We start from the raw sequence: 115,343 nt of genomic DNA on the forward strand, positions 1-115,343 counted from the left end.
GGAAGCCGATGATGAACGGGTACTTGCCATGCCGCACGGCTCAGGCCACCTCCCTCGCGGCCGCCGACCGCCCGCGGGCCGCGACGCCCGGGCTCGCCACGATCACCTAGATGCTCCGCTGCTGCTTGACGATCGAGTCGTCGTTCTTGGTCTTGTCCGCCGCGGCCTGCATCTTCTCGCAGAACTCGTCCGCGCTGATGCGGCCGAACATCAGGGCGTTGGTCTGCTTGCGCAGCTCGGTCTCGAGCTCCTTGTACCAGGTCTCGAAGAGCGAGTGGGTCACGATGTTCTGCCCCGCGGCCTTCTGCGCCTCGGCGACGCTCTTGTTGCCGGGGGAGAGCTCCAGGCCGTCGGTCGCGCCCATCACCACGGTGAAGTTGCCGGACTTCTCGGTGAAGCCGCGCGCGCCCTCCTTGGAGAGCATGATCCGCAGGTACTCCAGGCCGCCCTGCGGGTTCTTCGCCTGCGCCGGCACGATGTAGTTCTCGCCCGGGGCCACGCGGATCGCCTCGTACGGCATCTTGTCGCTCGCGGTCACGCTCGGCGTGGGGGCGATCGCGTAGGCGAAGTTCGGCGGGGTGTTGCTCTTCTGCTCGTTCTCCAGCCAGGAGCCGGACGGGTAGAAGGCGATCTTCCCCTGGTTCTGCCGGGTCTGCACCTCGGTGTGGATGAGGCCCTCGAACGACTTGCCCATGTACGGGCCGATCTCCGCCCAGGCCGCGGCGGCCTGCCGTACCGGCTCGGCGGTCCACGCGCCGTCGGCGAGGTTGTCGATGTTGACGAGCACCTCGTTGCCGCCGATCTTCGCCGCCGAGATGAGGATCATCCAGTACTGGTAGTAGGCGGCGTTCTTGCCCGCGTACGCGTACGGCACGATGCCGGCGCTCTTGGCGGTCTCGCAGAAGGCCTTGAACTCGTCGAAGGTCTTCGGCGGGGTCCAGCCCTTCTCCTGGAACAGGTTGGCGTCGTACCACATGCCGTACGTCGAGGTGACGTACTTGAGCACGTACGGCTTGCCCTGGATCATGCCCGCCTCGACGGTGCCGGGCAGCAGGGTCTCGCGCACCTTCTTGCTCGGGTCGTCGAGCGAGGGGGCCTCGAACAGCGGGGTGAGGTCGAGCAGCTGGCCCTCGGCGACCAGCGCGCCCTCGTCCATGAGGTCGGCGCCCGCGTTGGAGATCATGTCCGGCACGTCGCCGCTGGCGAACCGGGGCTGCAGCGTCTGCGCGATCTGCTGCGTGGCGACGTGCTTGATCTCCGCCTGCGGATACATCTTCTTGTACATCGGCTGGTGGACCTGGGTGGCGTACTCGTCGCCGAGGCCGCCCTTGAAGATCACGACCTCCAGCGGCTTGGTCGGGTCCACGCCGAGGGGGTTCGCCGCGGAGGTCGCGGCGGCGCTGCCGGAGGCCGCGGGAGCCGCCCCGCCGCCACTGGTGGCGCACGCGTTGAGCAGTCCGGCGGCGGGACCGGCGACGAGCGCGGTGAGGCCGATGCGGCGGAAGAGCTGCCGCCGGGTGATGGCGCCCGGCGTGTCGGCGGTGTGGGACATGCCAACCCTCCCAGGGGGCGGATCAATTAGGAAACTTTCCTATTCGTTTTGCAGGAACGTACGTCCGCCCGCGCGGAGCGTCAAGAGGGGCCGCGCAACCCGTGATCGAGCTGTGGCCGACCCGCAGACGCGCCGCGACCTGCCTGCGGGAACGAGGGCACGGCGAAACGCGGGGCCGCCCGTCCGGCCGCCCCGCGATCTTCGTCCCGTGTCGCCGGGTGCTCCTCCCGGGCCGGCTCAGCCCGCGCCGAAGTGCGCGCGGGTCTCGGCGAAGGCCCGGTCGGTGCCCTCGAGCGCCTGCTTGATGTCCTTCTCGGTGTGGGCGGCCGACAGGAACCAGTTGTGCCACGGGTGCAGGTAGACCCCGTGCCGCAGGCACGCGGCGCTGAAGTACATGCCCTTCTCCAGGGTGGTGTCACCCTCGAAGCTCAGCCAGGGGATCTGCACCGGCCCGGTCTGCCGGACCGTGAACCCGTGGGCGCGCGCCTGCTCCTCAAGGCCGTCGCGGAGCAGCCGCCCGGCGTGCTCCATCGCCGCGATGCCGTCCTCGTCGCGCAGCGTCTCGATGGTGGCCTTCGCCGCGGCCATCGCCACCGCGGAGAACCAGAACGAGCCGGTCGAGTACAGCGTGGTGGCCGCGTCGCGCAGCGCGTCGGTGCCGGTCACCGCCGCGATCGCGTACCCGTTGCCCATCGCCTTGCTCCACGCGGTCAGGTCCGGCCGCACGCCGTACCGCTCCCAGGAGCCGCGCAGGTCGAGCCGGAAGCCCGCGCGCACGTCGTCGATGACGAGCGCGGCGCCGATCCGGTCGGCGAGCGCCCGGACGCCCCGCACGAACTCCGGGTCGGCGAGCTCCTGGTCCTCGAACGCGTCGTGCTTGAACGGCGTGACGATGATCGCCGCCACGTCGCCGTCGGCCCGCGCCGCGGCCTCCTCGGCGCTCGCCAGGTCGTTGTAGGTGAACTCGATCAGGTCGGCCCGCTCGTTCGGGGTGGTCCCGGCCGGGCTCGGCGTGCACCACGGGTCGGCGCCGTGGTACGCGCCGTGCGCCTTGAGCACCTTGGTGCGCCCGGTGGCGGCGCGGGCCACCATGAGCGCCTGGGTGGTGGCGTCGGTGCCGTTCTTGGAGAACATCGCCCAGTCCGCGCTCGGGACGAGGTCGACGAGCAGCTCGGCGAGCTCCACCATGACCGGGCCCGGCCCGTTGAGGCAGTCGCCCTGGGCGAGCTGGCGGGCCGCCGCCTCCTCCACCTTGGGGTGGCGGTGGCCGAGCACGATCGGCCCCCAGCTGCACATGAGGTCGATGTACTCGCGCCCGTCGGCGTCCCACTGCCGGCAGCCCTCGCCCCGGACGAAGAACTGGGGGTACGTCGGCCCGTGGAGCGCCGCGTTGAGGTGGCCGTACATGCCGCCGGGGATCACCCGGGCCGCGCGCTCGCGCAGCGCCGCGTCGGATGGCCCTGTGCCGGATGCCGTCATGCCTGCCGCTCCTTCCGTGTGCGGTCCTTGTCGGTGCGGTCTTCGGTGCTTCCGTGCGGTCCGCCTCAGGACGCCGCCGCTTCGCCGAGCAGCGCGAGGATGTCGTCGAGGCCGACGATCCCGGCGTCGGAGCCGAGACCGGTCGCGGTCTTCGCCGCGGCGGCGGTGCCCCACCGGGCGGCGGTGAGCACGTCGCGCCCGTGCAGCAGGCCGACGATGAACCCGGCGCAGTACGCGTCGCCGCAGCCGGTGGTGTCGCGCACCGGCACCTCCAGCGCCGGGACGCGCTCGCGCACGCCGTCGGCGGTGGCGACGAGGCTGCCGTCGCCGCCGAGCGTGATCAGGACGCCGCGCACCCCCTCGGCGAGCAGCGCCTCGGCCGCGCCCTCGGCGTCCGCCGCGCCGGTCATCGCGAGCGCCTGCTCCAGGTTCGGCAGCACGTAGTCGACGTGCGGCAGGAACGCCTTCGCCGCGGTGAGCAGGTCGGGCATGTTCGACAGCAGGTCCATCGTGACCACGGTGCCGCCCGCCCGGGCCCGGTCGAGCAGCGCGAGGAAGCCCGGGTCGTTGAGGCCGAACGTCACGTCCATGCCGCCCAGGTGCACGGCCTTGGCGCGCAGCACCGCCTCGGGCGCGACGTCGGCGGGGGAGACGGTGAGGTTCGCGCCCGGCACGTGGAAGCTCGGCCGCCCGCCGTCCGGCCGGATCGGCAGGATCGAGGCCGCGGTCTGCTCCCCGGTACGGCGGGCCAGCCCGGCGGTGTCCACACCGTGGCGGCCGAGCACGGCGAGCAGGAAGTCACCCAGCTCGTCGTCCCCGATCGCGCCGTGGCAGCTCACCTCGGCGCCGAGCTTGACGAGATCGACGGCGGTCCCGGCGGCGGATCCGGCGGCGGTGATCCGGATCTGCTCCACCAGCACGGTGTCCTGACCTTCGGGGATGTGTTCGACCGGCCGCGCCAGCACGTCGACGATGTGCACGCCGACCGCGGCGACCGGGCCTACGCGCGTGTGGGGCATGGGCGCCTCCGCGGGCACTAAATGCGAGCAGGGCTCATAACTTGTGCACGTAGTAGACAGAGACGCCGGGCAAAAGTCAAGAGAGAGTAAATAGACTGGCGGCCTGGGGGGATCCGATGGCCAGAAGCGTTGACCATCAGCGGCGGCGCATGGAGGTCCTCGCGGCCGCCCGCCGGGTGATCGTGCGCGACGGCATCGAGGCGGCGACCACCCGGAACATCGCCCGGGAGGCGGGCTGCTCCAGCGGGGCGCTCACCCACTACTTCGCCGGCAAGGACGACATCCTCTCCTCGCTGCTGCGCCACTCCCACGAGCACGTACGGCGCCGCCGCCGGGAACGGACCGCGGGTGTGCGCGGCCTCGCCGCGCTGCGCGAGCTGCTGCTCGACAGCCTCCCGCTCGACGCCGAGCGCACCCGCGAGACCCGCATGGAGATCGACTTCTGGAGCCGGGGCCTCACCGCCGAGCACCTCGCCGACGTGCAGCGGCGGGAGCACGCCAAGCTGCGCGCGGCGATCCGCCGCCGCCTCGCCGAGGCCCACGAGGCCGGGGAGATCACCCTGCCCCGCACCCCGCCGCCCGAGGTGCTCGCCGAGATCGCCGCCAAGGGCACGCCGCGGGCCGCGGACCGGCCGGCCGTACCGGAGGGGGAGGACCCGCCGGCGGAGGAGCCGGGGAAGGAGGACGGCCCGCCACGCCCGCAGGACCTCGACGCGGTCGCCGAGCGGCTGCTCGCCCTCGTCGACGGCCTCAGCGTGCACCTGCTGCTCTACCCGGACCGGCTGAGCCGGGCCGAGGCGGAGCGCCTGGTCCTCGCCGAGCTCGCCGCGCTCGCCCGCTGACCCGGCGCGCGGCGCGGGCGGTCAGGCGAAGATCGACGGCGGCGGCACCGGGACCACGACCGGGTCGCCGTCGTGCAGCGGCGCGGCCCCGGCGACGAAGTCGGTGAACGCCCGGCCGTGCAGGCACCGCGCCCGGGGCATGCCGGAGGCGGCCTTCCGGACCAGGCCGTCGGTGTCGAACGCCGCGTCGGAGGCGGCGAGGATGAGGTTGCCGAACCGGCGGCCGCGCATCACCCCGGGGTCGGCGAGCAGCACCGCGTGCCGGAACGGGCCGTGCACCGTGGCCGCGACCCGGCGGGCGAACGCCAGGCCCTTGCCGTCGGCGGTGTTGACCAGCAGCGTGCCGGTCGGCCGCAGCACCCGGGCGAGCTCGGCCATGTACTCGGCGGTGGCGAGGTCGAGCGGCATGGTCGCGCCGCTGAACGCGTCGAGCACGATCAGGTCGGCCGAGGCGTCGCGCAGGTCCGCCGCGCCGCTGCGCCCGTCGGTGACCCGCACCTTCAGCCCGGGCACCGAGCGCAGGCCGAGCCGTTCCCGGACCAGCTCCACCAGCCCGCCGTCGGGCTCGATCACGATCTGCCGGGAGCCGGGCCGGGTCGCGGCGACGTACCGGGGGAGCGTGCACGCGCCGCCGCCGACGTGCACCGCGTCGAGCGGCCCCGCGGCGAGCGTGTCGATCACCGCGGCCATCAGCCGCACGTACTCGAAGTCGAGGTAGGTGGGGTCGTCGAGGTCGACGTACGACTGCGGCACGCCGCTCATCATGAGCATCCAGCCGCCCGGCCGGTCGGCGTCGCGCAGCAGCTCCACCTCGCCGAAGGTCACCGGGTAGCGCCCGGGCTCGGGTGGCCGCTCCGTCCTGCGCCTGCGCCCCACGGTGCCCTCCTTCGCCGCCGATCGTCCGGATGCTTTCGACACCACCGTACGCGCCCGCGCGGGGTGATCATCCCGCGCGGCGGCCAGCCCGCCCCCGCGCCCGCCGCCGGTCCTGCCGCCTGTCCAGGAGATTCCAAAAGATCTTCTTGAATCTGGACTTTGAACCGAAGGTCTTCTTGTCGATAGCATGCAATCAGAGAGGAAATGTTGCAGGTCGGAGGAGGAGGGGGAATGGAACGGATCGCTCCCGGCGAGGTACACAAGGTGCTCGACCGGCACCTGCTCGTCGACGGTTTCGACTTCGTGCTCGATCTGGAGCGCAGCGCGGGGTCCTGGCTCGTCGACGCCCGGACCGGCCGCCGTTACCTGGACTTCTACACGTTCTTCGCGTCCGCCCCGCTGGGCGTCAACCCGTTCCGCGACGACCCGGAGTTCCTCGCCGAACTGGGCCGCGTCGCCGCGAACAAGCCGGCGAACTCCGACGTGTACACGACGTACTTCGCCGAGTTCGTGGCGACCTTCAGCCGGGTGCTCGGCGACCCCGAGCTGCCGCACCTGTTCTTCGTCGAGGGCGGCGCGCTCGCCGTGGAGAACGCGCTCAAGTGCGCGTTCGACTGGAAGAGCCGCCGCAACGAGGCGGCGGGCCGGTCACCGGAGCTCGGCACCAAGGTGCTCCACCTCACCCGCGCCTTCCACGGCCGCAGCGGCTACACGCTCTCGCTCACCAACACCGACCCGGTGAAGACCGAGCGGTTCCCCAAGTTCGACTGGCCGCGCATCGAGGTGCCCGCCACCCACCTGTTCGGCAGCCTCGCCGAGCTCGAGGCCGCCGAGGCCCGCGCGCTCGCCCAGGCCCGCGAGGCGTTCGAGCGGTACCCGCACGACATCGCCTGCTTCATCGCCGAGCCGATCCAGGGCGAGGGCGGCGACAACCACATGCGGCCGGAGTTCCTCCAGGCGATGCAGCGGCTGTGCCACGAGTACGACGCGCTGTTCATCGTCGACGAGGTGCAGACCGGCGTGGGCATCACCGGCACCCCGTGGGCCTACCAGCAGCTCGGCCTCGCCCCCGACATCGTCGCCTTCGCCAAGAAGGTGCAGGTCGGCGGCATCATGGCGGGCCGCCGCGTGGACCTCGTCCCGGACAACGTGTTCCGGGTGAGCGGGCGCATCAACTCCACCTGGGGCGGCGGGCTGGTGGACATGGTGCGCTCCCGGCGCATGCTGGAGATCATCGAGCGGGACGGCCTGATCCCGCGCGCCGACGTGCTCGGCGAGCGGCTGCTCACCGGCCTGCGCGCGCTGGAGGCCGAGTTCCCTGGCAGGATCCGCGCGGTGCGGGGCCGGGGTCTGATGTGCGCCTTCGACGTCGCCTCCGGCCGGCGGGCGGACCGGGACCGGCTGCTCGCCCGGCTGCGCGACGAGGAGGGCGTGCTCATGCTGCCGTGCGGCGAGACCTCGATCCGGGTGCGCCCGGCGCTGTCGGTGACCGAGCAGGAGCTCGAGTACGGCCTCGCCGCGCTGCGCCGCGTACTGCTCGCGGATCAGCCTCTGGAGGACGACGACGCGGACCGGCGCCACAGCCCGATCGCGGCCCTGCGGGAGTCGGCGCCGAGCTTGGCGTAGATCCGGTTGACGTGGTTCTTCACGGTCTTCTCGCTGAGGAAGAGCCGTTGCGCGATCTCACCGTTGGAACAGCCGGTGGCGATCAGCTCCATCACCTCGGCTTCGCGCTTGCTCAGGCCCAGTGCGGCGCGGTCGTCGACGCTCATCCGGCCTCCGTGGCTGGAACGCAAACAGAGATCGCCGAGCCCCCCGCGCTTGGCGGCGTTGCGGTTGACAGCGAGCATAACCCGCGACGCCCGTCTTTCGGGACCCTTCGCGGGTTGTTTCGGTGAACGGCCACGCCGAAACGACCGAAAGGGCCCGGTCAGAACTCTGACCGGGCCCTTTCCCGTTGGGGTGAGTGATGGGACTTGAACCCACGACATCCAGGACCACAACCTGGCGCTCTGCCAACTGAGCTACACCCACCATGTCCGCCGCGGCGGCACGTAGAAAGTGTACCGGTCTTTCGGAGTGCTTGCGCCACTGCCGGGGCCGTACCGGGAAAACGTCCGGGGAAAGACCGGGTATGCCCGAGGCTAGGAGGCGGCGGTCACGCTCTCGGCGACGTCGCGGGCGGTCGCGGAGTCCGGCCCCGGCTGGGGCACGAACACCGCGGCGCGGTAGTACCGCAGCTCGCGGATGCTCTCCACGATGTCGGCGAGGGCGCGGTGGCCGCCCTGCTTCTCGGGCGCGGCGAAGTACACCCGGGGGTACCAGCGGCGCACCAGCTCCTTGATCGACGACACGTCGATCATGCGGTAGTGGAGGTAGGCGTCGACGAGCGGCATGTCCCGGGCGAGGAACGACCGGTCGGTGGCGATCGAGTTGCCGCACAGCGGGGCGCGCTTGGGCTCGGGGATGTGCCCGCGGATGTACTCGAGCACCCGTGCCTCGGCCTCGGCGAGGGTGACGCCGCCGGGCAGCGCGTCGAGCAGGCCCGAGACGGTGTGCATCTGGCGCACCACGTCCGACATCTGCTCCAGCGCCTCCTGCGGAGGTTTGATGACGAGGTCGATGCCCCCGTCCAGCTGGTTCAGCTCGCTGTCGGTGACCACGCACGCCACCTCGACCAGCGCGTCACGGCCGAGGTCGAGGCCGGTCATCTCACAGTCGATCCAAACCAGCAGGTCGTTCATAGGAACAGGGTAGAGCACGCGAGCGCCAGGATGTGGTCGGCATATATCGGTACTTGGTCGCGATGCCCGCTACGACACCCGCAGCGATTCGACGACCTCGTCGACCACGCCCGTGTCGAGGTTGTCGGGCACGGTCGCGAACAGCAGCGCCGGCGGGTTCTCCTCGCCCCGGTCGACGAGCACGAGCGCGCCGACCTCCTTGCGCCACTGCCAGCCGTTCCGCTCGGCCTGCTCGGTAAAGTCCATCTCGAACTTGAGCAGCCGGGCCGGGCGGCCGCTCACCGTGATCGCCCTGTCCTCGAGGATGCGGCGCTCGTGCGGCACGCCGTACAGGGCGTCCTCGGCGTTGGTGAGGAAGGTGCCGAGAACGTCCTTCAGGCTGTCCGGCCCGCTGTACGGCGCGGCCGTCGACAGCGGCCCGGCGAGCACCGTGCCCACCCAGTCCTTGCCCGGCTCGTAGTTCCGCTGCGAGAGGGCCTGGTAGCCGCTGGTCCACAGCTGGCCGAACGGGATTCCTCCGTTCACCGCCCGCGGGTCGGCGATCTGCCACGGATCACCGGGGAAGTGGTAGGACAGCCCGCTGATCGGATCGTTGATCCGCCCGTCCACCGGCTGCGGGAACAGGCCCCCGCCCGGCGACGTGGGCTCCGCGCTCGGCACCGGCACCGGCTCGACGCTCGGATCCTCGCTCGGCTCCGCCTCGGCGCTCGCGGACGGCGGGGCCGCCACGGATCCGCCGTCGCCGGAGCCGCTCCGCCCGGTGAGCACGATCGTCCCGATGATCGCGAGCACCACGACGATCGCCACGGCGGCGCCGCCGAGCACCCACGGCATCATCCCGCCCGGGCGCCGCGGCTGCTCCGGCTGCTGCTGAGGCGGCGGCGGGAACTCCGGTACGGGGAGCCGCGCGGTGTCGCCCTGCCGTACCCCCTGGCCGGGGGCGTCCGGGCCGCCACCGGACGGGCTCACCACCACCGTGGGCGCCTGCGGGCCGGTCTCGGAACCCCCCTCGGCCGCGGTCCGCGCGCCCTGGGCCGCCGCAACGTCCTCCAGGCGATGGGTGGCGTCCGTCCACTGGGTGCCGTCCCACCAGCGGAGCAGGGGTTTTCCGTAAGGGTCGGGATACCAGCCTGCAGGGGATTGCGTCATGTTTGCCAGACTAATGAACTTGCCGCCGCGGGGGAGTCTCAAGCGGCGGCAGGTGACCATTGCCTTGCCCCGCGGTGGCACCGCGCCGAATCGCGCCGCCGCCCGAGCGGGGAGATCTGCCGGGTTCGCCGGGCTCCCGATCGGACACGCGTCGCGGCGCGCGGGGACCCGGTACGGCGGCGGACCGGACGCACCGAACCGGCGAGGGCCGACACCCGACGGCACGGTGGGACCGCCCTTGCCGATGGCGAACGCGGGCGGCCGAACGTGACTCGGGTTGCGGACGTGCGGAAAAGTATGGCCGTGCACGTTCCAATTGATGTAAACTCCGTACACGGGCGTGATGATCGCCACGACGCCGGTCAGCCGGGCCGGCGCGCGGGTCGTCGCGATGCTCGTCCCGGACGCCGGGCCCGGCCGGGCCCTGTCGTGGTCTAGGAGGCGAGAGATGTACGGAGCTTGCCGTACGTCTTCAGGGCGCGGTCCGCCGTTCGCGCGAGACGCGGGTTGGCGAGGACGGTCGCGCGCGCCTTACGCACGGGCACCCGGGACAGCCAGTGCAGCCCCGCCCCGAGGGACGGCAGGGCGATCCGCCCCTCACAGACGAGATACTCGCCGTTCTTGAGCTTCTCCTTGTATTCCTTCTGGCCCCGGCCCAGGTCGATCACCCGGATGCCGGACTGGGCGGCCTTCTCGGCCATCGCCAGGTGGTGGATGAGGCCGGGGGAGTACTTGGAGAACGCCGGATCGTAGGCGGGGAACCAGCCGGCGAGGGTCGTCTTGGTACGGATCCCGAAGTGTCCCGCCACCGGCCGGTCGTCGACATAGATCATGTCGAGCACGCCGCCGAAGTGCTCGCCGTCGAGCTGGGCGAGGTTCCGCACCAGTTGAACGATCCAAGGCCTGGCGAACCTGTCACTGCGGCCGGTCCGCCGGTACTGGTCGGTCTTCCAGCGCAGTAACGTGCGCAGCGGCTCCTCGTCACGCAGGCCGTACTCGTGCCGGAGCGTGCCGAAATCCCGCTGCAGCTTACGGCTCTTGTAGGCCGTGGATCGGTAGGTCTTGCCGGAGTTCTTCTTGACCGTCTCGATGTACGCGTCGAACCCCTCGCTCATGTCCATGATCGGCGAGGGATACCGGTCATAGCGCTCCGGCAGCAGCGGCTGGCCCGCGACCATGTGGTCGAACTCGAACACGGAAAGGCCGCAGGCCTTGATCAGCTGCCGTGGGTCGAGCTCGATGTCCTTGGCGTGAACCAGCCCCTGCGCGTCCGTCAGGCCGGCGGCGATGGGCATACCGATCCCGAACGGATGCCGTTCGAAGGGGAAGAACCCGACGATCGACGAGCCCTCGCTGAGTACCGCGACTCGGGCCTGTTCACGCAGACGCCCGACCTCGATGGTGAACTCCGGAGACAGGAACGGATTGTCGAGGGCGGGGTGTGAGGTCTGCAGCTCCCGCCACGCGGTGATCTCGGTGTCTCCCAGTTCGCGCGGATGTACGACTGAGATACGCATGAGCTCCCAATCAGGGGTGGATGGTGCGGCTCAGCGGGCCGGTGCACGCTACTCACCCAGCATGCTGGGCGTCGCGTAAGCGACAAGTAAAAGCTCACCGTAGCTCGAAGAGATCCTGGGAGATGCCCCGCAAATTACCGATTCACTCGGATGAGAGACGGGATCCCAGGCTCACCTCATGCCCGGCCAGATGGCCTAGGCCGGATTGTATCGCCTGGTTTGCGGCGTCATCCGCCAACGTGGCCGGGTCTTGCCCTCCCCGTACCCTGCGTGCACCGTTCAGTGCCACACGGGGCAGGGGGACCCGTACGGAGGACCCGTCGTCGCCGGTGATCCGCGTGATGTCGATGGCGCCGGGGTCGCCCTCGGTCGTCCCGGGGACCTGGGAGAGGCCGAAGTGGCCGCCGGTGGCCCAGGCGCGGCCGCTGCGCGGCGCCGCGACCGAGTGGGGGTACGGCAAGGGCGGGCCGGCAGGCCAGCTCCGCGGGATCTTCCAGGAGTCCAGCCAGGCGAGGATCTCATTGAGGCCGTCCATCTTCGAGTCGGTGAAGGGTTCGTGCACCGAACCGAGAACCCTGATCTGGACGCACACCCGGCCGTGCCGGTTGACATCACCGGGCAGGCCGCAGGCCGCCCGGGTCGCCGGGAGCGACTGGACGATCTCCCCGGTCACCGGATTCCAGACCAGGTGGGAGGGGCGGCCGATCTGGACCAAACGCTGTGCCACGGACTTCGCGCTGATCCCGTGGGGATCGGCCGGCCACAGGAGCCATACGGCTCGCGGGGCCCCTCCGTTCATGGACCCACCGTCGACGGAAGCGGGAACGACACCGGCGGAATGTAGCCATGCTTGGGCCACTGTGCCCCCTAAAATCCTCGGTTGGGCAGTTTTTTACCCATTCACAGCTACCCATACCCGTCAAGATTTGTAGGGCTTGAGATCCTTGTGCACCTGTATGCTGCGTCAAGCGTCCTAACTTCCGTTACCGCAGCATACGGGGGTTCAAGTGCTCTGTAGGTTCTCCTGGATACGGTGACGGAGTGTTAGTCAACGGAGGCCGGCACGCACGACGGCGCATCCTCGCCCGCGGCCCGCTGGCCGTGATCGCCGGAATCATCGCCTTCGCGCTCGTGGCCGTCATCCTGACGCTTGCCGCCAAGCGCGGCCGGTTGGACGGGGTCGAGGCGACCATCCCACCCACGCCGCAGCCCGCGCCCACGCTCGCCGCGCCGCCCACCCTGAGCGACTGGCCACGCTGGGGGGTCACCCACACCCAGTTCAGCGTGGACAACGAGGACGCCTCCGCCGCCGAGCCGGCGGGCCACCTGCTCGCCCGGCAACCCATGATCCAGAACCAGCACATCATGGGCTGGGGCGCGGGCAACCCCGAGCCCGCGCCGGGCCGGTACGACTTCCGGGACCTCGACCGGCGCGTCAAGCTGATGGCCGACACCCAGGCGCTACCGGTGCTCACGCTGTGCTGCGCGCCCGACTGGATGAAGGGCGGAGCCGAGGGCCGCACCAACTGGAACCGGATCGAGACCGCCCCGCTGCGCGAGCACTTCGACGACTTCGCGAACCTCGCCGCCACGATCGCGAAGCGCTACCCGCACGTGAAGCACTTCCTGGTCTGGAACGAGTTCAAGGGGTTCTGGAACAACAGCCGCAACGCGTGGGACGCCGAGGCCTACACCGACCTGTACAACCGGGTCTACGACGCGCTGAAGAAGGTGAACCCCGAGATCCAGGTGGGCGGGCCGTACGTGCCGATCGACAGCCACGCCGAGCCTCGCAACCCCTCCGAGCTCAAGGGGCCGTGGGGCGTGGTGGACCAGCGCTCGCTCGACGCGATCACGTACTGGCTCAGGCACAAGAAGGGCGCCGACTTCGTCGTCATCGACGGGTCCTCGGTGACGAACGACCGCGGGGTCGTGCCCGACGAGTTCACCGCGCTCGGCAAGTTCGGCGCGGTCACCCAGTGGCTGCGCCGGCAGGCCGGTGACCTGCCGGTGTGGTGGGCCGAGTGGTACGTCGCCCCCGACAACGCCGACTGGGACGAGCGGCGGCGCACCGCCGTACAGGCCGCCGCGATGATGGAGTTCGTCGGCAGCGGCGCGCAGACCCTCCTCTACTGGAACCCGCAGCGCCGGGCCGGCGACGACTGCCCCGGCTGCCTCTGGGAGCCCGGCACCGGCCAGGAGATGCCGATGGCGGGGCTGCTCAGCGGCTTCACCAGGTGGTTCCACGCCGGGGCGCCGATCCGGCAGGTCCCGGTGAGCGACCAGCGGGTCCGCGTGCTCGCCACCGACAACCAGATGGTCATGGTGAACACCACCGACGCCCCGCTCACCGTCAACGTGGACGGCCTCGAGTTCGACCTCGACGCCTACGAGGTCCGGTGGAGCAGGCGCGGCGCGGACCAGGACGGCGGCCGGACCGAGGCCGGCGCGCCGCCCGTCACTGCGCGAAGCCGAGGACGATGAACCGCTCGACCACCACCGCGACCGCGACGACCGCGGCGGGTATCGCCACGGCGAGGAACCGCCGGCGTGCCCGCCGCGTCCGCTCCAGGTCACCGAGGCGCAGCACCTCGTAGCCGAAGAACGCGATCCAGCCCACCACGAGCGCGCCGATGCCGTACGGGGTCAGCGGCGTGCCCCGGTCGCCCACCAGGTCCAGCGGCAGGGGCGGGGGCACCTCGGTACCCCGCGGATACGAGCGCAGCACGTAGACCGCGGCGTCCCGGCTCTCGAAGACCCGCTTGAGCTGCCGGGACCTGTCGAGCGCCTCGCGGAAGCGCTTACCCCAGTCCGCGGGGTAACCGTGGGCGAGCTCCAGGTAGCTCGCCTGGCCCCGGCTCGCGATCAGGTACGTCTGCGGACCCATCTCGCGCAGCTGCGCGATCAGGTGGTTGATCTGCGTGGGGTCGCGCGGCGCGAGCGCCTCGCGGTACTCGACCAGATGGATGTCCCGCTCCCGCCACGGGATCGTCGGCGTGACCTCCCGGTTGAGGAACGGCACCAGGTAGAGCACGCGGGCGCTCGGATCGTCGTGCTCGTACACGTAGTGCATCGCCGCCACCTCGTCGCTGGTGACGCGCTCGAACTTCTCGTTGCCGTACCGCGCGACGAGGAACGCCATCGCGAGCACCACCGAGGTGGCCGCGGCGATCACGGTGGCGATCCGCCGTACCAGCACCGGATCGAGCCGCGGCAGGAAGCTCAGCCGCCGCCCCCGCTTCGGCCACACCTCCGGCGCGTCCACGGTGAGCTGCGGGTTGGGGAAGAACGCGTACGAGGCGAGGATGCACGACCCCGGCAGGGCGAACAGGTAGACCCGCAGGCCGATCTCACCGCCGTAGCTCTGCATGGCGAGGGCGAGGACCGGGATGCACAGCAGCACCACCGCGACCCGGTCGAGCACGCCGCGGCGCAGCCGGCGCAGCAGCCCGATCCCGGCGAGCAGCAGGATCACGCCGAGGATGCCGAGCCGGGTCTGCAGCACGAGCACGTGCTCGGGGTCGGTGCCCTCGAGCCGGTCGCCGGTGTTCTCCTGCAGGTTGTCGAAGATCCGGCCGATGCCGCCGAAGAGCTGGTCGAAGTGCCCGCTCCAGTACGGCGTGGCCTGGTAGCTGAGCCAGGCGAGCACGATCGTGCCGAGCAGCACCGGCAGCGCCAGCGTGAGCGTGGTACGGCGCAGCAGGATGAACCCGGTCAGCGCGCCCAGCATCATGAACGGCGTCACCTGGTGGGTGGCGGTGGTCGCCGCGAACAGGCCGATGAGCAGCAGCAGCCCGAGCAGCCGGTCGCGCGGATCGCCCTGCGGCGGCAGCTCGCCCGGGGTGAGCGAGTCGAGCCGGGCGAGGGTGCGGCGGATGAAGCCCTTCTCCGGCAGCGGCCCGGTGTGCTGCTCCACCCGGCCGAACCAGCGCAGCACCACCGCGACGAAGCTCAGGTAGAGCAGGTAGGTGAAGCCCTGCGGGGAGAAGTAGTCCTGCCCGATCCACTGCACCAGCACGAACAGCAGCGCCGCGAACCACCGCGCCCGGGTCGTCGCCACGATCTGGCGGAGGATCAGCACGAACGGCACCAGGTACAGCAGGTTGGACACGAGCGGTGTCCATTTGAGGATCGGCGCGAAGTCCGCGATGTCGCCCGCCCGGGTCACGAACCCGGCCACCGAGAAGAAGCCCGGCCAGCTGAACCGGGCGTCGAGGCCGGGTAGCGCCTTTCCTTGCTCGCCGATGTAGTCGGCGAACCCGGCGTGCACCCACGCGGTGTGGAACCGCGGCTCGTCCTCGACCAGCGCGGCGGCCCCGTGCAGCGCGAACGTGATCGCGGCGAGCTGGAACAGCAGCACGCCCTTGCGGTCGACGTTCTGCACGAGCGTGATGAAGAACGCCGCGAGCAGCAGCACGATCGAGGCGAGCGCCGCGCCGGGCAGCACCGAGATCAGCCCGAGGCCGTTGATCTGGTCGAGGTCCACGCCGCGAAGGAATCCGGGGGAGACCTTCAGCGCGAGGACGTACATGATGAGCGCCTCGAGCGTGAGCAGCGGCGGCAGCCACCTCGCCAGCCGCCCCAGGTGCACGCTCTGCTGCGCGTCGCCGGACGTCCCCGGGGCTCCGGTCGGCGACACCGGGCGCATCTCGCCGGTGATCTTGTGCCACCAGGACGTGCCGGACGGCGGCGGTACGGACGGCGCCAGCGGCGTGGGCTGCACCGGCGCCGCGGCGGGCCGGGGCGGGCTCGCCACCGCGGCGGCGGCCTGGGCCTGCGCCGCGTGCCCGGCCGGGGGCCGGGTGGGCGGCTTCGCCGGCGGCTGCGTCGGACCCGCCGCCGGGGCGGTGGGCTGCGCGGGTCCCTGCGCCCGGCCCGGGGCCGGACGCTGGATCGGGCCCGGGCCCTGTGGCCGGGGCGGACGCGGCCGGGGAGTGCTCGGCGCGCGGCCCGCACCGCCGGGCGCCGGACCCTGCTGTACCGGAAAACTCTCCACGCGCGACGCCGTCCCTCCGGGCGCCGCGTCGCCGTGCTTCCTCGTCCTTTCTCGCTCGTCCCGTTCGGGCAGCATTTCGCTCGGTGCGACCGATGTGCTGTCCGTACCGGAGTCCTGCTTCTCTTCCGTCTTGTCGTCTTCCGCCGCGTCGGCGGCCGCGCCCGCACGCGCGCCGTCGGCCGCACGGGCCTTGCCGGCGTCGCCGCGCTTGCCGGTCGCGGCGTCGGCCTGCTCCTTGGCGCGGTCGGCGGCCTCGATGGCGGCCTTGATGTCGAGGGCCGAGATGACGGCCGTGCCGTCCTCGTCCTCGTCGGCCACGACCGTGGCGTCGTCGTCCTCGGCGTCCTTGGCGGCCTCGCCGCGCTTGCCGGACGTGGCGTCGGCCTGCTCCTTGGCGCGGTCGGCGGCCTCGATGGCGGCCTTGATGTCGTGGACCGAGATGACGGCCGTGCCGTCCTCGTCGTCATCGGCCACGACGGTGGCATCGTCGGCCTTGGCTTCGGCCGCGGGGGCCTTCTTGGCGTCGTCGCGCCTGCCGTACGCGGCCTCGCCGCGCTTGCCGGACGTGGCGTCGGCCTGCTCCTTGGCGCGGTCGGCGGCCTCGATGGCGGCCTTGATGTCGTGGACCGAGATGACGGCGGTGCCGTCCGCGTCCTCGTCGGCCACGACCGCGGCGTCGTCGGCCTTCGCGTCACCGGCCTCGCCCGCGGCGTCCGCGGTGCCGGTGCGGCCCTTGCCCGATGCGGTCCCAGCCTGCTTCTTGGCGTCTTCGGCGCGGTCGGCGGCCTCGATGGCGGCCTTGATGTCGTGGACCGAGATGACGGCGGTGCCGTCCTCGGCATCGTCGGCCACGACGGTGACATCGTCGTCCTTGGCCGCAGACGCCTTGTCGGCGTCGCCGGTGGGGCGCTTGCCGGAGGCGGTGCCGGTCGGCTTCTCTGCCGTCTTCCGGGCCTTCTCGGCGCGGTCGGCCGCCTCGATCGCGGCCTTGATGGCGTCGCGCGAGATCGTGTCCGTGCGGTCCCCGTCGGGGTCCGCGAGCACGACCGCGTCGCCGGCCTCGTCCTCGCCCGCTCTGGCCTCGGCGGCGGCGCGCTCCCGGCCGTAGGCGAGCACGGCGTCGAGGTCGATGGTGAGCGTCGTGGTGTCGCCGCCGGACTCGGCCTTGGACGCCGCGGTGCCGGAGTCGGGGTCGGCGCCGGACTCGTCGTCCGCCGTCGCCGTCCCCGCCCGCCTCGCCGGTGCCGCGGCACCGGTCTTCGCCGAGCTCTTCTCCGTGGCAGGGGCGGTGGGGGAAGACGTCCTCGCCTCGGTCACCTCGTCGGTCGCCTCGCCGCCCTCGGTGTCCGGCACGTTCCCCCCGGTAGTCACACCTTTGTCCGCCCGTCGACTCACATGAACCATCATGCGGTCTCAGCCGCCCGCCGCGAAATCGCCGCGTCCGGCGTGCCGCTGAGGATCGCGCGGAGCCGCTTGAAGATCAACGCCGCGACGAGCAGCTCGCTGAACAGCAGCGCGTAGCCCACCGCGGTGATCCCGGTCACCGGCAGCAGCGTGATCGAACCCGACAGCACCAGGACGGCGAGCCCCACCTGGATGACGGCGAGCCGCCGGGCCTCGCCCAGCGCCCGCAGCGCGCTCAGGTGGATCTCGATCAGCACCCGGGGCAGTACGGCGAGCGCCATCAGCCGGAGCAGCGGCGCGCCGTGCTCGCCGTACCCGGGGCCGAACACCGCCAGGATCAGCGGCGCCCCCACGAACGTGACGAGCGCGATCGGCCCGATGATGAGGAACGCCCGCCGCAGCGCGCGCCGGCAGTTCGCGGCGAGCTGCGAGCGGTCGAACGACCCCTCCACGGTGAGCGAGACGGCCATGTTCATCGCCAGCGTCTCGATCATGCACCCCAGCGTGTGCGCCATCGCGAAGTACCCGAGCGTCACGTCGTCGACCTGCGACGCGACGTACACCGGGACGAAGTAGACGATCGCCAGGATGGAGAACGACCCGGGGTAGTCGCCGGCGAGGAAGCGGCCGATCTCGCGCAGCCGGGGCGGCTTCGTCACGTCCTTGGTGCGCTTCACGTGCCGCGGGACGAGCACGCCGAAGATCAGGTAGTTGATCGGGATCAGCGCGATCGCGGTCGGCACCACCCAGGACACGAAGATGCCCTCGTGCGGCAGGCTCGACGCCAGCGCCACGAGCAGGGCCATCTTGACCAGCCCGAAGCACAGGCTGTTGATCGGCACCCAGGTGGCCTTGCGCAGCCCGGCCAGCGCCACGTCCTGCAGCGTGAACACCGCCCAGATCGCGACCGAGGCGAGGAAGAACAGCCCCGGCCCGAACCCGGCGAGCGAGGAGAAGTTCGGCCCCCAGATCGGCAGCGTGAGCAGGAAGCAGAACGCCGCGGTGACCGCCGTCAGGCTCGCGATCAGGTAGCTGCGGGCGATCAGCCCGCCGGTACGCCGCCCGGCCTGCGGGATGTAGCGGGCGAGCGCCCCGGTCAGCCCGAGCGCGGTGAGCGAGGCGAACAGCCGCATCGCCGTGATCACCGCCTGGTTCCGGCCGAAGTCCGCGGGCGAGTAGTACTGCGTGGCGAGCAGCCAGTAGCCCATGCCGAGCACCGCGGTGATCCCGGTGTTGACCATGAGCGCGTAGCCGTTGAGGAACAGCGGGTCGCGCAGGTCCCCGGGCAGGCGGTCGAGCAGGGCGGCCAGCCGGCCCCGCCGCCGCGCCGCCCGGCCCGGGTGGCGCGCGGGCGGCGCCGTGCCCGCCGGTGTGGCCGCGGCCGGGCCGTCCGGGCGGGAGCCGTTCGGTGGCCGTCCCTCGCCCGTCAGCGTCGTCATGCCGCGCTCACCCCCCGCTTCGTCATACGGCGGCGCGGGTGGGTGACCCGCGCCGCTCCCGTTCACGGCCCGTACGGCGTCCCGCCCGCACCGGCGGCGCCCGGGTGCGGCACGGGTGGCCGCGCCGTACCCGATCTCGCCGTGGCCGATCTCGCCATGCGGCCCCCGGTCGTGTGGGTCGCGCTCCGGGCTCATGCTCGCGCCCGTCACTTGCCGGTCACTTGCCGCACGGCGTACCTGGTCCTGCGCACGACCGCGTAGCCCTTGGTGAGCACGCGCTCCTTCAGGTAGATCAACGGCACTCCCCGGCCCTCGACCGCCTTCCGGAACCTGCCCATGGTCGTGCTGCGCCCCACCGTCAGCCGGGGCAGCGCCAGCATGTCGTGCCGGCCGGTGGTGAGGGCGTTGTTCACCGCGCACGCGGCCCGGTAGCCGGCCCGGTGCACCTCCCGGCGCACCCGGGCGCTGGAGTACCCGTAGGGGTAGGCCATCGTGGTGACCGGCCGGCCCACCTTGTCCTCCAGCAGTTCCTTGTTGCGCCGGAGCTCCTCGCGCAGCTCGTGGTCGCGGAGCTGGTCGAGCTGCGGGTGGCTGTGGCTGTGCCCGCCGATCTCCACGCCGGCCGAGGCCACTTCGCGCACCTGCGACCAGGAGAGCATGGTGTCGAGCGGCCGGCCCGCCGCGTCGGCTCCGGCGTCGCGCAGCCAGCCGCTCGTCACGAAGATCGTGGCGGGCACGCCGTACCGCTCCAGCAGCGGGAGCGCGGCGCTGTGGAAGTCCGCGTACCCGTCGTCGAAGGTGAGCACGACCGGGCGCTCGGGCAGGGCGGGGCCGGTGCCGTCGAGCGCCGCGGCGAGGTCGGCGAAGGTGATCGGCCGGAACCTGTGCTCGGTGAGGTAGGCGAGCTGCTCCTCGAAGTCGCCGGGCCGTACCGCGTGCGGCCGGGTGTCCGCGTTCGGGCGGTCGGTGATCGAGTGGTACATGAGGATGGGGACGCGCATGAAAGATCACCTCTTGGCGGAGCGCAGGCGGATGCGCGCGGTGCCCACGGCGTAACCCCAGGCCGTCCAGGCGAGCCCGATCACGATCGCGGCCGCCCGCGCCAGGCCGGCGACGTCGCCGCGCAGCGCCTGACCGATGTTGCGGAGCACCCCGAGCGGCAGCGTCCTGAACGCGTGCGCCCGCTCGCTGGACAGGCCGTCACCGGCGCCGACGCTGCTGGTGACGAGCGCCTTGGACAGGCCCTCGGCGTAGCACCGGGAGCGGAAGTACGCGAACCGCATGCGCGCCGCCGGAACCTTGTGGCCGATCCGGGCACGCGGCTCGAACAGCATCACCGAGCCGGGCCTGCGCTGGGCGAGGCGGATGCAGAACTCGGTCTCCTCGCAGCCGAGCGGGCGGCTCTTGCGGCCCTGCACGCTGCGCCCGATCCCGGTGTGGAAGCCGCCGACCTCCATGATGAGGTGCCGCCGGAAGGCCGCGTTCCCGCCCATGACGTTGCGGATGCGCGCCCGGGTGGTGGGCATGCCGCGGTAGCTGCAGCCCACCGTCCAGTCGAACTCCTCCGGAAACCAGCGGGGCCGCCGGCCGGTCGCCCACAGCGGGTCGGTACGTCCGCCGACCCCGACCACGGTGCCACCGGCGGCCTTGTCGTGCATGGCGTCCTCGAGCGCCTCGAGCCAGCCGGGATCGGCGACCGCGTCGTCGTCGAGGTACGCGACGATGTCGCCGGTGGCCACCTCGGCGCCGGTGTTCTTGCCGCCCGACAGGCCGCGCTCGTGGCGGTTCTCCACCACGAGCGCGTCCGGGTACTCCCGCTTGAGCCTCAGGTGGAGATCCGGGTTGTGATCCACCACGAGGATCAGCTCGTGCGGCTGCCGCCGCTGGTTACGCACGGATTCGACCGCGGCCCGGATGTCCTCCCATCGCTCCTCGGTGTAGACACAGATGACGACCGAAATGCTCATGCCGCGCCTTGGTCGGCGGTGGGGGTGGCCGTGGCCCGCTTCGGCCGCGGCGTCGGCACCGGACGCCGGTACTCCCGCAGGATCGTCTTGAGCACGCGCCAGCCGTCCCGGATCGCCCGCAGGTTGCTCTCGCCGTGGATCCGGGACCGTTCCCGGCTCGGCACCTCCTGGACCTTCAGCCCGGCCTTGGCGGCCCGGATGTTCATCACGGTCTCCACCTCGAAGCCGTCGCAGTCGATGTCGAGCACGTCGAGGTGGCGGGCCCAGAACGCGTTGTAGCCGTAGCACAGGTCGGTGTACTGCGTGCCGTACAGCCTGTTCACCAGGCCGCGCAGGATCGTGTTGCCGAGGCGGCGGGTGAAGGTGAGGTCGTCGCTGCCGCCGCCCGCGGCGTACCGCGAGCCCTTGACGAAGTCGGCGCCGGTGACCAGGGCGCCGACGAACTGGATGATCTCGCGGCCGTCGGTGGAGCCGTCGGCGTCGATCATCACGATGATGTCGCCGGTGCACGCCGCGAAGCCGGCGGCGAGGGCGTTCCCCTTCCCCTTGCCGGGTTGCTGCACGATCCGGATGCCCGGGCGCAGGCGGCGCGCCACGGCCACGGTGTCGTCCGTCGAGTGGCCGTCGACCAGGATGACCTCGTGGACCCAGTGCGGGATGGTCGCGAAGACGTGCGGCAGGTTCTCCGCCTCGTTCATCGCCGGAATGACGACACTCACCGTGGGTGAAATCGCCACTTCCGGGGTAAGAGGAGTGTAACGGTCAAGGCTCGGCATCTGCCTCAGATTGGTCACCTGAGGCTTAGCGGTGGTTTTTGTCATCTCGGGACTCATTAGGTGGGTCCTTCCGGGCGGTCGTCATCAGCGGGAGACTGCCAACGGACCGGCGCGACTGGACGGAGCGGGCTCCATCCCGGTCAGAGACAGCAAGGGTGCAGTGTGTGTGCAGTTATAGGTACGGGAACGACGACGATATCTATCGCGCTCCCGAGGGTTCCTCGTAGGGTGACTCCGAATGGAGCAGCGAGGTACGAACCCGGCCGAACCGTTTGAGTAGTCGGTCGGCCAGGCGGTAGAGCGACGGTCGCTCCACGACGATGTTGCGGGCCTTGTTGACCGGGGCCCGCCCCATCCAGTGCACTGCGGCCGCCGCCGACGGCCGGGACACCCGGCCCTCGGAGACGAGCACAGCGTTGTTCTTGAGCCAGCTCTTGTACTCCCGGCCCCCCTTGCCCATGTCCACGTGCAGCAGGCCGTTCGCGGCCGCGTGCTCGGCCATGTGCAGGTGGTGGGTGATGCCGGGCGAGTAGCGGGCGTACTCGACGTCGTAGGCGGGGAACCAGCCGACCATGGTGGTGGCGGTCCGCAGCCCGAAGTGTCCGGCGACGGGGGTGTCACCGGCGTAGAGCATGGTGAGCACGCCACCGAAGTCGGGGGTCTCGACGGCGTGCAGCTCGTCGATGAGCCGGACGATCCACGGCTGGGCGAACCGGTCCACCCGTCCGGTACGGCGGTACTGGTCCGACTTCCAGCCCATGAGGATCCGCATCGTCCGCGTGTCGCGGCTCGCCCACTCGAAGCGGAGCTCGCCCTGCTCCCGGCCGAGCTTCCGCTCCTTGTAGCGGATGGTCTTGTAGTTCTTCGGCGAGTTCGCCTTCACCTGGTCGAGGTAGGCCTGGAACCCCGCCGTGAAGTCCATGATCGGCGCCTCGCGGATGGCCGACTCGAACTCCTTCCACGTCGGCTGGCCGGCGACCATGTGGTCGAAGTCGAACACGGTCAGCCCGCAGGAGCGCAGCAGGGCGCGCGCGTCCAGCCGCAGGTCGGGCTCGGAGATCAGCCCGTGGCAGGTGGTCAGCCAGGTGCCGAGTGGCTTGCCGATGCCGAAGGCGTGCCGCTCGAACGGGAGGAAGCCCACGATCCGGTTGGCGTCCTCGATGACGGCGAGCCGTACGTAGTCGCGCAACCGGTCCATGGCGAGCGCGAACTCCACGGACAGGAACGGGTTGTCCAGTGCCGGCGACGCCTTCTGCAGCTCGCGCCATCGTGCGAGCTCCGGCTCCCCGAGCTCGCCCGGGCGTGTGATCGTGATCTTCACCTCGACCCGGCCCCCTGTTCGCTATGCACGCTGTCGCCGTTGCCTCGGTAGAGCGAGCGAAGTACGTACATGAATCCTGCCAACACCGCCACGGTCGCGACCCCGGCCCGGGGTGACCATGCGCCGAACGCGAGCATGGCCTGAGCAAGTAGGACGTTCACCCCCAGACTCGCCGCAACGCCCACGGTAAGTACGGCGAGCGGGTCACGATCACGCAACAGTCCGACGACAGAGGCGGCCGGAACCACCAAGAGGAACAACGTCGTCAAAACCGGGCGCAGGGGCGTGTCGATATCCGCGAGCGCGATCACCGCCCCCGAGACGCACGCCGCGGCGAGCGTCCACTTGATCACGTTACGGTACTTGATCATCTCTCCTGGCTCCGGCCGACAAAGCCCACTTTAGGCGGGGTTGATCGCTTCATTCATAGCACCAACCCTCTCAACTGCGCGTCAATGGCGACGCTTTGCGCCGCTCGTCGGTTTACCGGAGCGCCAAGAGAACGTCAGTGTGGTGTATCCCACTGTTGTCGCTGCGCCCCGTCCGCATCTCTCGAAACGGTCCGGTCGGCCCACTCGGAGATGTCCCGCATCCGCCTCGTCTGCGGGCAAGAGACTACGGCCTCGGTCGCGGACTGTCACGGAGCGTGTTACGACGTTGACCCACGCGTTATCAGATATTACCTACTGACGCACGATCTTGTGCGATTGCTGTCGAATTGTGCCTGTATGGGCCTTTTCGCTGATCGATGTGCTGTTGGCGCGCGCATTCCCGCAGGTCAAAGGCTGGTCAGTGGAGCGGCCGGTTGCGTCCGGCGCGCCCGGACCCGCGGTCCGGCGGGTGTGCGGGGTGCCCCTGGGGGACGGTGGCCGCGCGGTCCGGTGGCGCCGCCCCGGGACGCGGGCGCGCGTCGCGGCGTGATCAAGGTCTCGGTGTCTCCGTCGTGTGAATCCACTCGACGCGATTTGTGGCGATTACGGGATTTGAACCGGTACTAGCTAATTCGTCGCAATAAGGCATGGCCACTTCGTACTAGTACCTAAATTATCGTTACTAGTCATGAATTGTCGGACGAAACAGTTTCGCTCGCGGTGGCGTCGTCCGGATCGGCGGTCACCGGGTCGTCGCCGGACGACGGGCCGGGCGACGGAGGGGAATCCGGGGCCGGGCTCTCATCCTGCGTGGGGGAATCGGACGGCGACGGCGATTCGCCGTGCCACGAGATCGTGCAGGTACGCGCCCCGCGGCTCGACTCGAATCTGATCACGCCGCGCCCGGGATCGGGCCCCTCTGCGGTCACGGTGAGGAGCGCGCTCGCCCCGGCCTTGAGCCGCCCGCGCGCGGGGCTGAGCACGAGGTCGCCGGTTGTGGTGGCGCGCCAGGCGAGGGTGGCGCCGCGCGCCGCGATGCGGATCACCCCCGTGCGGTCGTCGCCGAGCGTCGCGGGGCAGCTCACCGCGAGCCCGGGCGTGACCGGGCGCGGCGGCGCCGGCCGGGAGGAGGCCCGGGGCCGGGGGCGGGGCGGCGGGGACGTGGCCGGACCGGACCGCGGGATGGCCGAGACGCGCACCAGCGGGGTGCGCGCCGGAACGTCGTCGCGGGGCTCGGCGGGTTCCTCCGGGGCGCGGCGGGTGGCCGCGTCCTCGGGGTCGGCCGTCTCCTCCGGGGCGCCACCGGTGCGCCCGCCGTCCGGGGCGAGGGTGCCGGTGTCGGTGCCCTGGGCGTCCGTGCCGCCCGCGTCCGGGGTCGGGGTGGGCAGCACCAAGGGCTGGGCGCCCCGGCCGGTGCGCGTGGCGTCGAGGTAGGTCGCCCCGAGCAGCGTGCCGATGCCGAGGCCGAGGCAGGCGAGCACGCTCACCAGGGTGAACGTACGGCGCGGCCGTGCCGGGGCCGCGCGCCGGCCCCGGCGTCCACCGCGGGACCGGCCGCCGCGCCGCCGGTCGGGCGGGGCCGGCAGGCCGTCCGGGCCGAAGTGCTCGTCGCCGAGGGCGGCCGCGGCCGCGCGGGCGGGGTCGGCACAGGTGTCGAGCACCCGGCGGCGCAGCGACAGCGGGGCGTACATGATCGGGATCAGGTCGAGCAGCCGGACCGCGGACACCCGCCTCCGGCGGGCCTCGGTGCACTCCGCGCAGGCGGACACGTGCCGGGCGACGCGCCGCCGGAGCGGCTCGGTGAGCGGCCCCTGCCGGCCGTCGAGCATCGCCGACAGGCCGGGGCAGTGGGCGCGCCCGGTACGGGCGAGCACGAGCACGGCGGCCGCGTTCTCCAGATGCTCGCGGGCGTGGGCGAGGCGCGCGCCGATCCGCCGGGGCGTGGCGCCGACCACGGCGGCGGTCTCGGCCTCGCCCAGACCGTGCCGGATCGCCAGGTCGAGCACCTCCCGGTCGGCCGGGTCGAGCTCGGCGAGCGCCCGGTGCACCAGCGTCGCCAGCTCGGGGTCGGCGTCGGAGACGCTCACCGGCTCCTGCGGCGCGCCCCCGCCGGCCGGGTACGCGGCCGTGCCGGCGCCGGCCGGCAGCGGGGCGGTCGGCGCGTCGGCCCGCGCGGCGGCGCGGCCGCGCGCCCGGCAGAGGCGGCGGACCACGGCGTACAGCCAGGTGCGCAGCCGGCCCGGCTCGGCGGGCCGGTCGGCGCGGACGAACGCGGTGACGATCGTGTCGTGCACCACCGCGGCCGCGGCGTCCTGGTCGTGCAGCAGCGAGACGGCGTAGTCGTTCAGCCGGTCGGCGTAGGCGTCGTAGAGCTGCGACGCCGCCCCCTCGGCGTCGCCGGGCCGTACCGGATCGGCCGGCCTGCGCGGCGTGGCGCGGCCGGTGTCGGGCCATGCGGGCAACTGGTCCTCCCCCGTGCGACGGGGCGTCGCGGCTCCACCCCCTTGCGGAGCCCGCCCCTCACGCGAGTTAGGACGCCGTGCCGCGTTTATCGGTTCACATTCCCGGGCATAACAACATCTTGTTGGCCTGCGAAAATGGTGAAATCTGCGGCCATTGCGACTGATGTGACAGTTGTGTTTACAGTGGCCTCACTGCGTGCCGCTGGTGCCCGCGCGGGATTCGCAGTCCGGCGCGCAGAGCCGGCGGGAGATTCCCTCGAGGAACACCTTGCGGATCTCCATGGGCGTGCGCGGGAAGTACGCCGCGCCTCCCGTGGCCGACGCGATCGCCCGCATCTGCCGCCGCCCGGCCGGGTCGTCGGCGCCCAGCGCCACGATGAGGATGCTCACCGGCTGCGAGCTGTCGAACTCCCGGCGCAGCAGGCGGAGGATCTCGGCGTTGGAGATGCCGCCATCCGGGTCGTCGTTGCCGATGCCGTCGGTGAAGATGAGGATCGTGTTGACCTTGTCGGGCTCGTACTCCGCCTTCATCTTGGCGTAGGCCGCGGCGAGGGTGTCGTTGAGCCCGGTGTCCCCCCTCGGCCACGCCTTGATCGTGCTCATCTGCCGGACGATCGCCTCGCGGCGGGTGACGTCCCCGAGCTTCGCGCCGAGCGGGCCGATGGGGATGACCTCCTTGTAGTCGACGCCCCGCCCGTTGAGGTGGGTGGAGAAGATCCAGGTGCCGATCTCGGCCTTGTCCGGGAAGAGCTTGAGCCCCTCGATGGAGGCCCGCGCGATCAGCTGCATCCGGGTGAGGTTCGTGCCCGGCGGGGTGAGCGCCATCGTGCCGGAGACGTCGATGAGCGACAGCATGCGGAAGCCGAGCTTCAGCCGCGACCAGGCCTGGGACACCTGGGTGACGTTGCCCGCGTCCGGCTCCTTCAGCGCGCGCACCGCCGCGGCCGAGACGCCGTGGGCCGCGGTGAGGGTGCGCGGGTCGCCCTGGCCCGCCGGGGTGCGGAAGCCGTGCCGCTGGAGCACCTTCGCCGACTCGGCCGAGGTGAGCTCCTGCTTGAACAGCTCCGCGGCCCGGCCGACCGCGATGTCCTTGGTGGCGACCACGATCGGGTAGTCGAGCGCGAGGGTGCCCTCCTTGGGATAGAGGGCGACCATCGGGTCCTTCGGACGCTTCTGCCGGTTGTAGGCCCAGATCGCCTGCTCGCTGGCGATGCCGATCGGGGTCCGGGAGGACCGCTTCGCCATGCTCGCGAACAGGCCCGCCGGGGTGCTCACCGTGGACTCCGACAGCCGCCGCAGCACGCCGGCGAACTGCGCGTTGTTCGCCCCGCCACGGCGCATCACGTCCGCGCCGGCGAGCAGGGCGGTCAGGCCGGCGGCGTTGCGCGTCGGGTCGAGCGCGAGCACCCGCACCTTGCTCGCGACGCCGTCCGGGTCGGCGGCGTTGGCCGCGGCCATGATCCCGTCCCAGCTCGCCTCGCCGAGCACCTCCTCCAGGTCGGCCACCGCCGACTTCGGGGCGGCGAGCACCACCGGCGAGCGCGCGATCGTGCCCACGATCGTGCCCGGGACCCGCGCGGTGGCGCTCGCCTTGAGCTTGGTCACCCACACGCTCGAGTCCGGGATCCAGATGTCGGCGTCGACGTTGCCGATGTCGGTGGGGCCGGTGCCCGCGAGCGCGTTCGCCACGCTCGCCGGGTCGGCGTCCTTGACGTTGACCGTGACGCACCGGTCGTCGACCTTGGTCTGCGAACGGCTGAACCGCTCGGCGGCCGCGGCCACGACCGGCCGGATGTCGGGTGAGGTCATGACCTGGAGCGCGATGCGCTGGTCGGAGCACTCCTCGCCCCGGTTGACGATCACATATGCGCCGACGGCGGCGAGCACGATGAGCGCGAGCGCGCCCGCGAGGGGCGCGAGGATGCGGCCCGTGCCCGTCCTCCGGCGTGGCTGCGGCGGCGCGGTGTAGGGGGTGTAGCCGCCATCCTGTTCATCCCAACGGTGGCGTCCGCCCACGATGACCTCTCGTGATGTCGTTGCCGTTCCCCCAGACGGTACGCGCCGTCGTTCCCCAGGATGGGGGGAACGTCGTAAATGCCTAAGGAACCATACTGGTCGGCTTTACGGAGCGAAAGGGCGGCTTTCCTGGAATGACCACGGAAGACGTCCGGACGTGTGCGGAAAGTAGTCAGAAAACACGATACATCGCGTAGAAGATGCGATGTATCGTGAGTTTCGAACGCGAGTCCTTCGCGATGCCCCGACGCATGCCGGCGGAAGGTGTCCGCTCATGTCCGTCATCGATGAACGCCCCGTGGCGATCCCGGCCCCGCGGCGCGCCGACGGTGCCCCCGCCCCCGCCGACCTGGTGGTCGTGTACGGCATCGCCCCGGCGGCGGCGCGGCGGGCGCTGCGCGACCTCGACTGCGTGCGCGCGGTCGTGCTGCGGGGCGGCGGATGCCGGGCCTGGGCCGACCCCGGGACCGCGCACCTGATCGTCGAGGCGCTGCGCGGCACCGGGATCGCGCCCGCCGTGGTGCGGGTTCAGTGGTGGCAGGACTCGCCGCGCCAGGCCCTGCGCCCCTCGTGCACCGCCGTACCGGCGAGGAGGAGCGCGGCGACCGCGTCCACCCACCACCAGCCGAGCGTGTTGAGCGCGAGCCCGAGCAGCACCACCCCGGCCATCCCCGCGCAGAGCAGGTTCTGCGTGCCCTCGCCCACGGTCGCGGGCGAGCCCAGCCGGGCGCCGAGGCGGCGCTTGGCCCGGCCGAGCAGGGGCATGCCGACCAGGCTGATCGTGGTGACCGCGATGCCGAGCGCGGTCGGCTCGGGCCGGTAGCCGAGGTGCAGGTCGTAGGCGACGTGGGCGACGAGGTACGGCGCGAGCACCCAGAAGCTCACCGCCACCAGGCGGCGCGCCACCCGCTCGGCGGACGGCGAGCGCAGCCGGGCCCCGGTGAACCGCCACACCACGATGAGGCCCGCCATGCCCTCCACCAGCGCGGTGGCGCCCCACCCGACCAGCGCGACCGAATGCGCGTCGAACCCCGCGAGCAGGCCGAGGGCGCTCTCCGCGGCGAGCCAGCCGAGGGTGAGCAGCGCGAGCCTGCGGGCCAGGCGCGCGTCGCGTAGCCACGTCTCGGCCGCCGCGGCCGGACGCGCCGCCGCACGCTGGTCAGGCACCGTGCCCCCCGTTCGTCACCCCACCGGCACCGACACGGACAGTGATCCGTCCACTGCACACAGTTTCACACGTCGTGCCGGAGCCGGGCGGCGGATCCGCGGAATCCGCGCCCCGGCGGGCGGGACACGGTCCGCCGGTGCCGCGCCGCGCGGTGCCGTAGGCTTGGGCGGGTGGCCGACATCGTCCCGGTGCACGACCCCGCCGACCCCCGCATCGCCGACTTCGTCCGGCTGCGCGACGTGGAGCTGCGCAAGAGCCTCGAGGCCGAGCACGGCCTGTTCATCGCCGAGGGGGAGAAGGTGATCCGGCGCGCGGTGGCCACCGGCTACCCCGTGCGAGCCCTGCTGCTGACCGCGAAGTGGCTCGAGCCGATGCGCGACCTGCTCGACGCGGTGACCGCCCCGGCGTACCTGGTCGCCGACGAGGTGATGGAGGGCATCACCGGCTTCACCGTGCACCGCGGGGCGCTCGCCTCGATGGCGCGCAAGCCCCTGCCGAGCGTGCCGGACCTGCTCGCCGGGCTCCGGCCCGCCGTACCCGGGGACCCCGCGCCGCCGCCCGGCGTGCCCGCCGGCCTCCGGCCCGGGCCGCCGCCCCGCCGCGTCGTGGTGCTCGAGGACCTCGTCGACCACGGCAACGTGGGCGCGATCTTCCGGTGCGCGGCCGCGCTCGGCGTGGACGCGATCGTGCTGTCGCCCCGCTGCGCCGACCCCCTCTACCGGCGCGCGATCAAGGTCTCCATGGGCGCGGTGTTCGCCATCCCGTACGCCCGGATGACCGACTGGTACCACGGCCTCGCCCTGCTGCGCGACGCCTGCTTCCGCACCCTCGCCCTCACCCCCGACCAGACCGTCACCCCGATCGACAAGGTCGCCCTCACCGACCGCGTCGCGTTGCTGCTCGGCTCGGAGGGCGACGGCCTGTCCTCCCGCTGGCTGAGCGAGGCGGACGAGCGGGTGTGCATCCCGATGAGCCGGGACGCGATGCGCATGGGCGTCGACTCGCTCAACGTCGTGGCCGCCGCCGCGATCGCCTGCCACGGCCTGGTGCGCTGAGCCGTACCGGCCCGGCGGGGGCGTGTTCGAGGGCATGCGGGTGCGCCACCTGCCGGAGGGCGTCCACCTCGAGGGCACCGGTCGCACCGTCGCCCCGTCGGGATCCTCGACGTACAAGCGGTGGACCGGAGCGAACGGGGCTGTCGTGTCGCTGACCGCGCTGCGCGGGACCGGCGCGCGCACGCTCGACGGGCTGGCCGCGTGGGCGCGGCTCGGGGAGGAACAGGTGCGGGCGATGCGCGAGGTCACCGTGCACGGCACGGCCGGGTACACCGGCGAGGTCCGGTACGAGGGCCGGCGGTGGCACGTCCACCTGTGGCGGGAGCGGCCGGGCCTCGGGTTCCTGCTCATGGTGAGCGCGCCCCTCGCCGGTGAGCCCGACCGCATCCGGGAGGGCATCGTGCCCGCCGAGACGCGGGTGACCGGCGAGCACGTGGACGGCGTCGCGGTGACGCGTCTCCCGGCGGGACTGACGCGCGATAAGTCGGACAGATATGACGAAGGGGATGGCTGGTCGTCGGTCGAGGGGCGCTGGCTCGACCGATCCGGCAAACCGGGCGTACGCGTCGAGATCGCCAGGGGCGGCGCGATCGCCGAGGCCGCCTGGACCGCGCGGACCCTCGGGCCCGAGGCCCGGGAGACGGAGGTCGGCGGGCGGCGGGGCCTGCTCGCCGCCACCGGCGAGGGCGCGCGCCGGTTCCTCGTCCTCTCCGGCGATGTGGCCGCCGTGGTCACGGTGGACGCGTCACTGGCCGGCGAACTCGACGCGATCGTGCGGGCGTGCGGCCTCCCGAATCCTGAAGCCCGCCCGGCCCCTTCGCCGGGCCGGGCGGGCGCGGGCCGGTACCCGTCGTGCGGGTCCGGGCCGCACCGCGCCCCGGCGGAGGCTCAGGTCTGCGCGAGGTCGAGCAGGCGGGTGGCGGAGCGGAGGCGGTTCGCCTCGGTGGCCTCGCCGAGGACGGTGCCGAAGAGGAAGCGGCCGTCGCGCACGGCGGCGAAGGAGAGGCAGAACCCGGCCGCGCGGGTGAAGCCGGTCTTCAGGCCGAAGACGCCCTCGGCGCGGGTGAGCAGCTTGTTCGAGTTGTGCCAGGTGTAGGCGCGGTGGTCGTCCGTCTTCGGCAGCGAGTGGCGGGCGGTCGACGCGATCTCGTTGAGCACCGGGTCGGAGAGCGCGATCATGGCGAGCCGGGTCTGCTCGCGGGCGGTGGAGCGGCCGCCGAGGTCCGGGCGGGGCAGCCCGTCCGGGTTGGTGTAGTAGGTCCGCTCCAGGCCGAGGTCCTCGGCGGCCCGGTTCATCTTCGCGACGAAGTTCGGCACGCCCGGGCCGTACCGGCGGGCGAGCGCGTGGGCGGCGTCGGCGGCCGACGGGAGCATCAGGGCGTAGAGCAGCTCGCGGGTGGTGAACCGCTCGCCCGCGCGCAGGCCCGCCCGGCTCGCGCCGTTGCGCGCCGCGTGCCGTACGTCCGCCTTGGTGATCCTGATCACGTCGTCGAGCGAGCCCTCCTCGCGCACCACGATCGCGGTCATCACCTTCGCCAGGCTCGCCACCGGCAGCGGGCGGTCGGCGTTCTTGGCGAACAGCTCGGTGCCGGTGGTCGCGTCCACCAGGTACGCGGCCTTGGCCGTGATCTTCGGGGCGGCCGGGAGGGCGCCCGCGGCCGTGGTGGACGCGGCCTCGGGCGAGGCGCCGGGCGGCGCCGCACCGGACGTCGTGGCCGGCGCGGGGTCCGGGGCCGTTTCGGCGGCCGCGGCCCGGACGGCGCCGGGCGGCAGCAGGAGCGCCGCGAGCAGCGCGCCCGCGAGAAGCGCGCGGAGCGTGCCGGGAAGGCGAACGATCGGTACCCGGATCGGTCCTGCAGTCGCGGATGACCTGATGCGCATTCGGCAATGATGGCACCGCAACCCTCGCCAGGAGGGGTGACCCGCCGAGGTCGGTCAGGATGCGACCGGCGCCTCGGCGCTCCGCCGCCGGCGGCGACGGCGCACGACGAGCAGCGCGGCCACGGCGGGCGCGGCCACGACGAGCACGAGTACGGCGAGCAGCGGCGACCGCGCGGCGAGCTGCAGCCAGGCCCAGATGACGGCGTACCCGCCCACCACCCACGGCGGCGTCCACAGCAGCGCGCCGAGCGCGCTCGCCACCACGAACCAGGGGTAGGAGATGCGGATCACCCCGGCGCAGGGCGGCAGCACGTGCCGCAGCACCGGCACCCAGAAGCAGCCGAACACCGCGACCGCGCCCCGCCGCCGGACCAGGGCCTCCACCTTGTCGATGCGGTGCCGTCCGATCCGGCGGCCCAGGCCGGACTCGTAGAGCCGCTCGCCGAGCCTGCGTCCCACCCAGTAGTAGAACTGGAACAGCACGAACATGATCAGGACGCAGACCAGGGCCCACAGCCACAGCGGCATGCCGAGCACCGAGGAGGCCGTGGGGTCGGGGATGGTGTTCACCTCGCCTCACCGCCTCGCGTCGCGCCACACCAGCCACTCTTAGGGCAGGCTTACCTAATTATGTAGGCCGGCCCGGCCCGCCCCGCGCCGGGGTGCGGGCAACGTCACGCCTTCGCGCCCTCCTCCGCCCGCGTCGGCCGTACCGACGGTCCCCGCCGGCGCGACGCCCCCGGCGGCGGGAGCGGAGGGTGCACTCCTGGCAGACCGCACTAATCAGCCATATATCGGGTATTTCGGCAGGTGAACGGCTTTCGGGGAGATGGCGAGCCCTACGGACACGCCGGTGAGCGTCCCCGAGGCTCACCGTCCCCGACGGGGCCGAGGGCCGGGCGGTCCGCCCGCCGCGACACCGGGCGCGGCGGCCGCCCGGTCCGCCATCGCCGCGAGCGGCCGGCGGGTCGGGCGCAACCCCCGCACGTCCGCCTTTGGGTGCACGAACCCGAGTGCACGAAAGGGGTGCGGGCCATGGGCAAGCACGAACGCCTGGTACCCGCGGCGGCGACCCGAGCCGCCATGTCCGCCGATCGGGCGTCGCGCCGGGCGGCCGGATCGGCGCTCGGACCGCTCGCCGCGGCATTCGCCCTCACCGCCGCCTACCTCGGGGCGGGCACCGCCCATCCCGCCGACCGGGCAGCCGTACCCTGGGGAGCCGCTCCCGGCCAGGCCGCCGCGGAGGCGGTCCCGGTCCCGGCACGCCCCAAGCCCGGCACGGTCGCGGTCACCGCGGTGCCGCGGTCCCGCGCCGCCGACTCGCTCTGCCGCCGCACCTACCACGCCCGCGGCCTGGTCACCGCCACCGGCGGCATCGCGGTCTACCACTGGCGGCTGCTCCGCTGGAGCCCGGCCGCCAAGCGCTGGCGCCCGTACCTCGCCGCCCCGCCCGCGTTCACCGTGGACACCCGCACCGTGCACTGGCGTCCGCAGATCGTGGCCAACCCCGGCTGGTACCGGGTCGAGCTGCGGGTACGGCCCGGCGGCACCGCCTACAGCAAGGGCTTCCGGGTGACCTGCTGACGCCGGGCGCGGCGGTCACAGTGCGTCGAGCGCCTGCCGCGCCGCGGTGACCCAGCGCGAGACGCCCACCCGCTCGGCGACCGCGAGCGCCTTCGCGTAGTGGCCGCGGGCCGCGTCCGGCCGCCCCAGGTGCCGGGCGAGGTCGCCGAGGGTCTGCGCGACCGGCCACAGCGCGACCACGCCGGTGCCCGCGCCCGCGATGCGGTCGGAGAACGGGCCGAGCGTGTCGTACGCCTCCTCCATGCGCCCGGCGTCGCCGAGCAGCATGCCGGCGTGCGCCCGCCAGGTCATCGCGAGCTCGTAGAGGAAGTCCGGCCGTACCGGTGGCCGCACCGCGGCGATCGCCCGGGCGTCCCGCTCGTGCCCGGCCGCGGCGAGCGCGAGCGCGTACGCGTCGAGCGTCCACTTCGCCCGGCGCTGGTGCGCCTCGGCGAGCGGCTCCACCATCTCGGCCACCCGGCCCTCCACCAGGGCGAGGCAGAACGAGGTGATCAGCGGCAGGTCCTGGCGGCCCTCGAGCATGCCGGCCCGCGCGGTGAGCCGGGCCGCGTTCCGGTACGCCGCCTCCGCGCCCCGGTAGTCGCCCGCGATCATCAGCCGCTGCCCGGCGTACCAGGCGGCGACCGCGGCCGGGGCGGGCAGGTCGTACTGCTTGGCGAGCCGCTCGGCGGCCTCGATGCGCCGGTCGGCCTCGGCGAAGTCGCCGCGCGCCGCCGCGCACTCCATCAGCACCAGGTGGGCGAGCGCCTGCACCGCGGGCTGGCCGCTCGCCTCGCCGACCTCGACGAGCTCGCGGCCGATCGCCTCCCGCTCGCCCACCGCCGGGATGCTGTACGACTGGCGCAGCCGCCCGCTCAGCGCGACCGCGAGCAGCGCCGGGTCGCCGCTGCGCCGGGCGAGCTCCTCGGCCTCGAGCGAGGCCTGCTGGCCGCGGCCGGTGTCGGAACCTTCCAATTCGAGCGCGAGCGTGGCGAGCAGGCTCGCCCGCAGCGACTGCTCGCCCGGCGGCAGCTCGACCAGCGCCTTCTCGGTGACGTCGACGATCTCCCAGGCGGTGCGGGTGAAGTCGCGCGCCATCCCCTTGTACGGCACGGCGAGCGAGGCGGCGATGCGCGCGGTGAGCTCGAGGTCCTGCAGCGGCAGCGCGGCCTCCATCGCCTTGCGGCGCAGCGCCCGGGCCGCGGCCATGTCGCCGCTGAGCGCGAGCGCCTTGATCTGCCGGAGCAGCAGCTGCAGCCGCCGCTTCGGCTCCGAGCCGTCCGGGTGGGCGCGGTCGAACGCGTCGATCGCCTGCTGCCACAGCCGGGCCGCCTCCCGGTGGGCGAACCGCCGCTCGGCCTGCTCGGCGGCGAGCCCGGCGTAGTTCACCGCCTTCGCCGCGGTCTCCGCGGTGCCCGCGGCGTGGTAGTGGTGGGCGAGCGCGGCCACGTCGGACGGGTTGCGCTGCTCGATCACCGAGGCGACCGCGGCGTGCAGCCGGGAACGGCGCAGCCGCGAGGCGTCCGAGTAGATCGTGTCACGTACCAAATCGTGGTCGAACCGCACGATGCCCGGCCCCGGCTCGGTGATCAGCCCGGCGAGCAGCCCGGCCTCCACCGCCTCCACGACCGCGTCCTCGTCGCCGCACACGTCGATGAGCACGTCCACGTCGACCTCGCGGCCGATCACCGCGGCCATGAGCAGGATCTGCTGCGCGGTGGCGGGCAGCCGGGTGATGCGGCGGCGCAGCACGTCGCGCACCCCGCTCGGCACCACCGACATCAGCTCGGCGGCGCTCGCCTGGCCGTCCGCGGACTCGGCGTCGAGCAGCCGGGCGGTCTCCCGGACGAAGAACGGGTTGCCGCCGGTGCGCTCGACGATCGTGTGCACCGCCTCCTCGTCCACCTCGTGCACGCAGGTGGCGCGGACCAGCTCGGCCACGGCCTCGCGGTCGAGGCCGCCGAGCTTCACCCGCACCGGGTCGAGCCGGGCGAGCGCGGCGAGCACCTCGGCCTGCTCGTCGTTGATCTCGTTGTCCCGGTAGGTCACCACGAGCAGCACCCGGCTCGCGGCGACGAGGCTCGGCAGCGCGCGCAGCAGGGCGAGCGTCTGGTCGTCGGCCCAGTGCAGGTCCTCGAGCACGAGCAGCAGCGGGGCCTCGCGGGCCGCGGCGGACAGGTAGCCGCCGACCGCGCGGTGCAGCCGGAAGCCGCCGCCCATCTCGTCCGGCTCGGGCGGGGGCGCGGTGTCGTCGAGCAGCGGCGCGAGCAGCGGGCCGTACTCGCCGGTGCCGATCCGGTCGGCGAGCGAGCGCAGCACCTCCACCCAGGCCCAGCCGGGCGGGGTGGCGGTGCTGTCCGGGCAGCCGCCGGAGGCGGCGAGCCAGCCGTCCGCGCCGAGCCGTACCGCGAGCTGCCGCACCAGCGTGCTCTTGCCCGCGCCCGCGTCGCCGGTGACCACGGCGAGGCTGAACCGCCCGGCCAGGGCCTTGGGCGCGGCGCCGAGCAGGGCGTTCAGCTCGGCGTCCCGGCCGACGAACGGCTCGGGCTCGAGCGGCGGAACGGCGACCGCGGGGCCGGGAACGGTCCGGGACGAGGCCGGCGCGGCCTCCGGGGCGCGGCGCGGCGGCGGCACCAGGTCGAGGCCGGGGTCCTGGTTGAGGATGTCGGTCTCCATCTTGCGGAGCGCGGGCCCCGGGTCGATGCCGAGCTCCTCGGCGAGGATGGCACGGGCCCGGCGCAGCGCGGCGAGCGCGTCGCCCTGCCGCCCGCACCGGTAGAGGGCGAGCGCGAGCAGCCGCCAGCCCTCCTCGCGCAGCGGGTGCTCGTTGGTGAGCGCCTCCAGGTCGGGCACGGTCTCCGCGTGCAGGCCGAGCCGCAGCCCGGCGTCGGCGTACCGTTCCCGGGCGACGAGATGCAGCTCCGACAGCCGGGTCACCTCGGCCTCCGCCCACGGCTGGTCGGCGAAGTCCGCGTACGGCGTGCCGCGCCACAGGCCGAGCGCGGTCTCCAGCCCGGCCCGGGCGGCCTGCGGGTCGCCGCCGTCGAGCCGCTCCCCGGCGGCGCGGATCAACGCCTCGAAGCGCAGCGCGTCCACCTGCTCGGGGGTGATGCGCAGCGCGTACCCGGAGGCGACGGTGACGAGCAGCCGGTTGGGGCCGCCGCGCGGGCGGCCGGGCTCGAGCACGCGGCGCAGCCGCGAGATGTACACCTGCAGGCCGGACTGCGCGCCCTTCACCGCGTCCTGCGCCCACAGGTCGTGGATGAGGGTGTCGACGGGCACGACCTGCCCGCGGGCGACGAGCAGACGGGCGAGCACGGAGCGTTGCCGTAGCCCGCCGAGATCGAGCTGAGTGTCTCCTTCGTAGGCCTCCACCGGCCCGAGGACCCGGAACGCCACCATGTCGACCGCCACGCTATGCACGGCCGGAAAGCACGCACAAGGAAACCGCCAAGGCCGACCTGCCCATCGTCGCTCGCCTGCCCGCAACCGTGCACGCCGGTACGGCCGTGCCGTACCGGCGAGAGTGATCTCAGGCTATCAAGAGCGGGATCTGCGCTCGCTTGGCGTTCGATCAACAGGCTGTTGCCGTGCGGGTCTGCGGCGCAGCAGGGACCACGCGCCGAGGGCGAGGCCGCCCACCGGGATCTCGATCGTGTAGGTCCAGAACCCGAACAGCAGCGCGGCGACCGCGGCCTCGGCCGCGGGCTCGCCGAACGCGACGAGCAGGGTGGCCACCCCGCCCTCCATGATCCCGGCGCCGCTCGGGGTGACCAGGGCGGTGGTGAGCACCCGGCTGAGCGCGAACACCGCCACGGTCTCCGCCGGGCCGGGGTAGGCGCCGGTGGCGACCAGGCAGGCCGCCATGATCAGGCACTGGAAGACGAGGAACGCGGTCATGCCGCCGGACAGGCCCGCCCAGCGGCGGTGCACGATGTCCGCGGTGTCGGCGCGCAGCCGGTGGATCGCCCCGGAGATCCGGCCCTCGGCGGGGCGGACGCGCCGCGGCGCGAGCCGTACCAGGGCGTCGAGCGCGCGGCCGAGCAGGCGGGCGGCGCGCTCCCAGTAGAGCGCGGCGGCGACCACGGCGACGAGGACGAGGATCGAGACGGCGCCCACCCAGGCGGCGTTCGCCACGGTCGGGTCCGGCACCTTGCCCGCCAGCAGCAGGGCGACGATGCCGACCGCGGGCAGGATGAACCGGAACAGCGTGTTCCAGATGCCCGACACCAGGGTGGAGACCACCACGGCCCGGGTGGGGAACCCCCAGCCCCTGGTCATCGCGAAGGTGAGCGCGACCCCGGCCGCGCCGCCGAACGGCAGCAGGTTGCTCACCGCGCTGCCCGCGGCGTTGAGGGTGAGCGCCTGCAGGTGGGACAGGCCGGGCAGCGAGTTGGTGAGCACGAACGTGTACGCCCACAGGCTCGCCGCCCACACCAGGGCCATCAGGCCGATCATCGCCGGGCTGAGCCGGGCGAAGCCGGAGCCGATCTGCGCCCAGCTCACCTCCGCGCCGGTGAGCGCCTGCAGGATCTGCGGCAGCAGCACCACGAGGAGCACGGCGAGGGCGAGCGAGGCCGCCGAGAGCAGGATCTGCAGCCAGGTGTTCCTCATCGCCGCCCGCCCATCGCCGGCCCCCCGTCGTGTCGATGTGCCGTCATGCCCCCGTGCCGGGGCCGAGGCCCGTCCGGTGCGGCCGGAGGGCCGGAGGCCCGGCACCGTCCAGTCTGCCGGGTTCGCGGGCCGCGTGGCTCACCCTTCGGTACGGCCGGCCGTCCTCCTCGTGGAGGAGGCGCCCCGGATCCGGGCGTCCGGGAGGTCCCGGAGCGGCCGGGGTCAGCCGGGGAAGGCGTCGAACGGGTGGCGCAGCCGGGTGCCCGGGGGCAGGTCGCGGCGCACGTACCACTCGGTGCCGAAGACCAGGCGGTAGAGCGGGCGGGGGAGGCGGAGCATGAGCGCGAGGGTGCGGTCGCCGTCGCCGCCGGTGGTCTGGGAGGCGTGCGCGGCCATGCTCGCCCGCTTCGCCTTGGCGTACCGGCGCACGTTCACCCGGTGGGTGATCGCGCTGCCCGGCGAGTACGCCTTCTCGAAGGCGCGCAGGTCGAAGTCCGGGGGGAAGCGGTAGAACCGCCCGGCGAGCCGCAGCGCCCGCAGCAGCGGGTCGCGGTTCACCGTGGCCTCGAGCACGATCGGGGTGCCCGCGAGCTCGGCGGCGCGCCTGCCCACCCGGTGCACCTGCACGTGGTCGGGGTGCCCGTAGCCGCCCGCCGGGTCGTAGATCGTCACCAGGTCGGCCCGCTCCTCGTCGAGGACGTCCGCGAGCCGCCGCGCGGCCTGCTCGACGTCGGCGTCGATGAACGCGTTCGGCGGGCGGTCGTCGGGGGCGGCGCCGCCCGCGGCGAGGCCCGAGTCGGCGTACCCGAGGTGGACCACGCGGGACGCGCCGAGCCCGGCCGCGGACCGGTACAGCTCGTTCATGCGGGTCTCGCCGAGCCGGTCGCCGTGCGGCAGGTCGGCGAGGCCGCGCTCCCCGGCCGTGGCCACCACGAGGACCACCCGGTGGCCCTCGGCCGCGAGCATCGCCATGGTCCCGGCCGTCAGCAGTGCTTCGTCGTCGGGATGCGCGTGGAAGAAGACCGCGGTGCGTGACACCTTGGCAATCATTCCACGGGCCGCCGCAATAGGGTGTGCCCGGTGAGGATCCTTCACGTCAGCGACTGTTATCTGCCGCGGCTCGGGGGCATCGAGGTCCAGGTCGCCGACCTGGTGCGGGCACAGCGGGCGGCCGGGCACGAGGTGCGGGTCGCCACGGCGACCGCGGGCGCGCCGATGGACGGGGTCGAGCGCATCGTCGCCCCGCTGCCGTACGAGCTGCCGGTGCACCCGCGCGGCACCGGGCGGCTGCTCGCGCTGATGCGCGGCTACGCGCCGGACGTGGTGCACGTGCACGCCGGGGCGGTGTCGCCGTTCGCCTGGATGGGCGTGCGGGCGGCGGTGCGGGCCGGGTTACCGGTCGTGGTCACCGTGCACAGCATGTGGGACGTGGTCACCCGGACCGTGTACCGGGCGCTCAACGCGGTCTACCGGTGGAACCGCTGGGGGCTGGTGGGCACCGCGGTGAGCGAGGCCGCGGCGCGGCCGATCCGGCGGGTCGCCGGGCCGCGGGTGCCGGTGCGGGTGGTGTCGAACGGCCTCGACGTGGCGGCCTGGCGGCCGGCCGGGCCGCGGAGCCGTACCGAGCCGGACGCGCCGGTGCACGTGGTGGCGGTGGGCCGGCTCGCCCCGCGCAAGCAGCCGCTGCGGCTGCTGAAGCTGCTGGAGGAGACGCGCCGGCGGGTCCCCGCGTCGGTGCGGCTGCGGGCGACGATCGTCGGCGACGGCCCGGCGCGCGCCTCGATGGAGCGCTACCTGCGGGCGCGGGGCATGGGCTGGGTGTCGATGCCCGGCCGCTACCCGCGCGAGCGCATCCGGGAGCTGCTGGAGTCGGCCGACGTGTTCGTGGCGCCCGCCCCCCGGGAGTCGTTCGGGCTCGCCGCGCTGGAGGCGCGCACCGCCGGGGTGCCGGTGGTGGCGCGCACGCAGAGCGGCGTCGCCGACTTCGTACGGCCCGGCAAGGAGGGCCTGCTCGGCCGCGACTTCACCGAGCTGGCGGCCTGCCTCGCCCGGCTCGCCGGGGACGCGGCGCTGCGCGAGTCGATCGCCGAGCACAACCGGGCGACCGAGCCGGTGCAGTGCTCCTGGCCGGCCGTGCTCGCGGGGTTCGACCGCTGCTACGCGCTGGCGGTGGAGCGCACCCGCCTGCGGCGTTCGGGCTGACGGCGTTCCCCTTCGGGACGTTCCGGGCCGGGCGTATCGGACGACGGCCCGCGGTACGGCGGGGCCGGCGGCCGCGCGGTGGATCGCGGGGCGCCGCGGACGCCGGGGGCGCGGCGGGGGCCGCGTGGCGGCGAGGGGCGCGGGGGAGCGAATCGGGGTCAGTGGTCAACGCGGGCGGCCGGGGTCAGAACGGGAGTCGACGACCGGAGGGGGTACGGAGGTCGAGAGGCGCCGGGCGCTTCGGCGGCCGGGGCCGGTGCACGATCCGGATCCTTTTCATCGCGATCTCCTCTCGTCGATCACAGACTTCCCGTGTTGGCGGTCGGCGAACACGCTCCATTGCGCACCTGTGGGAACGGACCGCTCGCGGCGGCCGAGGAAGCCTTCCATCACCTCCCGTGGCCGATCGGTTCCGGCCGGAATCGCCGGGCTCGTTCGGAGCGTACGATACCCATGTTTCGGACAAAAACCTCAAACGTTTCGTTTGTGCGTCACGCGGGGATGTTGTCCGGAATAGCCGGGGCGTGCTTGGCGGTTTCCGGTGGCATGGGGGCGACAACGGGGTACGGCCGTGCGCGAAATCACCCGGCGGGGTTACGGGTGGAGCCCACGGAGAAACGTATCCGCGCATCCGGCAGGACGGGCGGTGGCCGAACCGCACCCGGACGCCGATGGCGGGGTCGGTGCCGTACCACCCCACCTGGTGGAGGATGCCGGCCGCGGCCCGCACGCCGCCGCCGGTGCCACCCGCGCCGTTCCGGGCCCGGGGGAGGGCGCCTCGCGACCGGGCCGCCGCCGTGCCGCCACCTGCCGGGGACCGACGTCCGGCTCGGCCCGCTGCGGCCGGGCGACACGGTCACCCGCCGTCCGCGCCGGGGCCGGTCGGGCACCGGCCGGCGGTGCCGCCCGCGGCGGGCGCGGAGCGGGGCGGCCGGGGTGGGCGCCGCCCGGCGGACGGAGCCGCCTCCGGCCGCGTGTATAACGACCGTGTATAACGACAGGGTGTGGTCGTACCGGACGCCGTTGCCGGAGAGCCGGGAGATCGCCGGGCCGACGACGTCCTTCGGCGAGCGGGTGGACAGCCACCCCGACGGGGTGCTCCAGCGGCGCCCGAAGGCCGCATTCTAGAAATTTCGGGTACCTACCGATGCGGTTATCGGGGCGATTTCCCTCGCCCCTGTTTTGGCATGCCCTGCGGTATGCGATCCGATTTGTCGCCGTTATGGCGACGTGCGAGCGAATGTCTGATCTTGCGCTAGATTTAACACGCAATCGTATCGACAGACGAGCGCGCGGCCCCCTACGCTCGAAATCATGCCACTGCGACTCTACGACACGTACAGCCGTGCCGTTCGGAATTTCACGCCGCGTCGTGGCCGGGATGTTTCCATTTATATCTGCGGCCCGACCGTCGTGGCACCCCCGCACGTCGGTCAGCTTCGTTGCCAGGTGAGTTTCGATGTGCTCGCCCGGTGGCTGAAATACCGCGGCTGCACGGTCACCTTGTGCCGGAATGTCACGGACATGGAGGACATGATACTCCGGCGGGCGCTGATGGAAAACGTGCCGTGGTGGCTGATCGCGGAAACAAACTATCGTTCGTTTTTCGCCGCCTACGAACTTCTTGGTTGCCTGCCGCCGACCGTGGAGCCACGGGCCACCGGGCATATCACGGAAATGATCGAGCTGATCGAGGAGCTGTTGCGCCGGCGGCACGCCTACGTGGTGGACGGCGACGTGTATTTCTCGGTCGATTCGTTTCCGGAGTACGGCCGGCTGTCCCGGCGGCGCGCCGAGCACATGCGGGCGTCGGCCGAGCCGGGCCGGGGCAAGCGCCACCCGTCGGACTTCGCGCTGTGGAAGCGGGCCAAGCCCGGCGAGCCGTACTGGCGCACCCCGTGGGGTGACGGGCGGCCGGGCTGGCACGTGCAGTGCTCGGTGATGGCACGCAAGTACCTGGGCCGGGAGTTCGACATCCACGCGGGCGGCGCGCCGCTGATCTTCCCGCACCACGAGAACGAGATCGCCCAGTCGAAGGCGGCGGGCGACGGCTTCGCCCGCTACTGGCTGCACGGCGGCACGGTGACCCGGGGCGGCGAGAAGATCCACAAGTCCGTCGACAGCCCGTTCTCGCTGTCGCGCATCCTCACCGAGGTCCGGCCGATCGAGCTGCGCTACTACCTCGCCATGTCGCACTACCGGTCGGACCTGGAGTTCTCCTGGACGGCGCTGCGCGACGCGGCCGCGGCCTTCCGCCGCATCGAGGGCTTCGTGCTGCGCGCCTCCCGGCGGCTGCCGCACGCCGCTCCGGCCACCGTGGTGCCCGAGCCGTTCGCGGCGGCGATGAACAACGACCTCAACGTGCCCCGCGCGCTCACCGTGGTCTGGGCGGCGGTCAACGAGGGCAACCGGGCCCTCGCCGAGGGCGACGAGGCGGTGCTCGCGGACGCCTGCTCCCGGCTGCGCGCCATGCTCGGGGTGCTCGGGCTCGACCCGCTCGGCGAGCCGTGGGCCGCGCGCCGCGCCCGCGACTCACGGCTGGAGCAGACCGCCCTCGCCCTCGCCGACCTCGTTGTCAACCTCGCCGAGTCGGCGCGGGCCCGTGGCGACGACGCGCTCGCCGACCGGCTGCTCACCCAGGTGCGGGAGGCGATGGACGGCGTGCGCCCGGTCCGCGCCGAGGCGGAACGGCCCGTCTCGCTCCTCGCCGGCTGAGCCCCGCCACGGAACCGGTGCCGCGGTTCCGTGGCGGGCCTTGGGGTGGTGGGTGCGGTCCAGCCGTCCGGCTCAGCGCCGGATGACGTGCAGAACGCTCGCGATGCGCTCGGCCGCGGTCACCACGTCGGACGCGTGACCGATACGACCCGCCCAGGAGAGCCAGAAGTACCACTCGCCGTCGGAGGAGTCGGCGGCCAGCACGTCCTCGGTGACCGAGGGCGCGAGAGGATTGATCACGCGCAACCGGGGATACAGACCGGAGGGCGCGGACAGACGCACCTGGAAGGCGTGGGCCTCCAGCTGAGCGGCGAGCCGCTCCAGATGTTCGCGGGCCTCGCGCGCGGTGCCCTTGAGATCTGTTGTGGCCATTGTTGCTCTCCCGGTCGAGAAGGTGGGACGACGTCACGGGACGAACGTCAGTGACAGATTGGCCCGCGTGGTCTTCTCCAGACAATCGCCTGGGATTTCGTGATCAGTGGAATACACGCGGAATCCGCGTACATTGCGTGGATATGGCACGAACTCACGGGCTCGTTTGCATCACGGTCCGGGAGTTATGGTGGGTGCCGGTTAACTTCGGGGAAACATTCGAGCGACCTGAAGACACCGACGCGGAGGGTGCGGATGGCCCGTGGAGAGCATGCCCCGTCATGCGCCCGCGGCTGGCGGCAGCAGGCCGAGGCCCGGGGCTGGACCATGTGGCAGACCGTCCAGGCGATCCACGGCTGCTGCGGGGTGAGCCTGCTCAAGGCGCATCGGCTCGCCCGCGGGTGGTCGGCCCGCCAGGCGATCCAGGAGCTGGAGCGGCTCTGCGACGAGGAGGGCCTCGGCTCCCCGCGCGCGAGCATCGACCTGCTCAACGCCTGGGAGAACGGCCGCGCCCGGCCGCGTCCGCAGACCATCGACCTGCTCGCCCGGCTGTACAAGGCGAACGCGGTACGGCTCGGCCTCGCCGCCGACTACTGCGAGGACGGGGAGAACGCGCCCCGGGTCGTGGTGGTCGCCGCCGGCGGCCAGGACCATCCCGGCGGGCACACGTTCATCGAGGAGACCGACGACGACGCCGAGCGCCGCGCGCTCTTCCACGACATGCTGCTCAGCACCGCCCTGCCCGACGGCCGGTTCTTCGCCGAGGTGGAGCGCGTGCGGCAGGACATCGACCTCGCGCTCGCCGCGGGCAACGCCACCGAGGACCAGCTCGACCGGATCGACGAGCAGGTGCTGCGGTTCCGCCGGGAGTACATGGACACCGCGTCGGTGACCATGCTCTGCCGGCTCATGCTCGAGCTGTGCGGGCTGCGCCGCCTGCTCGCGCTGCGCCAGCCCGCCGCGGTGCAGCGCCGCCTGCTGCACGCCACCACGATGCTCGCGCTGCTCGCCGCCGACGCGCTCATGCGGCTCGGCGACACCCGGCAGGCCGCCGCCTGGTACGGCACCGCCCGCACCGCCTCCGACGACATCGGCGACTCGCGGCTGCGCGCCCTGGTCCGTGCCCAGGAGACGATGCTCTCCTACCACTACGGCGACCCCATGGAGACGGTACGGCTCGCCCGCGAGGCCCGCCGGCTCGCCGGGAACGCGCCGAGCTCCCCGGCCGCGCTCGCCGCGGCGGCCGAGGCGCGGGCGCTCGCCCGGCTCGGCGACCGCAAGGCGGCGAAGGCCGCGCTCGCCGAGGCCGAGCAGATCTTCGTCCGGATGCGCGGCAGCAACCAGGACGACCTCGCCTTCGCCTTCTCCGAGCGGCGCATGCACTTCTACCGCGCGGGCACGCTCATCGAGCTCGGCGCGGTGTCCGACGACGAGGCGCTGCTGCGCTCCGGCGAGCAGACCTTCCACAGCCTCGACCTCGGCCTGGTGTTACTCGAGCAGGCCGAGCACATGGCCCGCGTCGGCGACCTCGAGGGCGCCTGCGGGCGCGCGGCCGACGCGCTGCTGCAGGTGCCGATCGAGCAGCGCACCTCGATCGTGGTGAACCGGGCGCACCGGCTGCTCACCTCGGTGCCGCCCGAGCTGCGGGACCGGCCGAACGTGCAGCGGCTGCACGAGCTGCTCATGGACACCCTGCCGCAGACCCCGCTGGGCCACACGATCGCCGCCAGGACCTTCGCGAACGCCTTCCCGGGCGGGCAGCCGGGGCAGGCCGGCGCCACGACCGCGCTCCCCGACCGCTGCGGCGCCCACCGCACCCCGCGCGCCGACCAGCGGCCCGACCCCCGCTGCGACCAACGCCACCAGGCCCGCCCCGACCCCCGCCGTGACGCCGCGAACGCGCCGCGGCCCGGCCGGTCGACGATGGGCCTGACGTGATCGCGGGGGCCCTCGCCGAAGAGGCCTTCGGCGTGCTGCACACGGTCGGGAGCCGCCTCGGCGTGAACACCAAGGGGGCCAAGCTGCTGCGGCTGCGCAGCAACGCGGTGTTCAAGCTGCGCAGCGGGCTGATCGTGCGGATCACCGCCACCCCCGACGGCGCCCCGCAGACGCACACCGGGCTCGCGGTCGCCCGCTGGCTGGTCCGGCGCGGCTTCCCCTCGGTACGGCCCGCCGACTACATCTCCGACGAGCCGATCGAGCACCACGGCCGCCTGGTCACCTTCTGGCAGTACGTGCCGGTGAGCGGCCGCCCCACCACCCGGGAGCTCGGCCGCATCCTGCGCCACCTGCACGACCAGCCGGTGCCGCCGTTCCCGATCAAGCGGCTCGCCGACCCGCTCGCCGAGGTGCGCGGCGCGGTGGAGTCCTGCTCCGAGGTGCTCACCCCGGACCAGCGGGCCTGGCTGCGCGACCGCATCGCCGAGCTCACCGAGGCGTGGAACACGCTGGAGAGCTGCGGGCCGCCGGTGCTGCTGCACGGCGACGCGTGGATCGACAACCTGCTGCGCCGCCGCGACGGCCGCGCCGTGCTGTGCGACTGGGACGGCGTCGCGGTCGGGCCGCGCGAGTGGGACCTGGTGCACACCTACCACGGGCAGCGCCGGTTCGGCCTGTCCGCGGCGGACGTGGACGAGTTCGCCCGCGCCTACGGCTGCGACCTGCGCGAGTGGCCCGGGTTCGGCACCCTGATGGAGATCAGGGACATGTACGCGATCGGCATCCACATCCGCAACGCCGCGGGCGACCCGTTCTCCCGGCAGGAGCTGCCGCGCCGCCTCGACTCGCTCACCAGGGGCGACGGCCACGCGCGGTGGTACATGGCGGAGCCCGCCGTCAAAGTGACCTGAGCGCGCGTCGTACGCTGCGGACATGACGACGCCCGGGCAGACGCCGCCGACGGTCACGGGCAAGGTCATGCGCATCCTGGAGGCCTTCGCCCCCGGGGACGTACGGCTGACGCTCACCGAGATCTGCCGTCGCGCCGACCTGCCGCTGGCGACCGGCCATCGGCTCATCGCCGAGCTGGTCGCGGGAGGCTTCCTCGAGCGGCTGCCGGACGCCTCGTACCGGGTGGGCACCCGGCTGTGGCAGATCGGCATCCAGGCGGCCCGGCCGCGCGAGCTGCGCGAGCTCGCCCTGCCGTACATGCTCGACCTGTACGCCGAGACCCGGGAGAACATCCAGCTCGCGGTGCTGCGCGGGGACCGGGCGATGTACCTGGAGCGGCTGCGCGGCCCCAAGTCGGTGCCGGTGCTCACCCGGGTCGCGTCCGAGCTGCCGCTGCACGCCACCGCCGTGGGCAAGGTGCTGCTCGCGTTCTCGCCGCCCGAGCTCACCGAGCGGGTGATCGCCCAGGGGCTCACCAAGCACGCGCCCAACACCATCACCGACCCCGAGCGGCTGCGCGCCGACCTGGCCGAGGTGCGCCGTACCGGGCTCGCCTACACCGTCGAGGAGATGTCGATCGGCACCTGCTCGGTGGCCGCGCCGGTCTACGGGCAGGGCGAGGAGGTGGTCGCCGCGCTGTCCGTGGTGGCCTGGCGGCACAGCGCGGACGTCAAGCGGTTCGGGCCGGCGGTGCGCTCGGCGGCCCGCGCGCTCTCCAAGGACCTCGCCGCCAAGGACCCGGCGGCACGCTGAGTCACGGCGTATTTCCGGTCAGCGGAAGCAAAAACGGGGCGAGGCGGCGGAGTGTCCCAGGATCGAAGCATGCGAACTCAGGTCGGCATCATCGGGGCCGGGCCTGCAGGCCTGTTGCTGTCCCATCTGCTTCACCTACGGGGAATCGACTCGGTCGTTCTGGAGATCCGGAGCCGGGAGTACTGTGAGGGCCGCGTGCGCGCGGGCGTGCTCGAGCAGGGCACGGTGGACATCCTCACCGAGGCCGGGGTCGCGGACCGGCTGCACCGGGAGGGCCTGGTGCACCACGGCATCGAGCTGCGCTACGGCGGCAAGGGCCACCGCATCGCGTTCGAGCGGCTGGTGCCGGGCCGGGCCATCACCGTGTACGGCCAGCAGGAGGTGGTCAAGGACCTCTTCGAGGCGCGGTTCGCCGCCGGTGGCACGATCCACTTCGAGGTCCCCGACGTCGAGCTGCACGACATCGACACCGACCACCCGTCGATCACCTTCCAGGGGCAGCGGCTGGAGTGCGACTTCATCGCCGGGTGCGACGGCTTCCACGGCGTGTCCCGCAAGTCGATCCCCGAGGGCGCCCTCACGATCTACGAGCGGACCTACCCCTTCGCCTGGCTCGGCGTCCTGGCGAAGGTGCCGCCCTCCACCGAGGAGCTGATCTACGCCTACACCGAGGACGGCTTCGCGCTGCACAGCATGCGCGGCCCCGAGATCAGCCGCCTCTACCTGCAGGTGCCGCCGGACGCGTCGCTCGACGAGTGGCCGGACGACCGCATCTGGGCCGAGCTGAAGCGGCGGCTGGAGACCATCCCGGACTGGGAGCTCACCACCGGCCCGATCATCGAGCGGGGCATCACGCCGATGCGCAGCTTCGTGGCCGAGCCGATGCGGTACGGCCGGCTCTTCCTCGCCGGGGACGCCGCGCACATCGTGCCGCCCACCGGGGCGAAGGGCCTCAACCTCGCCGCCGCGGACGTGCGCATGCTCGCCGAGGCGATCTCCCACTGGTACGCGACCGGGTCGGACGAGCTGCTCGACCGGTACTCGGACGCCTGCCTCAAGCGGATCTGGCGGGCCCAGCACTTCTCCTGGTGGATGACCACCCTGCTGCACACCTTCGACACCGACGACGCCTACGGCCGCCGCCTGCAGCGCTCCTACCTCGACTACGTCACCTCCTCGGAGGCGGCCGCGACCACCCTCGCCGAGAACTACGTCGGCGTGCCGTTCGAGCGGTTCGGCACCTTCGGCGGCTGACCCTCCGGGCCGCGCCGGCCGGTACGCCCGATCCCGCCCGCGGCCGGGGAGGCCGCGCCGTCCCGCGCCTCCCTCCCACACCGTGATCATCCCGCCCGCGGGCCGGACGGCCGTGCCCTCGCGCGGTCACCCGTGACGCACGCCCGTGTCCGCTGCGTGCCCGCGCCGGACCCCGGCGGGACGGGGCGAATCCAGGCGGAGGGGTGCCGGTGGGCCCGGGGCGAGGCACAATGGTGAGGCCAGGTGGAGGGCGCCCGCGAGCGTGCGCGCGGGCGCCTTTCCGTCGCATGGGGGCCGACCCCGAGCGCTCCGCCGCCCCGTCCCGGATCCGGTCCGCGGCGCGAACGCGCAGGTGGGCGGCCGGACGGCCGGCCGTACCCCGGAGGGCCGTCCCCCAATTCGTCCCCGGCCGCTCCGGGGGCGGAGGTAGGGGGTCGATCAGGGCGCCATCCGGCCGATCTCCGATACCCCGTCCGTGGCCCGGCCCGGACAGTGGGGGGTCATGGAATGGTCAATCAAGCCCCCCGCGACCCCGGCGGTGCGGGCGCTCGCGCCGGTGGGCCTCGCGGCGATCGTCGTGGGCACCGCCGGGCTGGTCGCGCTGCACGTCACGCCCCGGCTGAGCCCGGTACGGGACCTGATCAGCGAGTACCACTTCCTGCCGTCCGGCTGGCTGCTGTCCGTCTCGCTCGTCACGATCGCGGTCGGCGGGGGCGCGCTCGCGCTCGTGCTCGCCCGGGCGGAGGCGAACCCGCGGGTGGCGGCCCTCGTGGCTGTCTGGGCCGGGTGCATCCTGCTCGTCGGCGCGTTCCCCACCGACCCGCCCGGCGAGCCGCTGTCGGCGTCCGGCGCCATCCACCGGTACGCCGCGTTCCTCGCCTTCCTGACGCTGCCCGTGGCCGGGCTGCTGGTGGCCCGCCGTACCCCGTGGCCGGGCCTGGTGCGCGTGCTGAGCACGGCCGCCTACGCCGCGCTCGCCCTGGTGACCGTGCCGTACGTGACGGAGATCCTCGGCGAGCGGACGGCGCTGCTGCCGCCGGGGCTGATCCAGCGGGTCGTGGTGGGGTGCGAGCTCGGCCTGATGGCGGTGCTCGGCCGGTACGTGTGCGCGTCGCTAGGCGTCCGGGGTCGTGCCGAACACGTCGTCGCCGATCGTGTAGGACTCGCGGGTGCGGGCGGTCCCGGTGGCGGTGTCGACCTCGAGCACCCGGATCGCGTCGCTTCGCGCGGCGATGCGCGACAGCCGTACCGTGACCTGGGTCTCGCCGCTCCAGCCGAGCGCGTCCACGAGGTCGTCGTCGGGGATCCGCACCGGGATGCGGCGCAGCGTCCCGGTCCGCGGGTCGTACAGGCCCAGCGCGGCGTCCGTGCCGCCGCCGCCGACGAACGCGACGGTCCCGCCGTCGGGGGAGAGGGCGTAGGGGGCGTTGTCGGCGACGACCTGGGGCGGCCGGATGTCGAGGAGCGGCTCCCCGCCGGCGTCGAACGCGACCAGCCGGGTGATCCGGTCGCCGCGCGACCCGGCCGCGAGCACCGACTCGCCGTCGCCGCCGAAGCCCTGGAAGGCGAGCGTGCCGGGCAGCCGCAGCGCGACGGCGCCGGTCGAGGTGTCGTAGACCACGGTCGGCCGCCGCTCCGGGTCGTCGCCCGCCTCGACCGCGAGCCGGCCGCCGGTGTTGGACAGGTAGAGCGTGACCAGGTCGGTGCCGCTCCCCTTCGGCGGCGTGTACGCCAGCACGAGCGGCGCGCCGCCCGCGACCTTGCGCACCACCAGGCGGCCGTCCTCGCGGAAGTAGGCGACGGTGGTGCCGTCGCCGCTGATCGCGAACGGGGCCGTGCGGTTCCGGACCTTCTCGCCCTTGGCGGTGCGCGCAAGGACGCGCGCCTCGGCGAGCCGCACCGTGCGGCCGCTGCGCATGCGTAGCCGCCACGGGCCGCACGGGGTGGCCGTGCCGTTCTCGGTGCAGCGCTTGACGTACGCGTAGCGGACGGTGTCGCTCGTGGCGGCGCCGGGGGAGGCCGCGGTCGTGCGGGGATACGCGGTGGCGGCTGCGGGGGCGGTCACCGCGGCGTGGGCGGGCCCGCCGAGGGCGGCGGCCGCCAGGGTGAGCAGCGTGCCGAGGGCGGCGTGGACGGCGGTGCGGCGCGTGCGATGGGTCATGGTTCCTCCCCGCCCTCACGAACACCTGGCCGGGACACGCGGATGATCATAGGCGGAGCGCGGGGGATCGCGGACCGGCGTGCCACGATGAGGGGATGAGACGTGACCTGCTCTCCGCGGAGGAGCTCGCCGCCGCGCTGCCCGGCATCCCGGAGTGGCGGGTGGCCGACGGGCGGCTGCGCCGTACCGTCGTGTGCCCGTCGTTCCGCGACGCGATCGAGCTGGTACGGCGGGTCGCCGACATCGCCGAGGAGCTCGACCACCATCCGGACATCGACATCCGCTACCGCACGGTGCACCTGACGCTGTGGACCCACGACCGGGGCGGCGTCACCGAGTTCGACCTGGAGGCGGCGCGGCGCATCGACCGGCTGCTCGCCGCAGGCGCCGGGGACGGGTGACCCGGCCGCTGCCGGGGCGGGGAGGCGGCCGCGAACCGCCTTATGCGGTGCGTGGGAGAACCGTTCACCGGCACGGTCAATTGTCCAATTTGTCTAGTCAACAGGTCTGATCGAAACCGGCATGTCGTTCAATACGGCATGCCGGAGATTTATGGATGGCGGTGGTTCGCCGGGTGTCGGGGTTGGGGGCCGGTGTCCGGTTCGCCGTGCCGTGATAACCTGATATCCGCGTTTCGGTCAGCTTAAAATGTAAATAACGGTTGCTCCCAAATAGGAAAAAATTCCTGGTGAGTAACCGGCCCATCTGTGTAGAAACGTCTAGCCCTTCGGGAAAGTTCGCTTTCCGGCTCTCGTTCTCGGACAAATTGTGATAGTAGTGATGATCTATGCGGAAAGCGATGAAAGGTGAGGGCATGAAGAAGGTCATCGTGCACAAGCCAGGCACCGTACGGCTCAGCGGCGCGGCGAGCGCCAAGCACGAGGGCTGATCCGATAACGCGCCGAAGGGGGGAACCGAAGAGAGGGGGAGGCAGTGGACCACCTGTGGATCGAAGCGGAACGGACTCCGTCCGGCATCGACCTTCCTCCGCCTCTCCTCCCGCCGGTCGACGCCGACCGCTGGGCGGGCGGCCCCTACACGTTCGGCGCCGCGATCGCCCGGGCCCTGGTGCCGCTCGCGCTCCGGCACCGGCCCGGGCTGGTCGACGCGCACGACATCGAGCTGCGCACCGTCGCCCCCGATCTGCGCGGCACGGTCCCGGTACGGCGCGGCTCCATCGCCGAGACGCTGCCGCCGGCCGAGCGCATCCTCGTGCACGCCGCCAAGCGCACCCGGCGGATCGCGAACGGCCTGGCGGAGTTCGTGCGCGACACCGTGGCGGCGCTGCGCGGCCAGGACGGCCCGGCCGGTCCCCGCGCGGTCGTGGTGCACAACGCGCACCTGGCGGACTTCACCGACCGGGAGCTGCTGGAGATCCTGCTCACCCGCGTCGACCCGGACCTGCTCACCCTGGTCGTGTGCGCCCCCGCCCCGGCCGAGCCGCTCGCTTCGGCGCTCGCCGCCCGGGCCAGGCGCGTCCCCGGCGGCCGGGCGGCCGGCGGCGAGGACGACCGGGCCGCGGAGGAGGGCGGCCGCCGTACCTGGCAGGGCGGGCCCGCGCTGCCGTACCCGAGCGAGCGCCGCCTCGACGAGCTCGCCGGCGCGGAGCTGCGGGAGGCGATCGAGCGGTGCTTCGAGGCCGGCTGCCACCACGCCGTCGCCGAGCTGGGCCGGCGGGCGCTGGAGGCGACCGAGCCCGGCGCCGAGGGCTGGTGGCGGCTCGTGCACCGCACCGCCACCGCGCTCGCCGCGATCGACCGGGAGGAGGAGGCATGGGCGCTGTTCGACCAGGTGCGCCGGGTGAGCACCGAGCCGGCCGAGCACGCCGCCGCCGCGTACTCCACCGCGATGCTGCTCGTGCGCCACCACGACCCGGCGCGGCGCGACTCCGAGGCGGCGCTGCCGTGGATCAACCAGGCAATCGCCATCTCCACGCTGCTGCCCGACCCGGAGCTGCGCGCGTTCAAGCTCGGCTTCGACCTCAACGGCCGGGCCCTCATCGAGATGCGCCTGGGCCGCGTCGAGCAGGCGCTCGAGCTGGTCGAGCGGGCGATCGCGCTCGCCGACGAGGGGCTGCCGCCGGACCGGCACCCGATCCACCGGCTCGTGCTGCGCGCCAACCGCGCCCAGCTCAGGAGCATGCTGGGCCACCCGGAGGAGGCGCTGGCCGACCTCGACGCCGCCATCGCCGCCGACCCCGGCTACCCCGACTACTACATCGACCGGGGCAACCTGCTGCACCGGCTGGGCCGGCTCGACGAGGCGCTCGCCGACTACGAGACCGCGATGCGCGTGGGGCCGCCGTTCCCCGAGGCGTACTACAACCGCGCCGAGATCCGGTACGCCACCGGCGACCACGACGGCGCGCTCGCCGACCTCGACTACGCGCTCGAGCTCGACCCCGGCTTCGTCGACGCCTACGTCAACCGGGCCGGGCTGCTCGCCGCGCGCGGCGACTACGCGCGCGCCCGGGTCGACGCCGAGCGCGGGCTCGCCCTCGCCCCGGCCAACCCGTACCTGCTGTGCGTGCTCGGCCAGATCGAGATGGCCGAGCACCGGGCCGACCGGGCGCGGCAGGCGTTCGACGGCGCGCTGCGGTACGACCCGTCGCTCGCCACCGCGTGGGCGAACCGCGGCATCCTCGCCTTCGAGACCGGCGACCTGGACGGCGCGGTGCGCGACCTGAGCCGCGCGGTCGAGCTCACCCGGGCGAACGCGTCCCCTCGCGAGGAGGCGCCGCTGCTGTTCAACCGCGCCGTGGCGCTGCGCGCGGCCGGGCGCGAGGAGGAGGCGATCGCCGACCTCACCCGCGCGCTCGAGCTCGCCCCCGACGACGAGGACGTACGGCGGGCCCTCGCGGTCGGCTGACCATCCGGCGGCGTCGGCACCCCGGCCTTTCGGCCGTCCGGCCGCGGCGTGCGACGGTGCCCGGGCGTGATGTGCGGGGGAGGCCGTATGGCTTCCCGCACCTGCGCGCCCGCTCTCCTTCCGGCCGCGGGCAAGGTTGACCGGGCATGCTCACTCGCCTGCGTGCGCGCAGGTCAAGGTGGAGTTCCAGGAAAACCCCACCCGTACCCTCACGCGTCCTACGCCACGCAGGTATCAGTCGCAACAGAGAGTGATCGCCGATGAACCGAACGGCTCGCTTATCCGCCGCCGCGTGCGCCCTCGCCGTGACCGCCCCGATCCTCGCCGCCACCCCGGCCGACGCCGCCGCGGCCAGGCCGCACCTGCCGAAGGGCACGATCACGGCCAAGGTCGCCAAGATCGTGAGCGGGGACACCCTGGACGTCCGCTACCAGGGCGGGATCCGGCGCGTACGCCTGCTCGGGGTGGACACCCCCGACCCGGGCCGATGCTGGAGCCGCGAGGCGACCGCCCGCACCGCCGCCCTGCTCAAGGCCGGCAGAGGCGTGTACCTGCTGCGGGACAAGAGGCTCAGGGACTCCTCCGGCCGCTACCTGTACTACGCCTGGACGCCCTCGGGCACCTTCGTCAACCGCAACCTGGTCCGTTACGGCTTCGGACGGGTGGTGTCGGTCAAGCTCAACGTCCGCTACCTGCCGGCGCTGCGCTCCGACCAGGCCAAGGCGAAGCAGGAACGCCTGCGCATCTGGTCGGGCAGGTGCGGGCCGCTCGGCCGCGTCGGCACCGGTGGCGCCGCTGGGACGGGCGGCTCCGGCGCGTCCGGCGCCTCCGGCAAGGCGAGCGGCGGGTCCGGTAAGGCGAGCGGCGGCACGGGAAGCGGCGGCTCCGGCAAGGCGAGCAGCGGTAAGGGCAGCGGCGGCCTCGACCCGCGGTTCCGTACCTGCGCCGAGGCGAACGCCGCCGGTTACGGCCCGTACGTCCGCGGCCGGGACCCCGAGTACTCCTGGTACCAGGACCGAGACGGGGACGGCGTCGTCTGCGAGCGCTGACCCCTTCCCGGCCTTCGCGACAGGCCACCCTGCCTTCCCGCAGGGTGGCCTTGCCGAGCCGGCCCATGCGAGGCAGGTAGGGACAGACGTCATCGCCGGTCTTGGTCGGCAGGGTCGGCCGGTGGTGGTGGCCGCTCGGGGGCGGGGGAGGTCACGTCGGCGGCGCGGTGGCGGCTGATCAGGGGTTGCAGGAACCAGGCCCAGCCGCCGAGCAGGGCGAGGCCCGTGCCCACGACGAGCGGTACGGCGCCGCCGTACAGGTAGTCCACGACCATGACGGTGGCGGCGGTCATCGAGATCACCAGGGCGATGCCGCCGAGGATGCCGTACACGTTGGAGCGGTGGACGAGGGGCTCCTTGACCCCGCGGCGGAACAGGATGCGGTGCTGGGCCGCGGGGGCGATGTAGCAGATCGAGGCGACCGCCGCGGCGCCGAGCGCGATCATGTAGAGCAGGCGGTCGGTGTGGCTCAGCGTGGCGAAGGCCGGCGAGAACGGCACGGTGAGCAGGAACGCGAACAGCACCTGGACGCCGGTGACCGCGACGCGGAAGCCCTGCAGCAGCTCCACGAAGTTGCGGTCGGCGCGCTGTTCGGCGGTCTCCCCGCGGCCCGGCGCGCCGGTGTCGGGCCCGGGTGAGGTGGCCGCTCGCATCGCTTCATCTCCCGGCGTCACGTTTCCCGTCCGGTCCCGGGGTGAACGGGCAGGCTGGGACGCGGCGAGCCGGACGCGTCCGGCAGGCCGTGACCGGAGGGATCCCAGACCCGCGTGGACCGGTTACCCTGCCCGGAATCGATCAGGAGAAACCCGTGACGCCGGACCGGTCACAGGTAGGGGTCCTCGTCGGGCCCGTCACCGGGCGGATCACCGGGGGTGCGTACGGCGGCGGCCGGCACGATGCCGACCAGGCGGCCGTCGGTCATCGTGACCACGACCTCGTCGAGGCCCTCGCGGTCCATGCGCGCGCTCAGCGCGGCGACCTCCTCGCTGGGCCGTACCGTGGGGATGTCGATCCGCATGATCTCCTCGGCGCGGGCGTCGGGGGACGCGCCCTTCAGCTCCCGCTCGCCGATGAGGCCGAGCACGACGTCCTGCCCGCCGACCACCACGGCCACGCCCGCCGGGTCGGCGCCCACGCGGGGCTCGACGCCGGAGACCGCGTCGCCCGCCGAGGTGATGACCGGGTCGTGGCGGACGATCCGCGACACGAGGACCGCGTCGCCCGCGTAGGGGAGGTCCGCCGACAGCCAGTCCATCCGGCCCGCGGCGTAGTCGAAGACGTCGTGGAAGCCGAGCCGCTCCAGCAGCCGGGCGGCCCGGGCGCTGCGGTCGCACAGCCAGTCCTGGCCGTACACGATGACCGGCCGCGCCGGGTTCAGCCGCTCGGCCGCCGTGTCGCGGATCTCCTCGAGCGGCAGGTGGGCCGCCTGCGGCAGGTGCGCCCACGCGTACGCCGCCCGCGGCGACACGTCCACGAGCTGGGCCTCCTGACTGTCCAGCAGGCCCTGTACGGCCCAGCGGTCGATGACCTCAACCATGCACTAGCCGTACCCGCCGGATACGACCTCATGCCGAAGCGCGGGAAGTGGGCCGGATCAGCGGCCGCACCGCTCCGCCCCGCACAGGAGCCGCAGCGCCGCGTAGCCGATGAGGGCGATCACGCCGAGGATCACGACCCACTTGATGACGTTGAACAGAAAACCGAGAACGGCACCGAATACGAAAAACCCCACCACGAGTGCCGCCGCAACGAGAAGAATGCGTCCCATGACCCTCACCGTACGGCCGGGGCGGGCCGTGCCGTGAGGGGTGAACGGGGATCTCAGGGACGGGTCAGGGACGTACCGGAGGGGAGTCGGGGTCGGCCCCGGGCCGGGAGCCGGGGCCGGGCACCGATCGGACGATTTGCGCGCCGGTCCGATCCGACGCCGCGGACGGCGCGTATACCAAGGGGAAGTGCGCTGATCTTCGGCCTGCGAAAGGTTGGTTGGGGTGGATCTGGGGGTACGGCTCGCCGACAGGTACACGCTCGAGGAGCGCGTGGCGAGCGGCGGCACGGCCGAGGTGTGGCGGGCCTGGGACGAGGTGCTCGCCCGCTCGGTCGCCGTGAAGCTGGTGAGCGCGGGCGGGCGCCGGGGCGCGGCGTTCCGGCGGCGCTTCCGGGACGAGGCGCGGTCGGCCGCCGGGCTCACCCACCCGCGGGTGGTGGCGATCCACGACTACGGCGAGACCGAGGACGGATTCGGCGCGCGCACGCCGTACCTGGTGATGGAGTTCCTGCACGGGGAGACCCTCGCCGAGCGGCTCGCCCGCGGGCCGCTGCCGGTCGCCGAGGCTGCCCGGGTGTGCGGGCAGGTGGCCGAGGCGCTCGCCGCCGCCCACCGGGCCGGGCTGGTGCACCGGGACGTCAAGCCCGCGAACGTGTTCCTCACCCCGGACGGGGTGAAGGTGCTCGACTTCGGCATCGCCTGGGCGCTGCGCGGCGACCCGGTGCGCGCCGACCCCTTCGTGTGGACCGCGCCGGTGGATCCGGAGGAGCCCGCGGGGCCCGCGCCGTACCTCGCGCCCGAGCAGCTCGCCGGGCAGGAGGTGACGCCGGCGGCGGACGTGTACGCGCTCGGCGTGATCCTCGGTGAGTGCCTCACCGGCGGCCGGGAGGCCGACGCCGAGCCGCCCGCCGAGACGCCCGCGCGGGTGGTCGAGCTGTGGCGGCGGTGCCGGGCCGCGGACCCGGCGGAGCGGCCGCCCGCGGCGGAGGTGGCCGCGGTGCTCGCGGCGAGCCTGCCCGCGTCGCTCGACGTCCCCACGCCCCCGTCCGGCGTGCCCGCGGTGCCGAAGCCCCGCCGTACCCCGAACCCGGCGGTCGGCGCGGTCGCGACCACCGGCCTGGTGCTCGTGGTGAGCGCGCTGCTGATCGGGCTCCTCGTGCCGGGCGGTGAGCGGAGGACGGCCCCGGAGGACGCCGCGGCCCGCCCGGTGCCGACCCAGCTGCGGGCGACCGGTCCCGCGCCGGACACCGCGGACCCGTCGGGCGACGTGGCCCCGGAGGCCGAGGTGGACGCCGGGACGGGCATCGCCGTGGAGACGGAGCCGGCGGACCCGGACACCGGCGGACAGACCGGTACGGCGGGCCGGGACACCTCGAGCGAGACGATGCTGGCGCTCGCCCAGGTGGCGTCGGTGGTCCAGCAGGGGCTCGCCGCGGGGGAGATCCGGTCCGACGTGGCGCTCGACTTCACCAACCTCGTCACGAACCTGCGCAACGACATCGTCGCCGGGACCGAGGGTGAGGTGCGGGCGCGGGTGGCGGCCCTGCGCGCCAAGATCCACACGCGGCTGCGGGAGGGGGCGCTCAGCCGGCGGTACGCCGAGGTGCTCGCCGACAGCCTGCCCGACGCGTCGTGACGCGTTCCGCGGCCACCGGCCGGGAAACGCCTGCCGCGTCGTACGTTTTCCGATGATCCTGGGAGAACAGGAGCCGGCGCCACCGGCCGGCGAAAAGGCGGCGCCGCCGCGAGGTGACCCAGGAAACCCCGCGGCGGCGCCAGGATGTCTCTTCCAGAATCAGCGCCTCGTCAAGGGAGTCAGCCTGTGCCGCCTCCTTTCTCACGGGTGGTGAGGGCTCGTGCGGGTGTTCTGCGTGTTACGGCGTGATCGGATGCGATGACCAGGCGTACAGGGAGGGAGAGGAACCTCCAATCCGGGCGAATTCCGGCGCCGCGAACGGGAGCGGGCGGTGCGACCCGGTGGGCTCGGTGCACTGCTCACTCCTTTCTCCGGCGCATGTCGCCAGGAGGTACGCGGCATGCGCCGCCGCGGTTCGATCCGATGGAGAAATTTCTTCGCCTCGTTCGTGCGCCGTGGCCCGGAAAGGGCCGGCCGGGGAGGCAGGGGGTGGCGGGGGTGCGGCGCGGCCTCCCCGGCGGCCGCTTTCGGGGTGCGGGGCGGCCTACTTCAGGCCGTTGTGGATCGCGGTGATGAGCTCACCGTTCGCGGTGTCGCCGGTGAGTTCCCAGAAGAACGCGCCGCCCAGGCCCTGGTTCTTGGCGTAGGTCATCTTGCCGTTGATCGTGGCGGGGGTGTCGTAGCTCCACCACTCGTTGCCGCAGTGGGCGTACGCGGTGCCGGCGATGGTGCCGGTGGCCGGGCACTTGGTCTTGAGCACCTTGTAGTCCTCGACGCCGTTCTCGTACGTGCCGGGCGCCGGGCCGGTGGCCGAGCCGCCGGGGGCGCTCTGGGTCACGCCGGTCCAGCCGCGGCCGTAGAAGCCGATGCCGAGCAGCAGCTTGCTCGCCGGGACGCCCTTGCTCTTGAGCTTCTGGATCGCCGCGTCGGCGTAGAAGCCCGGCGTCGGGATGCCGTTGTAGGAGGTGAGCGGCGAGTGCGGGGCGGTCGGCCCGTTCTGCGCCCAGGCGCCGAAGTAGTCGTAGGTCATGACGTTGTACCAGTCGACGTACTGCGCGGCGCCGGCGTAGTCGGCGGCGTCGATCTTGCCGCCCGGGGTGCCGTCGGCCGTGATCGCGGCCGTGATCAGGTAGTCCGGGCCGAACTTGGCGCGCAGCGCGGCCATCAGGTTACGGAACGCCGCCGGGCCGCTCGAGTCGCAGGAGAGGCCGCAGGCGTTCGGGTACTCCCAGTCGATGTCGATGCCGTCGAAGACGTCCGCCCAGCGCGGGTCCTTCAGCAGCCGGTAGCAGGAGTCGGCGAACGCGGCCGGGTTCTGCGCGGCCTGGGTGAACCCGCCGGAGTAGGTCCAGCCGCCGAACGAGAACAGGACCTTGATGTGCGGGTACTTCTTCTTCAGCTTGCGGAGCTGGTTGAAGTTGCCGCGCAGCGCCCCCTGGTCCCAGGTGTCGGCCACGCCGTCGACGCTCTCGGCCGCGCTGTAGAACCGGTCGTACGCCGCGTACGTGTCGGCGATCACGCACTGGCCGTTGACCACGTTGCCGAAGGCGTAGTTGATGTAGCCGAGCTTGGCGGCCGAGCCGCTGGTGTCGATGTTCTTGACGTGGTAGTTGCGCTGGTAGACGGCCCAGTCGACGAAGTAGCCGAGCACCTTCTTGCCCCCGCCGCCGTTGCCGGGCGACGACTGGGTGGTGGCGCTCACCTGGTTGCTCGGCTGGGAGACGTTACCGGCGGCGTCCTTGGCCCGCACGGTGTAGGTGTAGGTGGTCGACGGGCTCAGGCCGGTGTCGGTGTGGCTGGTGCCGGTGACGGTGGTGATCCGGGTGCCGTTGCGGTAGACGTCGTAGCCGGTGACGCCGACGTTGTCGGTGGCGGCGTTCCAGGCGAGGGAGACGCTCGCCGACGTGGTGCCGGTGACCCGGAGGTTGCCGGGCGCGCTCGGCGGGGTGGTGTCGGAGCCGCCGCCGGACTGGGTGGTGGCGCTGATCTGGTTGCTCGGCTGGGAGACGTTGCCCGCGGCGTCCCGGGCGCGGACCGTGTAGGTGTAGGTGGTCGACGGGCTCAGGCCGGTGTCGGTGTGGCTGGTGCCGGTGACGGTGGTGATCCGGGTGCCGTTGCGGTAGACGTCGTAGCCGGTGACGCCGACGTTGTCGGTGGCGGCGTTCCAGGCGAGGGAGACGCTGGTGGACGTGGTGCCGGTGGCGCGCAGGTTGCCGGGCGCGCTCGGCGGGGTGGTGTCGGAGCCGCCCTGGCCGCCGGTGACCGCGATCGCGGCGACCGCCGCGTAGTTGGCGCCGCCGTTCATGTTGAACTGCACGTTGAGCTGGCCGTCGGAGACGTTCGCGGTGAACGTGCGGTCGCAGGCGGTGAGCCGGCCGCAGGCGGCGAAGATGTCGAAGCCGGTGAGCACCGTGGTGCCCTCGATCCGCACGTCGAACCTGCGGTGCCCGGCGGCGGTCGCCCAGTCCTCGACCATCTTCAGGGTGACCTGGTAGGTGCCGTTCGGCACGTCGAACTTGTAGCCGGACCAGCCGTTGAAGAGGTTGTAGCTCCGGTAGAGCGTGTCATCGTCGGTGCCCGCGATGTCGCCGCTGACCTGGCCGGTGCCGTACGTGGTGTCGTGTCCCCAGCCGCCGCTGCTGTAGGCGCGGTCCGCCGACCAGTTGTTGCCCGCGCCGTCGGTGTACGCCTGCCCGGCGGCGTTCACCAGGATCGGAGGCGTCACGGCCGCGGCGGCGCCCGGGGCGAAGGCGACGGCCGACCCGAGCGGCAGCAACAGCGTTCCCGCCGCCGCGAGAAGTCTGGTGACAAGTCGTTTCTTCACTGCTCCACGTCCCTGTCAGGTGCGAAAGGAGGCTTGCGAGAGATGAGGGGGGTGTCCCTTGCGTGGGACCGCAGAGGGCGCGCCGGCTCGCCGCGACGGCGGCCTCGACCGATGGGGACGGGATCCCCGGGAGTCGGCGGGGATCGGTGACGGGACGTACGGGGCGGCGGGGAACGCGGCATGGGCGGTCCGACCTGCTTGTCGTGACGGAACTATTAGGAAGCTTTCCTGTTAATTTAGTCGTGAACTTACTTCGCGGTAGCAGGTCTCGTCAATATCGCCGGGCGAAAACGGCGAACGCCCCGGGGCGCGGGCCCCGGGGCGCTGCGGGTACGGCGGTGCCGCGGCGGCCGCCGTGCCGGTCGGCCGTCGCCCGGTGTCAGTCGTTGGCGTGCAGGTCGGCGTTGAGCGTGATGCCCTCGCCCTCGCGCGGGATCGCCTCGACCGCGCCGGTGGTCGAGTTGCGGCGGAACAGCAGGCCGCTCGCGCCGGACAGCTCGCGGGCCTTCACCACCCGGCCGTCCGCGAGGCGCACCTTCGTCCCGGCGGTGACGTACAGCCCGGCCTCGACCACGCAGTCGTCGCCGAGCGAGATGCCGATGCCGGCGTTCGCGCCGAGCAGGCAGCGCTCCCCGATGGAGATGACCTCCTTGCCGCCGCCGGAGAGGGTGCCCATGATCGAGGCGCCGCCGCCGATGTCGGAGCCGTCGCCGACCACGACCCCCGCGGAGATCCGGCCCTCCACCATCGAGGCGCCGAGCGTGCCCGCGTTGAAGTTGACGAAGCCCTCGTGCATCACCGTGGTGCCCGGGGCGAGGTGGGCGCCGAGCCGTACCCGGTCGGCGTCGGCGATGCGCACGCCGCTCGGCACCACGTAGTCGACCATGCGCGGGAACTTGTCCACGCCGTAGACGGTGACCGGGCCGCGGCGGCGCAGGCGCAGCCGTACCTGCTCGAAGCCCTCCACCGGGCAGGGACCGAAGTTGGTCCACACGACGTTGGCGAGCTTGCCGAAGACGCCGTCGAGGTTGAGCCCGTGCGGCCGGACCAGGCGCGCCGACAGCAGGTGGAGCCGCAGGTAGACGTCGTGCGCGTCGGCGGGCGGCTCGGAGAGCTTGGCGATGCCGGTGTGGACCGCCACGACCTCCACGCCCCGGTCGGGGTCGGGCCCGATCAGCCCGGCCAGATCGCCCGCCTCGTCGGCGGAGAGTCGTCGCGTGCCGGTGGACGGCGGCTCGCCCAGCTCGGGAGCCGGAAACCAGGTGTCCAGCACGGTGCCGTCGGCCGCGATCGTCGCCAGGCCGATCCCGTGCGCCCCAGTGTTGGATGGATCGATGGCTGTCACGAAGCAAACGGTACCCGTAGCCGTCGGCCCGGGTGCAGCCGGTACCCGGGGGCGTACCGGGCGGAAGCGGGACGATTAGGGTGACTTGTCGGGATGCCGAGGGAAGGAGCGGGCGTGGTCGAGGCCGTGGTGTTCGACGTCGGGGAGACGTTGATCGACGAGACCCGCATCTGGACGCGGTGGGCCGACCGGCTCGGCGTGCCGGCCGGGACCATGCTCGGGCTGCTGGGCGCGATGGCCGCGGCCGGTCGGCCGCTCGTGGAGGCGTTCCGGCTGGTACGGCCCGGCTTCGACCTGGACGAGGAGATCGCCGCCTGGGAGCGGGAGGACCCGCACGGCCTGCGGGTGCACTTCGACGCCGACGACCTCTACCCGGACGTCCGCCCGGCGTTCGACGCGCTGCGCGCCGCCGGGTACCGGCTGATCATCGCCGGGAACCAGCCGGTGCAGGCCGCCGACGCGCTCGCCGCGATGCGGCTGCCGGTGGAGTCGATCCACACCTCGGACGGGTGGGGCGTGGCCAAGCCGGATCCGGCCTTCTTCGCCAAGGTGACCGCGGTGGCGGGGGTGCCGCCCGCCCGGATCCTGTACGTCGGGGACCGCGTCGACAACGACGTGCTGCCGGCGAAGCGGGCCGGCATGCGCACCGCGCTGCTGCGCCGCGGCCCCTGGGGATACCTGCACGCCGCCCGCCCCGAGGCCGCGGAGGCCGACGTGGTGCTCGACGGCCTGTCCGGGCTCGTCGCCGCGCTCGGCGCGGACGCGGGTACGGCCCGCGCGGGCGGCGCGGGCTAGGCCGCGCGGGCCGTCACGAACCTCGGGTTCTTACCGGAAGCCCTCCTGGAGGCCGAGGCGGTGCCGCAGGCGCTCGCGCAGCACGTCCTGCGCCGTGGCGGGGCCACGGTCGGCCGGCCGTACCTCGACGAGCCACACGTATCCCAGAAAGAGGCCCATCACCAGCGCCACGGCGGCGAGGACGAGCACGAGCATCCACCCGCCCGGCACGTAGATGAGCACGGCGAGGACCGCCGCCAGCCCCAGACCGGCCTTGAGCAGATTCGTCATCCGGAGAGCCTCCAGGTACACGTGCAAGCCGCCGTGGCCGGTGGACGGTTCGGACGTCCGCCCACCGGTCAGCATTCAATCCCGAAAAGCACGGTCTCGGGGTGAGTATCGGGAATTACGTCGACGTTCCGCCACATTCGGCCGCCTCCCGGTGTGTGGACGCGGCTCCAGCATCGCGCATCCGCGGCGCGCGGCGGCGCGGATCGGGCCAACCTTTGCCCGTGGCCGTCCCACCCTGTACCGGCGCCGCGCCCGCCCGGCCGTACCCGGGTCCCCGCCACCGCCGCGACCGGCGAAGATGAGAGCTTTCTCATCCTGCTCTCACGAACGTCTCCCGGAATCCGGGCGATTCTGGGGGGATGAAGAGCCAGGGTCCGCTGTTCGTCGTGGTCGCCGGGGTGCTGCTCGCCGCGTTCCTGCTCGTCGGGTTCGTGTGGGCCGCCTCGGGGCGCGACCCGGACCTCGGTGAGGCGATCGTGGTGTCCCCGGCGGCCTCCGAGCCGCCGGCCTCCCCGGGGGAGGGCTCACCGTCGCCCGCGGCGCCGTCGGCGTCCGCCTCCGCCGACGGCCGCACGCCCGGTGACCCCGCCACCGTCCGGCCCTCCGCCGAGCCGTCCGGCCGCGAACCCGCCGAGCAGGCGGGGGAGCGCGCGGGCACCGCCACGCCCCGCGCCACCGCGGACTCCTCGCCCCCGCCGCGGTCGCGGCCGGTGCCCTCGCCCACCCGGTCCCGGGCGGAGCCGGTGAAGCCGCCGCCGCCGAGGGACGGCGGGGACGACGATGATGATGACGATGACGATGGGTACGACGACGATGACTGAGCGGCGACGCGCATGCGGGTGACCGCGCGTGCGCGCATCGTGGGCTGGATGCTGCTCGTCGCGGGCATCGCCCTCGCGGTCGCGGTGTTCGCCACGTGGACGTTCCTGCTGAAACGCCTCGACGACCGGGTCAACGCCGAGCTGGAGAACGAGGTCGAGAAGCTGCGCGGGTACGTCCGGACCCAGGTGGCCGCGCGGGGAGGGCGGCCACCCGACGACGTGTCCCGGCTGCTCGCCGACTACCTCGCGGTGAACGCGCCGGACCGGTGGGAGACGTTCTTCACCATCGTCGACGGCGCGGCCGACAAGATCACGGCGGTGGCGCCGCCCGCCCGGCTCGACACCGACGACGGGCTGGTACGGCGCCTCGCCGCGGCGACCCGGCCCACCGCGACGTGGGCGGAGAGCGAGGCGGGCACGGTACGGCTCGCGGTCATCCCGGTCCGGGTGGCCGACCCGCGCCCCGCGCACCTGGTGGTGGCGGTCTTCTACGACCGGCAGCGCGAGGAGATCGTGGACGCGGTCCGGGTGCTCGCGATCGCCGGCGTGGCGGCGCTCGGCCTCGCCGGCGCGGCCGGGTGGCTCGTCGCCGGCCGGGTGCTCGCCCCGGTCCGGCTGGTGCGGCAGACCGCCGAGGCGATCAGCGACTCCTCCGACCTCACCCGGCGGCTGGAGGTGACCGGGAACGACGACGTGGCCGCGCTCGCCGCGACCTTCAACCACATGCTCGACCGGCTGGAGCGGGCGTTCGCCGTGCAGCGCGAGTTCGTCGACGACGCCGGGCACGAGCTGCGCACCCCGATCACCGTGATCCGCGGGCACCTGGAGCTCATGGGCGACGACCCGGAGGACCGGGCGCAGACCCTCGCGCTCGTCACCGACGAGCTCGACCGGATGAACCGCATCGTCGACGACCTGCTCACCCTCGCCAAGGCCGAGCAGCCCGGGTTCCTCTCCATCGAGCAGGTCGAGCTCGCCGACCTCACGGTGAGCGTGGTGGCGAAGGCGCGGGCGCTCGGCGACCGCAAGTGGCGGGTGGAGCAGGTGGCCGAGGAGCGGATCGCGGCGGACCGCCAGCGGCTCACCCAGGCGCTCATGCAGCTCGCCGCGAACGCGGTGCGGCACACCCGGGACGGCGACGAGATCGCGGTGGGCTCGGCCGTACGGGGCGGGACGGTCGAGCTGTGGGTGAGCGACAGCGGGCCGGGGGTGCCGCCCGAGGACCGGGAGCGGATCTTCGGCCGGTTCGTGCGCGGCGGCCCGCGCAGCGGGTCGCAGGACGGCGCGGGCCTTGGGCTCGCCATCGTCCGCTCCATCGCCCGGGCGCACGGCGGCGACGTGCACGTGGAGGACGCCCCCATCGGCGGGGCCCGGTTCGTCATCACGATTCCGCTGCGGGAGGTTGCGTGAATCGCATTCTGATCGCCGAGGACGAGGCGCGGATCGCCTCCTTCCTGGAGAAAGGGCTGCGCGGCAACGGGTTCGTGACGGCGGTCGTCTCCGACGGCGTCTCGGCCTACGACTACGCCCGCAGCGGCGAGTTCGACCTGATGATCCTCGACATCGGCCTGCCGCGCATCGACGGGTTCACCGTGCTGCGGCGGCTGCGGGAGGAGCGGGTGACGATCCCCGTGATCATCCTGACCGCGCGGGACAGCGTCGCCGACACCGTCGCCGGGCTCGAGGGCGGGGCCGACGACTACCTCGCCAAGCCGTTCGCCTTCGAGGAGCTGCTCGCCCGGGTACGGCTGCGCGTGCGCGGCTCGCACAGCCCCGAGGTGACCGTGCTGCGGGTCGGCGACCTCGCGCTCGACCTGCGCAGCCGGCGGGCGTACGTCGGGGACCGCTCGGTCGACCTGTCCGCGCGGGAGTTCGCGCTCGCCGAGGTGTTCTGCCGCCACCCCGACCAGGTGCTCACCCGCGAGCAGCTGCTCAGCCTCGTGTGGGGGTTCGACTTCGACCCCGGCTCGAACGTCGTCGACGTGTACGTGCGCTACCTGCGGCGCAAGCTCGGCGCGGAGCGCATCGAGACCGTGCGGGGCGCCGGATACCGGCTCCGCGCCGGATGATCCGCCGGGTGAGAGGGCTCTCATCCCGGCCTCACGGTGGCCCAACCGCCCGCCACGAGCCTGGAGTCATCCGCGCAGGGGGCGCGGAACGACTCCGGGAGGACATCGGATGGCACTGGCACTGTGGCGGATCCTGCTCGCCCTCGCGACCGCCCTCGGCCTCGGCGCCGCGGTCGCGGTCACCGCGGCCCAGGCCGCGAGCGCGGCCGCCGTACCCTCGGCCGCGTACGTCGCGGCCGACGACGATGACGACGGGCGTGACGACGACGATGACGACGATGACGAGCGCGGGGCTCCGCGCGGCGCGGTGAAGGCCGCGGCCAAGGCGGACGACGACGATGACGACGACGATGACCGCCGTGCGCCGCGCGGCGGTGTGGACACCGGCGCGGGCGGAGTGGCCGGGAAGGCCGACGACGATGACGATGATGACGACCGTCGTGCGCCGCGCGGGGGCGTGGACACCGGTGCCGGTGGTGCGGCCGGGAAGGCCGGCGATGACGACGACGATGACCGTCGTGCCCCGCGCGGCGGTGTGGACACCGGCGCGGGCGGCGTCGCCGGGAGCGCGGACGACGACGATGACGACGACACGCCGCGCGGTGGCGTGGAGACCGGGCTGGGCGGCGCGGCGGACACCGGCGCCGACGGCGGGTCCGGCCTCGGCATCCTGCCGCTCACCGCGCTCGGCCTGACCAGCGCCGCGGCGCTCGCCGGCGGCGGGCTGTGGCTCCGGCGCAGGATCACGGCGGCCGAGTGATGGGCGATCGCCGCGGATGGCCCGGCGGGCGCGGCGGCCGGCCGATGGGCCTCGCGCTCGCCGTCGCCGCCCTCGTCACCGCCGGCGCCTGCGCGGCCGGAGCCGCCCCGGCCGACGCGGTCGCCGCGGGGACGCAGACCGCGGTCCGCGAGGCCGCGGCGGCCCGCCCGGTCGACGCCGCCGCGGCTCCCCGCGAGGGCGCCGCCGACGCCGCAGACCCGGTACGGCTCCGCATCCCGGCGATCCGGGTCTCGGCCAAGGTGATCCCGCTCCGCCTGGACCGGAACGGCCGCCTCATCGCCCCGCAGAGCTTCGTGCACGTGGGCTGGAACAAGGCCGGGCCGGAGCCCGGCGAGCCGGGGGTCGCCGTGATCGCCGGGCACGTCGACTCCCGGTCCGGACCGGCGGTCTTCTTCCGCCTCCGGCAGCTGCGGCCCGGGAACCGCGTGCACGTCGACCGCGCGGACGGCAGCACGGTGACGTTCACCGTCACCCGCGTCGCCCGCTATCCGAAGAACCGCATCCCGAACAGGGAGGTGTACGGCCCGGCGGAAACCCCGCAACTCCGCCTGATCACCTGCGGCGGCGCCTTCGACCGGACCCGGCGCAGCTACCGGGACAACGTCGTGGTGTTCGCCCGCTGACCTCGGACCATCCCCGCCCGGCGCGGCCGGCTCTTCTCCCGATCCAGCCTCCTGACGAGCACGCCGGCCCGGGCGGGGCGAGGCCCCCGGACCGCAGCGCGACGCGGGCCGCGGGGAGGTCGTGCCGCCGAGAGCCGGACTCGGCGGCACGACCGTTTCCGGCTTTCCGGCCCGGGGCGGACGCGTGCCGTACCGGCCGGGCCGTACCCCGGCGGAGCGCTCCCGGTCGCCTTGACCCTGACACGGTGGTAGGCCCTAGACCTGGGGGTGTCATGTTCAGCATCGGAGACTTCGCTCGGCTCGGCCGCGTGTCCGTGCGCATGCTGCGGCACTACGACGCGCTGGGGCTGCTGCGGCCCGCCCGGGTCGACCCGCACACCGGCTACCGCTACTACGAGGCGGGGCAGCTGTCCCGGCTCAACCGGATCATCGCCCTCAAGAACCTCGGCCTCACCCTCGAGCAGGTGGGCCGCGTGCTCGAGGAGAAGGTGGGCCCGGAGGAGCTGCACGGCATGCTGCGGCTGCGGCGCGCGGAGCTCGAGGCCCAGGTCGCCGCCGACCTGGCCCGGCTCGCCGAGGTCGAAGCGCGGCTCCGGATGATCGAGACGGAGGGCGTCATGTCCATCGACGTCGTGGTGAAGAGCGTGCCCGGGGTCCGGCTCGCCGAGCTCAGCGGCATCGCCGAGAGCTTCGAGTCGGACAGGATCGGCGCGGTGATCCGGCCGCTCTACGCCGAGCTCGGCAGGCGCATCGCCCGGGCCGGCCTCACCCCCACCGGCCCGGGCGTCGCCTACTACGAGCCGGTCGCCGAGGGCGTGCGGGTGCACGCCGGGCTCCAGGTGAACCTCGAGCCCGGCGTGAGCCACGACTTCGACGTCGTCGACCTGCCCGCGATCGAGCAGGCGGCGACCGTGATCCACAGGGGGCCGATGGACACCGTCGGCGCCACCTACCAGCTGCTCGCCACCTGGATCGAGGAGAACGGCTACCGCGGCACCGGGGTCGCCCGCGAGGTCTACCTCGCCTACGGGGAGGGCGACCCCGCCGGCTGGGTGACCGAGATCCAGGAGCCGGTGACCCGGCCCGCCTGAGCCGCGGCCGCCCGCGCCGGTACGGCCGTGCCGTACCGGCGCGGGCGGGCTCAGGACACGCCGAAGTACCGCTTGGCGCCGTCGTGGAGCGGCACCGGGTCGGTCTTCGGCGCGTCCTCGCGGGAGATGTTGTTCGCCTCGGGGTGCACCTTCGCCAGCTCGGCCTGGTGCTCGAAGAGGATCCGGGTGAGGTTCTCGGCGAGGTCGGCCGGCATTGCCTCGGACACGACGAGCATGTTCGGCACGACGATCGTGTTCACGTCTTCGGCCGTGCCGTACGCCTCCCTGGGCAGCCGGCCGGCCTGGTAGATCGGGCCGTACTCGCTCTGCAACTTGGGGAGCAGGTCGTCGAGCGGCACGAAGACGATCTGCTCCTTCAGGTTGGTGACGAGGTCGGTGATGCCGCCCGTGGGCAGCCCGCCGGACCAGAACAGGGCGTCGATGGTGCCGTCCTTGACGCCCTGCACGGTCTCCGGCAGCGACAGCGCCTGCCGCCTGATGTCGGCGTCCGGGTCGAGCCCGGCCGCGCGCAGCAGGCGGAGCGCGATCGTCTCGGTGCCGGAGTTCGGCGAGCCGGTGGAGACCCGCTTGCCCTTGAGGTCGGCGACCGTGCGCACGTTCGCGTCCTTGCGGGCGAGCACGTGGGTGTAGTTCGTGTAGATGCGGGCGAGGGCGCGGATCGGCTGCGGCGCGGAGAACGCGTCCCGGCCGGTCGCCGCGTCGCTCGCGGTGTCCGCCAGCGTGAACGCGATGTCGGAGTCGCCGCGCACCACCCGCTGGATGTTCTCCACCGACGCCCCGGTGGCCTCGGCGGTGACCTGGTAGCCGGGCAGGTGCTTGGTGAGCAGGTCGGCGTACCCGCCGCCGAGCTGGTAGTAGACGCCGGTGGTGTTCCCGGTGGCGATCGACAGCCGGCCGCCCTTGTAGGCCTCGCCTTCCGCGTCGCCGCGGCGCTCACCCCCGCAGGCGGTGAGCAGGAGGACGAGGGCGGCCGCGGCGGCGGCGATACGGGTCAGCGATCTCATGCCGCTCCTTTCAGGCCAGGGCCCGCCGGTCGGGGGGACGCCGCAGCGCCAGGTGGACGCCGAGCGCGACCGCGAGCAGGGCCAGGCCGATCACGACGGGGATGGGTTCCAGGTAGAGGAGGACGAGCGCGGCGCCCGCGCACAGCACCCGCTCGGGCACGCCGGCGCGGCGGATCATCCAGCCCCCCGTCGCCGCCGCGAGCGCGGCGACGGCCACGGCCGACACCGCGAGCGCCACCAGCACCTGGGGCGGCGGGGCCTGCCCGAGCAGTGCCCGCCCGCCGGGGACGAGCACGAACGCGAACGGCACCAGGAACGCGGGCAGGGTGTACTTCCAGGCCATCATCATCGTCTTGATCGCGTCGCCGCCGGTGATCGCGGACGCGGCGACCGCGGCGAGCGCGGTCGGCGGCGTGACCTCGGAGAGCACCGCGTAGTAGAAGATGAACATGTAGGTGGCCTCGGGCGGGACGCCCAGGGTCTGCAGCGCGGGCCCGATGATCACCGCCGCGATGATGAACGACGCGGTCACCGGTACGGCGAGCCCGAGGATGAGCACCGCGACCGCGGCGACCACCGTGGTGAGCACGAGGTTGCCGCCCGCCAGGTCGACGATGATCCGCGACCCCTTCAGCCCCAGCCCGGTGAGCGTCACCACGCCGACGATCACGCCCGCGGCCGCGGTGGTGGCGGCGACCGGCAGCACGCTGAGCGTGCCCGCGGACAGCGCCCGGGCCGTCCGGCGCGGGCCGAGCCGGTGCTCGCGGTCGAGGAAGGAGAGCAGGAACGCGAGCACGGTGGCGTACACGACCGCGCGGAACGGCGACAGGCCGAGCGCCATGAAGACCACGATCGCGATCAGCGACGAGAAGTGGTAGCCGAACCGGGCGAGCAGCCGCCACGCCGAGGGCGTCTCCAGGTCGACCTCGCGGGTGCCGAGCCGCCGGGCGTCGATCTCGATCGCGAGGATGATCCCGAGGTAGTAGAGGATCGTGGGCACGGTGGCGTAGAGCAGCACCGTGAGGTACGAGACCTTGAGGTACTCGGCGATGATGAACGCCGCCGCGCCGAGCGTGGGCGGCGAGAGGATCGCCCCGATGCCCGCCGCGGCGAGGATGCCGCCGCCGCTCTCCCGCGGGTACCCGGCCCGCCGCAGCACCGGCCAGGCGACGCTGCCCAGCGAGACCGCGGTCGCCGTACCCGAGCCGGACACCGTGCCGAGCAGGAAGCCCGCGAGCGTCACGGTACGGCCGGCCGCCGCGCTCGACCGCCGGAACGCGGCGAACGCGATGTTGACGAAGAACGCCCCCGCGCCGGAGTACTCGAGCACCGCGCCGTAGATCGCGAACAGCACGATGTAGGTCGCGGCGACGTCGAGCGGCACCCCGAACAGCCCTTCGGTGCCCATGTAGAGGTGGGCGATGATGCGGTCGATGTCGTACCCGCGGTGCCCGAGCGACCAGTCGACCGGCAGGTAGCCGCCGTAGTAGGCGTACGCGAGGAAGGCGAGGCAGATCGCGGGCAGGATCGCGCCCACGGTGCGCCGGGTCGCCTCCAGCACGAGCAGCAGGCACCCGGCGCCCATCGCCACGTCGAGCACCGTGGGCTCGAAGGTGCGCCGGATGAAGTCGTCGAAGCCGACCAGCGGGTAGGCGCACACCACGAGGGAGAGCCCGGCGAGGATCCAGTCGATGATCCCCGGGTTGTCGTGGCCCTTCGCCGGCGCGGCGGCGGCTTCGGCGGAGCCGGCGGTGGCGCCGCCGGTACGCCGGGGGCGGCGTCGGCGGGGCCGTACCCGGGCGCGGTAGCAGAGGAAGGTGAGCGGCAGCACCGCCGCGAGGAAGCTCATCCGGTACGGCAGCACCTGCACCGGGACGAACACCGCGTACAGCACGTAGACCGACACGCCGAGGGCGACGGCGCCGATGACGCGGGCGAGCGGCCCGCCGAGCCGCCGCGCCGGCCGCTCCTCGTCGAACTCGGCGATGAGCTCCTCCGCGCTGCGGGCGGACGGCTCCTCCGTCCCCTCGCCGGGGATCTGGCGTTCGGCGTCCTGTGCGGCGGATGGCACGGTCCCTCCCGGCTTGGTGCTGCTGTGGGGCGACCCGGTGCACCCCGGGGCAACGGTAGATAGCCGAGGGGACGCCGGCGGAGGCGGCGATGGTTTCTTGAGGAACATTTAGGGTTGCCGCCCCGTGCCCCGTCATGCGGCCGGGACGCGGCCGCGGCGGGGGCCGTCCGCCGGTGGCCGTGAGTGTATTGCCGTGCCTCTTGCCTGGTGTTTTCGCCGTACCGCCGTCCGCCGTCCACCCCGGCGGCGGCCGCGGGTCACCGCTCCTCGCGCCGGGCGCCAGTATTAAATCTTCCCTAAGAGATCACACACTCTCATTGAGGACCGACATATCCGACTTGTACCTTCGCTCCCGTCGGTCCACTGACTGCGAATGACGGGAGGCCGCCATGGTCGCCGTGGCCGAATCTCGCGCTCCTTCTCGGGAATCGACCCGACACCGAACCGATAAGAGGAATTTGGGGTACACGCCCGTCGACCTCGACTCGGTTCCCGAGGTCGGGCGCTTCCTCCGGGAATTGGGGGTCGGCGATTTCCAGCGCGATTCCGTCACGGCGCCGGTCGGCCGTAACGACACCTGGGCCGGGGTCACGGAAAGCGGCCGGAAGGTGTTCGTCAAAAGACTCGAGGGGCCACCGGAGGACGTCGCGGCGCGCATGCGGCGCATGCTCTCCTTCGAGCGGCTCGCCGGCCTGCTGCGCGGCACGCCGTTGCACTCGCCGGTCCTGCTGGGCAGCGACCCGGCCACCCGGCTCGTCGCGTTCGAGTACATCGAGTCGGGGGTGAGCGGCGCCAGGCTGATGGTCGACGAGACCTTCCACGACGGGCTCGCCGCGGCGGCCGGCGAGGCGATCGCGGCGCTGCACGAGGCGGAGCCGCCGGACGGCGAGGAGCTGGACCGCTCACCGCCCGTGCTTCCCGCGTTGCTGCTGCGGCCGGGCGTGGCACTCCAGGCCTACCAGGACTTCAGCTACGCCGAGATCGAGGTCTGGCGGCTGTTGCAGGGCGACCCGCGGTTGCTGGAGGCGATCGCGCGGCTGTGCGCGAGGGAGGCCGCCGCTCCGAAGGTTCCCGCGCACTGCGACCTGCGGGTGGACCAGTTCATCATCGTCCGCGACCGTGTCCACATCACCGACTGGGAGGAGTTCCGGCTGGCCGACGGAGCACGCGACGTCGGTGCGTTCGCGGGTGAATGGCTGTACCGGTCCGTGCTCGACATCGTGACGTCCCGCGGCGATTCCGCCTTCGTCGACCTCGAATTCGACCACCGGACGGTCCTTCGCCGCGGGGCCGAGAAAATCGAACGCCTGAGACCCAAGGTGGAGCATTTCTGGCGCGCCTATCTGCGCGGCCGCGAGCGGATTGACGACGAATTCGCCGAACGCGCCGCGGCGTTCGCCGGTTGGCACATGCTGGATCGGATGATCGCCGGCAGCCCGCAGCGCGGGCGGATTTCGGGAATCGAGAAGGCCGCGGCCGGAATAGGGCGGAAAATCCTTTTGGAACCGGGCAGGTTCGCCGCGACGATCGGCCTGGGAGCGGGAAAATGACGGCCACCGTGAGCGCGCTTCCCGCGGCATTGACGGCCGCCCTGGACGAGGTCCGGGTTTCGGTGGCGGATCTGACCGCCACCGTGTTCGAGCGGAAGGTGACCGCGGACAATCCGCGTGAGCTCCAGTCGCTGCTCGCCTCGGCGCTCTACGACGTCCTGCACGCCGGCATGAAGGGGGAGCCGGCCACCCTGCCGCGACGGCTCCGGGACGCCCGCCTCGAGACGGACCTCGCCGCGGCCGTACCGCACGCGGAGACGACGACCCGGGCGGTGGTGTGCGCGATGCCGGAACCGCCGCCGGTGGCCGTGCCGCCCGCGGAGGCCGAAGCCGGTTCCGCCGCCCATCGGGTGCCCGGCACGGGAGCGGAGACCGAATCCCGGGTGCTGGTCCTGGTGGACGGCCTGCGGGTGTGGGCGCCGAGGGACGCGATCCGGACGGCGGGACCGCCGTGGGCACCCGGCCAGGAGGTCACGCTGGCGATGTCCCCGGCCCGCCCGGCGCTGTCGCCCGGCTTCTTCCTCGTCGACGGCTCCGCGGGGAGCGTGGCGTCGTCCCGCACCCTGCGCGTGTACGTGCACCTGCGCGATCCCCGCAGCGCGGTCGCGGCGTGGGGGCGGGTGCTCACCCTCCTGGAGGAGCGCCGGGTGCGGTACCGCGCGAAGGTGCTCTCCGCACCCGTCATGTATCCGCGGCGCGACGCCATCGTCGTCTACCTGGACTCCGACGGCTGGACCCTCCTCCCCGAGCTCGCCGGGGCGGCCGCCGACGGCCCGGGCGTCGGCGACGACGTCTCGGTCTTCTGCCGCCGGCTCGGCCCCGGGGTCGCCGTCGCCTGGGAGCCGGAGGACGACCGCCCGGCGATGCGCGGGCTGAGCTTCGGCCAGCACCGTGCCGGTGTGCTCGCCCGGGCACTGCTCGACAGCGTCAGGGAGGGCGTCGACCGAGAGCGGAAAATCCTCGCAAGTTTCGCAGAAAGCAACATCGATCCCGCTGATCCCGCTCGAAACACCACCTCGCCCCGGGTGCGCTCCCGCGACGGCGTGATCCTGCTCTGAACGCCCTCGCGCGTATCCCCGGACACGTCCCGAGTTCTCCTCCCGGCACCGCACGAATTCCCGCGCTGAAGCGATTGCAGGGAGTGCGTGCGCGTACTCCCTGCTTTGGCTTCAGCCGATCGAAGAAAGGAGCGACCAATGAAGGGCACGCCGATGATGGAGCTCGTCGCGGGCTACGACGCCTACGCCACCGCCGCCGAGCTGAACATCGAGGCGAGCGTCGACGCCCCGGCCACCTCCCCCGTCTGCGCGGTCTCCGCCGCGAGCTCGAAGTGGTGCGTCAGCGCGCTGATCGGCGCCTCCGCCGGTGCCACCTACAAGGTCGGCTGCTGACCCGGAAAACGGCCTACCGACCACCCTCCGCAGCGGACCAACCCCACGACCGAGAAAGGAGGTGAACACGGATGCAGGCGATGCTGACCGAGGAGCTCGTCACCGGTTACCGGTCGTACGCCGAGGCCGCGGACCTGAACGTCGGCGCGGCCGCCGACGTCCCCGCGTCCTCTCCGTTCTGCGGGTTCGTCGCGAGCTTCATGTTCAGCTACGTCACCACGAACGGTCCGGGCCGGAACAAGGCCGTCGTGTGAACCGTGGGCCGCGGTTCCGCAGCACGCACCTGCGGAACCGCGGCCTCGCGGGAAATCCTACCCGCCGGCGATGAATCGGGAGCGCGCGGAATACCGGACACGAGGAATGTGAGGCAGCAAATGACAGTGAACGGGTCGAGCGTCGAAATCCTGCTCGACATGGCTGATCTCGTCAGGCCCAACGCGGTCCGGGCCGCGGCGGCCCTGAAGCTCGCCGATCACCTCTCCGGCCGCCCGATGACGGCCGGAGAGCTGGCCGAGCGGGCCGGCGCCCACGAGGGCATGCTGGGCAAACTCCTGCGCTATCTCGTCGAGCTCGGCATCCTCGACGCCGACGACGCGGGGCGGTACACGCTCACGGAGCTGGGCGAGCCGCTGCGGCGGGACTCGCCGCAGAGCGTCGGGCAGTACCTGAGCGCGGAGGGGCTGTTCGGCCGGATCGAGCTGGGGCTCGTCGGCCTGCTCCACTCGGTGCGGACCGGCGAGCCCTGCCACGCCGCCGCGTTCGGCCGGGAGTACTGGGACGAGATCAACAACGATCCGGTCTTCGTCCCGGCGCTGGAGGCGGAGGGCAACCAGCAGATCGCCTGGGACGCCGAGCTGATCATCGAGGCCTACGACTGGAGCCGGGCGCGGCGCGTCCTGGACGTCGGCGGGAACGACGGGACCCTGCTCATCGAGCTGCTCACCCGGCACCCGCACCTGCACGGCACCGTGCTCGACCTGCCGAACCTCGCCCGCATCGCGCAGCGGCGGATCGAACAGGCCGGCCTCGCCGATCGCGCCGGCGCCGTCGCCGCCAGCTTCTTCGACCCGCTGCCCACCGGCTACGACGTCTACCTGCTCTCCGGCATCCTCGGCGACTGGAGCGACGAGCGGTCGATCACCATCCTGCGCAACTGCGCGGAGGCCGCCGGCCCCGAGGGCAGGGTGCTCCTCGCCGACATCCACCTGCGGGTCCCCGCCGGGACACCGAACGCGGCCCGCCTCGAGTTGTTCCTCGCCGCCTCGATGCCGCGGCCGTCGCGGTCCGTCGACGAGCTGCGTGAGCTGGGCAGGTCCGCCGGTCTCCGGGTCACCTGGGAGGGGCCGAGCACCCCGGTGCGGTCGCTGCTCGAGTTCTCCCTCGCCGAGACCGCCGCCACGGGCGCCGAGTCCCCCCGGGAGCCCGCCCATGCTTGAGTTCGACGGGCTGACCAAGAGCTTCGCCGGCAGGCCGGTGCTGCGCGGCCTGAGCCTCGCCGTACGGCCCGGCGAGCTCTACGGCTTCTGCGGGGCCAACGGCGCCGGGAAGACCACGGCGATGCGGATCGCCCTCGGCGTGCTCGCCCCGGACGCCGGAGAGGTGCGCTGGGCCGGCCGCAGGGTCGACGCGGACGTGCGCCGCCGCATCGGCTACATGCCCGAGGAGCGGGGCCTGTACGGCAAGATGCGGCCGCGCGACCAGCTCGTCTACTTCGCCAGGCTGAGCGGGATCCGCCCGGACGTCGCCGCGCGCCGCGCGGACGAGTGGCTGGAACGGCTCGGCGTGCGGGTGGGGCCGAAGGACCCGCTGGAGCGGCTGTCGCTCGGCAACCAGCAGCGCGTCCAGCTGATCGCGGCGCTCATCGCCGAGCCCGAGGTGCTCATCCTCGACGAGCCCTTCTCCGGCCTCGACCCGGTGGCGACCGACGCGATGGCCGGCGTGCTCGCCGAGTACCGCGACCGCGGGGTCCCGGTGCTCTTCTCCAGCCACCAGCTCGACCTCGTCGAACGGCTCTGCGACCGGGTGGGCATCATCCGCGACGGCGTGATCGTCGCGGAGGGCACCGTGGCCGAGCTCCGGCGCACCGCCGGCCGCCCCGAGGTGCGGATCACGCTCACCGGCGCCCCGGAGAACTGGGCGCGCATGCTGCCGGGGGTGGACGTCGTCGCCGAGACGGGGGACACCGCCACCCTGCGGACGCGGCCGGACACCGACCTCGGCGAGCTGCTCGACGCCGCCCGGTCCCTGGGCGAGCTCCAGCACTTCGGCCGCCGCGAGCCCTCGCTCGCGGAGATCTTCCGGGAGGCGATGGCGGCATGACGACGAGGCTGACCGACACCGGCGTGCCGGAAACGGCATCCGCCACGGCGCCCTCCCGCCCCGAGGGCCGGGACGGAACCGGCCGCGGCCGCCCCTCGCCGGCCTACCTGATCAGGACGATCGCGCACCGCGAGATCACGGTGCAGCTCCAGCGCACGGAGCTGTGGGTCTCGCTCGTCCTCATGGTCGCGGTGTTCTGCGCCTCGCTCGCGGTCCAGACGCTCTTCGGCGACGACGCGCGCGCGGCGCGGCTCGGCGTCGCCGGCGAGCGGCCGGCGCTCGTCACGGCGCTGCGGGCGCAGGCGATCGAGCCGGTGCCGTACGGCTCCGCGGACGCCGCGCTCGCCGCGGTCCGCGCGGGCGAGGTGGACGCGGCGGTCGTCGGCGGGGGCGAGATCGTCGTCCTGGAGGAGCTGCCGGAGCGGCTCGCCGCGCCGCTCCGCCTCGCCCACCGGGAGGCCGTGATCGCGGAACGGCTGCAGGACTCCGGCCTCCCCGCGGCGCAGGTCGCGGCGGCGTTCGACGTGGCCCCGCCCGCGGTCCGGGCGCTGGAGCCGGAGGCGGGACGCGCCTCGCAGCGCACGATGACCGCCGCCATGGGGGTCATGGTGCTCTTCTTCCTGATGTTCATGTTCGGCCAGGGCATCGCCCAGGGCGTGCTCGAGGAGAAGTCCAACCGGATCGTCGAGCTGCTGCTGGGGAAGGTCCGCCCCGCCCAGCTGCTGGCGGGCAAGGTCCTCGGCATCGGCACGGTCGCACTGGCCCAGATCACCCTGATCGCGACGAGCGGGGTGGCGGTCGCCCTGCTCACCGGGCTCGTCGACGTCCCGCGGGACGCCATCGGCACCGCGGCGCTGGTCGTCGCCTGGTTCGTCCCCGGCTACCTGCTGTTCGCCACGCTCTGGGCGGTGGCCGGCTCGCTCGTCTCCCGCCAGGAGGACATCCAGCACGCGGCGGGCCCGGTCAGCTTCCTGCAGAGCATCGCCCTGCTCGCGGCGCTCGCGCCGTTCTCCGGGGCGAACGACACCCTGACCCGCGTCCTCTCGCTCGTGCCGGGGCTGTCGTCGTCGGTGATGCCGGTCCGCATGGCGGCCGAGCCGGTGCCGTGGTGGGACGTCGCCCTCGCGGTGGCGCTCACCGTGGCGGCGATCGCGGCACTGCTGCGGGTGGGCGCACGGATCTACAGCGGAGGACTGCTGCGGCACGGCGGGATCGTCAAGGTCGGCCAGGCGCTGCGCGACTCCCGGGAAGGCGGGATCTGGTGAGAGTGGTCAACGACGCGAATCTGGACGAACGGCTCCCCGGCGGCGAGCTGAAGATCATGCGCGCGCTGTTCGCCGGCAAGGCCGCCCACGCGGTGGCGATCGGCGCGCTCGCGGTCCTCTCCACGGCGGGCACCCTCGCGCTCCCCCTGGTGGTCGCGCGGCTGCTCGAGGCGGTCCAGGAGAACCGGGGCATCGCCGGGCCGGCGATGATCATGGTCGCGGTCGGCCTGGGCGCCGCCGTCGCCGGGACGCTCGCGACGTACCTGCTGTCGCGGCTGGCGGAGCGGCTCATCTGCCGGCTGCGGATCCAGACCATGCGCAAGTCGCTCGCGCTGCGGCTCTCCGACGCCCGCCGCGAGGGCAGCGGGAACCTGGCGACGCGGCTCGCCGCCGACGTCTTCCAGCTCAAGGGCGCGATCGACATCGGGCCGATCCAGCTCCCGATGGCCCTCGTCACCCTCGCCGGCACCTTGGTGATCATGGGCTTCCTCGACTGGGTGCTCCTGCTGATCACACTGGGCGGCTTCCTCACCGCACTGTGGATCGTCGCCCTCGTGGTCGTGGGGCTGCGGCGCAAGTTCCAGGCGCTGCAGGTCAACCTCGGCGAGCTGGTCGAGCGGTTCGTCGGCGTCATGGACGCCCTGCCGATCATCAAGGCGTACCGGGCCGAGGACCGGGTGGCGCGGGACCTCGCCGGCCGGGCGGAGCACCTGGCGCGGCTGGGCGTGCAGACCGCCCGCATGGAGTCCCTCATGGTCCCGGCGATCAACCTGGGGCAGCACATCGCCCTCCTCACCGTGCTCATCGGCGGGGGCGCGCGCCTGCTCGCCGGCCACCTCACCCTCGCCGACTTCGTCGCGTTCCTCCTCTACCTCCTCCAGCTCACCGCGCCGCTGATCATGGTGGCCTCGGGGGCCTCCAACATCCAGGCGGGGATGACCGCCCGCCGCCGCTTCAACGACCTGTTCGCCCTCCCGTCCGAGGACGACGGCACGGCCGGCGCGGCGGGGCCGGACGCGGCATCGCGCGGGTGGCACCCCGACCCCACGGCCCCGGCCGTACGGTTCGAGCGGGTCTCCTTCTCCTACGGCGACGAGCCGGTGCTCCGTGACGTGAGCCTCACGGTCCCCGCCGTCGGGCTCACCGCGATGGTCGGGCCGTCCGGTGCGGGCAAGTCCACCGTGCTGGCGCTGGTCGAGCGCTTCGTGACCCCCGGCGAAGGCCGGGTGGAGGTCTTCGGCCGGGACGCGGCCGGGCTCACCTCCGCCGAGCTGCGCGGCCGGATCGCCTACGTCGACCAGTCCTTCACGCTGCTGCGCGACACCGTCCGCGCCAACCTCACCCTCGGGCACGACGGCCCGGTACCCGACGAGGCGCTGCTCCACGCCCTCCGCAAGGTGGGCCTGGAGGAGGAGGTGCTGCGGCTGCCGGACGGGCTCGACACCGTCATCGGCGGCGAGAACGACCTGTCCGGCGGCCAGCGCCAGCGCCTCGCCCTGGCCCGGGCGATCCTCGCCGACACCCCGCTCGTCCTGCTCGACGAGCCGACCTCCCAGCTCGACAGCGTCAACGAGGTCCGGCTCCGCCAGGTCGTGGACGACCTCGCGCGGGACCGCGCGGTGCTCGTCGTGGCGCACCGGCTCTCCACCGTGCAGCACGCCGGCCAGGTGATCGTCCTCGACCGCGGCCGGGTCCTCGCCGCCGGCACGCACGACGAGCTGCTGTCGGGCTGCGCCGCGTACGCGGAGCTGGTGAACGGGCAGCTGCTGGGGTCCGCGGAGGCCGTGCTCACCGCGGGGGAGGGCCCCGAGACGGAGAGCGCCGGGGCCCACGAGGCGGGGCGACCGGCGGTCGCGCGGCAGGGAGTGTGATCCGCATGCCGACCTTCTCCGTGCTGGTGCCGTTCATGCCGGCCCGGCCCGAGCAGGTGCTGCCGCTCGCCGCCCTGGTACGGCACAGCGCCGCCCACCGGCTCTGGCAGGGGCAGTCGCTGCTCGTCGAGCCGCACCAGGCCTTCACCCACGTCGCGGCCTCCGGCTTCCGGGTGCCGTGCGGGACGGGCGTGACGCTCATGCCGTTCCGGCACCCGCTCGAGGCCGCGCTGCAGGCGCGGTCGGTCGCGATCGCCACCGGTCAGCCGACGGTGGCCGGGTTCGGGCCGGGCGCGACCGTGCTGCAGCGGAGCATGCTCGGCGCCCCCTACGCCAGCCCGCTCACCGCGGTGCGCGAGTACCTGACCGTGGTGCGCGGCCTGCTCGAGGGGCGGCCGGTGGAGCTCGAGGGCGAGTACTACCCCTGCCGCGTCCACATGGGCTGGCCGCCGGTTCCCGGGATCGAGCTGGGGCTGGGCGTGCTGCGCCCGGCGATGGCCCGGCTCGCCGGGGAGATCGCCGACGTCGCCATCACCTGGCTCACCCCGCCCGGCTACCTGCGCGAGGTGATCGTGCCCGCACTGCGCGCCGGCGCAGAGCGGGCCGGGCGCTCCGCGCCCCGCGTCGCGGCGATGGTCCCGGTGGCGCTCGCCGCCCCCGGCCGGGACCCGGTCGACCTCGTGCTCGCCGGGAACTCGGGCCACCTGGCGATGCCGCACTACCAGGACATGCTCCGCCGATCGGGGGTCGAGGTCGACCCGGAGGACCCGGCCGTGACGGCGAAGGGCGTGCTGGAGAGCCGGGCCTTCGTCTTCGGCGGCCCGGACGAGCTGCGGGACGCCGTGGCGGAGTACGCGGACGCCGGGGTGGACGAGATCGTGCTGAACGTCACCGGCGTCTGCCAGCGGTACGGCCTGCCCGTCGCGCAGGCGGAGCTGGAGACGATCCTCGCGGAGGTGGCCGCGTGACCGCGCTCCCCGACGGCCACGAGCCCGTCCCCGAACTCGGGATCTCGCGCCTGCTGCTCGTCGTCACCGGTGCGGTCGCCGCGGCGCACACGCCGTTCTGGCTGGAGTGGCTGCGCGGCGCGCACCCGGACGTGGAGATCCGGGTGGTGCTCACCCGCAGCGCCCGGCGGTTCGTGACGCCCGCCGCGCTCGCCGCCCACGCCGGCGGCGAGGTGTTCCTCGACGCCTGGCCCGAGGACGAGGCCGCCGCCCGGCACGTCGAGTGGCAGCAGTGGGCGCAGGCCATCGTGGTCTACCCGGCCACGCTGAACTTCATCGCCCGGTTCGCCCTCGGCCTCGCCGACACGCCCGCGCTGCTCGCAGCGCAGTGCGCGACCGTGCCCGTCGTGCTCGCGCCCGCGCTGCCGCCGAACGGTCTCGACAGCGCCGCCTACCAGGCGCACTGGACCGCGCTGCAGGGCCGCCGCAACGTCGCCGTGGCCCCGCCCCGGCCCGGGCTGAGCGCGACCACCGGGCGGCACGACGCGTGGGCGCCCGCGTTCCTGCCCGACGTGCTCAAGCTGGTGGAGCGGTGCCGCGCGGAGCTCGCCGCCGAGCCGGACGCGCCGTCGCCGGTGGTCTCCCTGGCGGACGGGATGCGCCCATGACGGCCCCCGCGGTCGCCGCCGCCCCGGTGGACGAGTTCGGCACCGGGCTGCTGCGGACCACGATCACGACGGACGGGGCGGGCGGGTTCGTCTGGATCCGCCGTCCCGGCCCGCTCGCCCCGGCGCCGTTCACCCCCGCCGACCCGGAGCTCGCCCCGCGGATCGCGGCGCTGCGGCCCGCGGCCGGGGTACGGCTCGTCCCCGGCACGGCCCGGGGCGAGGCACGGGAGTACCGCGTCGCGGGCGCGGGATCGCTCGCCGGGCACCTGCTCCGCGACGGCGTCCACCCGCGCCTCGCGCCCGCGCTCCGCGGCCTGGGGGCCGCGCTCGCCGCGCTGCACACGCTCCCGCCGCCGGCGTCCCGGCCCGCCGTACCGTCCCGCGGCCTGGCCCGGCTCGACGCCTGGCTGCGCGGCCGGGCGCCGCAGGCGTGGGCCGCCCAGGCGGCCGCGGTGCTGCGGGAGCGGCTCGGCCCGGACCGCTGGGCGGCGCTGTGCTCCTGGGCGGCGCGGGGCGTGGGGGACGACGACGTGGTGCTCGCCCACGGCGCCCCCGGCCTGGGCTCGGTGGTGTGCGCCCCGGGATCCGGCGTCACCGAGATCCTCGTCGGCGAGGACCTCTGCGCCGCGCCGCGGCACACCGACCTCGGCTGGGTGATCGGCGAGCTGGTCGAGCTCTCCTGGCGGCTCGGCGGGGACGCACGGACCTGGCAGGGCCTCACCGACGCGCTGCTCGAGGGGTACGGCCGCGGCCCGGGCGTGCCGTGGAACCACCTGGCGGCGGTCCGCATCGCCCTGCACCTGCACGACTTCACCGCCTACGTCGCGTGGGACCCCGCCGAGTGCGAGCGGTACGCGCACTTTCTCGGTTATCTCATCGACCTGTGACATGGAGGTGCCGCGCCGATGACCGGCGGCCGGGAACCGATCGGGATGACCCTGTCCAACGGCCTGCGCGTGCTGGTGGCGCCGTGGCCGGGCACGCCGCGGGTCGCGGTGGCCGTGCACTACCGGGTCGGGTTCCGCAACGAGCCGCCGGGTCGGCAGGGCTTCGCGCACCTTTTCGAGCACCTGATGTTCCGGGGCAGCGCGAGCCTGCCGGACGGCCGGTTCTTCGACCACGTGTACCGGCTCGCCGGCACCGCCAACGGCACCACCCATCAGGACTTCACCGACTACTACCAGGTGCTTCCGTCGGCCGCGCTGGAGCAGGCGCTGTTCAGCGAGGCCGACCGAATGCGGGCGCCGCGGTTCACCGCGGCGAACCTCGCCGAGCAGCTCGCCGGGATCGAGCAGGAGATCCGCCAGGCCGTCGTCGAACGGCCCTACGGGGGTTTCCCCTGGCCGCTGCTGCCCGGCGTGCTCTACGACACCTTCGCCAACGCGCACGACGGCTACGGGGACGTGGCGCTGCTGCGCCGTACCACGCCGGACGACTGCGCCGAGTTCTTCGACGCCCACTACGCGCCGGGCAACGCGGTGCTCACCATCGCCGGTGACGTCGACCCGGACGCGGCTCGCATCCTCGTCGAGCGCCACTTCGGGGACATCCCCGCGCGTCCGGTACGGCCCGCGCCGGATCTCCGGGAGCCCGCGCCCCGGGCCGACCGGTGGGTCGTCTGCGGCGAGCCCGGCGTGCCCGCCACCGCGGTCGCGCTCGGCTACCGGCTGCCGGACCCCGCCGGGGACCTGCCCGGCTACCTCGCCCACGTGGTGCTCGCCCGGCTGCTCACCCGGCACGGCCTCGCCCGGCCGTACGGGCCACGCCTCGACGCGAGCTGCGGCTTCTTCGGCATGCTCGCCGCGAAGGACCCGGACACCCTGGTCATCGCGACGCTGCCGGCGCCCGGGGTCACGCCGGAGCGGCTGGTGGCCGCGGTGGACGAGCGCTGGGACGAGTGGGCCGACCCCGGCCGCATCGCCGGCCCGGTGGCCGAGGCCGTCCGCGGCCTGTGCGCCGAGCACCACCGGCGGCACGGCGACCTGGAGGCCCGGTGCCGCGCCCTCGGCCGGCTGGAGGCGCTCTTCGGCCGGGCCGGGCTGCTCGACGAGCTGCCCGGCCTGCTCGCCCGGGTGACGCCCGAGCAGGTCGCGCGGGCGGCCCGGGGGCTGCGCGCCGCGCACAAGGCGGTGCTCGTCATGGAGCCGGCCGGGCGCCGGACCCGGCCCGGTCCCGCCGTGCCGGTCGCGGGCACGCCGGCCCCGGCCGCGCGCCGCGGCGCCGCCGAGCGGCTCGGGCGCGCCGCCGTACGGCCGATGCCCCCCGCCGGGCCACAGCGCGACCCCCGGCTGCAGGGGCTGTGCGAGACCGTGATCGCCAACGGCCTGCGCGTCGTCGCCGTCCGCGATGCGCGGGTGCCCCTGGTCGAGCTGCGGCTGCGCATGCCGCTCGGGACGCCCGGCTGGGCCCGTCCCGAGCGGGTGGACGCGCTCGCCGCCCCCGACCGCGTGCGGGCGTCCCGGTCGGCCCGGGCGTTCGGCGGCGAGTTCGACCTGTCCACCGACGGGCAGTGGCTGGACGCGTCCGGCTACGCGCCCTCCGGGGCGCTCGACGACTGGCTCGGCGTGCTCGCCGGCCTGCTGCTCGCGGCGGAGCCCGCCGAGCCCGTCCCGCCGCCGGCATGGCACGACCCCGACCGCGTCGGGGACGCCGCGCTGCGCCGCCACTGGCTCGGCGGGTCCGCCGGGCACGACGACGACCTCGCCGGGCTGCGCCGTTCCGTGCTCGACCCGGCCGCCGCCTGCCTCGTCGCCGTCGGCGATCTCGACCCGGAGGAGTTCCCGGCGCACGCGGAGAAGGCGCTGCTCGGCTGGCGGGCCCCGGACGGTCCGCCGCGCCGCCCGCTCACCCTGCACGGCACCGAGGATCTGCTCCTCGTGCGCCGGCCCGGGCTCGCCGCGGCCCGCCTCACCCTGTGCGCGGTGCGTCCGTTCGACGGCCCCGCCGAGGCGGCGCGCTACCTCGCCACGGCGATCTTCGGCGGCTACGCGCGCTCCCGGCTGGTGACGCGCATCCTCGGCCGGGACCGGGTGGAGTACGAGGCCTACGCCGGGCGGGACGTCATCCTCGACACGCACCGGGCCTACGTGCGGGCGCTCGTCCCGAACGCGCTCGTCCCGGCCGCGCTCGCCGACATCCGCGCCGAGATGCGCAGGCTCGCCGCCGATCCGCCCGGCGCCGCCGAGACGGCCGCGGCCCGCGACCACTGCCTCGCGCAGCTTCTGTCGGCGTTCGATTCCCCCCGTCTCCTCGCCGACCTGATCTGCCAGGCGGTCTCCTTCGGGCAGGGGGCCGACTGGCTGGAACGGCTGCCCGGCCTCCTGCGCGCGGTGCCGCCCGCGGACGTGGCGAGGGCCGCGGTGGAGCTGTACGGCACCGGCCGCCCGGGCGGCGTGATCGTGGGTGACGTCGACGAGGCGCTCCTCGCCTCCGGCGCCGACCTGAGGATCGTGCCGCTGTCCTCCGGGCCCGGCCGCGCCGCCGCGATGCCGTGACGCCGTCGTGACACCTGCCGCGCCCGGCCGTGCCGGCCAGGCCGGCGGGCCGTGCGTGCGTGCGGGCGTCGTGGATCGCCTCACCCGATCGGCTGCCTCTGGTTCCGTCGTGCTCCTTCATCGATACGTAGTACGCCATTGATGGGATGTAGTAGAACTGCTACATTCCTGAGTATGACTTCGGCGATCACGATCCGCGGGCTGCGGATGCGGTACGGCACGACCGAGGTGCTGCGCGGGGTGGACCTCGACGTCGAGCGGGGCGAGATCTTCACGCTCCTCGGCCCGAACGGGGCGGGGAAGACCACGACGATCGAGATCCTCGAGGGCTTCCGGAACCGGTCCGCGGGCGAGGTGCGCGTGCTCGGCGTCGACCCGGAGCGCGGCACCGACGCCTGGCGGGCGAAGCTCGGCATCGTGCTCCAGTCCTGGCGCGACCACGCCAGATGGGAGACCCGCCGGCTGCTCGCGCACGTGGCGGAGTTCTTCGACGACCCCTACGACGTCGACGAGCTGCTCGAGGCGGTCGGCCTCACCGAGCAGGCGGACCGGCGGGTGGGCCGCCTGTCGGGCGGGCAGCGGCGGCGGCTCGACGTCGCGCTGGGCATCATCGGCCGCCCCGAGCTGCTGTTCCTCGACGAGCCGACCGCCGGGTTCGACCCGGAGGCGCGCAGCGAGTTCCACGAGCTCATCACCAAGCTCGCGGCACGGGACGGCATCACCGTGCTGCTCACCACCCACGACCTCGCCGAGGCCGAGAAGCTGGCGCACCGGACGGCGATCCTCGTGCGCGGCAGGGTGGCCGTCTGCGGGACGCCGGGCGAGCTCGCCGCGGCCGTACAGGCGCCCTCCCGGGTCGAGTGGCTGGAGAACGGCCGCCCGCAGAGCGTGACCACGTCCGATCCGTCGCAGGTGGCGTGGGAGCTGCACCAGCGGTTCGGCGGCCCGGTGCCGGGGCTCGTCATCCGTCGCCCAACGCTCGAGGAGAGCTACCTCAACCTGGTCGGGAGGGAATCGTGAACCGCAAGGCCGTCCGCATCGGGATACGGCGCGGCTGGATCGAGCACACGTACCTGATCAAGGACCCCAAGGAGCTCATCGGCACCCTGGTCAGCACGGTGGGGTTCTTCACCGCCATGATCCTGTGGATCGGCGACACGCCGATCGAGGGCACGAACGTCACCGCCACCACGTACATGACGGCGGGCCTGCTCGCCTTCGTCGTCTTCGGCACCGGGCTGTTCACCCTGCCGACGGCCCTCGCCACCGACCGGGAGGACGGCACGCTGCTGCGGCTGCGCGGCCTCCCGGGCGGGATCCCGGCCTACCTCGTGGGGCGGGCGACCACCCTGCTCTGCCAGATCGCCGTGCAGAGCGTGCTCATCATGGCCACCGCCCTGGTCGTGGGCGGGGTGGGCGCGCCGCGCGACTGGCTCACGCTGGTCTGGGTGCTGGTGCTCGGCACGGTCGCGGTCGTGCCCCTGGGGGCGGCGATCGGCTGCATGTTCCCCAACCCCAAGGCCGCCGCCGGCGTCCTCGTCCTGCCCGCGATGGGGCTCATGGCCGTCTCGGGCGTGCTCGTGCCCACGTCCTACCTGCCCGAGATCGTCCGCGCGATCGCCCAGGTGTTCCCGCTCTACTGGCAGGGGCTCGGCCTGCGCGCGGCCCTGCTGCCCGAGTCCGCGGCGGCGGCCGAGATCGCGGGGAGCTGGCGGCTTCCCCAGGTCGCGGGCGTGCTCGCCGCCTGGGGCATCGCCGGCATGCTGATCGCGCCCTCGCTGATCCGCCGGGTGACCCGGCGGGAGTCCGGGTCCCGGCTCGCCGAGCGGCAGCTCGCCGCGGCGGGGAACTGAGGCCGGAGGCGCGATGACCGGGGAAGCCGTGCACAACCGCATCGCGGTGCTCCGGGCCGAGCGGGGCGTCTCCCGGCGGCAGCTCGCCGACGCGCTCGGCATCCACTACCAGACCGTCGGCTATCTGGAGCGCGGCGAGTACAACCCCAGCCTCTTCCTCGCCCTCAAGATCGCCGACTTCTTCGAGGTCCCGATGGAGGTCGTGTTCTCTCTCCACCCGTTCCCGCTGCTCGGAAGCGAGGGGATGACGCGATGAACGAACTGAGCCCGAGGCAGGTCGAGGAGCTCAAGAGCACGATGCCGCCCGCCTGGTACGGCACGCGCCGCGGACGCCGGACGGCGGCGGGGATGGGCGTGGCCGCGCTCGCGCTGGTGTGGGCGATCCCGTTCACGTCCTGGGCGCTGGGGCCGGGATCCACGGCGTCGTGGACCACGCTCGGCCTCATCGCCGCCGCCCTGCTGATCTACTGCGGGGTGCTCGCGGTGCTCGTCGCGGCCACCGACGGCGCGGTCACGCGGGACGAGCGCAAGCTCGACGAGCGCCAGCTCGCGGAACGGCGGCGCATCGACGCCGTCGCCCACCGGGTGAGCGCGCTCATGCTCGGCACCGCCGCCCTGCTCGTCGCCGCGTTCGGGGCGACCGACCACGTCCTCACGGTCCCGACGCTGGCGGCCTTCATGTACGTCGGCGCGGCCTGGGCGAGCCACAAGGTGATCCCGCACATCGTCGCCTGCTGGCTGCTGCCGGACGCGCCCGGCGACGAGTGACCCGTCCCGCCCGCGACATCGTCGAAGCGGCCGGTCAAGGGTAGGTAAGGCACGGGAGGCGGCAATGCGGAGGCGTCTGCTCATCATCGTCCTGGGCCTCACCGCCGGTCTGGTGGCGGCGCTGGGGCTTCCGCTGGTGCACACCGCGGTCGAGGAGGAGTCCCGCAGGTTCTTCCTCGGCCGCGCCGACGACACCGCGCGGTTCGCCGACGAGGCGGAGTGGGCGCTCTCCACCGGCCGCACCCGGTACCTCACCGCGAGCCTGACGCGCTACGACGAGCTGTACGGCACGCCGGTGCTCGTGACCGGCGAGGACGGCCTCGTCATCTGCTCGTCCCGCGAGGGCCTGACCGCGAAGCTCCCCGGCGTGGGCGGGCCCCTCCGGCGCGCGCTCGCCGGCCAGCCGACCCGGCGGCACCACACCCTCTGGCCTTGGGACGACCGGCCGTACGTCATCGCCGAGCCGATCGTCCGGGACAGCCGGGTGCTCGGCGCGGTGGTGACGGTGTCCGACACCGCGTCACCACGGGCGATCATCCGGGACCGCCTGATCGTGCTCGGGCTCGGGGTGGTCGCGCTCACCGCGGTGGCGCTGGTCGCGGCGGCGCTGATCGTGCGCTGGGTGCTGCGGCCGGTGCGCACCCTCGACCGGGCGGCCCACGCGGTGGGATACGGCACGCACCCGGTGCGGGTCGCCGACTGCGGCGGCCCGCCGGAGCTGCGGCGGCTCGCGGCGAGCTTCAACGCGATGGCGGAGAACATCGCCGCCGCCGCGCGCAACCAGCGCGCCTTCGTCGCCCAGGCCACCCACCAGCTGCGCAACCCGCTCACCGCGCTGCGCATCCGGCTGGAGAACGTCGAGTGGCACCTGCCCGGCGACGACGCCGAGGGCCGGGAGGAGCTGCGCATGGCGCTGGGGGAGGTGGACCGGCTCGGCGACGTGATCGACTCGCTGCTCCAGCTCGCGCGGGCCGAGGCGGTGGAGGCGGTGCCCGCGCCGGTGGACGTCTCGGCGGTGGCGCGGTCCCGCGCCCGGGCCTGGCATGCCGCCTACGCCCGCACCGGCACCCGGCTCACCGTCGACGTGCCCGACGGCGTCACCGCGCTCTGCCTGCCCAACCTGCTCGGGCACGCGCTCGACGTGCCGCTCGACAACGCGCTGAAGTACGCCCGCGGCTGCTCGGTCGCGCTCACGGTACGGCGGGGCGACGACGGCTGCGCAGAGATCCGGGTGCGCGACACCGGGCCGGGGCTGCCCGCGGACGAGCTCGCCCACGCGGGCGAGCGGTTCTGGCGCAGCGTGCGCCACCGGGACGTGCCCGGGACCGGCCTGGGCCTGGCCACGGCGCGCACCCTGATCGAGGAGAGCGGCGGAACCCTGGAGCTGTCCCCGGCGGACCCCACCGGGCTGCAGATCCTCATCCGCCTGCGCCCGGCCGACGAGGCGATCGCGGTGCCGGGGCCGCGCGAGGCGCCCGAGCGCGACGGCGCGCGGGCCGGCCGGTCGCCCGGCGGTCAGTAGTGGTTCTCCCGGTACCAGCGCACCGCCCCGGGGTGCAGGTCGAGCGGGTGGGTGCGGATCGCCGCCCACTGGCCCAGGCGGTGGCCCTCCGGATGGGCCCGCGCCAGGTCCGGCTGCCGCTCGAAGAGCACCTTGGTGATCCAGTAGGCGGTGTCCTGCGGCATGTCCCGGGAGACGACGAGGTAGTTCGGCACGCTCACCGTGGTCACCGCGCTCGACAGGCCGTACACCGAGGCGGGCACCGTGGTCTCCCGGTAGAGATCGCCGTAGGTGCGCATGAGCGGCCGGGCGACCTCCTGCAGGTCGATGAGCCGCACGTCCACCCGCCGGCTCAGCTCGGCGATCGCGCCGCTGGGCAGGCCGCCGCTCCAGAAGAAGGCGTCGATATCGCCCGCCGCGAGGGCCTGCGCCGACGCCTGGATGTCCATGTGCCGGCGGACCGCCGCGTCACCGACCCCGGACAGGGCGAGGATGCGCTCGGCCACCACCGCGGTGCCGGACGCCTGGGCGCCGATCGACACGCGCCGTCCCGCGAGATCCCGCACCGTGCGCACCGGGCCGTCGGCCCGCGCCACGAGCTGCACGTAGTTCTCGTAGAGGTTGGCGAGCGCGACGATCGGCCGCGGCTCGCGGAACGGCGGCCAGCCCGCGACCGCGTCGGCCGCGACGTCCGCGAGGGTGAACCCGACCTCGGCCTTGCCCGCGGCGACGAGCTCGATGTTCTCCACCGAGCCGTCGGTGAGGATCACCTCGGCCGTCGTGCCGGGCATGGTCGTGCGGATCGCGTGGGCGAGGCCGGTCCCGTACACGGCGTAGACGCCGCCCGCGTTGCCGGTGCCGATCCTGATCGTGCCCTTGGGGGCGGGCACCTCGCCCAGGGCCTGGCAGCCGCCGAGGAGCAGGACGAGCAGCGCCGTCCACCACACCAGCCTGCGCATGAGCGGGACTCCCGTTCGCGTCGAACGCCTCAGCCGGGCCACGGGCACGGTGCGTGCCCGCGCTCAGTCGGCGTCGCTCCGGCCCAGGCGGTACCCGACACCGCGGACGGTCTCGATCAGCGTGGGTTGGCCGAGCTTCTTGCGCAGGGTCGCCATGTGCACGTCGAGGGTGCGGCCCACGCCCTGCCACGCCGTACCCCAGACGTCCATGATCAGGCGTTCCCGCGGCACGACCTGCCCGGGGGCCTGCGCGAGGCAGGCGAGCAGGGCGAACTCCTTGCGGGCGAGCGCGACCGGCCGCCCGTCCCGGGTCACCGTGTGCGCGGCGAGGTCGAGGTGCAGGTCCTCGACCTCGACCACCTGCCTGGGGCGGGGCCGTACCCGGCGGAACACGGCCTCGATGCGCGCGCCGAGCTCGGCGAGGGAGTACGGCTTGACGAGGTAGTCGTCGGCGCCGCAGCGCAGGCCCATCACCCGGTCGCGTTCCTCGCCGCGGGCCGTGACGGCGATGATCGGCACGTCCGAGCCCTCCCGGCGGAGCCGCCGGCAGATGTCCAGGCCGTCCCCGTCGGGCAGCCCCATGTCGAGCAGGATCAGGTCGACGGGCGGCGCCTCGAGCGCCTCGGCCGCGGTCACCGCGCGCAGCACCTCGTACCCCTGACGCTGCAGCGCCTTGCTGAGCGCGTTGCCCAGCCGGATGTCGTCCTCGACGACCAGCACACGTACGTTCCCCACGCCGGCCTCTCAATTTCGCGTACGTCGGGGCCTTGTCCACGTGCCCGAGCGCGGTCCACCGGGTACGGCGCAATTGTCCGCGATACGGATTCCCGCCGCGGTCAAGTCATACCCGGCCGTTTTCCGGCACGCTCGTGTGGTGCTCCGAGGGCTCTTTCACCTCCCGGATTGACTGATAGTTTTATTTCACGAACGTTACGCCCGGGGCAAGTGGTGAGTGGACGGATTTGTCGTTTTAGTCGCGATCCGTAAAGGCCGGTCGCGGTTCACCTGCCGGTCGAAGGCATGGGGAGCGGGGCGGCGCCATACCGGGCGTCTCCAGGCGGAGCGTGGCGGCGCGAGGTCGGTTCCATGCACTACCGGTCGGAAATGGTATGGCCCTTATCGGGCGTTGAGTCCCGCAGGTTCGCGGGATCCGCTGCCTCGCGTCGGCCCGCTTGGGTTAATGAAAGGCAATCGCCGGATTTCACGTTCACTTGTGACGATGGACGTGGGTGTGCGCGCCCCTCGCCGTGATCGGGAGGCCGGCGAATTCGCCCGGCAAACACGTATCCGGAGGGAAATGACGGCCGTCCGCCGTATCGCCGACGCTCCCCGGGCTCCTGCCGGTTCATGCCGAGGGCCACCCGGACCGGATGAAAGCGCCGAACTTGACACGCGGGCCCGGTTCGGGCACCAGACCCCGGGCAGGGCGGATCGGGCGCCCCGCGCGTGCCGTACCCCGGCGACCGGCGCCACCCGAGCCGACGGGGAGTCGGTACCGAGGACGAGGGGAATGTCACCCCGATGCCGTGCACGTTCGTCGAGCAGGCCGATCCTTGCCGGTGCGTCCGCCGACGCGCGAAAGGTGACGGAGGCGGACCCGGCGGAGGCGCGGGCCGGAGTACGGCGACGCCCAACAGTGCCCGCACACGAACGCCATGCGGGACCGGACGTGGCCCCGCGCGGAGCCGGACATTCACTGCGTGACGGGGACTCGGGCACGGTGTGCCCTGTCGGCCGCCCTGTCACCGGTCACGCGGTGAATCATCGGGCGGGGCCGTGTCCGCTGATTACACGACGCGCGCCCTGAGGGATTCGAACCCCCGACCATCGGATTAGAAGTCCGGTGCTCTATCCAGCTGAGCTAAGGGCGCTCCCGCTCAATTGTGCAGGATCCCGGGAACCGCTGTGCAACGGTTAATGCATCGGTAGGGTAAACGAGTAATATCGCGACGGCCTCGGGTCCGGACCCGGTCGTCGCGGGCGGAGGGACGCGGGGCGATCCGCTCCCCGCCACGCGTACGGCACGGCCGCCGCGGCCGGGTGCGACCGCACGGGACGAGCCTCGCCAGGCGCCGTCGGCCTTACGCCCGGTGAGCGGGAACATGAGCCGGAACGGGTGGGCGGCGTCCCGGTGGGTCCCGTGGGTGGCCGCCGGCATGAGTGCGGTCACCGGTGACCGCGCAACGTGTCACGCTCCGGCACCGGCCGCACCGGCCCGCGGCGCTCGCGCTTCCGTCAGGCGGCGAAACCGCCCCGGCGGAGGCGCTTGGAACGTTACCCTTTGGGGGCATGTCGCTGAGCATGACCCTGACCGAGGTCAGGCTGGGCGGGGGACCGTGCGGGGGATCCGTCACCGAGGGTGTCGTGCGGGTCGGCGACACCGTGCGGCGGCCGGCGCGGGCCTCGACACCCGCCGTCAACGCCCTGCTCGCGCATCTTGAGGCCGTGGGGTTCGACGGTGCCCCGCGCGTGCTCGGCGTCGACGAGCTGGGCCGCCAGGTGCTGACGTACATTCCCGGTGAGACCGCCTCCCGGCCGCTTCCGGCGTACGCGGTGAGCGACGAGACCCTGGTCGCGCTCGCCCGGCTGCTGCGCCGGTTTCACGACGCGGCCGCGGGCTTCGCCCCGCCGCCCGGGCTGGTCTGGGAGGAGGGGTCCGGCGACGACGGCGAGCCCGAGATCGTCGGGCACTGCGACGTCACGCCGGAGAACGTGGTGTTCCGCGACGGCCGGCCCGTCGCGCTGATCGACTTCGACCTGGCCCGGCCCACCACCCGGCTGTTCGACGTGGTCACCACGCTGCGGCACTGGGCCCCGCTCGCCGACCCCGTCGACGCGGACCCGCGCCAGCGCAACCTCGACGTGGGCCGGCGGCTGCGGCTGTTCTGCGACGCGTACGGCCTGCCGCCGCGGGACCGCCGCCGGGTCGTCGAGGTGGCGCGGCTGCGGTTCGGCCGCTCGTACGCGGCGATGCGCGCCCGGGCGATCCGGGAGGGCGGCGGCTGGGCCCGCATGTGGGCCTCCGGCGCGGGCGACCGCATCCGCCGGGCCGCCGCGTGGCTCGACGCCCACCAGGAGGAACTGGAGCGGCACCTGTTCTGACCGTCTCCCGGGCGCGCCTGGCATGGTGGGACGGCCGGGCTCGGACCCCAGCGGAGAGGAGGCGGCACGGCGCACCCGGCCGCCGTGCGACGACCGATGCTGCTCGCACCCCGCCGATCGGCACCCACCGCCCCGGTACGGCACGGCGGCCGCATGCGCGCGGCGACCGCGCTCGGCCTGCTCGCCGGGGCCGCCGCGGACGCCGTGTTCGCCGACCCGCGCCGCGGCCACCCGGTCGCCCTGTTCGGCCGGGCCGCGGCCGCGCTCGAGCGCCGCCTGTACGCGGACTCGAAGGCCCGCGGCGCGGCCCACGCCGCGCTGTGCGCCGGCGGCGCGGCCCTGCTCGGCGCGGCCGCGCAGGCGCTCACCCGGGACCGGCCGTGGGCCCGGGCCGCGGTGACCGCCGCCGCCACCTGGGCGGTGCTCGGCGGCACCAGCCTCGGCCGGGAGGGCGCCTACCTCGCCGCCGCCCTGGAGCGCAAGGACATCGCCGCGGCCCGGGCCCGCCTGCCCCACCTGTGCGGGCGCGACCCCGGTCGCCTCGACGAGCCCGAGCTCGCCCGCGCCACGGTCGAGTCGGTCGCGGAGAACACCTCCGACGCGGTGGTCGCCCCGCTGGTGTGGGGCGCGATCGCCGGGGTGCCCGGCCTGCTCGGCTACCGGGCGATCAACACGCTCGACGCCATGGTCGGCCACCGCTCGCCCCGGTACGCGAACTTCGGCTGGGCGGCGGCCCGGCTCGACGACGCGGCGAACCTGCTCCCGGCCCGGCTCACCGCCGCGCTCGCCGTGCTCGCCGCGCCCGTGGCCGGGGGCTCGCCGCGGCGGGCGCTCGCCGTACTGCGCCGGGACGGGCACCGGCACCCGAGCCCGAACGCGGGCCGGTGCGAGGCCGCGTTCGCCGGCGCGCTCGGTGTCCGGCTCGGCGGCGCCAACGACTACGGCGGCCGGATCGAGCACCGCCCCCACCTCGGCGACGGCGAGCGCCCGGGCGCCGCCGACATCCGCCGCGCGGTACGGCTCGCCCGCGTCGTCGGCCTCGCCGCGACCGCCCTCGCCGCGCTCGCCGCGGCGCGGCCCCGGCTCGCCCGCGCAACGAGGCCCGCCTGACCGCGCCGTGGCCGGTTCGCGGGGATGTGTCATGGTTGTCGCATGACGCGAGGGGCACTGCTGGTCGCCGGGACCACGTCGGACGCGGGCAAGAGCGTGGTCACCGCCGGGATCTGCCGCTGGCTGGCCCGCCGGGGCGTGAAGGTCGCGCCGTTCAAGGCGCAGAACATGTCGCTCAACTCGTACGTGACCCCGGACGGCGCGGAGATCGGCCGGGCCCAGGCGATGCAGGCGGCGGCGTGCGGCCTGGAACCCACCGCCGACATGAACCCGATCCTGCTCAAGCCGGGCGGCGACCGGCGCAGCCAGGTGGTCGTGCTCGGCGAGCCGATCGCCGACGTGGACGCCCTGGAGTACGGCGCGCACCGGGACCGGCTGCGCGAGATCGCGCTCGCCGCGCTGGAGCGGCTGCGCGCCGCCTACGACGTGGTGATCTGCGAGGGCGCGGGCAGCCCGGCAGAGATCAACCTGCGCGCGGGCGACATCGCGAACATGGGGCTCGCCCGCGCCGCCGGGCTGCCGGTGATCGTGGTCGGCGACATCGACCGGGGCGGGGTCTTCGCCTCCCTGTACGGCACGCTCGCCCTGCTGGAGCCCGCCGACCAGGCGCTCGTCGCCGGATTCGTGATCAACAAGTTCCGCGGCGCGCCCGAGCTGCTCGCCCCCGGCCTCGCCATGCTGCGCGGCCTCACCGGCCGCCCGGTGTACGGCGTGCTGCCCTGGCGCGACGGCCTGTGGCTCGACGCCGAGGACTCCCTCGCGCTCGCCGCCGACCCGCCCGCCGCGGGCGGGGGCGGCAACCGGGGCACGCTGCGGGTCGCCGTGGTGCGGCTGCCCCGGATCTCCAACTTCACCGACGCCGACGCGCTCGCCGCCGAGCCCGGGGTGCTCGTCCGGTTCGTCACCTCGCCGTGGGAGGCCGAGGACGCCGACCTGCTCGTGCTGCCGGGCACCCGGGCGACCGTGGCCGACCTTGACTGGCTGCGCCGTACCGGCCTCGCCGAGGCCGTCGCGGCCCGGGCGCGGGCGGGGCGGCCGGTGCTCGGCATCTGCGGCGGCTACCAGATGCTCGCCCGCACCATTCGCGATGAGGTCGAGTCGCGCGCCGGGCACGTGGACGGCCTCGGGCTGCTGCCCGCCACCGTGGAGTTCCGCCCGGCCAAGACGCTCGGCCGCCCGAGCGGCGAGGGCTACGGCCACCCGGTGGCCGGGTACGCGATCCACCACGGCGTGGTGACGCCCACCGGCGGCGAGCCGTTCCCGGGCGGCTGCCGGTCCGGCGCGGTGTGGGGCACCTCGTGGCACGGGCTGCTGGAGAACGACGGCTTCCGCCGGGCGTTCCTCGCCGACGTCGCCGCGGCGGCCGGGCGGGACTTCGCGCCCGCGCCGGACACCTCGTTCGCGGCGCTGCGCGAGCGCCGCCTCGATGCGCTCGGCGACCTCGTCGAGCACCACCTGGACACCGCGGCCCTGCTGCGGCTGCTGGAGAATGGGGTGGACGACGGGCTCCCGGTCCTGCCGCCCGGAGGGGTGTGACGAAGATGCGGATGCTGCTGACGGTCGCCTTCGTGCTCGCCGTGCTGGCCGCGGTCGGCTTCGGCGTTGCCTGGCTCACCAGCACGGTGCACGAGCGGCGCCGGGCGCGGGAGGAGGACCCCAAGGAGATCCTCAAACGCCGGTACGCCGCGGGCGAGATCGACGAGGACGAGTACCTGCGGCGGATGTCCGGCCTGTCGCAGGACTGGTGAGGCTTCAGTACTTCACCTCGAACCAGACCGCGCGTCCCGCGGGGTGGTCCGTCACGCCCCACGCACGGGCGAGCACGTCGACGAGGAACAGGCCGCGCCCGCCCTCGCCCTCCTCGTCCTCCGCGTCGCTCTCCACGTGGGGCATGCCCTCCGCCCCGGCGTCGATCACGGTGACGTGGACGACGCCGCGCCGGGCGGAGGCGACCACGGTCACCGTGCCCGAGTGGCGGGAGTCGGAGTGCCGTACCGCGTTGGTGACGAGTTCGGAGGCGAGCAGCAGCACGTCGTCGAGGGCCGGATGGTCCTCGCCGAGCCGTTCGCGCAGCCAGGCCCGGGCGCGGGGCACCGACGCCTCGATGGCCGGAAACTCGATCGAGCCGAGCAGACCGTCGGCGGCCATCAGGCATCACGCCCTATGGCCGGACGTCCCTTGACCGGTGCGCGCCCGGCGGGGCGTCGCACGGCGGGGGATCTCGTGGCAGGACATGGCACGGGCGCCCTCGATTCCCTCGGTGTGATGTGTCCCACTCACGGCTACGTGCGGACGAAACGGGAAGTTCGAGGGTATCGGGTCGTTCTCGGGCACCCACCACCGGGTTACCGGTCAGCGGAACGCTCTTTTTCGGACACCCGAAATTCGCCGCCGCGGCCGGGCCGCGCCACGGCCGGGCGGCTGCTCCGGCCGGTGCTCAGCGGCCCCGGCCGGAGCATGTGATCACGGGATGAGCAGGAGCTTTCCGGTGGTACGGCGGGCCTCGAGGTCGTCGTGCGCCTGCCGGGCCTCGGCGAGCGGGTAGCGGCGGAACACGTTCACCCGGATCCGGCCCTCGGCGAGCCAGCCGAACACCATCTCGGCCCGGGACAGCAGCTCCTCACGGGTGAGGATGTAGTGGTGCAGGCTCGGCCGGGTGAGGAAGAGCGAGCCGAGCGGGTTGAGCCGCTGCGGGTCGAACGGCGGCACCGGGCCGCTCGCCGCGCCGTACAGCGCGAGCACCCCCCGCGGCCGCAGCGAGGCGAGGCTGCCCTCGAACGTGGCGGCCCCCACCCCGTCGTACACCACGTGCACCCCGGCGCCGGTGATCTCCTTGACCGCCTCGGCGAAGCCGTCGTACCGCAGCACGTGGTCGGCCCCGGCCTCGCGGGCGATCTTCTCCTTCTCCGCGGTGGACACGGTGGTGATCACCCGGGCCCCGCGCAGCTTGGCGACCTGGATGAGCAGCTGGCCCATGCCGCCCGCACCCGCGTGCACGAGCACGTCGTCGCCCGGCCTGATCTCGTAGGTGGAGTGGGTGAGGTACTGCGCGGTGAGGCCCTGCAGCATCACCGAGGCCGCGGCCTCCGGGGAGATCGCGTCGGGGATGGGGATCAGCCGGTCGGCGCGGATCACCGCGCGCTCGGCGTAGCCGCCGGGGATGTTCACCCAGCCCATCTTGTCGCCGACGGACACGCCGGTCACGTCCGGGCCGACCGCGGCCACGGTGCCCGCCCCCTCCGAGCCGGGCGTGAACGGCAGCGGCAGCTGGTAGCGGCCCATGCGGTGGTAGACGTCGATGAAGTTGACCCCGCTCGCGGCGACGTCGATGAGGACCTCGCCCGGGCCCGGCACCGGGTCGGGGACCTCGGTGTACTCCAGCGCCGAGGAGTCACCGGGGGTGGACACGACGATGGCGCGCATGCTGTTGCCGCTCCTTCACCTCAGACTGCACAAAAACGTCAACGCGAACATGGTGCCCCGCCGCGGAGCGCGGCCACCCTCCGGCCCCGCGCCCGGATCCGGCCATGGTGATCCGGCCGGGGCGCGGGCCGAGGCCGCCCGCCGCCGGGGCGGCCTCGGGCACCGCGTGCGGCCTTCCGCAGGTCAGCGGCCTCCGGTACGGCCGGCCGCGGCCGTGGCCGGCGCGCCGGTGGCCCCTGTGCCGCCGGCCTCGGTGCGCGGCGCGACCAGCACGGGCCGGTCGACGAGCCGCACCGAGGCCCGGGTGCCGGGCACGAACCTGGCCACGTCGTGGCCGGGCACGTCGGACAGCACCTCCACGCCGTCGTCGAGCCGCAGGCGCAGCCGTACCGACGCGCCCCGGAACGAGGAGTCCGCGATCAGCGCCGGGCCGTCCGCGTCCGGGGTGACGAGCACCGCCTCCGGCCGTACGAGCACGTCCACCTCGGGCGAGTCCGGGACCGGCCCGTCGACCGGGAGCGTCTGGCCGATCACCGTGACCGTGGGCCGGTCGCCCGCCGTGGAGACCACGCCGGGCAGGCGGTTCATGGTGCCGACGAACTCGGCGACGAACGCGGTCGCGGGCCGCGAGTACAGCTCGGCCGGGGCGGCGCACTGCTCGATGCGCCCGGCGCGCATCACCGCGACCCGGTCGGCGATCGACAGCGCCTCCTCCTGGTCGTGCGTGACGAAGATCGTCGTGATGTTGAGGGAGAGCTGCAGCCTGCGGATCTCCTCGCGGAGCTGCACGCGCACCTTGGCGTCGAGCGCCGACAGCGGCTCGTCGAGCAGCAGCACCCGGGGCTCGAGCGCGAGCGCCCGGGCGAGCGCGACCCGCTGCTGCTGGCCGCCGGAGAGCTGGTGCGGGTAGCGGTCGCCGTGCTCGGGCAGCCCGACGAGCGCGAGCAGCTCCTCGGCGCGGGCCCGGCGTCTGGCCGCGGGCACCTTGCGCACCCGCAGCCCGAACGCCACGTTGTCGCGCGCGTTGAGGTTGGGGAACAGGCTGTAGGACTGGAACACCATGCCCGCGTCGCGCCGGTTCGCGGGCACCCGGGTGATGTCCTCGCCGTCGATCAGCACCGCCCCGGCGTCGGGCTGCTCGAAGCCCGCGAGGACGCGCAGCGCCGTCGTCTTGCCGCACCCGGACGGGCCGAGCAGGGCGACCAGCTCGCCCGGCTCGATGACGAGGTCGAGATCGTCGAGGGCGACGGTGTCGCCGAAGACACGGCGCAGCCCCTTGAACTCGACACGGGCCCCGGTCGTCATGACGCACTCCTTTTCCTGACCCCCGCGCTCGACACCGCGAGCAGCAGGGCCCACGTGAGCAGCAGGCTGAACACCGACACCGCGACCGACACCTGGGCCTGCGACCCGGAGATCATCACGATCCACACCGGGAACGGCACGTAGCCCAGCAGCCGCGCCACCGTGTACTCGCCGAGCACGAGCGCGAGGGTGAGGAACGACGCGCCCGCCAGCCCGGAGCGGATGTTCGGCACGATCACCGAGAGCATCACCCGCGGCCAGGACGCGCCGCAGTTGCGTGCCGCCTCCACCAGGGTGCGCACGTCGATCGCGGTGAGCGCGGAGTCGAGCGACCGGTAGGCGAACGGCAGCGCGAGCACCACGTACGCGAGCACGAGGATCAGCGGGAACCGCTGGTCCTGGATGGTGATGATCGTCTGGTAGAAGGGCGTGGGCGCGAGCACGTCCTGCGCCCACGGCAGCAGCGACGAGATCCCGGCGGTGAACGAGATCGGCGGCACCACCATCGGCAGCGTGCACAGCACCTCGAGCACCGGCTTCAGCCGCGGCGCGGCGAGCCGTACCGCGAGCATCGCGGGCAGCAGCAACAGCAGCACGAGCACGATCGTGGCGGCGGCGAGCCCGAGCGAGAGCGACAGGCTGGAGACGAACCCCTCCACGGTGAAGATCCGCGTGTAGGCGTCGAGGGTGAACCCGACGTTCGGGATGTTCACCGTGAAGACGAACGCCGTCGCCATCGGCACGAGGAAGTACAGCGCTGCGATCAGCAGCACGACGCCACGCCAGACCCGTACGGTACGCGGGCGCGCCGGCCCGCCCGGATGCTTGGCGGGCGTGGTGTCGGTGAGGACGGCCGGGGCCGGGGTCAACGTAGCCATCGGGCACTCCTCCGTTGCATCGGGAGGTAGACGGCCATGACCAGACCGGCCACCAGGATCATGTCGAGGCTGAGCGCGAGCGCCACGTTCTGGTGGCCGACGAGCACCTGGCCGGACAGCGCGTCCCCGATCATCAGGGTCACCAGCGGCACCGTGGCGCCCACCATCGCCGCCGCGGTGGCGTACGCGGCGAACGCCCCGCCGAACAGCAGCACCACGCCGCCGAGCAGCGACGGGGCGAGCACCGGGATGCCGACGTGCCGCCAGAACTGCCACGGGGTGGCGCCGCAGTTCAGCGCGGCCTCGCGCCACTGCGGCCGCAGCCCGTCGAGCGCGGGCGTCATCACCAGCACCATGAGCGGCACGGAGAAGTACAGGTAGACCAGGGCGAGGCCCCAGAAGTTGTACAGGCTCCAGCCGAACCGGTCGAGGCCGAACGTGGTGGTGACGACGCCGGCGTTGCCGAGCGTGGCGATCCACAGGAACGCGAGCGGCACGCCGCCGAAGTTCGCGAGCACCCCGGAGGCGGTGAGCACGCTCTCCCGCAGCCACCGGGAGCGCGAGGTCACCACCGCCTGCGCGAGGAGCGTCCCGAGCACGGCCCCGGCGATCGCGACCACCGCCGACAGCCGGACGCTGCCGAGCAGCGCGGTGAGGTAGCCGCCCTGCAGCGACCGCTCCATGTTGTCGAGGCTCGGCCTGCCGTCGACGGTGAACGCGCCGATGACGATCATGACCGCGGGGCCGCCGAACACGACGGCGTAGAAGACCAGCAGCGGAAGCGCGGCGAGCCAGCCCGCCGACCGGACGCGGGCGAGCAGCCCGCGCCCGGTGCCGGCGGACCGGCCGCCGGTCGATGCGCCCGTCATCCGCTGACGGCCGCGGACCAGCCGGAGGCGACGACCTCCTGCGCCTTCTTGACCTGCTCCTCGGTCGGGAAGCTCGGGGTCCCCTCGACCTTGGGCAGCTTCTCAAGCAGCTGCGGGTCCACGGTCTTGTCGGCCTCCATCGCGGGCAGCAGCGCCGGCCGCGCGAACCCCTTCAGGTAGAGGTTCTGGCCCTCGGGGCTGAACAGGAACTCCATCCACAGCCGGGCCGCGGCCGGGTGCGGGGCGTCCTTGTTGATCGCCTGCGCGTAGTAGGAGGCGTACTTGCCGTCCTCCGGGATCACGACCTGCCAGTCGAGGCCCTTGGACTTGAAGTCCTCGGCGTACTTGGCGTTGACGTAGTCCCAGTCGATGCTGATCGGCGTCTCGCCCTTCTCCACGGTCGCCGTGGTGGTCTCGACCGGGTTGAAGTTGCCGACCTCCTTCAGCTTCTTGAAGAAGTCGAGGCCGGGCTGGATGTCGTCGAACGAGCCGCCGTTGGCGAGCGCGGCGGCGAACACGCCGGCGAACGCCGAGCCGGCCTTGGTCGGGTTGCCGTTGAGCGCGACCTTGCCCTTGTACTCGGGCTTGAGCAGGTCGGCGAAGGTCTTCGGGCAGGTGCCGACGGCCTTGGCGTCGCAGCCGATCGAGATGTAGCCGCCGTAGTCGTTGTACCAGAGGCCGTTCGGGTCCTTCATGGTGTCGGGGAGCTTGTCCCAGGAGGCCACCTTGTAGGGGGCGAACAGGCCCTCGGCCGCGCCGCTGAGCGCGAAGGTCTGACCGAGGTCGAGCACGTCGGGCGCCCGGTCCTGGCCCTTCCGCGACTTGACCGCCGCGATCTCGTCGGAGCTCGACCCGTCCGGGTTCTCCTCGTTGATCTGGATGCCGTACTTGGCCTTGAAGGTGCTGATGATCTCGCCGTAGTTGGCCCAGTCGTGCGGGAGCGCGATGACGTTGAGCTGGCCCTCCTTCTTCGCCTCGGCGATGAGGGCGTCCATGCCGCCGAGGTCGGCGGCGGAGGTGGCGGTGGCGGCCTTGGACGCGCCGGCACCCCCCGCCTGCTCGGTGGGGGCGGAGCCGCAGGCCGCGGTGAACGAGACGGCCACGGTCAGGGCAGCGGCCAGCCCAGCAAAACGGGTTTTCCTGGAGAAACGAGACGAAAGCACGCAGAACTCCAAACCCTCAATTTACGCAGAAGAGGCACCGGTGCGCCGAACGTAAGCGAATGCGTGAAGCCATGCCAGATCAAGTACGTCGCACAACGGTTGCGGTTCTGTGAACGGCCGACGAGCACCTCGGGGCATCCGGGGGAAACGTCCCGCGATGGGGGTGTGCCGGGCGATGTCGACCTGCGGCCGGGGGCGGGACGTCCGGTGCGCGCCGGGAGGGCCATCGGCCCGCGTCGCCGGAGCCTCATAACCAGATTACGCGTAGTCGTCAAGTGACTCTGCGGTGGGGTATGCGTCACGGCCCGGCGTGGCGCGACTTGCGTTCATGCTGCTTGGAACATATGTTCGAAGTACCGCCGACGCCCGTCTTCCCCCGGGTGGCTTCGTACCGACGGCCACAGGGAGACGAACCGCCTTGAGCAGACTCTACGGTGACCCCATCGAGGTGTGGACCCGCGACGGCAGCCCCGTCCGCTTCGTCTGGCGCGACCGCCTCTACACCGTCCGGCAGGTGCTCGAACACTGGGTGGTGGCCCGCGAGTGGTGGAAGACCTCGGACACCGACCCCGGTGAGCGCAGGTTCTGGCGGGTAGAGGCAAGTCCCGGCGGCACGACCGGAACCTACGAGCTGCGTTACGACACCTCCGGCGACCGCTGGCTGCTGCTGAGGGCGTGGGACTGATGGTCACGACACCGGACATCGCCGCACCGGACGCCTCCGCGTTCGCCGAGGCGCTGCCGGGCCCGTTCCCGCACCTGCACGTCGCCTCGGCCTACTCGCTGCGGTACGGCACCGCGTTCCCGGCCGACCTGGTGCGCCGGGCCGCCGAGCACGGCGCCGACATGCTCGCGCTCACCGACCGCGACGGCCTCTACGGCGCGATCAAGCACGTCGCGGCGTGCCACGAGGCCGGCATCGGCCCGATCGCCGGCGCCGACCTCGCCCTGGCCGGCGGCGGCGACCGGGAGGACCGCGTGGTCGTGCTCGCCCGGAGCGAGGGCTGGCCGCAGTTGTGCCGCCTGGTCACGGCCGCGCACCACTTCGGCGAGCGCGGTGAGCCGCGGGTGACCCCGGAGCTGGTCGGCGAGCACGCGCCGGGCCTGTTCGTGCTGCTCGGCCCGGGCTCCGACGTCGGCCGGGCGGTCGCCCTCCGCCGCGACCAGGAGGCCCGCGCGCTGCTCGACCGGTGGCGCGCCGCCGCGGGCGACGCGGTGGTGGTCGAGCTGGTGGACCGGTACGGCCCGCGCGAGGCGAGCAACGCCACCCGCATGCTCGCCCTCGCCGAGGCGGCCGGCGTGCCCGCCGTGCTCACCAACGCGGTGCGTTTCCTCGACCCGGCCGACCACCGGATCGGCCACGTGCTCGACTCGGCCCGCCACCTGCTCCCGCTGCACTCGCGGCACCTGGAACGGTCCACGTCGCACGCGTACCTGAAGACCGGCGCCGAGATGGCCCTGGTCGCCCGCCGCATCTGCGGCGGCGACGCCGAGCGCATGGCACGGCTGTTCGCCGTCACCCGCCGGATCGCCCGCCGCTGCGTGCTCGACCCGGTGGAGATCCTCGCGCTGCGCGCCGACCCGCCCCGGCTGCACCTGCCCGAGGTCGGCGGTGACCCGGTCGGGCTGCTGCGCCGCCGCTGCGCGGACGGCCTGCGGGAACGCGGCCTGGAACGGTCCAAACAGGCGCGGCGCAGGCTCGCCGAGGAGCTCGACGTGATCGAGCGCAAGGGCCTGTCGGGCTACTTCGTCGCGGTCGCCGGCATCACCGACATGATCCGCGGCATGGGCGTGCGCTGCGCGATCCGCGGCTCCGGCGCGGGCAGCCTCGTCACCTACCTGCTGCGCATCGGCGAGGTGAACCCGCTCGAGCACGGCCTGCTCATGGAGCGCTTCCTCGCCGAGAGCCGGGTCGGCCTGCCCGACATCGACATCGACGTGGAGTCGGCCCGCCGCCTCGACTGCTACCGGGCGATCCGCGACCGGTACGGCGAGGCCCGCGTGGCCTGCGTGTCGATGATGGAGACCTACCGGGCGCGCAGCGCGATCCGCGATGTGGGCATGGCGCTCGGCCTGCCCCCGCACGAGGTCGACGTGATCGCCAAGGCGTTCCCGCACGTCCGGGCCCGGCAGATCCGCGCCGCCCTGTCCGACCTGCCGGAGCTGCGGCAGAGCGGGCTGAACGACCGCCTGCTGGAGACCGCGTTCCGCCTCGCCGAGCGGCTCGACGGCCTGCCCCGGCACATCGCCCTGCACCCGTGCGGCGTGCTCGTCGGCAACGCGGGCCTGCGCGACCGCACCCCGGTCGAGCGCAGCCTGCTCGGCTTCCCGATGAGCCAGTTCGACAAGGACGACGTGGAGGAGGCCGGGCTGCTCAAGCTCGACGTGCTCGGCGTGCGCATGCAGTCCGCGCTGGCGTACGCGGTGGCCGAGATCGAGCGGGTGGACGGCGAGCGCGTCGACCTCGACGCGATCCCGCACGACGACGCGGCCACCTACGAGATGATCCGCGAGGCCCGCACGATCGGCTGCTTCCAGATCGAGTCGCCCGGGCAGCGCGAGCTCGTCGCCAAGCTGGAGCCGCGCACCCTGCACGACCTGATCGTGGACATCTCGCTGTTCCGCCCCGGCCCGGTCAACTCCGACATGGTCACGCCGTACCTGGAGACCCGGCACGGCTGGCGGCCGCCCCGCTACCCGCACCCGAGCCTGCGCCCGGTGCTCGAGGAGACCGGCGGCGTCGTGGTCTTCCACGAGCAGGTCCTGAGGATCATCGACGTCATGACGGGCAAGGGCCTGTCCGAGGCCGAGCGGGTACGGCGCGGCCTGTCCGACCCGGAGAGCCGGGCGCGCATGCGCGAGTGGTTCTTCGCCAACCTCCGCCCGGAGTACACCCGGGAGGAGGCCGAGGAGGCCTGGCGGGTGCTCGACGCGTTCGGCGCGTTCGGGTTCTGCAAGGCGCACGCGGCGGCGTTCGCGCTCCCCACCTACCAGTCGGCCTGGCTGAAGCGGCACCACACCGCGGCGTTCCTCGCCGGGGTGCTCACCCACGAGCCGGGCATGTACCCGCCCCGGGTGATCCTCGACGAGGCCCGCCGCTGCGGGGTGGCGGTGCTGCCGCTCGACGTCAACCGCTCCGACCGCACCTGGCGGGTCGAGCGGGTGCCCCCCGCGGCCGGGTACGGCGCGGCGCCGCCGGTCGGCCGGCCGCCGCTGTCCCGCCCCGGGTACGGCCTGCGCGTGCCGCTGTCCGCGGTGAAGGGGATCAGCGAGGCCGAGATCGACCGCATCCTCGCCGGCCGGCCGTACACCTCGCTCGCCGACTTCTGGGAGCGGGCCCGCCCGTCCCGGCCGGTCGCCGAGCGCATCGTCGAGGTGGGCGGGTTCGACGCGCTGCACGGCCTGCGCCCCGGCGGGCCCCGCTGGCGGCCCGGACACCTCACCCGGCGGGACCTGATCGCCCAGGTGGGGGCGCTGGAGCGGGCCTCGTCGGGGGTGGCGGAGAGCCAGCTCGCGATGGGCTTCACCGAGCGGGTGCCGCCCGGCGAGCTGCCGGAGATGACCGAGGCCGAGGTGGTCGAGGCCGAGCTGGAGATCCTCGGCCTCGACGTGAGCCGCCACGTGATCGCCTTCTACGACGAGCTGCTCGACGCGCTCGGCGTGACCCGGGCCCGCGACCTGCTGCGCTGCCGCAACGGCGCGGAGATCCTGGTGGCGGGGGTGAAGGTGGCCACCCAGACGCCCGCGGTCCGGTCCGGGCAGCGGGTCATCTTCACCACCCTGGAGGACTCCACCGGGCCGGTCGACCTGACGTTCTTCGAGTCGGTGCAGGGCCGCTGCGCGGCCACCGTGTTCGGCTCCTGGCTGCTCGCGGCGCGCGGGGTGGTGCGGCGCACCGGCGCCCGGGCGGTGTCGGTGCGCGCGATCGACTGCTGGAACCTCGTCGACCTCGACCAGGCCCGGCGCGAGGGCGGCATGGACGCGGTGCGGGCGCTCATGCGCGCCTCCCGCCCGGCCGGGTCCGCCGGGGTCGGCGGCACCTCGATCGCGTACCCCAACGGCTACCGGCTCTCCCCGTACGCCGACGTCGGCCCCGCGCCCGGCCCGACCCGGCCGCCGCGCCGCATGTGGCACGCCAGCGGGGGCAGCTCCGGCCCCACGGTCCGGCCGGGAGGCGTGAGGTGATCGTCACTCCGGAGATTCCCGAATCGTTACCTCTGACGGGGACCTATCAGATGTAATGCCACTAGCAGGGAACATGACCGAAAACGGGATGGGGGCGGTGTGACGGGCCACCCGACGGGCCGCGCATGCGGCGGCTCCAGGCGAGGGCATGCCGGCGCCGGAGGGCGGCGGGCGCTGCGGCGAGGCGCCTCGGCAGTGCTCGTCACGCTGCTCGTCACGCTCGTCGCGCTGCTCGCGGCCTGCTCGCCCGACGAGGGCCCGGAACGGGAGCGCACCGCGGCCACGCCCGGCGCGACCCCGCCCGCCACCACCCCGGAGACCGCGGACAGGCTGCTGCGCCGCTACCTGGCGGCCATGCGCGAGCCCTCGTCCGAGACGCTCGCGAAGCTGGAGGGCGGCGCCGCCCGGGCGGTGCACGACGCCGAGCTCCGGTTCACCGAGGCGTCGGTCCCGCAGCTCGCCGCCGAGTTCGCCATCCCCCGGCTCACCGGGTACCCGAAGTGGTTCGCGGCCGGGGCGGTACGGCCCGGCATGACCGGCGAGGTGGCGCTGTTCGTGAAGAGCCGGAAGGGCGCGGCCTGGCGGGTCCACCACCTCGCCTATCTCAGCCGGCCGATGCCCGAGCTCGCCCGGGACGCCGAGGGGTACGTCACCGCGGCCGAGCCCGGCGACCTGGCCGAGCGCCAGGCGAAGACGTTCACCCGCGAGCTGGGGACGTCCGCCGCCGCCGAGGCCGACGCGGAGGACGCGGACACGGCGGGCGGGGGCGACCCCGAGACCGCGCTGCGGGCCACGCTGCGGCAGCACGCGCGGCTGTTCAGCGGCTACGCGTGGACCGTCCGGCACCAGGCCGCATCCCAGGGCCGCTCCTACGCGCTGCGCACCGCGGACGGCGGCTCGGTGGTGTGGTACGTGCTCGCCTACTCGTTCACCGCGACCAACAGCGGCGGCCGGTTCGAGATCACCCTCGCCGACGAGGCGTCGCGCCTGCTCAACGACTCCACGGTGCGCCGGGCGTTCACCTGGGATGCCCGCTACCAGAGCGTCGCGCACGCCCAGGCCGACGGCACCGCGCGGGTGCTCGGCATCGCCCTGCCCGGCTGGACCGCCATGCGCGGCGACTGACCTTCGTTCCGGGGCCTCTCTCGAAAAGCGGGTGACCGGGGCGGCCTCAGCCGCCGGCCACCGGGCCGCCGTTGCCCGGCACCGTGCTCGGCGGCGCGACCGGCGCGGCGAGCGGGGCGGCCGCGATCCGGGCGACCGGGCGCCGCCGCGGGGCGACGCCGGCCCGGGTGACCTCGCGGACCGTGGCCGCGCAGAGCGCCGCGGCGAGCGCGGTCACCGTGACCGCGGCCGGGCCGAGGCCGGTGAGCCCGTCGTCGCCCGCGACCAGCGAGATCGTCACCGTGGCGAGGGCGGCGAGCCAGCTCAGCCACCAGGCGACGAGCAGCACGGGCCGGTGCCGCCGACCGGCCGGGGGATCGGCCTCCCGCCAGGCGGCGTGCAGCGCGAACGGCGGCGCGACCAGGTTGACGATCGGGATCAGCCAGGCCCGCAGCGCGCTCCGGCGCATCTGGCCCAGCCAGCGCAGGTAGGTCACGGCCGCCGCGGCCCAGGCGACCGCGACGGCGAGCACCAGCAGCGCGAAGGCCGTCAGCTCACCGGTGATCTCCTCGGCGCCGGGCGCCCGCGGGTCGCCGTCGATCGCCGCGATCCGGGCGGCGAGCGGCCCGCCCCGCGTCTCCTCGAAGATCACCAGCGCGGCCATCGCGAGCACGAGCACGGCGAGGGCCACATACACGCGCACCGCGTACCGGCCCGCGGAGGACCAGGTGGCGCGGCGGCCGGGGAGCCAGGCGGCCAGCCGGGCGGAGAGCCCGGTGAACGACCCCGAGGCGAACCCAGTGGAGGACCCATTGGACGACAGGGTGGCGCGCAAGGATCTCCTCCCCCCGGCATGCGCTGATGGGTCGGTGCGCGGCGATCGGGTGCGCCGCTGCCAGACATGTATCCCACGCGCCGCGCCGCTAATCCCCCGACACGCCGGGCGTTCCGCCGGGCCGTACCGCTCGTTCCGGGCAGGTCAGGACACGATACCCGACTCCCAGGCCCACGCGGCGATCTCGACCCGGTTCCGCGCGCCGAGCTTCGCCTGGATGCTGCCGAGGTGCGTCTTGACCGTGGAGAGCGAGACGAACAGCTCGGCGGCGACCTCCTGGTTGGTACGGCCGCGCGCGACCAGCCGCACCACGTCGAGCTCCCGTTCGGTGAGCGGCTCGCGCGGCCGCCGGGCCTGCGGCGTGGGCCGGGCGAGGTGCTTGAGCAGCCGCACGGTCACCGAGGGGGAGACGAGCGAGTCGCCGACCGCGGCCGCGCGCACCGCCTCGATCAGCAGCGTCGGCCCGCTGTCCTTGAGCAGGAAGCCGCACGCGCCCGCGCGCAGCGCGCCGTACACGTACTCGTCCAGGTCGAAGGTGGTGACGATCACGACCCGCATCGGGTCGGGCACGCCGGGCCCGGCGAGCAGCCGGGTGGCCTCGAGCCCGTCGAGCCGGGGCATCCGGATGTCGAGCAGGCACACGTCCGGCCGCAGCCTGCGGGCCTGCTCCACCGCCTCCACCCCGTCGGCAACGGCGGCGACGACCTCGATGTCCGGCTGGGCGTCGAGGATCATCTGAAAGCCCGTCCGTACCAGCTGCTGATCGTCCGCGATGAGCACCTTCACGCGATGAATTCTGCCATTGACAAAGCATGACGAAGCGGCGGAAACGGGTTTGGCGCGCCTTGCGGAATGTCACAATCACGGCCGATACCCGGGTTTCGGTCACGGCCAGAGAGGGCGATGAACGCGAGTCCGCCGCTTCCCACTCCCGAAGGCGTGCAGACCGCCGAACAACTGCTGGAACGGCTCGCCGAGCTCCGCGCCTGGGCGGGGCAACCGTCGCTGCGCACCCTGCGCCGCCTCGCCGGTACCACCACCTCGCCGTCCGGCGACGTCGTCGACGCGCTGCCGGCCAGCACGACGTCGTACGTTCTCAACGGGCGCGGCCTGCCGCGCCCGCCGCGCCTGGAGTTCGTCGAGGCGTTCGTCACGGCCTGCCTGCTCGCCTGCGATCACCCGAAGCAGGAGATCCCGGCCATCGTGGAGCGCTGGCGCGCCTGCTGGCGTGCCCTCGCCCTGGCGCAGGAGGGCGCGGCGACCTCGGAAGGGGCCGTGCCACGGGCGGCGCCCGCCCCGGCCTCGCCGGGCATGACGGCTTCCGGCACGGCCGTGCCCGCGCCGCTCGGCGCGTCCGGGCCAGGGCCGGCGCCGGACGTGGCGCCGACGATCCCCGCGTCCACGCCCGCCGCGGCCGTGACCTTCGCGGAGGGCCCGCCGCGACCGGGACACGTCGCCCCGGGCGTGGTGCCGTCCGCGGCTCCCGGGCCGCCGGTCCTCGCGCCTCCGGACGACGCGGAACCGGCCGCGCGGCCGCAGACACCCCCCGGGCACGGGCGGCGGACGCGGTGGCGGGGCGACCGGCGGGTACCGCTGACGGCCGCCGTCGGCCTGGCGGTGGCCGCGGCCCTCGTCGGCGTGGCGGGCACGCTCCTGGTGGTGGGGAACGGCGAGCAACCGGCCGGGCCGTCCCCCGGACTCGAGGTGGCCGCGTCCCCGGGACTCGACCCGGCAGGCCCCGCCGGACCGATGCGCGTGGTCAAGCGGGGCGTCGTCACGGGCATGCGGGACGTGGAGGGGTTCGACGCCGACCGCGGCATGGTCCTGCGGCAGAACAGCCGGGGCATCGACGTGAGCGGCTGGAGCTCGGGCAACCACCTGGTGGCCAAGTCGCAGGCGGTGGTCATGCCGCTGCGCGAGACGGGCGCCGAGGACCACCGCCGCTGCACGCGGCGGCCCGCCGCGGCCAAGACCCAGCAGATCAAGGGCCTGCACGCGTGGCCCCCGGGCCACGCCATCTGCATCTGGACCGCCGAGGGCAACCTCGCCCTGCTCACCCTGGAACGCACCCCCTCACCGGCCGACCCGGTGCTCGCGTTCCGCTACGTGGTGTGGCGGCCGGGCGACTGAGAAACGGCGCCGGGCCGCCCGGTCCGGGCGGCCCGGCGGTCTCACGCGACCTGCGGCGGGTACCGGTGAGGGCGTCAGGCGTCGCAGAAGTCCCGCCAGGCGGCCTTGCCGGCCGGGTCGCGCAGGCGGTAGTCGTCGCCGCTCTTCGTCCTCCAGTCGTGGTCGAAGTAGGCGACGTACAGCGCGCCCTTCTGGGTGAGGTACCGGGTGAGATCGCGCAGCCACTGGGCGCGGCCGGTGCCGTCGTCGCCCTTGATGACGGTGCTGCCGGTCTCCGCGACCGCGAACGCCAGGCCCTGGCGGCCGATCTCCGCGACGATCCCGTCGAACAGCTGGGCGGGCGGGGTGTACTTCGGCTGCTTCGCGTTGCGGCCCTGGTTGTACACGTCGACCGCCACCACGTCGACGTACGACCTGCCGGGCAGGTAGTCCGTCCAGGTACGGCCCGAGCGCGCGTTGAACGACCAGCCCATCAGCGTGAGGGTCGCCTTGAGCCGCGGGTTGCCCACCTCGTCGGCGATCTTCGCGATGTGCTCGAAGGCGGCCCGGAACTGCGCCGCGGTGAACTCGCCCTTCTCAATGTTGTCCTCGGGCTCGTGGTGGTACGTCCAGTAGGTCACCCGGTCCCGGGGCGCGTCGGCGAACCACTGGCGCAGCTTGGCGTCGTACGCCTTCTGCAGCACCTGGGACGGGTTCATCTTGAACGACACGTGCACCGGCCTGCCGCCCACGTCGAGCATGCGGGCCCAGGGCTTGGGCTCGCCCGGGTTGAAGAGCCGGATGAGCTCGAGGCCGCCGTAGTAGCCGTCGACGCGGGCGAGCGCCTCGCGCATCGTCTCGCCCTCGGACTCGGTGGCGAACGACGCGCCGCACAGCGTTCCCGCCGCCGTTTCCCCCGACGTCCCTCCGGAGGCGCCCGCCGACCCGCCCGTGGCGCCGGTGCCGCCCGTCCCGTCGCCGGGGTCCGCGTACTCCACGGTCAGGCGCGGGCCGCGGTCACCGGCCTCGGTGGAGTGGAAGACGGCAGGGCGCCCGCCCGTGCTGCGCACGGCGAACGCGTACGTGCCCGGGCCGGTGACCGACGCGGTCACGTCGAACGCCACGACGCCCGAGGCGCTCTGGGCGACCGGCTTCCCGGCGAGCCCGCCGAGCGACGGCCGGTCGGCGTAGGTGGTGGACTCGCTCCACGACCCGGACACCCGCCGCACCTCCAGCCCGCCCGGCTTCGCCGAGCCCCGCGTGCGCAGCTCCAGCACCACACGCCTGGGCGTGCGGCCGCCCGCGTCCGGAACGGTGAACCGCAACAGGATCTCGCTGTACCGGTCGGCGCGGCGGGCGGCGACCAGGCTGGTCGCCTCGCCGTAGGCCCGGCCGGGCCGCTCGCGCACCACGTAGGTGTCCGCGTCGGCGCGTACCAGGGTGGGCGCGAGGGCCGCCGAGGAGAGGGACGCCGCGCCCTTGCCGGTGCCCGCGGCCATGGCCGCGGGTCCCGTCGCCAGCGCGGTGGCCAGGGTGAGTCCGATCGCCGCCAGATGCCGGCCTCCGGATGGCCGCCGGCCTGATCCGGCCACGAACGATATGCGCATCGGTGGTGCTCCTCGACATGAGGCGGATACGACAGAGCCCACCTCACGCCATTCCGATCTTCGTTTTCGCGTTCGCACCGGAATTGGACGATATTGGCCGCCCTTGGAGGCGCTCGGACAATTTCGATGTTCCGCTCGGGCGTTTTGTGAGGTCTAGGCCGGTGTCCAACGGGAGCACCGCGCATTGAACACCGCGCGACATCTCGCGCCCGGCCGAAACCCGCTCCCCGGCAACCGTCCCGGCACGCCGGGGCGCACCGGGACGCAGCGGACGGTACGGCGGGCGTCCGGTACGGCCCGCCGCCACGCCGCCGGCCACCGGGACGAGCCGGTCAGCTCACGTTCTCGTCGGGATCGTCGAGCGGGCAGGCCCCGTGCGGCGCGGTGCTCGACGGGGAGTCGCCGAACAGCTCGGGGTAGGCGTGCACGAGGTGGTCGGCGACCGCCCGGCCCGCCTCCGCCGCGTCGCCCGCCTTGATCGCCTCGAAGATGCGGCGGTGGTCGCGCCGCAGGATCGTGGTGTCGCCGAGCCGTACGATCGCGTCCACCGCGTACCGGCGGACCGAGTCGCGCAGCGCCTGCATCACCGCGACGAGCAGGCGGTTGCCGGAGGCCTGGACGATCGCCAGGTGGAAGGCGGTGTCGTCCTCCACGAACTCCTCGGGCGGCAGGCCGGGGCGGTCCATGCGCTCCAGCGCCCGCTCCATCGCCGCCAGCTCGGCGGCGTGCCGGTCGACGTGCCGGGCCGCGTGCTCGGCCGACCAGCGCTCCACCATGAGGCGGGTGTCGATGATGTCGCGCATGGTCAGGCTCGACAGCCGCAGGTGGAGGCGGAGCAGGTCGGTGAGCGCGTCGCCGGGGCGCGCGGTGAGCACCGCGCCCGCGTCCGGGCCGCGCCCCACGGCCGAGGAGACCACGCCCAGCGCATCCAGCACCCGCAGCGCCTCCCGCACCGAGGCACGGCTCACCTGGAGCTGCTCGGCGAGCCGGCGTTCCCCGGGCAGCCGGTCGCCGGGCGCGAGACCGTCGGCCTCGATGCGCTCCTCGATCTGGGCGAGCACCTCCTCGAAGGTGCGGGTGCGCCGGACCGGTCGCCACCCGTCCTCGCTCACGTGGGCCTCTCCTTCGGGGTGAAAGCCTTGACCTCGGGGGTATGGTCTGACCATATTGTGGTCTGACCATATTCGGAAAGGCTACCCCGTGCGCGTCGCCCTCTTCATCACCTGCGTGAACGACACGCTCTTCCCGGAGACCGGCAAGGCGGTCGTCACCCTGCTGCGCCGGCTCGGCTGCGAGGTCGAGTTCCCCCGGGCACAGACCTGCTGCGGCCAGATGCACCTCAACACCGGCTATCCCCGGGAGAGCCTGCGGCTGGCCCGGCACTTCGTCGACGTCTTCTCCGGGTACGACGCCGTCGTGACGCCCTCGGGCTCGTGCGCGGCGATGGTGCGCGAGCAGTACCCGAAGCTCGCCCACAGCCCTCACTTCGCCGCCCCGGCCGGGGCGCGGCGGCTCGTCCCGACCCGGGCCGGCCGGGAGTTCGCCGCCGCCGTCGACGAGGTGACGCCCCGGGTGTACGACCTGTCCGAGTTCCTCATCGACGTGCTCGAGGTCGAGGACGTGGGGGCGTACTTCCCGCACAGGGTGACCTACCACCCCACCTGCCACTCGCTGCGCGGGCTGCGGCTGGGGGACCGGCCGCTCCGGCTGCTGCGCGCGGTCCGCGGGCTCGAGCTCGTCGACCTGCCCGGCGCGGAGGAGTGCTGCGGCTTCGGCGGCACCTTCGCGGTGAAGAACCCGGCGATGTCCGCGGCGATGGGCACCGACAAGGTGCGCAACGTGCTCGACACCGGCGCGGAGGTGCTGTGCGCCGCCGACAACTCCTGCCTGATGCACATCGGCGGCACGCTCCGGCGGCAGCGCGGCGGGGTGCGGGTGATGCACCTCGCCGAGATCCTCGCCCAGACCGAGGGGAGGGCCTGATGGGCGCACCGAAGGCGAGCACCGGGCGGGGCCACGTCGTCGACCTCGGCATGCCGGCGTTCCCGCGCAGCTCGGCGCGCGCGGCCGCCGACTCCCAGCTCCGCTTCAACCTGCGCAAGGCGACGCACACGATCCGGGGCAAGCGCGCGAACGTCGTCGCCGAGCTGCCCGACTGGCTGGAGCTGCGCGCCGCGGGCAAGGCGATCAAGGACCACACGCTGCGCAACCTCGACCGCTACCTGATCCAGCTGGAGCGGGCGGTCACCGAGGCCGGCGGCCACGTGCACTGGGCCGCGGACGCGGACGAGGCGAACCGCATCGTCACCGACCTGGTGAAGGCGACCGGCGAGACCTCGGTGGTGAAGGTCAAGTCGATGGCCACCCAGGAGATCGGGCTCAACGAGGCGCTGCACGAGGCGGGCATCACCGCGTACGAGACCGACCTCGCCGAGCTCATCGTCCAGCTCGGCGACGACCGGCCCTCGCACATCCTCGTCCCGGCGATCCACCGCAACCGCGCCGAGATCCGCGAGATCTTCCTCGACCACATGGGGGAGTGGGGCCGGCCCGCGCCCGACGGCCTCGGCGACGACCCGCGCGCCCTCGCCGAGGCCGCCCGGCTGCACCTGCGCGAACGCTTCCTCACCACCAAGGTGGCGATCTCCGGGGCGAACTTCATGGTCGCCGAGACCGGCACCCTGGTCGTGCTGGAGTCCGAGGGCAACGGGCGCATGTGCCTCACCCTGCCGGAGACGCTGATCAGCGTCGTCGGCATCGAGAAGGTCGTGCCGACCTGGCGGGACCTGGAGGTGTTCCTCCAGCTGCTGCCGCGGTCCTCGACCGGGGAGCGGATGAACCCCTACACCTCCACCTGGACCGGGGTCACCCCCGGCGACGGGCCGCGCGAGTTCCACCTCGTGCTGCTCGACAACGGCCGCACCGACGTGCTCGCCGACGAGGTGGGCCGCCAGGCGCTGCGCTGCATCCGCTGCTCGGCATGCCTCAACGTGTGCCCGGTGTACGAGCGGGCGGGCGGCCACGCGTACGGCTCGGTCTACCCCGGGCCGATCGGCGCGATCCTCACCCCGCAGCTGCGCGGCATGGACACGCCGCTCGACGCCTCGCTGCCGTACGCCTCCTCGCTCTGCGGTGCCTGCTACGACGTGTGCCCGGTGGCGATCGACATCCCCACGGTCCTCGTCCACCTGCGGGCGCGGGCGCCGCACGAACCCGCCGAGCGGGCGGTGATGCGGGCCGCGTCCTGGCTGCTCGCCCGGGCGAACCGGTTCGGCGCGGTGCAGCGGCTGGCCTCCCGGCTGCGCCGCCTGATCCCCCGGCGGGCCCCTGGACCCGGGCCGCTCGCCGCCTGGACCGACACCCGCGACATCCCGCCGATCCCCGCCGAGCCGTTCCGCGACTGGTGGGACCGAACCGAAGGAGGTGCCCGGTGACCCCGGCCACGGGCTCGCGTGAGCGCATCCTCGCCCGAAT

98 protein-coding genes, 2 tRNA genes and 1 pseudogene (2 of these 101 only partly in view) are annotated in these 115,343 nt (G+C 73.5%); 52 read left to right on the top strand and 49 right to left on the bottom strand.

Annotation, left to right across the window (positions count from 1 at the left end; genetic code table 11):
- The 4 genes from FHX40_RS04820 to FHX40_RS04835 all read right to left on the bottom strand — a co-directional run.
- Positions 1-37: the beginning of a carbohydrate ABC transporter permease gene (locus tag FHX40_RS04820; protein WP_142258496.1), read on the bottom strand. Its footprint begins 875 nt before the window's first position; only the first 37 of its 912 coding nucleotides appear in the window; it begins with the start codon at positions 35-37; its stop codon lies beyond the left edge, outside the window.
- Positions 38-106: 69 nt separating this feature from the next.
- On the bottom strand, positions 107-1,552 hold the full coding sequence (gene ngcE / locus FHX40_RS04825; RefSeq protein ID WP_142258497.1) for an N-acetylglucosamine/diacetylchitobiose ABC transporter substrate-binding protein: 1,446 nt from the start codon (positions 1,550-1,552) through the stop codon (positions 107-109).
- Positions 1,553-1,789: 237 nt separating this feature from the next.
- The gene (locus tag FHX40_RS04830; RefSeq protein WP_142258498.1) at positions 1,790-3,031 is read right to left on the bottom strand and encodes an aminotransferase class III-fold pyridoxal phosphate-dependent enzyme; all 1,242 of its coding nucleotides are present in this window, start codon (positions 3,029-3,031) and stop codon (positions 1,790-1,792) included.
- Between the two features lie 65 nt (positions 3,032-3,096).
- Positions 3,097-4,050 (bottom strand): carbohydrate kinase family protein, encoded by a 954-nt coding sequence (locus FHX40_RS04835; protein ID WP_142258499.1) that lies wholly within the window; start codon positions 4,048-4,050, stop codon positions 3,097-3,099.
- Positions 4,051-4,166: 116 nt separating this feature from the next.
- Here FHX40_RS04835 and FHX40_RS04840 point away from each other — a divergent pair, with 116 nt between their 5' ends.
- A complete protein-coding gene (locus FHX40_RS04840) occupies positions 4,167-4,892 on the top strand; it encodes a TetR/AcrR family transcriptional regulator (protein WP_142258500.1) in 726 nt (241 codons plus the stop codon).
- 21 nt (positions 4,893-4,913) lie between these two features.
- Here FHX40_RS04840 and FHX40_RS04845 read toward each other — a convergent pair whose 3' ends face one another.
- Positions 4,914-5,768, bottom strand: a complete 855-nt coding sequence (locus FHX40_RS04845) for a spermidine synthase (protein WP_229789081.1) — start codon at positions 5,766-5,768, stop codon at positions 4,914-4,916.
- 231 nt (positions 5,769-5,999) lie between these two features.
- Here FHX40_RS04845 and lat point away from each other — a divergent pair, with 231 nt between their 5' ends.
- Positions 6,000-7,394, top strand: a complete 1,395-nt coding sequence (lat, locus tag FHX40_RS04850) for an L-lysine 6-transaminase (RefSeq protein WP_142258502.1) — start codon at positions 6,000-6,002, stop codon at positions 7,392-7,394.
- Here the strand turns inward: lat and FHX40_RS04855 are convergent.
- The 6 genes from FHX40_RS04855 to FHX40_RS04880 form a co-directional block, all read right to left on the bottom strand.
- Positions 7,313-7,540, bottom strand: coding sequence for a helix-turn-helix domain-containing protein (locus FHX40_RS04855; RefSeq protein ID WP_142258503.1), 228 nt, complete (start codon positions 7,538-7,540; stop codon positions 7,313-7,315). The genes lat and FHX40_RS04855 overlap by 82 nt on opposite strands.
- Before the next feature lie 186 nt (positions 7,541-7,726).
- Positions 7,727-7,802, bottom strand: a tRNA-His gene (locus FHX40_RS04860).
- Between the two features lie 110 nt (positions 7,803-7,912).
- Complete coding sequence (gene orn / locus FHX40_RS04865; protein WP_142258504.1) at positions 7,913-8,512, bottom strand: oligoribonuclease; 600 nt, start codon at positions 8,510-8,512, stop codon at positions 7,913-7,915.
- 69 nt (positions 8,513-8,581) lie between these two features.
- Positions 8,582-9,661 (bottom strand): DUF2510 domain-containing protein, encoded by a 1,080-nt coding sequence (locus FHX40_RS04870; protein WP_170198713.1) that lies wholly within the window; start codon positions 9,659-9,661, stop codon positions 8,582-8,584.
- Between the two features lie 434 nt (positions 9,662-10,095).
- The gene (locus FHX40_RS04875; protein WP_170198714.1) at positions 10,096-11,178 is read right to left on the bottom strand and encodes a GNAT family N-acetyltransferase; all 1,083 of its coding nucleotides are present in this window, start codon (positions 11,176-11,178) and stop codon (positions 10,096-10,098) included.
- Between the two features lie 142 nt (positions 11,179-11,320).
- Positions 11,321-11,905, bottom strand: a complete 585-nt coding sequence (locus FHX40_RS04880; RefSeq protein ID WP_211350161.1) for a hypothetical protein — start codon at positions 11,903-11,905, stop codon at positions 11,321-11,323.
- 314 nt (positions 11,906-12,219) lie between these two features.
- Between FHX40_RS04880 and FHX40_RS04885 the strand changes: the two genes are divergently transcribed.
- Positions 12,220-13,662: a GH39 family glycosyl hydrolase gene (locus FHX40_RS04885; protein ID WP_170198715.1), complete on the top strand. Its 1,443-nt coding sequence runs from the start codon at positions 12,220-12,222 to the stop codon at positions 13,660-13,662.
- Here the strand turns inward: FHX40_RS04885 and FHX40_RS24940 are convergent.
- From FHX40_RS24940 to FHX40_RS04935, 10 genes are all read right to left on the bottom strand, one after another.
- Positions 13,637-17,527 carry a hypothetical protein gene (locus FHX40_RS24940; protein WP_170198716.1) on the bottom strand — a complete coding sequence of 1,297 codons (3,891 nt, stop codon included), beginning with the start codon at positions 17,525-17,527 and terminating at the stop codon, positions 13,637-13,639. The genes FHX40_RS04885 and FHX40_RS24940 overlap by 26 nt on opposite strands.
- Positions 17,528-17,577: 50 nt before the next feature.
- Positions 17,578-19,017: a lipopolysaccharide biosynthesis protein gene (locus tag FHX40_RS04895; RefSeq protein WP_142258507.1), complete on the bottom strand. Its 1,440-nt coding sequence runs from the start codon at positions 19,015-19,017 to the stop codon at positions 17,578-17,580.
- Between the two features lie 206 nt (positions 19,018-19,223).
- Positions 19,224-20,018, bottom strand: coding sequence for a polysaccharide deacetylase family protein (locus FHX40_RS04900; protein WP_142258508.1), 795 nt, complete (start codon positions 20,016-20,018; stop codon positions 19,224-19,226).
- 6 nt (positions 20,019-20,024) lie between these two features.
- Positions 20,025-20,984, bottom strand: a complete 960-nt coding sequence (locus FHX40_RS04905) for a glycosyltransferase family 2 protein (protein WP_142258509.1) — start codon at positions 20,982-20,984, stop codon at positions 20,025-20,027.
- Positions 20,981-21,817 carry a glycosyltransferase family 2 protein gene (locus FHX40_RS04910; protein ID WP_142258510.1) on the bottom strand — a complete coding sequence of 279 codons (837 nt, stop codon included), beginning with the start codon at positions 21,815-21,817 and terminating at the stop codon, positions 20,981-20,983. The genes FHX40_RS04905 and FHX40_RS04910 overlap by 4 nt, the downstream gene beginning before the upstream one ends.
- A 142-nt stretch (positions 21,818-21,959) precedes the next feature.
- The gene (locus FHX40_RS04915) at positions 21,960-23,081 is read right to left on the bottom strand and encodes a GNAT family N-acetyltransferase (RefSeq protein WP_142258511.1); all 1,122 of its coding nucleotides are present in this window, start codon (positions 23,079-23,081) and stop codon (positions 21,960-21,962) included.
- Positions 23,078-23,452 (bottom strand): hypothetical protein, encoded by a 375-nt coding sequence (locus FHX40_RS04920; RefSeq protein ID WP_142258512.1) that lies wholly within the window; start codon positions 23,450-23,452, stop codon positions 23,078-23,080. Before FHX40_RS04920 ends, FHX40_RS04915 begins: the two co-directional genes overlap by 4 nt.
- A 686-nt stretch (positions 23,453-24,138) precedes the next feature.
- Positions 24,139-25,914 carry a sigma-70 family RNA polymerase sigma factor gene (locus FHX40_RS04925; protein WP_142258513.1) on the bottom strand — a complete coding sequence of 592 codons (1,776 nt, stop codon included), beginning with the start codon at positions 25,912-25,914 and terminating at the stop codon, positions 24,139-24,141.
- 189 nt (positions 25,915-26,103) lie between these two features.
- A complete protein-coding gene (locus tag FHX40_RS04930) occupies positions 26,104-27,930 on the bottom strand; it encodes a substrate-binding and VWA domain-containing protein (protein ID WP_142258514.1) in 1,827 nt (608 codons plus the stop codon).
- Positions 27,931-28,458: 528 nt separating this feature from the next.
- Entirely contained in the window at positions 28,459-29,097 is a 639-nt protein-coding gene (locus FHX40_RS04935) for a cation diffusion facilitator family transporter (protein ID WP_142258515.1), read from the bottom strand.
- 171 nt (positions 29,098-29,268) lie between these two features.
- Between FHX40_RS04935 and FHX40_RS04940 the strand changes: the two genes are divergently transcribed.
- A complete protein-coding gene (locus FHX40_RS04940; protein WP_142258516.1) occupies positions 29,269-30,153 on the top strand; it encodes a TrmH family RNA methyltransferase in 885 nt (294 codons plus the stop codon).
- Between the two features lie 888 nt (positions 30,154-31,041).
- Here FHX40_RS04940 and FHX40_RS04945 read toward each other — a convergent pair.
- Positions 31,042-32,034, bottom strand: a complete 993-nt coding sequence (locus tag FHX40_RS04945) for a D-alanyl-D-alanine carboxypeptidase family protein (protein ID WP_142258517.1) — start codon at positions 32,032-32,034, stop codon at positions 31,042-31,044.
- 54 nt (positions 32,035-32,088) lie between these two features.
- Positions 32,089-32,604 (bottom strand): DedA family protein, encoded by a 516-nt coding sequence (locus FHX40_RS04950; protein WP_229789083.1) that lies wholly within the window; start codon positions 32,602-32,604, stop codon positions 32,089-32,091.
- Positions 32,605-33,069: 465 nt separating this feature from the next.
- On the opposite strand from FHX40_RS04950, the gene FHX40_RS04955 reads away from it, so the two are divergent.
- The gene (locus FHX40_RS04955; protein ID WP_142258518.1) at positions 33,070-33,618 is read left to right on the top strand and encodes a hypothetical protein; all 549 of its coding nucleotides are present in this window, start codon (positions 33,070-33,072) and stop codon (positions 33,616-33,618) included.
- 15 nt (positions 33,619-33,633) lie between these two features.
- Here the strand turns inward: FHX40_RS04955 and FHX40_RS04960 are convergent, their stop codons facing one another.
- The 3 genes from FHX40_RS04960 to FHX40_RS04970 all read right to left on the bottom strand — a co-directional run bounded on the left by FHX40_RS04960 (position 33,634) and on the right by FHX40_RS04970 (position 39,249).
- Entirely contained in the window at positions 33,634-37,011 is a 3,378-nt protein-coding gene (locus FHX40_RS04960; protein WP_229789084.1) for an ATP-binding protein, read from the bottom strand.
- A gap of 126 nt (positions 37,012-37,137) precedes the next feature.
- Positions 37,138-38,211 (bottom strand): lysylphosphatidylglycerol synthase transmembrane domain-containing protein, encoded by a 1,074-nt coding sequence (locus tag FHX40_RS04965; protein WP_142258519.1) that lies wholly within the window; start codon positions 38,209-38,211, stop codon positions 37,138-37,140.
- Between the two features lie 222 nt (positions 38,212-38,433).
- Positions 38,434-39,249, bottom strand: coding sequence for a PIG-L family deacetylase (locus FHX40_RS04970; RefSeq protein ID WP_229789085.1), 816 nt, complete (start codon positions 39,247-39,249; stop codon positions 38,434-38,436).
- 42 nt (positions 39,250-39,291) lie between these two features.
- On the opposite strand from FHX40_RS04970, the gene FHX40_RS04975 reads away from it, so the two are divergent.
- The 3 genes from FHX40_RS04975 (at position 39,292) to cysS (ending at position 43,128) form a co-directional block, all read left to right on the top strand.
- Entirely contained in the window at positions 39,292-40,413 is a 1,122-nt protein-coding gene (locus FHX40_RS04975; protein ID WP_142258521.1) for a glycosyltransferase family 4 protein, read from the top strand.
- A 1,002-nt stretch (positions 40,414-41,415) separates the two neighbouring features.
- Positions 41,416-41,541, top strand: coding sequence for a hypothetical protein (locus FHX40_RS26005; protein WP_268241049.1), 126 nt, complete (start codon positions 41,416-41,418; stop codon positions 41,539-41,541).
- Between the two features lie 186 nt (positions 41,542-41,727).
- Positions 41,728-43,128 (top strand): cysteine--tRNA ligase, encoded by a 1,401-nt coding sequence (cysS, locus tag FHX40_RS04990; protein ID WP_142258524.1) that lies wholly within the window; start codon positions 41,728-41,730, stop codon positions 43,126-43,128.
- 72 nt (positions 43,129-43,200) lie between these two features.
- On the opposite strand, the gene FHX40_RS04995 is transcribed toward cysS, so the two are convergent.
- Positions 43,201-43,500 (bottom strand): hypothetical protein, encoded by a 300-nt coding sequence (locus tag FHX40_RS04995; RefSeq protein ID WP_142258525.1) that lies wholly within the window; start codon positions 43,498-43,500, stop codon positions 43,201-43,203.
- 255 nt (positions 43,501-43,755) lie between these two features.
- Between FHX40_RS04995 and FHX40_RS05000 the strand changes: the two genes are divergently transcribed.
- The 5 genes and pseudogenes from FHX40_RS05000 to FHX40_RS26215 form a co-directional block, all read left to right on the top strand.
- The gene (locus FHX40_RS05000; protein ID WP_189136270.1) at positions 43,756-45,438 is read left to right on the top strand and encodes a helix-turn-helix domain-containing protein; all 1,683 of its coding nucleotides are present in this window, start codon (positions 43,756-43,758) and stop codon (positions 45,436-45,438) included.
- Positions 45,435-46,349, top strand: coding sequence for a phosphotransferase family protein (locus FHX40_RS05005; RefSeq protein WP_229789086.1), 915 nt, complete (start codon positions 45,435-45,437; stop codon positions 46,347-46,349). Before FHX40_RS05000 ends, FHX40_RS05005 begins: the two co-directional genes overlap by 4 nt.
- A 22-nt stretch (positions 46,350-46,371) precedes the next feature.
- Complete coding sequence (locus tag FHX40_RS05010) at positions 46,372-47,142, top strand: IclR family transcriptional regulator (protein WP_142258526.1); 771 nt, start codon at positions 46,372-46,374, stop codon at positions 47,140-47,142.
- 69 nt (positions 47,143-47,211) lie between these two features.
- Positions 47,212-48,396, top strand: a complete 1,185-nt coding sequence (gene pobA, locus FHX40_RS05015; protein WP_142258527.1) for a 4-hydroxybenzoate 3-monooxygenase — start codon at positions 47,212-47,214, stop codon at positions 48,394-48,396.
- A 502-nt stretch (positions 48,397-48,898) separates the two neighbouring features.
- Positions 48,899-49,435, top strand: a pseudogene (locus FHX40_RS26215) (DUF998 domain-containing protein); the annotation flags it as partial.
- A 75-nt stretch (positions 49,436-49,510) separates the two neighbouring features.
- On the opposite strand, the gene FHX40_RS25685 reads toward FHX40_RS26215, so the two are convergent.
- Positions 49,511-50,557 (bottom strand): WD40 repeat domain-containing protein, encoded by a 1,047-nt coding sequence (locus FHX40_RS25685; RefSeq protein ID WP_229789088.1) that lies wholly within the window; start codon positions 50,555-50,557, stop codon positions 49,511-49,513.
- Between the two features lie 95 nt (positions 50,558-50,652).
- Between FHX40_RS25685 and FHX40_RS05025 the strand changes: the two genes are divergently transcribed.
- The 3 genes from FHX40_RS05025 to FHX40_RS25695 all read left to right on the top strand — a co-directional run bounded on the left by FHX40_RS05025 (position 50,653) and on the right by FHX40_RS25695 (position 54,474).
- A complete protein-coding gene (locus FHX40_RS05025) occupies positions 50,653-50,958 on the top strand; it encodes a 4a-hydroxytetrahydrobiopterin dehydratase (protein WP_142258529.1) in 306 nt (101 codons plus the stop codon).
- 532 nt (positions 50,959-51,490) lie between these two features.
- Entirely contained in the window at positions 51,491-53,425 is a 1,935-nt protein-coding gene (locus FHX40_RS26010; RefSeq protein ID WP_268241050.1) for a tetratricopeptide repeat protein, read from the top strand.
- A 260-nt stretch (positions 53,426-53,685) separates the two neighbouring features.
- Positions 53,686-54,474: a thermonuclease family protein gene (locus tag FHX40_RS25695; RefSeq protein WP_142258530.1), complete on the top strand. Its 789-nt coding sequence runs from the start codon at positions 53,686-53,688 to the stop codon at positions 54,472-54,474.
- An 89-nt stretch (positions 54,475-54,563) separates the two neighbouring features.
- Here the strand turns inward: FHX40_RS25695 and FHX40_RS05040 are convergent, their stop codons facing one another.
- From FHX40_RS05040 to FHX40_RS24945, 3 genes are all read right to left on the bottom strand, one after another.
- Positions 54,564-55,127: a DUF6328 family protein gene (locus FHX40_RS05040; protein ID WP_189136271.1), complete on the bottom strand. Its 564-nt coding sequence runs from the start codon at positions 55,125-55,127 to the stop codon at positions 54,564-54,566.
- A gap of 170 nt (positions 55,128-55,297) precedes the next feature.
- Complete coding sequence (locus FHX40_RS05045; protein WP_142258531.1) at positions 55,298-56,011, bottom strand: rhodanese-like domain-containing protein; 714 nt, start codon at positions 56,009-56,011, stop codon at positions 55,298-55,300.
- Positions 56,012-56,068: 57 nt separating this feature from the next.
- Positions 56,069-56,242: a hypothetical protein gene (locus tag FHX40_RS24945; protein WP_170198717.1), complete on the bottom strand. Its 174-nt coding sequence runs from the start codon at positions 56,240-56,242 to the stop codon at positions 56,069-56,071.
- A gap of 223 nt (positions 56,243-56,465) precedes the next feature.
- Between FHX40_RS24945 and FHX40_RS05050 the strand changes: the two genes are divergently transcribed.
- A complete protein-coding gene (locus tag FHX40_RS05050; protein ID WP_170198718.1) occupies positions 56,466-57,878 on the top strand; it encodes a serine/threonine-protein kinase in 1,413 nt (470 codons plus the stop codon).
- 544 nt (positions 57,879-58,422) lie between these two features.
- Here FHX40_RS05050 and FHX40_RS05055 read toward each other — a convergent pair.
- Together FHX40_RS05055 and dapD are read right to left on the bottom strand one after the other, a co-directional pair.
- Positions 58,423-60,702, bottom strand: coding sequence for a glycosyl hydrolase family 18 protein (locus FHX40_RS05055; protein ID WP_142258533.1), 2,280 nt, complete (start codon positions 60,700-60,702; stop codon positions 58,423-58,425).
- A gap of 379 nt (positions 60,703-61,081) precedes the next feature.
- Entirely contained in the window at positions 61,082-62,047 is a 966-nt protein-coding gene (gene dapD, locus FHX40_RS05060) for a 2,3,4,5-tetrahydropyridine-2,6-dicarboxylate N-succinyltransferase (protein WP_142258534.1), read from the bottom strand.
- Positions 62,048-62,140: 93 nt separating this feature from the next.
- On the opposite strand from dapD, the gene FHX40_RS05065 reads away from it, so the two are divergent.
- Entirely contained in the window at positions 62,141-62,842 is a 702-nt protein-coding gene (locus FHX40_RS05065; protein ID WP_211350162.1) for an HAD family hydrolase, read from the top strand.
- A gap of 30 nt (positions 62,843-62,872) precedes the next feature.
- On the opposite strand, the gene FHX40_RS05070 is transcribed toward FHX40_RS05065, so the two are convergent.
- Positions 62,873-63,112, bottom strand: coding sequence for a hypothetical protein (locus FHX40_RS05070; RefSeq protein ID WP_142258535.1), 240 nt, complete (start codon positions 63,110-63,112; stop codon positions 62,873-62,875).
- A 359-nt stretch (positions 63,113-63,471) separates the two neighbouring features.
- On the opposite strand from FHX40_RS05070, the gene FHX40_RS05075 reads away from it, so the two are divergent.
- The 6 genes from FHX40_RS05075 to FHX40_RS05100 all read left to right on the top strand — a co-directional run bounded on the left by FHX40_RS05075 (position 63,472) and on the right by FHX40_RS05100 (position 68,497).
- On the top strand, positions 63,472-63,933 hold the full coding sequence (locus FHX40_RS05075; protein ID WP_142258536.1) for a hypothetical protein: 462 nt from the start codon (positions 63,472-63,474) through the stop codon (positions 63,931-63,933).
- 18 nt (positions 63,934-63,951) lie between these two features.
- Positions 63,952-65,343, top strand: a complete 1,392-nt coding sequence (locus FHX40_RS05080; RefSeq protein WP_211350163.1) for a sensor histidine kinase — start codon at positions 63,952-63,954, stop codon at positions 65,341-65,343.
- Positions 65,340-66,002, top strand: a complete 663-nt coding sequence (locus tag FHX40_RS05085; protein WP_142258538.1) for a response regulator transcription factor — start codon at positions 65,340-65,342, stop codon at positions 66,000-66,002. Before FHX40_RS05080 ends, FHX40_RS05085 begins: the two co-directional genes overlap by 4 nt.
- Before the next feature lie 109 nt (positions 66,003-66,111).
- The gene (locus tag FHX40_RS05090) at positions 66,112-66,762 is read left to right on the top strand and encodes a hypothetical protein (protein ID WP_142258539.1); all 651 of its coding nucleotides are present in this window, start codon (positions 66,112-66,114) and stop codon (positions 66,760-66,762) included.
- A complete protein-coding gene (locus FHX40_RS05095; RefSeq protein ID WP_211350164.1) occupies positions 66,762-67,406 on the top strand; it encodes a class F sortase in 645 nt (214 codons plus the stop codon). Before FHX40_RS05090 ends, FHX40_RS05095 begins: the two co-directional genes overlap by 1 nt.
- A gap of 272 nt (positions 67,407-67,678) precedes the next feature.
- On the top strand, positions 67,679-68,497 hold the full coding sequence (locus FHX40_RS05100) for a MerR family transcriptional regulator (protein ID WP_142258540.1): 819 nt from the start codon (positions 67,679-67,681) through the stop codon (positions 68,495-68,497).
- 50 nt (positions 68,498-68,547) lie between these two features.
- On the opposite strand, the gene FHX40_RS05105 is transcribed toward FHX40_RS05100, so the two are convergent.
- Complete coding sequence (locus FHX40_RS05105; RefSeq protein WP_142258541.1) at positions 68,548-69,522, bottom strand: TAXI family TRAP transporter solute-binding subunit; 975 nt, start codon at positions 69,520-69,522, stop codon at positions 68,548-68,550.
- A 10-nt stretch (positions 69,523-69,532) separates the two neighbouring features.
- A complete protein-coding gene (locus FHX40_RS05110; protein WP_211350165.1) occupies positions 69,533-71,593 on the bottom strand; it encodes a TRAP transporter permease in 2,061 nt (686 codons plus the stop codon).
- A gap of 389 nt (positions 71,594-71,982) precedes the next feature.
- Here FHX40_RS05110 and lxmK point away from each other — a divergent pair, with 389 nt between their 5' ends.
- The 17 genes from lxmK to FHX40_RS05195 all read left to right on the top strand — a co-directional run bounded on the left by lxmK (position 71,983) and on the right by FHX40_RS05195 (position 89,241).
- A complete protein-coding gene (gene lxmK / locus FHX40_RS05115; RefSeq protein ID WP_142258543.1) occupies positions 71,983-73,143 on the top strand; it encodes a class V lanthionine synthetase subunit LxmK in 1,161 nt (386 codons plus the stop codon).
- On the top strand, positions 73,140-74,201 hold the full coding sequence (locus FHX40_RS24950; protein WP_170198719.1) for a T3SS effector HopA1 family protein: 1,062 nt from the start codon (positions 73,140-73,142) through the stop codon (positions 74,199-74,201). The genes lxmK and FHX40_RS24950 overlap by 4 nt, the downstream gene beginning before the upstream one ends.
- A 138-nt stretch (positions 74,202-74,339) precedes the next feature.
- Positions 74,340-74,534, top strand: a complete 195-nt coding sequence (locus tag FHX40_RS05125) for an LxmA leader domain family RiPP (protein WP_142258544.1) — start codon at positions 74,340-74,342, stop codon at positions 74,532-74,534.
- 71 nt (positions 74,535-74,605) lie between these two features.
- Entirely contained in the window at positions 74,606-74,788 is a 183-nt protein-coding gene (locus FHX40_RS05130) for an LxmA leader domain family RiPP (RefSeq protein ID WP_142258545.1), read from the top strand.
- Positions 74,789-74,947: 159 nt separating this feature from the next.
- Positions 74,948-75,970, top strand: a complete 1,023-nt coding sequence (locus FHX40_RS05135; protein ID WP_211350167.1) for a methyltransferase — start codon at positions 74,948-74,950, stop codon at positions 75,968-75,970.
- Complete coding sequence (locus tag FHX40_RS05140) at positions 75,963-76,853, top strand: ABC transporter ATP-binding protein (RefSeq protein ID WP_142258547.1); 891 nt, start codon at positions 75,963-75,965, stop codon at positions 76,851-76,853. Before FHX40_RS05135 ends, FHX40_RS05140 begins: the two co-directional genes overlap by 8 nt.
- The gene (locus FHX40_RS05145) at positions 76,850-78,118 is read left to right on the top strand and encodes an ABC transporter permease (RefSeq protein WP_142258548.1); all 1,269 of its coding nucleotides are present in this window, start codon (positions 76,850-76,852) and stop codon (positions 78,116-78,118) included. Before FHX40_RS05140 ends, FHX40_RS05145 begins: the two co-directional genes overlap by 4 nt.
- A complete protein-coding gene (locus FHX40_RS05150; protein WP_211350169.1) occupies positions 78,115-79,989 on the top strand; it encodes an ABC transporter ATP-binding protein in 1,875 nt (624 codons plus the stop codon). Before FHX40_RS05145 ends, FHX40_RS05150 begins: the two co-directional genes overlap by 4 nt.
- A 5-nt stretch (positions 79,990-79,994) precedes the next feature.
- A complete protein-coding gene (locus FHX40_RS05155) occupies positions 79,995-80,957 on the top strand; it encodes an LLM class flavin-dependent oxidoreductase (RefSeq protein ID WP_142258549.1) in 963 nt (320 codons plus the stop codon).
- Positions 80,954-81,604 (top strand): flavoprotein, encoded by a 651-nt coding sequence (locus tag FHX40_RS05160; RefSeq protein ID WP_142258550.1) that lies wholly within the window; start codon positions 80,954-80,956, stop codon positions 81,602-81,604. Before FHX40_RS05155 ends, FHX40_RS05160 begins: the two co-directional genes overlap by 4 nt.
- Positions 81,601-82,491: an aminoglycoside phosphotransferase family protein gene (locus FHX40_RS05165; protein WP_142258551.1), complete on the top strand. Its 891-nt coding sequence runs from the start codon at positions 81,601-81,603 to the stop codon at positions 82,489-82,491. Before FHX40_RS05160 ends, FHX40_RS05165 begins: the two co-directional genes overlap by 4 nt.
- A 45-nt stretch (positions 82,492-82,536) precedes the next feature.
- A complete protein-coding gene (locus FHX40_RS24955; protein ID WP_170198720.1) occupies positions 82,537-85,098 on the top strand; it encodes a M16 family metallopeptidase in 2,562 nt (853 codons plus the stop codon).
- A gap of 174 nt (positions 85,099-85,272) precedes the next feature.
- On the top strand, positions 85,273-86,118 hold the full coding sequence (locus FHX40_RS05175) for an ABC transporter ATP-binding protein (protein WP_142258552.1): 846 nt from the start codon (positions 85,273-85,275) through the stop codon (positions 86,116-86,118).
- Positions 86,115-86,951, top strand: coding sequence for an ABC transporter permease (locus tag FHX40_RS05180; RefSeq protein WP_142258553.1), 837 nt, complete (start codon positions 86,115-86,117; stop codon positions 86,949-86,951). The genes FHX40_RS05175 and FHX40_RS05180 overlap by 4 nt, the downstream gene beginning before the upstream one ends.
- A gap of 13 nt (positions 86,952-86,964) precedes the next feature.
- Positions 86,965-87,207 carry a helix-turn-helix transcriptional regulator gene (locus FHX40_RS05185; RefSeq protein ID WP_142258554.1) on the top strand — a complete coding sequence of 81 codons (243 nt, stop codon included), beginning with the start codon at positions 86,965-86,967 and terminating at the stop codon, positions 87,205-87,207.
- A complete protein-coding gene (locus FHX40_RS05190; protein WP_142258555.1) occupies positions 87,204-87,719 on the top strand; it encodes a hypothetical protein in 516 nt (171 codons plus the stop codon). Before FHX40_RS05185 ends, FHX40_RS05190 begins: the two co-directional genes overlap by 4 nt.
- Before the next feature lie 64 nt (positions 87,720-87,783).
- Positions 87,784-89,241, top strand: a complete 1,458-nt coding sequence (locus FHX40_RS05195) for a HAMP domain-containing sensor histidine kinase (RefSeq protein WP_142258556.1) — start codon at positions 87,784-87,786, stop codon at positions 89,239-89,241.
- Here the strand turns inward: FHX40_RS05195 and FHX40_RS05200 are convergent.
- From FHX40_RS05200 to FHX40_RS05210, 3 genes are all read right to left on the bottom strand, one after another.
- Complete coding sequence (locus FHX40_RS05200) at positions 89,235-90,179, bottom strand: TAXI family TRAP transporter solute-binding subunit (protein ID WP_142258557.1); 945 nt, start codon at positions 90,177-90,179, stop codon at positions 89,235-89,237. The two genes, FHX40_RS05195 and FHX40_RS05200, sit on opposite strands and share 7 nt — an antisense overlap.
- Positions 90,180-90,242: 63 nt before the next feature.
- Positions 90,243-90,914 (bottom strand): response regulator transcription factor, encoded by a 672-nt coding sequence (locus FHX40_RS05205; RefSeq protein WP_142258558.1) that lies wholly within the window; start codon positions 90,912-90,914, stop codon positions 90,243-90,245.
- Between the two features lie 1,062 nt (positions 90,915-91,976).
- A tRNA-Arg gene (locus tag FHX40_RS05210) sits at positions 91,977-92,050 on the bottom strand.
- A gap of 418 nt (positions 92,051-92,468) precedes the next feature.
- Between FHX40_RS05210 and FHX40_RS05215 the strand changes: the two genes are divergently transcribed.
- The 4 genes from FHX40_RS05215 to FHX40_RS05230 all read left to right on the top strand — a co-directional run bounded on the left by FHX40_RS05215 (position 92,469) and on the right by FHX40_RS05230 (position 96,139).
- A complete protein-coding gene (locus FHX40_RS05215) occupies positions 92,469-93,281 on the top strand; it encodes a phosphotransferase enzyme family protein (RefSeq protein ID WP_229789089.1) in 813 nt (270 codons plus the stop codon).
- A gap of 96 nt (positions 93,282-93,377) precedes the next feature.
- Positions 93,378-94,391, top strand: coding sequence for a cobalamin biosynthesis protein (locus tag FHX40_RS05220; RefSeq protein WP_425329284.1), 1,014 nt, complete (start codon positions 93,378-93,380; stop codon positions 94,389-94,391).
- Positions 94,392-94,433: 42 nt separating this feature from the next.
- The gene (locus FHX40_RS05225) at positions 94,434-95,927 is read left to right on the top strand and encodes a cobyric acid synthase (protein WP_142258559.1); all 1,494 of its coding nucleotides are present in this window, start codon (positions 94,434-94,436) and stop codon (positions 95,925-95,927) included.
- A 5-nt stretch (positions 95,928-95,932) separates the two neighbouring features.
- On the top strand, positions 95,933-96,139 hold the full coding sequence (locus FHX40_RS05230; protein ID WP_142258560.1) for an SHOCT domain-containing protein: 207 nt from the start codon (positions 95,933-95,935) through the stop codon (positions 96,137-96,139).
- 4 nt (positions 96,140-96,143) lie between these two features.
- Here FHX40_RS05230 and FHX40_RS05235 read toward each other — a convergent pair whose 3' ends face one another.
- The 6 genes from FHX40_RS05235 to FHX40_RS05260 form a co-directional block, all read right to left on the bottom strand.
- Entirely contained in the window at positions 96,144-96,539 is a 396-nt protein-coding gene (locus FHX40_RS05235; protein ID WP_142258561.1) for an ATP-binding protein, read from the bottom strand.
- A gap of 315 nt (positions 96,540-96,854) precedes the next feature.
- Positions 96,855-97,814, bottom strand: a complete 960-nt coding sequence (locus FHX40_RS05240) for a quinone oxidoreductase family protein (RefSeq protein WP_142258562.1) — start codon at positions 97,812-97,814, stop codon at positions 96,855-96,857.
- A gap of 183 nt (positions 97,815-97,997) precedes the next feature.
- Entirely contained in the window at positions 97,998-99,119 is a 1,122-nt protein-coding gene (locus tag FHX40_RS05245; RefSeq protein WP_142258563.1) for an ABC transporter ATP-binding protein, read from the bottom strand.
- Positions 99,116-99,997 carry an ABC transporter permease gene (locus FHX40_RS05250; protein ID WP_142258564.1) on the bottom strand — a complete coding sequence of 294 codons (882 nt, stop codon included), beginning with the start codon at positions 99,995-99,997 and terminating at the stop codon, positions 99,116-99,118. Before FHX40_RS05250 ends, FHX40_RS05245 begins: the two co-directional genes overlap by 4 nt.
- Positions 99,985-100,866: an ABC transporter permease gene (locus FHX40_RS05255; protein ID WP_142258565.1), complete on the bottom strand. Its 882-nt coding sequence runs from the start codon at positions 100,864-100,866 to the stop codon at positions 99,985-99,987. The genes FHX40_RS05250 and FHX40_RS05255 overlap by 13 nt, the downstream gene beginning before the upstream one ends.
- Entirely contained in the window at positions 100,863-101,969 is a 1,107-nt protein-coding gene (locus FHX40_RS05260; RefSeq protein WP_229789090.1) for an ABC transporter substrate-binding protein, read from the bottom strand. Before FHX40_RS05260 ends, FHX40_RS05255 begins: the two co-directional genes overlap by 4 nt.
- Positions 101,970-102,447: 478 nt before the next feature.
- Here FHX40_RS05260 and FHX40_RS05270 point away from each other — a divergent pair, with 478 nt between their 5' ends.
- The 3 genes from FHX40_RS05270 (at position 102,448) to FHX40_RS05280 (ending at position 107,339) form a co-directional block, all read left to right on the top strand.
- A complete protein-coding gene (locus FHX40_RS05270) occupies positions 102,448-102,714 on the top strand; it encodes a DUF6504 family protein (protein ID WP_142258568.1) in 267 nt (88 codons plus the stop codon).
- Positions 102,714-106,214: a DNA polymerase III subunit alpha gene (locus FHX40_RS05275; protein WP_142258569.1), complete on the top strand. Its 3,501-nt coding sequence runs from the start codon at positions 102,714-102,716 to the stop codon at positions 106,212-106,214. Before FHX40_RS05270 ends, FHX40_RS05275 begins: the two co-directional genes overlap by 1 nt.
- A gap of 195 nt (positions 106,215-106,409) precedes the next feature.
- Positions 106,410-107,339: a DUF8094 domain-containing protein gene (locus FHX40_RS05280; RefSeq protein ID WP_142258570.1), complete on the top strand. Its 930-nt coding sequence runs from the start codon at positions 106,410-106,412 to the stop codon at positions 107,337-107,339.
- A 46-nt stretch (positions 107,340-107,385) separates the two neighbouring features.
- Here FHX40_RS05280 and FHX40_RS05285 read toward each other — a convergent pair whose 3' ends face one another.
- Both FHX40_RS05285 and FHX40_RS05290 read right to left on the bottom strand, forming a co-directional pair.
- Positions 107,386-108,153, bottom strand: coding sequence for a DUF4328 domain-containing protein (locus tag FHX40_RS05285; RefSeq protein WP_142258571.1), 768 nt, complete (start codon positions 108,151-108,153; stop codon positions 107,386-107,388).
- A gap of 144 nt (positions 108,154-108,297) precedes the next feature.
- The gene (locus FHX40_RS05290) at positions 108,298-108,933 is read right to left on the bottom strand and encodes a response regulator (protein ID WP_373286907.1); all 636 of its coding nucleotides are present in this window, start codon (positions 108,931-108,933) and stop codon (positions 108,298-108,300) included.
- A 123-nt stretch (positions 108,934-109,056) separates the two neighbouring features.
- Here FHX40_RS05290 and FHX40_RS26015 point away from each other — a divergent pair, with 123 nt between their 5' ends.
- Positions 109,057-110,283: a hypothetical protein gene (locus FHX40_RS26015; protein WP_142258573.1), complete on the top strand. Its 1,227-nt coding sequence runs from the start codon at positions 109,057-109,059 to the stop codon at positions 110,281-110,283.
- 74 nt (positions 110,284-110,357) lie between these two features.
- Here FHX40_RS26015 and FHX40_RS05300 read toward each other — a convergent pair whose 3' ends face one another.
- Positions 110,358-111,869, bottom strand: a complete 1,512-nt coding sequence (locus tag FHX40_RS05300; protein ID WP_142258574.1) for a CBM96 family carbohydrate-binding protein — start codon at positions 111,867-111,869, stop codon at positions 110,358-110,360.
- Positions 111,870-112,201: 332 nt separating this feature from the next.
- Positions 112,202-112,981 (bottom strand): FadR/GntR family transcriptional regulator, encoded by a 780-nt coding sequence (locus FHX40_RS05305; RefSeq protein ID WP_229789091.1) that lies wholly within the window; start codon positions 112,979-112,981, stop codon positions 112,202-112,204.
- A gap of 88 nt (positions 112,982-113,069) precedes the next feature.
- Here FHX40_RS05305 and FHX40_RS05310 point away from each other — a divergent pair, with 88 nt between their 5' ends.
- The 3 genes in view from FHX40_RS05310 to FHX40_RS05320 are tightly spaced (at most 50 nt apart) and all read left to right on the top strand, a layout consistent with a single transcriptional unit that may run on beyond the window.
- On the top strand, positions 113,070-113,852 hold the full coding sequence (locus tag FHX40_RS05310; RefSeq protein WP_142258576.1) for a (Fe-S)-binding protein: 783 nt from the start codon (positions 113,070-113,072) through the stop codon (positions 113,850-113,852).
- 50 nt (positions 113,853-113,902) lie between these two features.
- Entirely contained in the window at positions 113,903-115,303 is a 1,401-nt protein-coding gene (locus FHX40_RS05315; protein ID WP_189136274.1) for a lactate utilization protein B, read from the top strand.
- A protein-coding gene (locus tag FHX40_RS05320) for a LutC/YkgG family protein (protein WP_142258578.1) crosses the window boundary here: on the top strand, positions 115,300-115,343 show its beginning. It continues 595 nt past the right edge of the window; the window shows 44 of its 639 coding nt (coding positions 1-44); it begins with the start codon at positions 115,300-115,302; its stop codon lies beyond the right edge, outside the window. Before FHX40_RS05315 ends, FHX40_RS05320 begins: the two co-directional genes overlap by 4 nt.

The organism is Thermopolyspora flexuosa, assembly GCF_006716785.1.
GTDB classification, from domain to species: Bacteria; Actinomycetota; Actinomycetes; order Streptosporangiales; family Streptosporangiaceae; genus Thermopolyspora; species Thermopolyspora flexuosa.

Bases quoted from the DNA above. Each gene is read 5' to 3' on its own strand.
- lat (WP_142258502.1), top strand. From the start codon at position 6,000: ATGGAACGGATCGCTCCCGGCGAGGTACACAAGGTGCTCGACCGGCAC.
- lxmK (WP_142258543.1), top strand. From the start codon at position 71,983: ATGGTCGCCGTGGCCGAATCTCGCGCTCCTTCTCGGGAATCGACCCGA.
- FHX40_RS05175 (WP_142258552.1), top strand. From the start codon at position 85,273: ATGACTTCGGCGATCACGATCCGCGGGCTGCGGATGCGGTACGGCACG.
- FHX40_RS05090 (WP_142258539.1), top strand. From the start codon at position 66,112: ATGGCACTGGCACTGTGGCGGATCCTGCTCGCCCTCGCGACCGCCCTC.
- FHX40_RS05145 (WP_142258548.1), top strand. From the start codon at position 76,850: ATGACGACGAGGCTGACCGACACCGGCGTGCCGGAAACGGCATCCGCC.
- FHX40_RS05230 (WP_142258560.1), top strand. From the start codon at position 95,933: ATGCGGATGCTGCTGACGGTCGCCTTCGTGCTCGCCGTGCTGGCCGCG.
- FHX40_RS05300 (WP_142258574.1), bottom strand. From the start codon at position 111,869: ATGCGCATATCGTTCGTGGCCGGATCAGGCCGGCGGCCATCCGGAGGC.
- FHX40_RS04955 (WP_142258518.1), top strand. From the start codon at position 33,070: ATGGGCAAGCACGAACGCCTGGTACCCGCGGCGGCGACCCGAGCCGCC.
- FHX40_RS05135 (WP_211350167.1), top strand. From the start codon at position 74,948: ATGGCTGATCTCGTCAGGCCCAACGCGGTCCGGGCCGCGGCGGCCCTG.
- FHX40_RS05130 (WP_142258545.1), top strand. From the start codon at position 74,606: ATGCAGGCGATGCTGACCGAGGAGCTCGTCACCGGTTACCGGTCGTAC.
- pobA (WP_142258527.1), top strand. From the start codon at position 47,212: ATGCGAACTCAGGTCGGCATCATCGGGGCCGGGCCTGCAGGCCTGTTG.
- FHX40_RS04920 (WP_142258512.1), bottom strand. From the start codon at position 23,452: ATGATCAAGTACCGTAACGTGATCAAGTGGACGCTCGCCGCGGCGTGC.
- FHX40_RS05235 (WP_142258561.1), bottom strand. From the start codon at position 96,539: ATGGCCGCCGACGGTCTGCTCGGCTCGATCGAGTTTCCGGCCATCGAG.
- FHX40_RS05165 (WP_142258551.1), top strand. From the start codon at position 81,601: ATGACGGCCCCCGCGGTCGCCGCCGCCCCGGTGGACGAGTTCGGCACC.
- cysS (WP_142258524.1), top strand. From the start codon at position 41,728: ATGCCACTGCGACTCTACGACACGTACAGCCGTGCCGTTCGGAATTTC.
- FHX40_RS04855 (WP_142258503.1), bottom strand. From the start codon at position 7,540: ATGAGCGTCGACGACCGCGCCGCACTGGGCCTGAGCAAGCGCGAAGCC.
- FHX40_RS05245 (WP_142258563.1), bottom strand. From the start codon at position 99,119: ATGACGACCGGGGCCCGTGTCGAGTTCAAGGGGCTGCGCCGTGTCTTC.
- FHX40_RS04835 (WP_142258499.1), bottom strand. From the start codon at position 4,050: ATGCCCCACACGCGCGTAGGCCCGGTCGCCGCGGTCGGCGTGCACATC.
- FHX40_RS04830 (WP_142258498.1), bottom strand. From the start codon at position 3,031: ATGACGGCATCCGGCACAGGGCCATCCGACGCGGCGCTGCGCGAGCGC.
- FHX40_RS05040 (WP_189136271.1), bottom strand. From the start codon at position 55,127: ATGCGAGCGGCCACCTCACCCGGGCCCGACACCGGCGCGCCGGGCCGC.
- FHX40_RS05010 (WP_142258526.1), top strand. From the start codon at position 46,372: ATGACGACGCCCGGGCAGACGCCGCCGACGGTCACGGGCAAGGTCATG.
- FHX40_RS05215 (WP_229789089.1), top strand. From the start codon at position 92,469: ATGTCGCTGAGCATGACCCTGACCGAGGTCAGGCTGGGCGGGGGACCG.
- FHX40_RS05255 (WP_142258565.1), bottom strand. From the start codon at position 100,866: ATGACGGGCGCATCGACCGGCGGCCGGTCCGCCGGCACCGGGCGCGGG.
- FHX40_RS05140 (WP_142258547.1), top strand. From the start codon at position 75,963: ATGCTTGAGTTCGACGGGCTGACCAAGAGCTTCGCCGGCAGGCCGGTG.
- FHX40_RS05315 (WP_189136274.1), top strand. From the start codon at position 113,903: ATGCCGGCGTTCCCGCGCAGCTCGGCGCGCGCGGCCGCCGACTCCCAG.
- FHX40_RS04910 (WP_142258510.1), bottom strand. From the start codon at position 21,817: ATGAGTCCCGAGATGACAAAAACCACCGCTAAGCCTCAGGTGACCAAT.
- FHX40_RS05045 (WP_142258531.1), bottom strand. From the start codon at position 56,011: ATGGTTGAGGTCATCGACCGCTGGGCCGTACAGGGCCTGCTGGACAGT.
- FHX40_RS04945 (WP_142258517.1), bottom strand. From the start codon at position 32,034: ATGCGCATCAGGTCATCCGCGACTGCAGGACCGATCCGGGTACCGATC.
- FHX40_RS05225 (WP_142258559.1), top strand. From the start codon at position 94,434: ATGACGCGAGGGGCACTGCTGGTCGCCGGGACCACGTCGGACGCGGGC.
- FHX40_RS25685 (WP_229789088.1), bottom strand. From the start codon at position 50,557: ATGACCCATCGCACGCGCCGCACCGCCGTCCACGCCGCCCTCGGCACG.
- FHX40_RS26015 (WP_142258573.1), top strand. From the start codon at position 109,057: ATGAACGCGAGTCCGCCGCTTCCCACTCCCGAAGGCGTGCAGACCGCC.
- orn (WP_142258504.1), bottom strand. From the start codon at position 8,512: ATGAACGACCTGCTGGTTTGGATCGACTGTGAGATGACCGGCCTCGAC.
- FHX40_RS05095 (WP_211350164.1), top strand. From the start codon at position 66,762: ATGGGCGATCGCCGCGGATGGCCCGGCGGGCGCGGCGGCCGGCCGATG.
- FHX40_RS04965 (WP_142258519.1), bottom strand. From the start codon at position 38,211: ATGAGGAACACCTGGCTGCAGATCCTGCTCTCGGCGGCCTCGCTCGCC.
- FHX40_RS05070 (WP_142258535.1), bottom strand. From the start codon at position 63,112: ATGACGAATCTGCTCAAGGCCGGTCTGGGGCTGGCGGCGGTCCTCGCC.
- FHX40_RS25695 (WP_142258530.1), top strand. From the start codon at position 53,686: ATGAACCGAACGGCTCGCTTATCCGCCGCCGCGTGCGCCCTCGCCGTG.
- FHX40_RS05195 (WP_142258556.1), top strand. From the start codon at position 87,784: ATGCGGAGGCGTCTGCTCATCATCGTCCTGGGCCTCACCGCCGGTCTG.
- FHX40_RS04900 (WP_142258508.1), bottom strand. From the start codon at position 20,018: ATGCGCGTCCCCATCCTCATGTACCACTCGATCACCGACCGCCCGAAC.
- FHX40_RS05275 (WP_142258569.1), top strand. From the start codon at position 102,714: ATGGTCACGACACCGGACATCGCCGCACCGGACGCCTCCGCGTTCGCC.
- FHX40_RS05250 (WP_142258564.1), bottom strand. From the start codon at position 99,997: ATGGCTACGTTGACCCCGGCCCCGGCCGTCCTCACCGACACCACGCCC.
- FHX40_RS04895 (WP_142258507.1), bottom strand. From the start codon at position 19,017: ATGACGACGCTGACGGGCGAGGGACGGCCACCGAACGGCTCCCGCCCG.
- FHX40_RS05025 (WP_142258529.1), top strand. From the start codon at position 50,653: ATGAGACGTGACCTGCTCTCCGCGGAGGAGCTCGCCGCCGCGCTGCCC.
- FHX40_RS04905 (WP_142258509.1), bottom strand. From the start codon at position 20,984: ATGAGCATTTCGGTCGTCATCTGTGTCTACACCGAGGAGCGATGGGAG.
- FHX40_RS24950 (WP_170198719.1), top strand. From the start codon at position 73,140: ATGACGGCCACCGTGAGCGCGCTTCCCGCGGCATTGACGGCCGCCCTG.
- FHX40_RS05220 (WP_425329284.1), top strand. From the start codon at position 93,378: ATGCTGCTCGCACCCCGCCGATCGGCACCCACCGCCCCGGTACGGCAC.
- FHX40_RS05240 (WP_142258562.1), bottom strand. From the start codon at position 97,814: ATGCGCGCCATCGTCGTGTCCACCCCCGGTGACTCCTCGGCGCTGGAG.
- FHX40_RS05075 (WP_142258536.1), top strand. From the start codon at position 63,472: ATGAAGAGCCAGGGTCCGCTGTTCGTCGTGGTCGCCGGGGTGCTGCTC.
- FHX40_RS04840 (WP_142258500.1), top strand. From the start codon at position 4,167: ATGGCCAGAAGCGTTGACCATCAGCGGCGGCGCATGGAGGTCCTCGCG.
- FHX40_RS05185 (WP_142258554.1), top strand. From the start codon at position 86,965: ATGACCGGGGAAGCCGTGCACAACCGCATCGCGGTGCTCCGGGCCGAG.
- FHX40_RS24955 (WP_170198720.1), top strand. From the start codon at position 82,537: ATGACCCTGTCCAACGGCCTGCGCGTGCTGGTGGCGCCGTGGCCGGGC.
- FHX40_RS24945 (WP_170198717.1), bottom strand. From the start codon at position 56,242: ATGGGACGCATTCTTCTCGTTGCGGCGGCACTCGTGGTGGGGTTTTTC.
- FHX40_RS05125 (WP_142258544.1), top strand. From the start codon at position 74,340: ATGAAGGGCACGCCGATGATGGAGCTCGTCGCGGGCTACGACGCCTAC.
- FHX40_RS04995 (WP_142258525.1), bottom strand. From the start codon at position 43,500: ATGGCCACAACAGATCTCAAGGGCACCGCGCGCGAGGCCCGCGAACAT.
- FHX40_RS04870 (WP_170198713.1), bottom strand. From the start codon at position 9,661: ATGACGCAATCCCCTGCAGGCTGGTATCCCGACCCTTACGGAAAACCC.
- FHX40_RS05000 (WP_189136270.1), top strand. From the start codon at position 43,756: ATGGCCCGTGGAGAGCATGCCCCGTCATGCGCCCGCGGCTGGCGGCAG.
- FHX40_RS05155 (WP_142258549.1), top strand. From the start codon at position 79,995: ATGCCGACCTTCTCCGTGCTGGTGCCGTTCATGCCGGCCCGGCCCGAG.
- ngcE (WP_142258497.1), bottom strand. From the start codon at position 1,552: ATGTCCCACACCGCCGACACGCCGGGCGCCATCACCCGGCGGCAGCTC.
- FHX40_RS05100 (WP_142258540.1), top strand. From the start codon at position 67,679: ATGTTCAGCATCGGAGACTTCGCTCGGCTCGGCCGCGTGTCCGTGCGC.
- FHX40_RS05105 (WP_142258541.1), bottom strand. From the start codon at position 69,522: ATGAGATCGCTGACCCGTATCGCCGCCGCCGCGGCCGCCCTCGTCCTC.
- FHX40_RS05190 (WP_142258555.1), top strand. From the start codon at position 87,204: ATGAACGAACTGAGCCCGAGGCAGGTCGAGGAGCTCAAGAGCACGATG.
- FHX40_RS05200 (WP_142258557.1), bottom strand. From the start codon at position 90,179: ATGCGCAGGCTGGTGTGGTGGACGGCGCTGCTCGTCCTGCTCCTCGGC.
- FHX40_RS04875 (WP_170198714.1), bottom strand. From the start codon at position 11,178: ATGCGTATCTCAGTCGTACATCCGCGCGAACTGGGAGACACCGAGATC.
- FHX40_RS05065 (WP_211350162.1), top strand. From the start codon at position 62,141: ATGCCGAGGGAAGGAGCGGGCGTGGTCGAGGCCGTGGTGTTCGACGTC.